This window comes from Amycolatopsis granulosa (assembly GCF_011758745.1).
In the GTDB taxonomy this organism is placed as follows: Bacteria; Actinomycetota; Actinomycetes; order Mycobacteriales; family Pseudonocardiaceae; genus Amycolatopsis_E; species Amycolatopsis_E granulosa.
In genome coordinates, this window is record NZ_JAANOV010000001.1 from 5,387,467 (window position 1) to 5,497,061 (window position 109,595).

Here is a 109,595-nt window from a genome sequence, read left to right on the forward strand (position 1 = left end):
GTGTCCGCGCCGCGGCCGGTTTTCTCCTGCAGGCGGTCGATGAGCTGCGACGCCTGCGCCTTGGTGAGGTCCGCCGGCAGCTCCTCACCGGCCTCGCGGGCCAGTGTCTGCAGGTACGACAGCTGCGGGCCGGTCATCGGCTCCTCGCCCGTCGTCCATTCCCGCGGGTCCTTCTCCGGGTTCTGCGGTCCGGTCACCCCTGCCTCCGTTCGCCGATGTGTTCGAAACGGGGTTACCCCGCCGGAGCGCGGCTCATGCCACCTCAGGCCCGGATCTCGTTGAGGTAGTTGTAGATGGTGTAGCGGGTGACCTCGAGCTCGCCGGCGAGGAAGTCCACCGCGTCCTTGATCAGGAAGAACCCGGCCTCCTCCAGCTCGCGGACGACGGCCGCCTTGTGCTTCTTCTTCATCAGCCCCACCGGGATGCCGGTCTGCGCGACCGCCCGGTCCACCAAGAACCGCTGCAGGCTGTCCACGTCGGGCGGGAAGCTCTCCGTCCGCACCTCGGTCGCCGGCCCCCGGGTCACCTCGCTGTTCACGCAAAGGCAGCCGATCGCCACGCCGTCGGCGTCCCGCAGGAAGATCGTCGACGACCGGATCGGCCTGCCGTCCGGGCCGTGTGTCTCGTAATTGGTCAGGTCGTGCGTGGTGCCGCGGCGCACCAGGCCGAGCAGCAGGTCGGTCATCGGGCCGCCCGGGGTGCGGCCGGTGATCTCCCCGGCGATCGCGATGATGGAATCGGGCAGCTTGGACAGGTCGTGCAGCACCACCTCGTTGCCCGGCCCGAGCATCGCGGCCAGCCCGTCGACCGCCGGGACCAGCGCGGACAGCACCGAGTCGGTGGCGTCCGCGGCGAACCGGGAGCCGCCGGGCAGCGGCCGGGACAGGTAGGCCAGCGCGGCACGCACGGCCTCCGCCGCCGACGCCGGCGTGGAGGCGTGCGGGGACAACCGCACGTGGTCGGTGCGCACGGTCGCGGCGATGCCGTCGGCGGCCAGCACCGCCCCGACCCGCTCCGCGGAGTGCCCGGGCAGCCGGAACGCGAGGATCCCGGCGCGCCGCTGGGTCGCGGACACGATCTCGGCGCCCAGTGACCGCAGCATCTCCTCCAGCTCACCGACCCGTTCGGCGATGCGTGACTCGATGGCCGCCACCCCGGCGTCCTCGACCAGCTCCAGCGCGGCCGCGAAGGCGCCCGAGGTGACCGGGCTGAGGTTGCTGATCGACCAGGACGCCGCGAACTCGGCGGGCGGGTGGATCTCGTCGTCGAACAGGCCCGCGTCGTGTGCGCCGGTCCAGCCGGACAGCACCGGCCGCAACCGTTCCAGCGCCCGGTCCGACAGCACGGCGAACCCGGTTCCCCAGCCCGCGCGCAACCACTTCTGCCCGCCCACGACCAGGACGTCGGCGGCCTGCCACGGCTCGTCGGCCACGCCGAAGCCCTGGATGCCGTCGACGACGAGCAGCCGGTCGCCGACGGTGTCCCGCAGCGCGGCGAGGTCGGCGCGGTAGCCGGTGCGGAAGTCCACGGCGCTGACCGACACGGTGGTGGTGTCGCCGCTGAGCTCCGCGGCGACGGCCTCCGGCGTGGCGTACCCGTGCGGCGGCCGCATGCGGCGCAGCGTGATCCGCCCGGCCTCCGCGGCGCGCGCCCACGGGTAGGTGTTGGCCGGGAATTCGGCCGCGGACACCAGGACTTCGCCGGGCGGGGCGTTGAAGGCGGCCTGGAACAGGCCCTGGCTGGTGTTGGGCAGCAGGACGACGTGATCGGTGTCGGTGCCGCACAGGCGCGCCACCGCCGCCTTCGCGCGGACCTCCTGCCGCATCAGGTCATCCACAGTGGACGGACCAGCCTTGGCCGAGGAGTGCAGCAGGCGCGCGGTGGTGTCCACGACGGCGTGCGAGGGCGGGCCGTAGCGGGCGAAGTCCAGGTAGCCCGCGGGCTCGTCGAACTGGAGCAGGTAGCTGGGCGAGATCCTGGCCATCAGAGGATGCGCGCCAGGAACTGCCGGGTGCGCTCGTGCCGGGGCGCGCCGAGGACCTGCGCGGGCGGCCCGGTCTCCACGACCGCGCCGTCGGCCATGAAGACGACCTCGTCGGCCACCTCCCGCGCGAACCCCATCTCGTGTGTCACGACGACCATTGTCATCCCTTCGGCCGCGAGCGAGGTCATCACCTCCAGGACCTCGCCGACCAGCTCCGGGTCCAGCGCCGAGGTCGGCTCGTCGAACAACATCAGTTTCGGTTTCATCGCCAGCGCCCGCGCGATCGCCACCCGCTGCTGCTGGCCGCCGGAGAGCTGGTCGGGGTAGGCGTCGGCGCGATGCGCGAGGCCCACCCGGTCCAGCAGCTCCAGCGCGGTACGCCGGGCCTGGGCCGGATCCAGGCGCCGCACCCGCACCGGGCCCTCGGTGACGTTCTGCAGCACGGTGCGGTGGGCGAACAGGTTGAACCGCTGGAACACCATGCCGATGTCCTGCCGCTGCCGGGCGACCTCGCGCTCACGCAGCTCGTGCAGTTTTCCCTTGTGCAGGCGGAACCCGATCGGCTCGCCGTCCACCCACACCTGTCCGCCGTCGATCGTCTCCAGGTGGTTGACGCACCGCAGGAAGGTGCTCTTGCCCGCACCGGACGGGCCGAGCAGGCACACCACCTGTCCCCTGTGGACATCCAGGTCGATGCCGCGCAGCACCTCGGTGCCGGCGAAGTGCTTGCGCACGCCGACCGCGTGCAACAGGGGTTCGGTCATGTCAGGCCCTCCGCAACGTCGTCAGGGCGCGGCCCACCCGGGACCAGGGCCGGGCCGCGGCGGGCTCGGCCGCGAACGCGCGTTCCAGGTAGTGCTGGCCGATGCCGGCGACGGTGACCACGACCATGTACCAGATCGCGGCCGCCAGCAGGGTCTCCATCACCAGCAGGTTGTTCGAGGAGATGTTGTTGGCCGCGTGGATCAGCTCGGTCACCCCGATGACCGACGCCATGGAGGTGCCCTTGAGCATGTTGATGAAGTCGTTGCCGGTCGGCGGGATGATGACCCGCATCGCCTGCGGCAGCACGATCCGCCGCAGCGTGGTGGCCGGGGTCATGCCGATCGACTTCGCCGCCTCGGTCTGGCCGCGGTCGACACTGTTGAGGCCCGCCCGCACGATCTCGGCCATGTAGGCGCTTTCGTTGAGCGCGAGCCCGAGCAGTGCCGCGACGAATGCGCTGACCACGACGTTGGTCGGCTCGTGCACCAGGTAGCCGCCGCCGAACGGCAGCGGGATCGAGACGAACTCGAACACCAGCGCCAGGTTGAACCAGATCAGGATCTGCAGCAGCACCGGCAGCCCGCGGAACAGCCAGATGTAGACCGCGGCCACGACGCGGGCCACCGGGTTCGCCGAGCGCCGCATCAGGGCGATCACCACACCGATGACGATGGCGACGCCCTGCGCGATCACCGCGAGCAGGACGGTGTTGAGCAGGCCCACGGCCATCACCCGGTACCACAGGAACCCGGGGACCGTGTCGTAGGAGATCTTCGCGCCGGCCAGCACCACGCCGAGCCCCACCAGCAGCGCCAGGATGATCACCGCGGAGACCCAGCGGCCCCAGTGCCGCAGCCGGACGATGGGCAGCTCGGCCTGCGGCACCCGGGTCGTGACGTCAGCTTCCGGCATTGACGGTGACCTTCGTGATCGCGCCCTGCTGCACGCCCCACGCGCCGAGGATGCGGCCGTAGGTGCCGTCGTCGGCGAGCTCGGTGAGCGCCTTCGCCACGGCGTCGCGCAGCTGCGGGTTGGCCTTGTTGACGCCGATGCCGTAGGGGCCGCCGTTGATCGGCTCGCCGGGCACGACCTCGAAGAACTCGCCGTTGCCCGCGTTCTTGCTGACGTAGGCGGCGGTCGGCAGGTCGTTGAGGATCGCGGCGACCCGGCCGGTGCGCAGCTGGTTCTGGTTCTGCGAGTCGCTGTCGGTGGCGGTCGTGGTGACCGGCGGCTTGCCGGCCTGGACGCACCTGGTGCTCTGCTCGGTGGCGAAGGTCTGGTGGCTGGTGCCCTGCACGACCGCGACGTTCTTGCCGCACAGCGAGTCCGGGCCGGTGATGCCGTCCGGGTTGCCCTTGCGGACCATGATGGTGATGCCGGAGGTGAAGTAGTCCACGAAGTCGATCTGCTGCTGGCGCGCCTTCGTGTCGTTCATCCCGGCCATCGTGAGGTCCAGCCGCCCTGATTGCAGGCTGGTGATCAGCGAGCCGAAGGCCATGTCGGTGTGCTGTGCGGTGAGGCCGAGCTTCGCCGCGACGGCCTTGGCGATGTCCACTTCGAACCCGACCGGCGTCTTGCCGTCGGCGGCGTAGAAGTTGTTCGGTGCGGACTGCATGTTCGCGCCGATGTTGAGTTTGCCGGTCTGCGCGATCGGCGCCGGGACGGACGACGCGAGCTGCGCGTCCTTCGTGACGCCCTGCAGGATGGCCGTGGTGTCCGGCACCCCCGAGCCGGTCGCGGTCCCGCCGGCGGTACCGCCGGCACCGTCTGATCCGCCGGCGCACGCGGTCGTGAGCAGCAGGCAGCCGACGACCACCGTGCCCCAGCGCGCCATCCGTGACCTCGCAGACGTCGCAGTCATCGCATCTCCCTCACCCGTTCGTATGATGAGCGAGACGCTACAACCCGCTGTTGAAGAGGTCAACCATGAGTTGAAATTCTGCGTTGTGCCTGGTCAGGTGGCGGGGAAGTCGAACTGGTACCCCTGCGCGGTCAGCCACGGCAGGAGTTCGGCGAGGGCGGCGACGGTCTGCGCACGCCGGCCACCACCGTCGTGGAAGAGGATCACCGCGCCCGGCCGGACCGCCTGGCGCACGCCGGCCACGATCGCCGGGACGCCCGGCAGGGTCCAGTCGCGGGAGTCGACCGACCAGCCCAGCGGTGTCATCCCGGCGCGGACGGCGAGTGCGGTGATGGTGTCCGACCAGTTGCCACCGGGAGCGCGGAAATAGGGAACGGGAACGTCGCTCCCGGCGGCCAGCCGCAGATCCGCCCGGGCATCGGTGATGTCCGCGGACATGCGCGCCTCGTCGCGCCGCGCGAGTTGCTCGTCGTGGTCGGCGGTGTGGTCGCACAGGCGCATTCCGTGCCCGAGCACCTGCCGGACCAGTTCCGGATGCCGGCGCACCTGGGTGCCGACCATGCAGAACGTGGCGACCGCGCCGTGCTGCGCCAGCAGGTCGAGGATCTGGGGCGTGTAGCCGGGGTCCGGGCCGTCGTCGAAGGTCAGTGCCACGAACCGCCCGGAACGGGTGGTGGTGCGCACCGGGGCGCGCGGTCCCGGCGGTCCCGGCGGTGCTGCGGTGTCGGCGGGTGCGGCTGTACCCGGCGGCTGTTCCGGTGCGGGTTGCGCCGCGCCGGGCGTGCCCTCGGCGCCCGACCAGGACAGCGAAATGATCAGGGAGACGGTCACGAGCACCACGGAGATCAGGACGGCCCACCGGTAGCAGTACGGGGGGCGGAGCACCTGATAACGCATGAGGTACCTCCCCGAATCGTGGTGTCGCCCGCGCACAATAGAGTGAAAATCGTCCCGATCGGGGGAACTTTCGGGCGTGTCAGCAGGGCGCCCCGGGTGCGGCCGCGGAACTCGGCACGACTCGCGGTCACCGCGTCGCGCGAGCTGTGGGTGTTCCGCGCCCAGTTGCGGCCTTCCGGCGACCACCCGGGGACGCCGGCGTCCCACCTAGTCCGGGAGCAGCGGTACCGCCGGGCCGTCGTCGCGGCCGAGGAGCATGGCCCTGGTGATCGCGGTGGTGCCGTAGCGTTCGCGCACCCGGTCCAGCGCCGCGTCGAGGGCGCCGGGCGGGTGCTGGTCGAACGGCAGCTCCAGTTGCCGCGGGGCCTCGTTGTCCAGATTGGACAGTGCCACGCCCAGCAGCGTGCATCCGCGCTCGTGGATGACCGGCATCGCCCCGGCCAGCAGCGCACGCGCGGCGGCCAGGATGTCGTCGGTGTGCGCCGTCGCCCGGGAGACCGTCTGCGAGCGCGTCGCGCGGCTGAAGTCGGCGAAGCGCAACCGCAGCACCACCGTGCGGCAGACCCGGTGTGCGGCGCGCAACCGCCGGGCCAGCCGGTCGACCAGCGCGGCCAGGACCTCGTCCAGTTCGGCCGGCGACCGCTGCCGCCTGCCCAGCGCCCGTTGCGCCCCCATGGAGCGCCGCCGCCGCCCCACGACCACCGGGCGCGGGTCCCGGTTGTGCGCCAGCGCGAACAGGTGCCGGCCGCTCGCCCGGCCGAGCAGCGCGACCAGTTCCCCCTCGCCCCGCGCGGCCACCTGACCCACCGTGCGGATGCCCCGTGCGTGCAGCTTCCCGGTCGTCACCGCACCCACCCCCCACAGCCGCTCGACCGGCAGCGGGTGCAGGAACTCCAGCTCGCGGTCGTGCGGCACGACGAGGAGACCGTCCGGTTTCGCCACCCCGCTGGCCACCTTGGCGAGGAACTTCGTGCGCGCCACCCCGACCGTGATCGGCAGCCCGGCCTGCTCGGCCACCGCGCGCCGCAGGCCGGCCGCGATCTCCCGCGGCGGGCCGGCGATCCGGGCCAGCCCGCCCACGTCGAGGAACGCCTCGTCGATCGAGAGCCCCTCCACCAGCGGCGTCGTCTGCTCGAACACGGCGAACACCGCCTTGCTCGCCTCGCTGTAGGCCCCCATCCGGGGCGGCACCACCACCGCCGACGGGCACAGCCGCAGCGCCTGCGTGCAGCCCATGGCCGTGCGGACGCCACGCGCCTTGGCCTCGTAGCTCGCCGCCAGCACCACGCCGCCGCCGACGATGACCGGACGCCCCCGCAGCGAGGGATCGTCACGCTGCTCGACCGACGCGTAGAACGCGTCGAGGTCGGCGTGCAGGATCGGGCCCTCGTTCGTCACGAACACATGTTCGCACCGGCCACCGACAGTTTCCCGTTTCCGCAGCTGGGCGCGGTCCGCGCGGCAATGTTTGCCTTGACGTGGACGGCAACCTTTACGCTCGATCCCATGCGGATCGGGGAGCTGGCGCAACGGGCCGGGACGACAACGCGGGCACTGCGGTTCTACGAGACGCAGGGCCTGCTGTCGGCGAAACGGGCGTCCAACGGCTACCGCGAGTACGGCGAGGAGGACTTCCGCCTCGTCAAGGAGATCCAGACACTGCAGGCGGTGGGGTTCAGTCTCGACGACACCCGGCCGTTCGTGGAGTGCCTGCGCGCCGGGCACGAGACCGGCGACTCGTGCGCCGACTCGATCGAGGTCTACGAGCGCAAGCTGGCCGAGGTCGAGGCGTTCCTGGACCGGCTGCACGCCGTGCGCGACGACCTGCGCGCCAAGCTCGCCGAGGCGCTGGACCGAGAACCCGGCCCCTGCCGGGTCACCACCACCTTCGAGGAGTCCCGATGACCTCCACCGGCCTTTCCGGCGCCGTGCGCGCCGTCACCGACGCCAGCTTCGAAGCGGAGGTGCTGCGTCACGACGGGCCCGTGCTGGTCGACTTCTGGGCGCAGTGGTGCCCGCCGTGCCACATGATCGCGCCCGTCCTCGACGAGATCGCCGCCGAGCGCGCCGGCACGCTGGCCATCCGCAAGATCAACGCCGACGAGAACCCCGGCGTCGCGCGGGACCACCAGGTGATGTCGCTGCCGACGCTGATCCTCTTCCGCGACGGCGAGCCCGTGGCGCAGTGGGTGGGCGCCCGGCCGAAGTCCCGGTTGCTCGCCGAGATCGACGCCGCACTGGAGGCATGAGCCGCCGCCTGCCCGTCCGCCCCGGGCGGGCGTGCCGGGATCAGTCCCGCAGCCGGGCGCGGGCGAGCAGCGTGGACACGCGGGTGACCACGGCCCGGCCCGCGCCGCGCGCGCCGGAGGCGAGCACGGTGGCCCAGTCGAAGTAGTCCCGCCACAGCACGATCCGGTCGTCCCGCACCTCGAACGTGCCGCACACCCAGAACCGCGCCTCCCACGCCCCGGCGCGCAGCACGTCCGTCCGCTCGGTCAGCACGACCGGCCCGTCGGCGGCGATGTGGTGCATCCGCGCCTCGAACCCGATGCGGTACCGGCTGAGCAGGTGCAACTGCTTCTCCACGGCCGCGACGCCGCGCGCCGGGGGCAACGGGACGTTCTGGTACACGACATCGGGGGCGGCGAAGGTCAGGGCGCCTTCGACGTCGTCCCGTTCGAGGGCGGTCAGGAACGAGGTCACCGTGCTCTTCGGGTCCGCCATGTCCCCAGGCTAGCGGCCTGCGGGGACGATCACGGTGGTGCGGGCGCGAACGCGCCCCGCCGGGTGTGAGCTGGCTCGGGGCGGTTGGCGCGGTCCACGCCGGTCACCGTTTCGCCCGGCGCGAGTTGCGCACCTCACAGGCCCGTGACCGTGCCTCTTCGCGCCGTGGCCACCGGTGCCGGGCGCGCCGGGACCTCCCGGCCCGGGCACGCCGGTGGTGGCGGAGCCCCGGCAGGTCGAGGGGCCTTTTCGGCGGACTCCGCGGCCGGTCCGGAACCGGTCCCGGTGATCGTCACGGGCGGCCGGCGGCAGCAGGACGAGACCACGACGTGGCTGTCTCGTGGGGAAAGTCCTGACCCCGGTCCCCGGCGAGGTCGTAGGGTTTGCAGCGTGAGCATGCCCATCCTCCTGACCGTCGACGACGACCCGGCCGTGTCCCGGTCCGTCGCCCGTGACCTGCGCCGCCGCTACGGCCAGGACTACCGCGTCGTGCGCGCCGCCTCGGGTGCGGACGCGCTCGACGCGCTGCGCGAGATCAAGCTGCGCGGCGACGCCGTCGCGGCGATCCTCGCCGACTACCGCATGCCCCAGATGGACGGCATCACGTTCCTGGAGCAGGCGATGGACCTGTTCCCGTCCGCGCGGCGCGCCCTGCTCACCGCCTACGCCGACACCGACGCGGCCATCCAGGCGATCAACGTCGTCGACGTCGACCACTACCTGCTCAAGCCGTGGGATCCGCCGGAGGAGAAGCTGTACCCGGTGGTCGACGCGCTGGTCGAAGCATGGCGCGCGGCCGGCGAACGGCCGGTGGCGGAGACGAAGGTGATCGGGCACCGGTGGTCCTCGCCGTCGTACAAGGTGCGGGACTTCCTCGCCCGCAACTCCGTGCCCTACCGGTGGTACTCGGTCGACGAGCCGGAGGCGAGCCGCCTGCTCGAGGCCGCCGACCGGGCCGCGGAGGACATCCCGGTGCTGATCACCCCGGACGGCACGGTGCTGTGCAAACCCGACGGTGAGCAGATCGCCGACGCGGTCGGGCTGTCCACCCGGCCTGCGGCGGAGTTCTACGACCTGGTCGTGATCGGTGGCGGTCCGGCCGGCCTCGGCGCGGCCGTCTACGGCGCCTCCGAGGGGCTGCGCACCGTCCTGGTCGAGCGCCGGGCCACCGGCGGGCAGGCCGGGCAGAGCTCCCGCATCGAGAACTACCTTGGCTTCCCGGACGGCGTGTCCGGAGCCCAGCTGACCGACCGGGCCCGCCGCCAGGCCCAGAAGTTCGGCGCCGAGGTGCTCACCGCGCGGGACGTGACCGGCCTGGAGGCCCGCGGTTCGGCGCGGGTGGTCAGGTTCGGCGACGGGAGTGAGATCGCGGCGCACGCCGTCGTCCTCGCCACCGGGGTGTCCTACCGCGCCCTGCAGGCCGAGGGCGTCGCCGAGCTCACCGGCCGCGGTGTGTTCTACGGTTCCGCGTCCACCGAGGCGCCGGAGTGCGCGGGCGAGCACGTCTACATCGTCGGTGGCGCCAACTCCGCCGGGCAGGCCGCGGTGTTCTTCTCCCGGTACGCCAAGGACGTCTCGATCCTGGTCCGCGGCCCGTCGCTGCACGCGTCCATGTCGCACTACCTCATCGAACAGATCGAGGCGATCGGCAACATCCACGTCCGACCCCGTACCACGGTGCTGCGGGCGCACGGGACCGATCACCTCGAAGCGCTGACGCTGTGCGACGAGGAGCAGGGCATCACCGAAACCGTGCCGACCGGGCACCTGTTCGTGTTCATCGGGGCGGCCCCGCGCACCGAGTGGCTCGGTGACGAGATGCTGCGCGACGAGCACGGCTTCGTCCGCACCGGCCCCGATCTCGTGGTCGAGGGCACGCGACCGCCGGGCTGGACCCTGGACCGGGACCCGCACCACCTGGAGTCGTCGATCCCCGGGGTGTTCGTGGCCGGCGACGTCCGGTCGCAGTCGGTCAAGCGGGTGGCCTCCGCCGTCGGCGAGGGCGCGATGGCCGTCTCGCTCGTGCACCGCTATCTGGAGGCACGATGACCGAGCCGCAGCTGACCCGCGAGTTCCTGCGGGAGTTGTTCCTGTTCACGAGTCTGACCGACGACCAGCTCGACTGGATCCTCGCTCACGTCACGCTCGAGCACTACCCGGCCGGGACCGCCATCATCACCGAGGGCGAACCGGCGACCTGCTTCTACGTCCTGCTGTCCGGAGCGCTGCGGATGACCCGGCTGGTCGGCGGCAGCGAGGTGGAGACGATCCGCTCCGACCAGCGCGGCTCCTACTGCGGCGCGACGCAGTTCTTCTACGGGCAGCACGAGCAGCGCTACGCCACGTCGGTGTACGCGATCACCGACCTGACGTTCCTGACGCTGCCCGCGCGGGAGTTCGCCGACCAGTTCCGCAGCTGGTTCCCGATGGCCACGCACCTGCTCGAGGGGACCTACCTCGGCTGGCGCAACAGCGACGCGCTGATCGGGCAGCGGCGCCGCCTGCTCGCGCTCGGCGAGATGTCGGCCGGGCTGACCCATGAGCTCAACAACCCGGCGGCCGCCGCGGTGCGGGCCACGGCCGCGCTGCGGGAACGGGTCGCCGGGATGCGTCACAAACTCGCGATACTGGCGAAACGGGACATCGAGCCCGATCTGCTGGAACAGCTGATCGACGTCCAGGAGCGGCTGGTCAAACAGGTGGCCGACGCGCCCCCGCTGACGGCGATGCAGCAGGCCGACCGCGAGGACGAGATCGGTGACTGGCTCGCCGACCGCGACATCGAGCAGGGCTGGGACCTCGCCCCGATCTTCGTCGCGGCCGGGTTGACGGCGGAAAGCCTGGACCACGTGCTGGAGTCCGTGGGCGATGCCCTGCTCGACGGTGCCCTGCGCTGGCTGGCGTACGCCCTGGAGACCGAGATGCTGATGGGGGAGATCGAGGACTCCACCACGCGCATCTCGGCGCTGGTGGGTGCGGCCAAGCAGTATTCGCAGATGGACCGGGCGCCGCACCAGTGGATCGACGTGCACGACGGCCTGGACTCCACGCTGGTGATGCTCGCGGGCAAGCTCGGCACCGGGATCGAGGTCGTGAAGGACTACGACCGGGACCTGCCGACCGTGCCGGCCTACGGCGCCGAGCTGAACCAGGTGTGGACGAACATCATCGACAACGCGGTGAGCGCGATGGAGGGCGAGGGCACCCTGACCCTGCGCACGGCTCGTGAGGGTGACCGCGTCCTGATCGAGATCGGCGACACCGGCCCGGGCATCGCGGCGGAGACCAAGCAGCGGATCTTCGAACCGTTCTTCACCACCAAGCCGGTGGGAGAGGGGACGGGCCTGGGGCTGGACATCTCGTGGCGCATCGTGGTGGACCGCCACCGCGGCGATCTGCAGGTCGAGTCGGAGCCGGGCAACACCCGGTTCCAGGTGTACCTGCCGACCACGGAGCAAGCTTCGGAGTGAGGCCCTCGCTCCCGCCCGGTCCTGGCGCCGCGTCGTGCCGCGGCGCGCCCGCCGACATCAGCGCGCTTCCACCGCGTCGCGATGGCTGCACCGCACGACGATGGGCTCAGCGGGCGGGACGGCCGGCCCTGGTCGTCAGTGGCCGGCGGCGGTGGCCAGGTCGAAGTGGGAGGTGCTCCTCGCCGGAACGGGCCAGCGCATCCGCACCGTGGTGCCGCCCGCGCCGGGGCTGATGTCCGCCCGCTCGGACAGTGCGCGGATCAGCGGGAGCCCCCGGCCGTGCAGCGGGCCCGGGTCCGGCGCGGGCGGCCGCCAGCGGCCCCGGTCGCTCACGGTCACGTCCACCGTGGCGCCACGCAGTTCCACCGACAGCTCCATCGGGCCGTCCGCCCCGGCGGGATAGGCGTGCGTGACGACGTTGATCATGGCCTCGTACGCCGCCAGCGTGATCGCGTCGGTGGTGTCCTCGGGCAGATCCACCGCGTTCGCCCAGCGGGTGAGGAGGTGCCTGAGCATCGTCGCGTTGCGCGACCGGGCCGGCACCTTCCGGTGCAGGCATTGATCTCCGGCGTGCATCGAAATCCCCTCGGTGTGTGTCTCGTCGCGCGGGGATTACCCACCGTGCACGGAATACACACCCGGATTCACGGCGTGGTCAGCTCCGCCCACACGACCCGGCCCTCCGGCGTCGTGCGCGTGCCCCACCGCGCTGCGGCCGAATCCACGATCCGCAGGCCGCGCTGCTCGATCCCCCCGGTCGCGAGCAGGTGCGGCAGCGTGCCGGTCCGGTCCGCGACATCCACCGTCAACCGCCGGCCGTCGTGGAACAACCGCAGCGTCAGCGGGGCCGACGCGTGCCGCACCGCGTTCGTCACCAGCTCCTCGGCCACCTTCAGCGTGGCCTCGGCGACCTCCGCCAGACCCCACTCCGCCATCCGGCCCGCGACGAACTCACGCACCGCCCTCAGCTCGACCTCCCTGGTCAGAGCCAGGGTCGCGACCCGCCGGTGCGCGCCCCGGTGGTCCACGTACAGCAGGGCGACGTCGTCGTCGTGCCGGCCGCCGGTCAGCTGCTCGATCAACGCGTCACACGCCGCGTCCAGGTCGTCGTCCTCGCCCGGCAGCGCCGCGAGCCCCGCCAGCAGCGCGTCGATCCCCGCGCCCAGCTCGCGGGTCCGGCTCTCCACCAGCCCGTCGGTGTAGAGCACGAGCCGCATCCCGGGCGGGAAGGGTGCCTGCTCCTGCGGGTACTGCTCGCCGACGCCCAGTGGCATCCCCAGCGCCTCCGCGACCTGCCGCATCGTGCCGTCCGCGTCGATCAGCACCGCCGGCAGATGACCGGCGTTGGCGTAGGTGAGGGTTTCGTCGATCGGGTCGTGCACCGCGTACAGGCAGGTGATGAACTCCGCGCCGGGTGTGGACCGGGCCAGCTGGGACACGTTGTGGAGCACGTCCGACGGGGGCAGGTCCAGCAGCGCGTACGAGCGGATCGCGGTGCGCATCTGTCCCATCACCGCGGCCGCCGGCACCCCGCGTCCGACGACGTCGCCGACCACGAACGCGGTCCGCCCGCCGGGCAGCTGGATCACGTCGAACCAGTCGCCGCCGACCTCGGACCCCACCGCCGCCGGCAGGTACCGCGACACGATCCGCAGCCCCGGGATGTCCGGCACCGCCGGCAGCATGCTGCGCGCCAGCTCCATCGCCATCGACCGGTGCCGCGCGAACATCCGCGCGTTGTCCAGCGCGATCGCGGTGTACCCGGCGATCCCGGCGGCCAGGTGCTGGTGCCGTTCGGTGAACCGCCCCGGTTCGGGATGACCGAAGAAGAACCCGCCGAGCACCTCCCGCGTGGTGGGCGTGATCACCGGCACGGCCAGGTAGCTGCGCACCGGCAGGTGCCCCTCCGGCATGCCGTGGTACGGCGCGTTGTGCCCGTAGCGCGGGTCCTGGGTGATGTCGTCGCTGCGCACGATCCCGCTGCCCTTGAACGTGGGCCCGAACACCTGCGTGTTGCGCGGCATCGGGAAACCGTCGAACGTCTCCTTCGGGATCCCGGACAGGGTGTAGAGGGTGTAGGACTCGCCGATCTCGTCGATCAGGTTGTAGAAGAACGCGCCGAACCCGGCGCCGGTGGCCCGGGTGGCCGCGTCGGTCGCGTCCTGCACGAGCGTGTCGATGTCGAGCTGCGCGGTCAGCCGCTGCCCGATCGTCTGCAGCGAGTCCACCAGTTCGGCCTCGGCGCCCACCCGGTCGACCGCGCTCTCCAGCTCCGCGCCCCGGGCGCAGGAGGTCGCCTCCAGCAGCTCGACGTAGGCCCGCAGCGCCTCCTCCCGTTCCCGGGCCGGTCCGTGTGCCAGCAGGCCGGCGCGGACGCCGACCGCGATCGCGCGCGCGGACTGCGCGGGCAGCCCGGTGGCGGCCGGCACCACGATCCAGAACGTGCGGCCCGCGGTCAGCGGCCCGCCGAAGGCCAGCGCCCCGCGCAACGGCAGCACCGGGCACTTCTCGGCGGCCGGCCGGGACGCGATCCCCGCGGCCAGCACGTCCCGGAACCGTGCCTCGCCGGTCGCCGCGACCAGGACCGGGGCCGCGTCATCGTCCACAATGAACAACTCCACGGACGCCGGACGGGCGGCGTCCGGGAACCCGTCCCGCAGCCGCTCCACGACGGCCCGCGCCGCGCTCGCCAGGTCCGGGGCGTGCCCGGCTCCGGCGCGCAGCTCCGCGGCCAGCCCGACGGTGCCCGACAGGCCGAACGGCGCGATACTGGCCGGCCCCGTGCTGGTGTCGTCCGCCTGCCGCCCGCTCATCAATCGCGCTCCCCTTCGTCGGCGGCTGTCAGCCTAACCCGGTGAGCGCGACGGTGACACGGTTGCGACCGGATGTGGGATCGATCCGGTGGTCCGGAGCGGGCGGGAGGTCCGCGACCTGCCGGAATTGCCGGGTATCCCGTTACGCCACAGGGATTTTCGCCCGGGTGGTGGCGACGGCCGGGCACCATCCGGAGCCGGTGGTGCTGCCCTGGCGGGTACCTGGCGGGGCGAGGTGCCCGTGCAGCTGCCAGCGCTGGCCGTCGAAGGCCCAGTGCAGGTGGTCCTCCTCCCAGGGGCGGTTCAGCAGGTCGTGCCGCTGGGCGAGCTCGGCCTGTGTCGTGAGGAATTCGCGCAGTCCGGTGCGGACTCGGTTCAGCCATCGCATATCCGGAAAGGATGCTGTGATCGACTGGCCGAGACGAGTGGCAGAACAGACCACGGCCGACAAAATTCTGCCACTGCCGTTCGGAGGGTGACTTCCGCCGCGCGGCGAGGCATAGTCGCGCAGTATCCGTAGTGGGAGGCCAGTTTTGAGCATCGTCGGCACCAGGGTGGTCCGGATCGAGGACCAGCAGCTGATCACGCAGGGCGGAACCTACGTCGAGGACCTCCGGGCGGAGGCGCTCACCGGGGCGGTGCACGCGATGTTCGTGCGCAGCCCGATCGCGCACGCGCGTATCGCCTCGATCGACACCTCCGCCGCGCTGGCGGCGCCCGGCGTCGTCGCGGTGTACACGGCCGCCGACCTCGACCTCGCACCGCGCCGGACGGGACCGGTCGTCGAACCGTGGCTCGCCGGCGAAGTCGTCCGGTACGTCGGCGAGCCCGTCGCGCTCGTGCTGACCGCGGAGCGCTACCAGCTCGCCGACGCCGCCGAACTCGTCGACGTCGACTACGAACCGCTCCAGGTGGTGGCGAGCATCGACGGCGCGCTCGCCGGCGAGACCTTGCTGTTCCCCGAGCCGGGCACCAACGTGTTGCAGACCACCGGCGGCGAGTTCGACGACCGGGCGTTCGACGACTGCGAGGTCGTCCTCACGCGCACGATCGTCAACCAGCGCGTCGCCCCGGCGCCGCTGGAGGTGCGCGGCGCGGCGTGCGCCTGGGGTGCGGACGGCCGCCTGACGCTGTGGCTGTCCACCCAGAACGCGCAGATCGCCCGCTCCACCGTGGCGAAGGGGCTCGGCGTCCGGTCGGCGGACGTGCGGGTGATCACCCCGGACGTCGGCGGCGGGTTCGGCGCGAAGATCGGCGCCGACCCGGAGCCGGTGGTGCTGGGCTGGGCGGCGAAACGGGCCGGGCGGCCGGTGCGGTGGACGGAGACCCGGAGCGAGAACCTGGTCGCGATGACCCACGGCCGGGCGCAGCAGAACACGGTCACCATCGGCGGCCGCCGCGACGGTACCGTGCTCGCCTTCCGCCTGGAGGTGGTGCAGGACGCCGGCGCCTACCCGCGCGCGCTGTTCCTGCCGACGCTGACCGAGCTGATGGCCACCGGCGTCTACCACTTCCCGAAGGTGGAGACGAGCAGCCGCGCCGTCGTCACCAACACCACGCCGGTCGCGGCCTACCGGGGGGCGGGCCGTCCCGAGGCGACCGCGGCGATCGAGCGCGCGATGGACCTGTTCGCGGCCGAGATCGGCATGGACCCGGCGCAGGTGCGGCGCGTCAACTTCATCCGGCCCGAGGAGTTCCCGTACACCTCCCCGACCGGTGCCAGCTACGACACCGGCGAGTACGTCCAGGCCCTGGACCGGGTCCTGGCGGCAGGCGGATACGCCGGGCTGCGCGCGGAGCAGGCCCGCCGCCGCGAAACGGGCGACCCGGTGGCGCTCGGGCTCGGGATCGCCGCCTACGTCGAGATCACCGGCGGCGACTCCGGCGGGGAGAGCGGGCGGGTGCTGATCAACCCCGACGGCTCGGTCACCGCGTGGACCGGCTCTTCACCGCACGGGCAGGGTCTGGACAGCACGCTCGCCATGCTGCTGTCCGACCAGCTCGGCGTGCCGATGGACAAGATCACCATCCGGCACGGCGACACCGACGAGGTGCCCAGGGCCGTCGGCACGTTCGGGTCGCGGTCGCTGCAGCTGGGCGGGTCCGCGCTGCGTCAGGCCGCCGACGAGGTCATCGAGCAGGCCCGCGCGCTGGCCGCGGACCTGCTGGAGGCGTCCGCCGACGACGTCGAGCTGGCCGACGGTGGCTTCCGGGTGCGTGGCGCGCCGGCCAGCGGGCCGGTGACCTGGGCGCAGGTGGCCGGGCAGGCGGAGCTGACCGCGGACGTGTGGTTCGGCGAGGGCACGCCGACGTTCCCGTTCGGTGCGCACCTCGCCGTGGTCGAGGTCGACACGCTCACCGGGAAGGTCGTGCTGAAGCGGATCATCGCCTGCGACGACGCCGGTCCGGTCGTCAACCCGCTCACCTTCCAGGGTCAGCGGCACGGCGGCCTCGGCCAGGGTGTCGCGCAGGCGCTGCTGGAGGTCATGAACTACGACGCCGACGGCAACCCGACCACGGCCACCCTGGCCGACTACTCGTTCATCACCGCCCCCGAGCTGCCCGACTTCGAGCTGGTCGAATCCGAGACGCCCACGACCCGGAACCTGCTGGGGGTCAAGGGAATCGGTGAGGCCGCCACGATCGGTTCCACGCCGGCGGTGCACAACGCGGTGGTCGACGCGCTGTCCCACCTGGGGGTGCGCCATCTCGACATGCCTGCCACCCCGCTACGGGTCTGGCAGGCGATCACCGACGCGAGGAAGGCGAACTGAGGTGAAGGTCTCGATCGAGATCAACGGCAGGACGGTCACCGGGGAGGTCGAGGACCGGACGCTGCTGGTGCACTTCGTGCGGGAACGGGCCGGGCTGACCGCGACGAACGTGGGGTGCGACACCACGTCCTGCGGCGCGTGCACCGTGCTCCTCGACGGCGAGTCGGTCAAGTCGTGCACCGTGCTGGCCGCCCAGGCCGACGGGCACGCGGTCACCACGCTGGAGGGACTGCGCGGCGACGACGGCGGGCTGCACCCGCTGCAGCGCGCGTTCCGCGAGGAACACGGCCTGCAGTGCGGGTTCTGCACCCCGGGCATGATCATGGCTTCGGTCTCGCTGCTGGCGCACAACCCGAGGCCGACGCGGCAGCAGGTCCGCGACGGCCTGGAGGGGAACCTGTGCCGCTGCACGGGTTACCACAACATCGTCAACGCGGTGATGAACGCCTCCGGACAGGAGGTGCAGCGGTGATCCCGGCCGCGTTCACCTACCGCCGGGTGTCCTCTGTGGACGAAGCGCTCGCGGTGGTCGCCGAGCACGGTGACGACGCCAAGCTGCTGGCCGGCGGGCAGTCACTGCTGCCGCTGATGAAGCTGCGGTTCGCCGTGCCGGAGGTGGTCGTCGACATCGCACCGCTGGACGAGCTGCGGTACGTGCGTGCCGAGGGCGGCGAGATCGCCATCGGTGCCCTGACCCGCCACCACGACCTGCACCACGACCCGGTCCTCGCCGAGCACGCGCCGGTGCTCGCGCGGGTCGCCGGGTCGGTGGGGGACCAGCAGATCCGGCACCGCGGGACGATCGGCGGCTCGCTCGTCCACGCCGACCCGGCGGCCGACCTGCCGGCCGCGATCCTCGCGCTGGACGGGGTGCTCGTGGCGCGCGGCCCGGACGGGGAGCGCCGCATCCGGGCGGCGGAGTTCTTCCAGGGCCCGTTCGAAACCCCGCTCGCGGCCGAGGAGCTGCTGACCGAGGTGCGGGTGCCGGTGCAGGACGGCGCCGGGTGGGGGTTCGAGAAGTTCACCCGGCGGGCGCTGGACTGGGCCATCGCCGGTGTGGTGGTCGCGGGCGGCGCGGTCGCGCTGATCAACATGGGCGGTACGCCGTTGCGTGCGCCGGCCACCGAGGCGGCGCTGGCCTCCGGTGCGTCGGCGGCGGAGGCGGCGGCACTGGCCGCGGAGGGCACCTCCCCGGCCGACGAGGCGCACGCGACCGCGGAGTACCGGCAGCACCTTGCCCGCGTGCTGACCGAGCGGGCGCTGGTGGCCGCCGGGCGGTGAGGGCCGCCTGCTCAGCCGGCCAGCAGGACGACGCCGTCGTCGTCGGCGTAGAGCAGGTCACCCGGGTGGAAGGTGATGCCGCCGAAGCCGACCGGCACGTCCAGCTGGCCGGTGCCCGCCTTGGCGCTCTTCCTCGGGGTCGTGCCCAGCGCCTTGATGCCGATCGGCAGTCCGGCGAGCACCGCGCTGTCCCGCACGGCGCCGTTGATCACGAGGCCGGCCCACCCGTTGTCGGCCGCGGACCGGGCGATGAGGTCGCCGCTGAGCGCGGTGTGCAGCGAGCCGCGCCCGTCGATCACCAGCACCGCGCCCTCACCCGGCGTGGCGAGCACCTGCTTGACCAGACCGTTGTCCTGGTGGCAGGCCACGGTCCGGACCCGGCCGGAGAACACCCGCTCGCCGCCGAACTGGCGGAACTGCGTGTCGCACACCCGGAGCTCGTCGCCGTGCTCGTCGACCAGGTCGGCAGTGGAGAAGGACACCGAGGAGGACCCGGCGGAGGATGCCGTCACGCTGTCTCGCCTTTCGTCGTGGTCGCCCGCGGGCCGAGCACGGCCTGCGCAGGCGAACGTACCTTGCCCGGGGTGGGCGGGGCCTCGCCGGTGACCAGGCCGACACGGGCCGGGTGGCAGGATCGGGGGGTGACGATCTCTCCTTCGGTGGCGCGGGCCCTGGCCGGGGCCGGGCTCGCCGGCTGGCTGGTGTGGTCGATCGTCGTGGAGTCGGCGATGCCGTCCTGGTTCGATCTGGACGACTCCTGCCCGGGCGCCCGGTCGGCCGAGCGCAGGTACTTCCCGCCGAGCGCGACGTGCATCTCCGAGGAGGGGCCGGTCGAGTACCTGCCGCGGTCCACCACGCTGCTGCTGACCGTCGCCGCGGTGGTCCTGGCGGTGCTGACCGTGACCGGGCTGGCGGTGCTCGGGTCCGGGCTGCGGCGGCCCGCGCCGCCGTCGGCGCCGGGCGCCCGGCGGCCCGTGCGGCACGTGCTGGGCGCGGCTGCGCTGGGGGCGGCCGGGTGCGCGATCGCGCGTGTCGTGCTGGTCCTCGCGGTGTTCACCGGTGGCCCGCCGGGGGTGATCACCGTCGCGGTGATCCTCGTGCTGGCCGCCATCGGCGCCGCGGCCGCGCTGCACCGGGGGTGCGGGCCGGGTGGCGATCCGCGCCGGCGGGCGACCGTCCTCGTGGTGACCGGGACCGCCGTGGTGGCCGGCGTGGTGGTCACCGCCTGGCAGGACTACGGTCCGGACCGGACCGTCCTGGGTCCGGCCTGGACGTTCGCGCTGGGCGGGGCGGTGTTCGCGGCGGTGGCGGGCCTGCAATGGTGGCCCGCGCGCGCCTAACCCTCCGGCAGCGGGATGCGCAGGCTGGACGTGCCGGTGAGATCCAGCCACGCCGCGTCGCGGCCGCGCACCAGCTTCAGCACGACCGCGTCGCAGCCGGGGCACCGGGCGACCAGACCGGGGGCGTGCCGGTAGACACGCAGGGCCGCGACCGCGTCGGCGCGGCCGCAGCTCACGCACCGGGTCGTGGCGCCGGTGATGTCCACGGCGAAGATCTCGCCGACCGGTCCGGCGAGGGCGTTGCCGTCTTCGAAGAGCTCGCTCATGTCAGCTCCCGCTGGGCCCGAAACGTTCGGTTTTGACGCGCCGCGGATCGTGTCCCAGCGCGACGAGGACGTCCGCGATCGTCTCGACGAACCCGGTCGGGCCGCACACGAAGCACTGCGGCGCGAACTCCGCGGGCCAGCCCGCCGTGTTGACGTCGGCGATGCCGATCCGGTGCGGCTCGCCCGGCCAGTCCGCCGGTGCCTTCCGGGTGTAGACGACGGTGACGTCCAGACCGGGCTCGGGGCGGCGCAGCTCGCCGGCGTAGTACACGTCGGCCGGGGTGCGTACCGAGTACAGCAGCTTGACGGGTGCGCGGCTGCCCGCCGCGCGGCGGGCGCGGATCATCGCCATCAGCGGCACGATGCCCGCCCCGCCCGCGATGAGCAGCACCGGATCGGGTGAGGTGGGCCGCCACACGAACCACCCGCCCACGGGGCCGCGCAGCTCGACCGGGTCGCCGACGGCGAACACCTCGGTCAGGTACGGCGACACCTCGCCGCCGGGGACGCGCTGCACGGTGATCGCGACGCGGTCGCCGGCGGCGGGCGCGGCCAGCGAGTAGGTGCGGGTGGTGCGGTAGCCGTCCTCGGCGGTGAGGCGCAGGTCGACGTGCTGCCCGGCGAGGTGACCCGGCCAGCCGGGCACGTCGAGCACGAGGGTGCGCGCGGTGGGCGTCTCGTCGCGGACCTCGGCGAGGCGCCCGACCCGCCACGCCAGCCGGCCCTGGACCACGTCAGTCCCCCTGGTAGCGCTGTTCGCGCCACGGGTCGCCGTAGGTGTGGTACCCGGCGGCCTCCCAGAAGCCGAGGTCCTCGTCGAGGGTGAGCCGCAGGCCCTCGATCCACTTGGCGGACTTCCAGAAGTACAGGTGCGGCACCAGCAGCCGCGCCGGGCCACCGTGCTCCGGAGCGAGCTCCTCGCCCTCGAACTCGTAGGCGATCCAGGCCTGGCCGTCGAGCAGGTCCTCCAGCGGCAGGTTCGTGGTGTAGCCGCCGTGACACTCGGCCAGCACGTAGTCGGCGGCGGTGTCCACATCGGCCAGCAGGGTGTCCAGCGACATGCCCCGCCAGCTGGTGCCGAGCTTCGACCACCGCGTCACGCAGTGGATGTCCACGGTCGGTGTCTCCGACGGCAGCGCCAGCAGGTCGGCCCACGACCACTCGTGCGTCCGTCCGGTTTCCGTGGTGACCGTGAAGCGCCAGTTCTCCGTCCGCACCCGCGGAGTCGGTCCGGCGGACAGGACGGGGAAGTCCTCGACCAGGTACTGCCCGGGCGGCAGTTTCTCGTCCGCGGTTCGCGCCCGGCCCCGGAACCCGGGAGTCACGATGCCCATCCACGTCCCCTTTCCGAGGTGTCGACCGCGAGTCTAGGCGGCCGTGCGCGACGGGGCGCCGGCCGAACCGGGTCGCCGGCGACGCGCGGGTCACGGTCTCCCGGCGTAGCTGGGGAGCGGCCGCGCCCGGCTGATCAGCGGCGGGCGCGGTAGGTGCGCATCTTGTGCCGCGCGCCGCAGATGTCCATGCTGCACCACACGCCGTTGCCGGCCGGGGAGCGGTCGTAGAACAGCCACCGGCACTCCGGCGCGCGGCACGGTTTGAGCCGCCGCGCCCGGCCGGTCACCTCGGCCCGGAACAGGACGTCCAGCAGCCGGGCGATCAGGCCGTCCACCCCGCCGCCCGCCGGGGCCAGCGCGGGGCCCGGCCAGCGCGGTCCGCTCACCGCCACGGCGGCGAACTCGTTCAGCTCGGCGGTCACGTCGGCGCCGCCCAGGTGTTCCCGCAGCGTCTCCCGGAACCGCACCAGCCGCGCCCGCCCGGGCTCGTCCAGGGTGAGGTCGGCCAGCGCGTGCCCGGCCAGCCACCGCGCGGCGGCGCCGGGCTCGCTCAGGTGGTCCTCGTCGTAGAGGAACCGCGCCGAGTTGCCGAACACCTCGAGCGGCCGCAGCTCGTCCGGTGCGGCGGGGCGCGCGTAGGCCATGTTCGCAGGTTACCCATGCGGCGTCCCGGCGTTACCGTGACGGGATGGTCAACGAGGACGAGGCACGGGACTGGAACGGCGAGACGGGGCGCTACTGGGCCACCCACGCCGGGCACTACGACGCGATGCTGGCCCGCCTGACGCCCCACCTGCTCGACGCCGCCGGCATCCGGCCGGGGGAGCGGGTCCTCGACATCGGCTGCGGGTGCGGCACCACCGCGTTGCTGGCGGCCGGGCGCGGTGCGCGGGTGCTCGGCGCGGACCTGTCCGGTCCGATGCTCGCCGTGGCCCGCGAGCGTGCCGCGGGCCGCGACGGTATCCGGTTCGACCAGGCCGACGTGCAGGTCCACGACTTCGGCGCGGGTGTGTTCGACCTGGCCCTGAGCCGGTTCGGGGTGATGTTCTTCGACGATCCGCTCGCCGCGTTCACCAACGTCACGCGGGCACTGCGGCCCGGTGGCCGGGTGGCGTTCCTGTGCTGGCGGGACCTGCGCGAGAACCAGCACCGGGCGCTCCCGCTGGACGTGATCGGGCGGTACGCCGACACCAGCGGCGTGACGTCGCCCGGGCCGGGGATGTTCTCCTTCGCGCGGCCGGAGTACCTGCGCGAGGTGCTGGCCGGGGCGGGGCTGACCGGTGCCGGGGTGGCGGAGCTCCGGGAGCCGGTCCGGCTCGGCGCGGATGCCGCGTCGGCGGCGGATTTCCTGCGCCACGGCGCCATGTTCCGGGCGATCCTCGCCCGGTGCCCGGCGGACACCGTGGCGCGGGCGACCGCCGCCCTGACCGAGGCGCTGGTGCCCTACCAGACGCCCGGCGGGGTCTGGCTGGAATCGGCCGCGTGGCTCGTCACCGCCCGCAAGCCGTGATGGTGCCGACGCGCCGGTCGCTGCACGGCATCGCGGAGCTGCTGCTGGCCGGTCCCCAGTTCCGGGCCGGTCACGGCATCCGCCTGCGGATCACGCCGGGCGGGTTCGCCACCACCGGCGAGCCGGACCTGCGCCTCGACGGCGATCTGCTCGTGGCCGGTGCGCAGCGGATCCCGGTCGCCGGGCGGCGTTACGCCGATCTCGGCGCCGAGGCCGGTGTGCAGGCGGGCGCACCGGCCGGGGCCTATGCCGGTGGTTCCGGCGTTCGGCCGGACGAGGAGGTCCGCCTCGATCCGGAGCCGGCGCGGCTGATCCTGCATGCGTTCGCCGAGGGCGAGGAGGCGTTGCGCGCGTTCGCACCCGCGGTGCCGCCGGTGCTGTGGCCGGAGCACTTCGACCTGGCGGTCGTGGTGGACGAGGCGACTTACGGGATCTGCGCGGGGGACGCCCACCTGCCGGAGCCCTACGCCTACGTCCGACCGCACCGGCCGCGGACGGGTCCGTTCTGGACCGCGCCCTTCGGGGCCGCCCGCCCCCTGCGGGAACTCGGTGGTACCGCGGAGATCCACCGCTTCTTCGCCGACGGCCGCGCGGCGTTGTAGCTCCACAGTGGAGGACCCCGGTACGTCCCGGGCGGTGAGCGTGGTGACGCCTATCCTCGGCGTGCCCGCGTTCGCCGCCGTCCCCCCGGGCGTCCACTGCGGACGATGCGGACGGTGCGGTGAGCGTCAGCGCAGGGCTTCGCGGCCGGCGTCGGTGAGCTTGGCGGGAATGCGCGCGCCGGTACCGGGCACGCGGCGGACGAGGCCGGCGTGGATCAGCATCCGTGCGCCGAACTGGTCGCAGCAGGACATTCCGTCCACGTAGACGTGCGGCTCGCTGCTCGCGGTCAGTTCCACGCGGCCTTCGGCAACCGCTTTCAGGAACTCGGCGTCACGGTGGGTCAGGGTGGACGCGGTCATCGCTGGAGCACCTTTCGCAGAGAGGTGTGGTGCACCACAGACTAGAGGATTGTTCAACAATGTGGCAACTGTGTTGACGGATCGTTCAACAATCAGTACGGTTGCGGAGTATGCGACCCAGCTCACACAATTCCCGGCAGAATCACGGTGGCGGCGACCCGGACGACATCTCCTGGATCCCCTGAACTGGTGAGGACCGGCCGGTAACACGCCCCGGTTTCGCCTCGATTCATGGGTTAAGGCCCGCGCGGAGGGTGGGCACGAAACCTCCGGCCCCGCCGTCTTGCCCGGCGCTCGAACTCCCCCTCGGAGCGGCGTGGCAGGCGAGTGGCCCCCGAGTGCGGACTCCCAACTGCCCCGTACTCGGGGGCCCTATTCGTAGACCACGTAGACCGGCTTGGGCTGCAGTGCCAGCACCTGCTCGGGCGTCATCAGCGGCTTCCCGCCGCGGGTGTCCTCCTCGTAGAAGAGCTTGAACCCCGCCTGCACGTGGTCGGGCCGGTGTTGCATCACCAGGTCCCAGGTCGTCTTCTTCGCGTCGGCGCTGCCGATGCCGTCCACCACGTTGACCACCGCGACCCCGTTGTGCCGCGTCAGGCCGGCCGGCTCCTGCACCACCGACACCGCCACCTGGTGGTACACCATGATCTTCTCCGGCAACCGGTGGCGCGCCACGATCGAGGACAGGTACGCCGCCACCCCGTCCAGTTCCGTGCCCGTGGTGCGGCCGAACTTCTGGCCCGGCACGACCCCGGGTTCGACGGCCCACTCGGGGTCGAGCGCGACGCCGACGTCCGGCTCGGCCAGCCAGCGCTCGAACGCCTGGACCTCCGGCAGGAAGTCCGCCCGACCGGGCTGGATGTTGAGCAGCAGCTGCCCGCCGAGCGCTCGCGCCGCCTCCAGGTAGCGTCCGATCGTGCCGTCGCCGGTGCGGCTGCGGTACATCCCGTCCGGCCCGGGTGACGGGTTCACCGTGGTCGCGATCAGCTCGACCACCGGCACGATCGGCCGGTCCCGCGGATAGGTGGCGATCAGCTCGCGCAACTGGGCGGAGGCCGTGCGCAGATCGCCGGTCATCCGGCCCAGCGCGGGGCTGCCCGGCGCTCCGCAGTAGCCGATCAGCAGATGACCGTCGAGGACGCTGTGGGCCGCGACCTGGACGTCCGGGATGCGGCGCAGCCCGGCGGCCGGGGATTCCAGGGGCGGCGGGCCGCCCGGGGACAGCCGCGACAACGCCGGCATCGACAAGAAACCATCACCGCTGCTGCAGGCCGTGGTCGCCGCACCCGCGAGTACCGCGGTGAGGAACGCCCGCCTGCCGACCCTGCTCCCCGCCATGCCTGCGGGATGCCCTGGTCTGCACCACTTACACACCGCAGCAGGAAAATCACTCCGCGGAGACGACCGGGGATCGTCAGCCGGGCAGCAGCTCGGTCACCAGACGGGTGAGCTGCCGCAGGTTGCGGCACTCGTGCATGGGCACCACCCGCGCGTACTCCAGCGCGGCGGAATCCCCGGTGCCCCAGGACGTTCGCGCCTCCGGGTTGAGCCAGTGCACGTGCTTGGCCCGCGCGGCGATCCGGCGCACCGCGTCCAGGTTGGGGTCGCCGCCATTGGTCCGGCCGTCCCCGAGGATGAGCACCGATGTGCGCGGGCCGACCGCGTCCGGCCACCCGTCCGCGAAGCTCGCGAGCGAGCCGCCGTAGTCGCTGCTCATGCCCCAGCGGGTGAGCTTCGCCTGGGTCAGGATCCGCCGTGCCAGTCCCTCCGGATCCGCCGACCCCGCAGCGATCAGGCCGGTGATCTCGTCGGTCAGCTCGACGAAGGCGAACGAGCGGATCTTGCTGAACTGGTCCGACAACGCCTGCACCAGCAGCAGCGTGAACTGCGCGAACCCGGCCACCGACCCGGACATGTCGCACAGCAGCACCAGTTCCGGCCGGCCGGGACGGCGGTCCCGCAGCGCCGGGCGCATCGGCACCCCGCCGGTCGCCAGCGACCGCCGCAACGTGCGGCGCAGGTCGATCTGCCCGCGCCGGGCCCGCCGCCGCCGCGAAGCCAGCCGGGTGGCCAGCTTGCGTGACAGCGGCTGGATCGTGCGGCGCAGCTCGGCCAGCTGGGCGCGGGAGGCGGTGGTGAAGCCGACCAGGTCGGTCTGCGGCGGCACCGCGTACCGGGCGATCCGCTCCCGCCCGCGCAGCTCCGCCGTGCGGCGGCGGGCCTCGGCCTGCACGGCCTCCCGGTACCGGGTGATCCGGGACTGCGCCTCGGTGCGCGCGATCGCCTCGCCGAAGGCGCTTTCGTCCGTGCGGATCGCGGCGAGCACCCGGTTCAGCAGCGCCTCCGGCCGTACCCGGTCCAGCGCCTGGTAGGCCGACCAGCCGCGCATCCCGTTCGCCCCGCCGCCGGAGCCGCCCTCGCCGAACGAGCCGTAGCGCCCGAACTGCTCGATCGCCCCCGAGGCCAGCGCGCGCAACTGGTCCTCGTCGCCCGCGGCGAGCGCCGCCACCAGGGCGTCCCGCAGCTCGGTGACGTCGCGCGGCTGGTCGGCAGCCGGCCCGGCGGCGCCCACCGCGACCGGGAAGTACAGGTCGAACAGCGCGTCGAAGGCGGCCCGCTGACCGGCGCGGCGCAACACGGTCGCCGCCAGCGCGGCCCGCAGCTGCTCGCGGTCGGCCAGCCCCAGCGCGGCCACCGCCGCGGCCGCGTCCACCGTCTCACCGGGACCGACGGGGATGCCGTGGTCGCGCAATGCGCCGACGAACTCAACCAGCCGCCGCGGCAGCGCGGACCCGGTCATGACAGCAGCGTGTCCAGCCGCAGCTCGGCCGCGGCCTTCGAGTGGTCGCTCCGGTATTTCAGGATCACCCCGAGACTGGTCTCGACCACCTGCTCGTCCAGGGTGTCGGCGCCGAGCGCGAGCAGGGTGCGGGCCCAGTCCACGGTTTCCGCGATCGAGGGCGCCTTGCGCAGCTCCATGGTGCGCAGCGCACCGACCACCCGGATCACCGAGTCGGCCAGGCGTGCGTCCAGTCCGGGCACCTTGAGGGTGACGATGTCGCGTTCCAGCTCCGGCGACGGGAAGTCCAGGTGCAGGAACAGGCAGCGCCGCTTGAGCGCTTCCGACAGCTCACGCGTCGCGTTCGACGTGAGCAGCACGAACGGGCGGCGCTTCGCGGTGATCGTGCCCAGCTCGGGGACGGTCACCTGGAAGTCGCCGAGCACCTCCAGCAGCAGGCCCTCCATCTCGACGTCGGCCTTGTCGGTCTCGTCGATCAGCAGGACCGTGGGATCGGGGTTGCGGATCGCTTTCAGCAGCGGGCGGGGGAGCAGGAACTCCTCGCTGAACACCTCGTCGCGGGCCTGCTTCCAGCCCTCCTCGCGGCCGGCGGTGATGCGCAGCAGCTGCTTGGCGTGGTTCCACTCGTACAGCGCGCGGGCCTCGTCGATGCCCTCGTAGCACTGCAGCCGGACCAGCTCGCTGCCGGTGGCTCCGGCGAGTGCGCGGGCCAGCTCCGTCTTGCCGACCCCGGCCGGACCCTCGACCAGCAGCGGCTTACCGAGCCGGTCGGCGAGGAAGACGGTGGTGGCGACGGCGGTGGACGCCAGGTAACCCGCGCCGGCCAGGCGCTCGACGACCTCGTCCACCGAGCCGAACAACGGCTCCTGCATCGGCCCCTCCTGCGGTTGGTGCGCAATCCCACCATTCTGGGCCTGCCCGCCGCGATGGCGTGCGGCGTCGTGCGCAAACTCACGGACCCGCCGGACGCCGGCGCCGCGGGCGCGAGGTCACACCCGGTCGTCGTGCAGTCGCAGGCGGACCTGGATCGTCGTCCCGTCCAGCCCGCGGTACATCCGGACCAGGTCGGCCATGTCGTTGACGAGCAGCAGGCCGCGCCCGGACAGCTGACCGTCCTGGGGGGGACGCCGGCCGGCCAGCGGGTCGCCCAGGTGACCGCCGTCCGCGGCGGAGCAGACCAGTTCGTCAGCGTCGCGCCACAGGTTCAGCTCGCACGGCGTCCCGGCGTGCATCAGGCTGTTGCTGGCCAGCTCGGTGACGATCAGCTTGAGATCGTCGGCGCGGTTCTCGCTCAGCCCGTACTCCCGCGCGGAAGCGGCCAGCGTGTGCCGCGCTCCGGCCAGCTGACCGGGTTCGCGCACGAGATAGCGCACCGCGCCGACGGCCGGTTCCAGCTTGTCGTTGTACCGGGCGACGAGGTCGTCCCACGCGTAGGTCTCGCTGCCGCGCAGCAGGCCGCTCTGCCGGATCAGCGGGTGCGTCACGTACGCGTCGGCGATCGCGACCGGGTCCAGCGCGCTCGTGTCGTAGGGGCAGACGATCGTCACGTCCCGGCCCTCGAACGCGGGGTTGATCAGCGCCTCGTGCTGCGCGCAGGCCGGGTACTCGGCCGCGCTGCGCCCGGCCCAGATCGGTTCGCCGATGATGCGCACCCGCGCCGCGTCCGGGTGCCGGTCGGCGAACCCGCGCAGCACCTGCGGAATGATCCGGCCCGGATTGCGGCCCTCCTCGCTCATGTCGAGCAGGTGCACGCGGTCCGCGTCGTCGCCGAGCGCCTCGCGCAGCAGCGCCAGGTTCGGGCCCGGCACCGCGGCGGCCACCGGGTCGCCCGCTGCCAGGCCGTCGGTCAGGAACGGGACCAGCCCGGACACGTACTCCTGCGGCGAGGAGTAGAAGAGGGCTTCGTGCACGAAGCCCTGCTGCGTGGTCATCGCGCCGCCTCCCCGCGGACGTCCGCGGGCTTGCCGACCTCCGCGGCCCCCGGTCCGGTGCCGCCGCCCCAGCGCAAGAGTCCGTGCGGGCGCGAGTCTCGCGCACGCACCACGACTCCGGACCGTCTCATCGTCCCGTAGGGTACCGGGCCGCGCGGGCGAGGGCAGATTTCACCGGTCCCGGCGCTGCGCGGGGGAGGACCGGGCGGGTCCGGTTCGCGAACCGGGGTCGCCGCGGTTCAGCCGCGCAGGGCCGCCTCGATCCCGGTGAGCAGGCACTCCAGGCCGAACTCGAAGCGGCTGGCCGGATCGGGATCATCGGCTTCCAGCACCCGGCGGGTGAAGTGCGGGTACCGGCCCGACTCGACGACCTGGCGGACGTAGCCGCCGACCCAGTCCCGCCACTCGTCCTCGGTCATCCCGGTGCGGCGCTGCACCTCCAGCTCGGCGAGCTCGGCGGACACCGCGCCGAGCACGTGGGTGTTGAGGGTGGTCACCACCATCGCGGCGACGGTCGGGTCGCCGGTCACGCGGGAGACGAGGCCGAGCTGGTGGTCGGCCCGCGCGATCACGTTCGGCCCGAGTGCCGGGTACCGGGCGGCCTGCTGGGCGAGCCAGGGGTGCCGCAGCAGCACGGCCCGCTGGCGGCGGGCGAGCTGGGCCAGCTCCGCGCGCCAGTCGTCCGACGGCGGGGGCAGCGGCTCCTCGCCGATGATCGTGTCGACCATCAGCTCGAACAGCTCGTCCTTGCTCGCGACGTGCCGGTAGAGGGAGGTGGTGCCGGAGCCCATTTCCGCCGCGAGGCGGCGCATCGACAACGCTTCCAGCCCCTCGGCGTCCGCGATCTCGATGGCCGCGCGGACGATCTTCTCCTCGGTGACCACCGGCCGCGTCCGGGTGGTCCGGTCCCGCATCCAGATCATCGTGGGCGGGTTCTTCGCGCTCGGCATGGGAACAGTGTACGAATCGGGTACAGTGTTCCCATAGAGGGAACACTGTTCCCAAAAGTCCCAATGAGAGGGGAAACCCCATGTCGGACGTGGTGATCGCCGGTGGTGGTTCGGTCGGTCTGGCCACCGCCGTGTTCCTCGCGCACCACGGGGTGCGCGCGCACGTGGTGGAGCGCCGCGGGGCGCTGTCGGAGCACCCGCGGGCGCTCGGTCTCAGCCCGCGCACCCTGGAGTTCTTCCGCGAGGCCGGGCTGTCCGCGGCGCTGGACGCCGTCGCCGTGCGGTCGGCCGAGCTGTGGAAGGCGGACGCGCGCACGGTGGCGGAGATCGATCGCGAGCACACGCCGAGCGGGCCGCCGTTCGCGCAGTCGGACCTCTCGCCGGAGACGCCGCGTGGTCACTACCCGCAGGACCGGCTGGACGCGGCCCTGCTGCCCGCCGCGCGCGAGCGGGGCGTGAGGGTGGACTTCGGGGTCGCGGTGACGGCGGTGGCCCAGGACACCGACGGGGTGTCGGTGACCCTGTCCGACGGCCGGGCGCTGCGGACGCGGTACCTCGTCGGTGCGGACGGGGTCGGCACCGTGGTGCGGCCGGCGGCCGGGATCGGCACCACCGGCCCCGGTGAGGTGGGCGAGCCGGTGCGCAACATCCTGTTCGAGGCCGACCTGGTCGGCTTCTTCGGCGCGATGCCGGTGATGACCGAGATCCGGCACCCGGGTGTGCGCGGCATGCTGCTCAGCGTCGGCGAGCGGCGGTGGGTGCTGCACACCGGGGCGCCGGCGGCGCCGGCGGAGCTGGTGCGCACGGCGCTGGGCGCGGACGTGCCGGTACGGGTGATCGCGGCGAAGTGGTGGCGGCCGACGCTGCGGATGGCCCGGCAGTTCCGGGCCGGGCGGGTGTTCCTGGCCGGTGACGCGGCCCGGGCCATTCCCCCGCTGGGCGCCTTCGGTCTCAACAGTGGCCTGGCCGACGGGCACAACCTGGCGTGGAAACTGGCGATGGTGCTGGCGGGGCAGGCGGGGGAGAGCCTGCTGGACACCTACCACGACGAGCGCCACGCGGTGTCCGAGCTGGTGACGCGGCAGGCCGTGCTGCGGTGGGAGAACCCGCGCCTGCACTGGGACCCGCGCGCGGTGGCCGAGCGGGCGGCGGCCGGCGCCTGGAACGCCCCGATGGTGACCATGGGCTACCGGTACGACTCGTCGGCCGTGATCGGCGCCGTGGCCGAGCCACCGTCCACGGAGGACGTCGCGGCGAGCCGGGACGGTGCGCCGGGCTCGCTCCTGCCGCACCACTGGGCCGCGCCGGGAGTGTCCACACTGGACCTCGTGCGGTCGGGGTTCACGGTGTTCGCCGCCGGCCCGGAGTGGGCGGAGGCCGCGGCGAAGGCCGGAGCGCGGCTCGGCCTGCCCGTGGGGGCGGCGACGGTCCCCAGCCGAGCGTGGCTGTCGACGGTGGGCATCGCGGCCGGCGGGGCGCTGCTGGTGCGCCCGGACGGTTTCGTCGCCTGGCGGTCGCCGGTGGCGGTGCCGGATCCGGATGCCGTGCTGGAGCGGGTGCTGACCCGGGTGACCGGCCGCTGACGGCGCGTCCGGCGGCGCGCCGGGGTGGTCGCTCGCCTCGGTGACCGCCCGCGCCGCCGGGTACGGGCTCGCCCGCCGGGATGCCGGACCGCGGGCAGGGGCGGCTGTATCGGATCGGGCTGCGGGTTGCCGCACCGGATCCGCGCGCTGCGCGATGCGTCCCAGCGCCGCCGCGGGACGTCTTCAACCACCGGGTCCGGCGGCTCACGGAGCTGGGCCCGCTCGACAGCCTCGAGGTGGGCTACCGGCTCTCCCCGCGGGGCCGCGCCTTCCCCGGCGGCGGGTGAGCACCGGCCGGTCCGTCCAGTTCGGTCAGCACGGCCGCCGCCAGTGCGGTCCGCTCCAGCATCCCGGCCACGCTGATGTGCTCGTGCCGTGCGTGGGCTCCGTCGCCGACGGCGCCCACGCCGTCGAGCACCGGAACGCCCAGCGCGGCCACGAAGTTGCCGTCGCTGGCGCCGCCGACCGCGCACTCCCGCAGCGGGACCCCCAGCTGCGCCGCCAGCCCGCGCGCCAGCGCGAACAGCCCGGCGATCCCCGCGGACCGCTCCATCGGCGGACGGTTCCACCCGCCCGCCACGGTCACGGTCGCGCGCGGGTCGGCGGCTGTCAGCGCGGCCAGCGCCGCCTCGATCCGCCCGGCCTCCGCGGCGGTGGACACCCGCACGTCGACCTCGGCGGAGGCCGACCCGGCGATCACGTTGCCCCGGGTGCCGCCGGAGATCACGCCCACGTTCACCGTCGTCCCGGCCGCCGGATCGGTCAGGCCGTGCAGCGCGAGCACCACGCGGGCGATCTCGTCCACCGCGCTCGCGCCCTTGGCCGGGTCGAGCCCGGCGTGCGCCGCCACGCCCGTCGTGGTGACCCGGTAGATCCCGACGCCCTTGCGTGCCGTCTTCACCCCGCCGCCCGCCGCCGCCTCGAACACCAGCGCCGCCCGCACCCCGGCCGCCGCCGACTCGATCACCGGCCGCGACACCGGGCTGCCGATCTCCTCGTCGCCGTTGAGCAGCAGCCGCACCGGCGGACGCGGCAGGCCCGCCGCATCCAGCGCCCGCAGTGCCCACACCGCCTGGACCAGCCCGGCCTTCATGTCGAACACGCCCGGCCCGGTCGCCCGGTCACCGTCCACTGTGAACGGCCAGTGCGCGAGGGTCCCTGGCGGCCACACGGTGTCGTAGTGGCACAGCAACAGCACCGGCGCCGCGTCCGAGCCCGCGTAGTCGTACACCCGGACGTCGCCGAACCGGCCGCCCCCGGTGACCTGCACCGACGACGGCTCGCCCAGCCGCGCGCGCACCCAGCCGTCCAGCCAGGACAGGCCGGCCTCCAGCAGCAGCCGGTCGGTGCTCGGCGTCTCCAGACCGGTGCAGGCGGCCAGGTCGCCGATCATCTGCGCGCGGTGTCCCCGCACCCACTCGTGCAACGCCCGCACATCGGTCACGGCACCGGCTCCAGTTCCCTCGGGTGATCCTCCCGGCACGAGCCTGCGGCCGGCCTGCGCGTCCCGCAAGAGGCCAGGCGGCGGCCGGGACGGCGCTTTCACGCCGCGGAGGCGAAGCACTACGCTATGTCGACCCGCCCGCTCGCGAGAAGGTGTACGTGATGGCTTCTTCGCCCAGCCAGGTGCCCGTCGGTGTCGACCCGACCCGGCCCAGCATCGCCCGCATCTATGACGGCTTCCTCGGTGGCAAGGACCACTACGAGGTCGACCGCGCGGTCATGCGGAAGATCAACGAGGCGGTCCCGGAAGCGGTCGACATCGCCCGCGGCAACCGCGGCTTCCTCAACCGGGCCTGCCGGTTCCTGGCCAACCAGACCACGCTGGGCCAGTACCTCGACTGCGGTTCCGGGCTGCCCACCGCGGAGAACACCCACCAGATCGTGCAGCGCGCGAACCCCGAGGCGACCGTGGTCTACGTGGACAACGATCCGGTCGTCCTCGCCCACGGCCGCGCGCTGCTCGAGGAGAACGAGTTCGTCCACATGACCGAGGCGGACATCTTCGATCCGTCGAAGGTCCTGGACAACGAGGTCGTGCGGCGCCACATCGATTTCGCCGAGCCGCTGGTGCTGCTGCACGTCGGCACCATGCACCACTTCGAGGGCGACGGTGCGGCCGCCGTCATGCGCCGCTACATCGATGCGCTGCCGTCGGGTTCCTACGTGGTGTTCTCGCACTTCTTCGACCCCGAGGTGCCGGAACTGACCGAGGTGGCCAAGCGGATCGAGAACATCCTGGTCCACGGGCCGATGGGTGCCGGGCGGTTCCGCACCCGCGCGGAGATCCTGGAGATGCTGTCCGGGCTCGAGCTGGTCAAGCCGAACGCGGTGTCCGAGCCGGGCCTGGCGGCGTGCGACGAGTGGTGGCCGGACGGCCCGCGCCTGGCGCCGCTCAGCCTTGCCGCGCAGTGCATCGTCGGGGCGGTCGGCCGCAAACCGTAAGCGCTGCCTTCTGCCGGAGGTGTGCCGCACGGGGCGGATCAGGAGTCCTCGCGCTCCTGATCCGCCGCGTCCGTGCGGTGTTCGTCGTCGGCGGTGGCCCCGCGCGGCCCGAACCCCGGCGCCGGTTCCGGCGCGCCGGGGCCGGCGTCCGCGGCCGCGATGCGCTCCTCGCTCAGGTAGGGGTCGGGTTCGAACGGTGAGGTCGTCATGCCCGCGGGGTACCCGTGCGGGTCCCGGTCATGCCCGTCCCGGCCAGCCCGGCGCGCCCAGTTCCCGGGAGATCGCCCGGGCGGCCTCGCGCACCGCGCCGTCGACGGCCGGTCCGGGCGGCCAGTCGGTCATCGGCACCACGACGCCGATCGCGCCGGCCACGTCCTGTCCGGCGTCGAAGATCGGCGCGGCCACGCCGCACTCGCCGATCACCGCCTCCTCCACCTCGGTCGCGAGCGCCTCGCCGCGGATCCGCTCCAGGTGCCCGGCCAGTTCGTCCGGGTCGGTGATGGTGTCCCGGGTCATGCTGCGCAACGGCTCCGGCGCGAGATCGGGGGACCAGGCCAGCATCGCCTTGCCGAGCGCGCTCGCGTGGGCCGGGATGACGATCCCGACCTCGGGCATCTGGCGGGAACCGTCCGGGCGCGGTTCGTGGTGCACGATCATCACCTCGCCCGGCAGCAGGACCCCGGTCCGCACCGCGCACCCGGTGGTGCGCGCCAGCTCCGCGGCCCAGGTCAGCGCGCGGGAGCGGAGTTCGAGGGTGTCGAGGTAGACGTTGCCCAGCTTGAGCACCGCGGGCCCGAGCCGGTAGCGGGCCGAGTCGCGGTCCTGTAGCACCAGGCCGTGCGCCTGGAGCGTCTTGATGATCCCGTGCACGGTGGACGGCGCGAGCCCGAGCCGGGCCGCGATCTCGGACAGGCTCAACCGCCGTTCCGCCTGCAGCACGGCGAGCACGCGGACCGCCCGGTCGACGGACTGGATCATCGGTGCACCCTTCTGACCGCACGCACTTTACAACAGTGAGCCACCGCTCTATCTTCGTACGCAATTCGACGATGTCGAATGTAGGTCGATGATGACGGAGGGGTGGCATGGCAGTACGCCAACTCGTGAATGATCCGGACGACTTCGTGCGGGAGGCGCTGGAGGGGCTCCAGCGGGTCCATCCAGACCTGATCCGGTACCACGAGGACCCGGCGTACGTGGTCCGGGCGCAGCAGTCGGACAAGGTCGCGCTGGTCTCCGGCGGTGGCTCCGGGCACGAGCCGCTGCACACCGGGTTCGTCGGCACGGGCATGCTCGACGCCGCGGTCCCCGGGGCGGTCTTCGCCAGCCCGACCGCGTACCAGATCCGGGCGGCGATCGGCGCGGCCGACCGCGGCCGCGGTGTGCTGCTGATCGTCAAGAACTACACCGGGGACGTGCTGAACTTCCGGATAGCAGCCGAACTCGCCGCGGAGGACGGCATCCAGGTGCGGACCGTCCTCGTGGACGACGACCTCGCCACCGACGGCCAGGAGGACGGCGCACCCGGGCGGCGTGGCACGGCCGCGGTGGTCGCGGTGGAGAAGATCTGCGGTGCGGCAGCCGAGAACGGCGCCTCGCTCGACGAGGTCGCGGCGCTCGGGGAGCGGATCGTGAGCTCGGCCCGCACGATGGCGCTGGCGCTGGCCGCGTGCACCCAGCCGGGCCAGGACAAGCCCTCGTTCGACCTGCCGGACGGCGAGATCGAGTTCGGCGTCGGCATCCACGGCGAGCACGGTATCGGCCGCCGTCCCTACGCGCCGGTGCGCGAACTGGTGGCGGACCTGACGAAACCGATCGTGGCCGCGCTCGGGCTGGACCGCGGCGACCGGGTGATCGCGATCGTCAACGGGCTCGGCTCCACGCACGGGCTGGAGCTGTCGGTGGTGCACCGCGAGCTGTCGGTGTTCCTGGACGGGCTCGGTGTCCGCATCGGACGCGCGCTGGTCGGGTCCTACGTGACCGCGCTGGACATGCGGGGCTGCTCGATCACGCTGCTGCGTGCCGACGACGAGCTGCTCGCCCTGTGGGACTCGCCGGTGGCCACCCCGGCCCTGACGTGGTGAAGGAGACGATTGTGGACACTCGGGCGTGGATCGAGCGGTTCGCCGCGGTGATCGACGAGCGCGGCACGCAACTGACCGAACTGGACCGTCTCGCCGGTGACGGCGACTACGGGACCAACCTGCGGCTCGCCCTGGCGAAGGTGCGCGCGAACCTGTACCTGGACGACCCGCGGACGCCCGGCGCGGTGTTCACCTCGGTGTCCAACGCGTTCCTCCACACCGGCGGCACCAGCGGGCCGTTGTTCGGCATGTGGTTCCGCGAGTTCGCCAAGGGCCTGGGCGACGAGGAGCTGTCGGCGCGCAGCCTGAGCGTCGCGGCGACCGAGGCGGAGGCCACCGTCCGCCGTCTCGGCGGTGCCGAGGTGGGTCACAAGACGATGGTCGACGCGATGGTGCCGGCGGCGCGGGCCCTGACCGCCGCGGCCGAGCGGAACGCCGACGTGGAGACCGCCCTGAAGGACGCCGCGCAAGCGGCGCAGGTCGGCGCCCTCTCCACGGAGGAGATGCTGGCCAAACGCGGCCGGGCCAGCTACGTCGGCGAGCACGCCCGCGGCGTCGTGGACCCGGGCGCGCTGACCGTGGCGTGGTTCTTCGAGGCCGCCACCGCCGCGTGACACCCGGGGCGGCGCGGCCCCCTGGGGGTGGGCCGCGCCGCCCCGTTTCTCCCCGCTCCGCCGATCGGCGGAGCGGGGAGAAGCCGCTCAGCGGGACCGGCGGCGCAGCAGGGCCGGATCGATGTCCGCCGCCGGCCCGGCGGCACCGAGGTCCGACGGCGAGTACCCGGTGGGGTAGCCGGGGTAGCTGCGCACCTTCGAGTGCAGCAGCTTGGACTTGCGGCGTCGCGGCAGCGGCCGCACCAGCGCAGCCCGGGCGCGCAGCCCGGCCCGCACCGCGCGGCCGGCCCAGGCCGGGGCCGGACCGAATCCGAACGCCGCGAGCATCCGCTCGTCCAGCAGGCTGCGCACCCCCAGCGCCACGGCGGGGCGGACCGGCTTCGGGAACCAGGAGCAGAACAGGTCCACCGTGTACCGGCCGATCCGGTGGTTGTCCGGCGAGTGGACGAAGTTCGCCTCCTCGTAGGCGTCCTTGAACTCGCGGAACGCGTCGAAGTCGCCGGGAATGTCCTTGATCCCCATGCGCCGGCCGACCTCGCGGAAGTAGAAGTACGCGGCCAGCCGTTCGTTCTCGTGCAGCCGCCGCCACCCGAACTGGTCGATCCAGTCGACCGGGTCGTAGACGAACGTCGACAGCACGTACCGCATGTCGTCGTTGCCGATGCGGTACCGGCCGTGCATCCGGTTGATCGTGCTCAGCGCTTCCCGGCCCCGTGGTGAGTCGTACCCGTGCTCGGCCAGTTCCGCCATCAGCACGGCGGTGTCGTCGTAGCGCTTCTGCGGCCGCTTCTCGAACTCGCCGGTCGCGGCGAGCAGGTGCGAGATGCTCGGCACGCAGTAGGTCCGGAACAGGGCGAACTCCAGCGCCCGCTGGTAGTCCCAGGGGAACTCGAAGCCGATGGAGATCCGGTAGATCTCCTGGTGGTCCCGCTCCGGGTCGCACCGCGCGATCCGGCGCAACCAGTACCCGCTCATCCCCAGCCTCCTCGTGATCGCTGTCCGACGGTGCTTCCCCGGCGCCCGCTACCCAGCCGTGTCCGCGATCCGCGACACGGCCAGGAAAACCTCGGTGCAGTGCGCCACGAGGTCCTCTTCGGACAGTGGGAGGGTGCCGGCCAGCCACGAGGTCAGCGCCTGCGACAGCCCGCCGACCAGCATCTCGGCGAACAGGTCCAGCCGCGCGGTGGAGGGCATTCCGTAGAACTCGCGTGCCTGCAGGCCCAGCAGCACGGCGAACCAGCGCGCGGCGGCGGCCCGCCGCTCGGCCAGGACGGTGTCGTGCAGCGCCGGGGAGAACAGCAGGAAGCCCGTGCGCGGGTCCTCGGCGATCGAGCGGACCAGCCGGCTCAGCCCGGCGTGGATCTTGGCCCGGGCGTCGCCGGGCGCGTTCCGGACGGCGTCGAGGGTCGTCGCGGCGATGCTCTCGACCACCCGGTCGTGGACCGCCACGGCGAGCGCGTCCCGGTCGGCGAAGTTCTCGTAGAAGTACCGCGCGGCCAGTCCGGCCCGCCGGCACACACCCCGCACGGTGAGGTTCCGGTCGCCCTCGCGCGTGCCGAGCAGCTCCAGGCCGGCTTCGAGGAGCTGCGCGCGGCGCTCGGCCCGCCGGTCCTCGCCCGCGACGCCGCCGTAGGTGCGCAGCGATGTCGGTTCCACGTCCTCATCTTGACAGGGCGGATCCAGGCGCGCTGCAATATCTGCGAACAGGCGTGAGCACATCGGAGGCCGACGATGCCCCGGGCCGCCACCACCCGCCTCGGCGACGCCGTGCTCGGCGCCGGCCTCCTGGCCGGTTCCGCGAACGTGATCATGCAGCTCGCGCACCCGTCGGTCGGCCAGGGTGTGGTGGAGAGCCGCGTGGCCGGCGGGAACCTGTACCGGCACCCGGTCAGGCGGAGCCGGACCACGGTGACCTACCTGGCCGTCGCCGCGCTCGGCACCGAGGAGGAGCGCCGGGCCTACCGCAGGGCGGTCAACGCCGCACATGCCCGTGTCCGCTCCACCGCGGCCAGCCCGGTGTCCTACCACGCCTTCGACCCGAAGCTGCAACTGTGGGTCGCCGCGTGCCTGTACCGGGGGCTCGAGGACGTCCACGAGGCGTTCCTCGGCCCGCTGGCGGACCCGGACGGCGAGCTCTACCGGAGTTCGGCCGTCCTGGGCACGACGCTGCAGGTCCGGCAGGACATGTGGCCGCCGGACCGGGCGGCGTTCGAGGAGTACTGGCGCACGGCGGTCGAGCGGATCTCGATCGGCCCCGAGGTGCGCGAGTACCTGATGGGGATCGCGGAGCTGAAGTTCCTGCCCGGGGTCGTCAGCCGGGCGCTCGGGCCGTTCCACCGGTTCGTCACCACCGGGTTCCTGCCCGCCCGCTTCCGGGACGAGATGCAGCTCGGCTGGACATCCCGTGACCAGCGCCGGTTCGACCGGCTGTGCCGGGCGGTCGCGGTCGCGGTGCGGTCCTCGCCCCGGCCGGTGCGGGCGTTCCCGTTCAACGCCTGCCTGTGGGACCTGCGGCGCCGTCTGCGCACCGGCCGCTCGCTGGTCTGACTGCCCCGCGGCGGGCCGCTACCGCTGACGTTGCGGCTCCTGGCGGAACGCCCGCACCAGCGGGGAGTCCCAGTGCTCGGCGAGGGTGAGGGCGAAGGCGACCTCGTCGGCCCACTCCGTGCCCGACTCGTTCGTCGCGGCCGCGGCCGCCCGGGGTGCCTCCCCGCGTGCCTTCGCCGCCTGGGCGAGCGGTAGCCAGCAGGCGGCGGCGAGGGCTTCCGCGCCGCGCCGGCCGCGCACGTGCGCACGGGCCGCCTCGATCGTGTCCGCGCCCGCGTAGTCGGCCAGGACCAGGATCGCGTCCCGGATCTCGATGATCCGCCGGTACAGCCGCAGGTCGCTCGCCCAGTGACCGCTCTCCGGCAGGTGGACGTGCGGCACCGAGGTGACCAGCCGCCGCCACACCGGTTCCAGCCGCCGCGCCGTCCGGCGGTCGCCGGCGGCGCGGTGCATCCGCAGCAGCTGCGGCAACGCCACACCGAGCGCCATGATCCACGCGGTGAGGCCGGCGTTGAGGGAGAACGCCGCGCCCAGCCACGGGGACAGGGTCACCAGGTAGGCGGGCACGACCACGCCCCAGAACACCGTGGACGAGGCGAACCCCGCGGTGAGCATGGACAACCCGGCGCGCAGCGGCCGCGTCGTGGCGCGCCGCGCGTACCGGGCGCACAGCACGGCGGCCGGGCCGGTGCCCAGGACGTGCGCCAGGCACAGCAGCCACCAGAACAGGCCGAACCAGGGCGCATCGGCCGGGGTGACGCAGCCCGTCGTGGCGGCGCCGGTGGTGAGCAGCACCAAGGTGGTGCCGGCTACGGCCGCGCCGCCGTAGACGAGCAGCGGGCGGCGGCGGGAGGTGGCGGCCAGGACGAAGTCGAGGATGAGGGCGGAGCTGATGACGCCCCAGACGTTCGTCACGATCCCGCAGCTGGTGCCGGGCCGGAAGGCGCGCTCGAGCAGCCCGGCCACCGGATCGAGGGCGATGGTGATCGACGTGGCGAGGCTCGCGAGCGCGATCAGCATGCGCCGCCGCGGCGGCGAGCGCAGGGCGGCCGGGGCGCGCACGACCAGCGCCGCCCACAGCACGAGGGTGCCGGCAACGAGCACGTCCGTGCCGGCGGTCGCCAGGTCCGCCGGGCTCACCGCGCACCCCGGCAGCGGCCGCTCGCCGCCACCTACGTTCCCCGCAGACCGAGCGCCGTTTCGAACTCGGCGAGCGCTCCGGTTGTCGTCCAGCTCGCGCGGGCCCGTGCGGCGGTCCGGATCAGGCTCGCCACCAGCTCGGCCTCCTGCTCGTCCGCCGTGGTGTACCCGGTGCGGGCCAGCAGCCGCTGGATCAGCTCGGGGGACAGGTCCGGCAGCACCCGGGCCAGCGGGTGCGCACCGTCGCCGGGGTGGTCGCACAGCAGGTGCCCGATCTCGTGCAGCACGATGTGGTCCCGGTGTACCCGGCTGGTCCTGTCCTCGACGTAGATGACGTCCGCGGAGGCCAGCCGGATCCACGCCCCGCACGCGCCGGTGCCCGCGCCCGGTGGCAGGGCGCGCACGTGGATCGGCCGCCCGCGCCGCCGGGCCAGGGCGTCCACCAGTGCCGGCACGGAGAACGGTGCGGGCAGCGGCAGCTCCGCCACCAGGGCCTGGCACCGCCGCAGCCCGCGTCGGGTGATCATGTCGCCGCCGTCACCTCCGCCCGGACCCGCAGGCACCTGCACGGCCTACGCGCCCGGCTCGTCGTCCGGCTGCCCGGCCGGCGGTCCGAGCCGCTCGATCTTGCGGGCCTCGGTGACCATGGCCAGCAGCGCGTCCAGCGTATCGTCGGACAGCCCCTCCGCGCGCAGCGCGATCGACCGCACCTTGTGGTTGCGCAGCGCCCGCGCCAGCTCGAGCTGGGCGTCGACGCGCGAGGTCACCGCGTCGTCCAGGAAGTACTCCGGCGGCACCCCGAAGAAGGCGGCGAGCGTGCCCAGCGTCTCCTGCGTCAGGTTGCGCTTGCGGCCGCTGGCCAGCTCCCACAGGTAGGTGCTCGACAGCGTCGATCCGGTGCGTTCCCGGATCTGCGCCGCGAGCTTCGCGTACCCGGGCCTGCCCCCCGGGTAGAGGGTGCCGATCAGGTGCGTGATCTTGGCGGCGAGGGAGCCGCCCTCGTGCCCGCCGTCGTCCATGGGGTTCCTCGCGCTCGAAGGGTGCCGTCCGCCGCAGCGGACGCCCGGTGGTCGGCTGCCATTCTCAGCCAGCCGCAAGCCGTTGACAAACACGCCCGCCGTGCACCTATTCTGACCGACGTCATCCGCTGCAGCGGATGCGCGGCCGGCGGGACCTGGGGGCTCGCCGGCCTGTTTCGTGCCCGAAGCCGTTCAGCGTGCGCGTGCGCCGGAGAAACGGCTATGATGGTGGAGGCGTCGTTCTCCCAGTGACCCCCAGGCTGGTCGAGGACGACGCCCCTTTTTTTCGCCTTGACTTTTGTTCAATTTGTGCATTAGATGATTTCAGTAGTGCAGAAGATCTGCCAACAGGGGGAGAAGTGGTGAGCGAGCCGTTGCGCGCCGGGATCATCGGTGCGGGCTTCATCGGAGCCGTGCACGCCCGTGCGGTGCGCACCCTGGGCCAGGACCTGGTCGCGGTCGCCGCCTCCACCCCCGCGCGGTCCCGGCAGGCCGCGGCGGAACTGGGCGCCCGCACGGCCGTCGACAGCGCCGCGGAGCTCGCGGCCGCGCCGGAGGTCGACGTGGTGCACATCTGCACCCCGAACGCGCTGCACGCCCCGCTCACCCGCATCGCGCTCGCCGCAGGCAAGCACGTGGTGCTGGAGAAGCCGGTGGGCATGAGCACCGCCGAGGTGGCCGACCTCCGGCAGCGCTGGCGCGACACCGACCGGGTGGTGGCCGTCCCGTTCGCCTACCGCTTCTACCCGGTCGTGCGTGAGATGCGGCAGCGGCTGGGCGGGGCGCGGATCCGCCTCGTCCACGGCGGCTACCTGCAGGACTGGCTCTCCCGCGACACCGATACGAACTGGCGCGTGCGGTCGGAGCTGGGCGGCCCGTCCCGCGCGTTCGGCGACATCGGCGTGCACTGGTGCGATCTGGCGGAGTTCGTCACCGGGCAGCGGATCGCGCGGGTGCACGCCGTCCTGCCGCGTGCCGTGCCGGTGCGCGCCGGGTCCGAAGTGGACACCGAGGACGCGGCGCTGGTGCAGTTCGAGACCGGCCAGGGCGTATTCGGCTCCGCCGTGATCAGCCAGATCTCCCCGGGCCGCCGCAACGAGCTCCAGCTGCGCGTCGACACGCCGGACGCCGAGTACGCCTTCGACCAGCAGGATCCGGAAATCCTGTGGATGGGCCGCCGGGACGGCACGCGCATCCTGCACCGCGGCGACCCCGCGCTCGGCCCGGACGCCACGGCCCGCAACCTCGTCCCCGCCGGTCACCCGCAGGGTTACCTCGACTCCTTCACCGGTTTCGTCGCCGACGCCTACGCCGCGATGCGCGGCGAGAAGCCCGACGGGCTGCCGACGCTGGCGGACGGGGCGCGCGCCGCGGCGATCACCGAGGCGGTCCTGGCGTCCGCGGCCCGTCGCGACTGGGTGGACGTCACGCCCGGCTGACCCCGGGTTTGGTACGAATCTCCGGTAGTGCGAGCGAAGGGACCGCCGTGACCGCAACCATCCCGTCCGACCAGCTCGACGATCTGGTCCAGGTGCTCGACCTGGTGCGCTCCGGCGCCGCCCGGACCCGTCCCGAACTGGGCCGCCGGTCCGGGCTGGGACGCACGGTCATCAGCCAGCGGGTCGGCCACCTGATGCGCGCCGGGCTGCTCGAGGACGGCGAGCTCGGCCCCTCCAGCGGTGGCCGTGCGCCGCGCGAACTGCGGTTCCGCTCCGGTGCCGGGGTGATCCTCACCGCCGAACTGGGCGCGACCAGCATCAACGCCGGGCTCACCGACCTGGCCGGGAGCCTGCTCGCCCAGCGCACCGAGCCCGCCGACGTCGCGCGCGGACCCGAACCGGTACTGGCCCAGGTCGGCGCGTTGTTCGACGAGCTGCTGGCCGCCCGCCCGGACGCGGTCGTGTGGGGCGTCGGCATCGGGCTGCCCGGGCCGGTGGAGTTCGCCACCGGCCGTCCGAGCGCACCGCCGATCATGCCGGGCTGGGACGGCTACCCGGTCCGGGACCACTTCGCGCGGCGGCACCACGCGCCGGTGTGGGTGGACAACGAGGTCAACACGATGACGCTGGGCGAGTTCCGGGCGGGCGTGGCGGCCGGGGCCCGCGACTACCTCTACGTGAAGATCGGCACCGGGATCGGCGCCGGGCTGATCTCCGGCGGCCGCCTGCACCGCGGCAGCCAGGGCTGCGCCGGGGACATCGGGCACACCGCCGCCCGCGCCGACACCACGGTCGTGTGCCGGTGCGGCAACATCGGCTGCCTGGAAGCACTCGCGGGTGGCGCGGCCCTGGCCCGCGACGGTGAGGCGGCGGCGAAGGAGGGCCGCAGCCCGGTCCTGGCCGAGCGGCTCGCTGCCGGTGGCGTGGTGACCGCGGAGGACGTGGCGTGGGCCGCGCAGAACGGCGACCGGGCGGCGCTGGAGCTGGTCCAGCGCGCCGGGCGGCTGATCGGCGACCAGCTGGCGATGCTGATCAGCTTCTTCAACCCGTCGCTGCTGCTGATCGGCGGCGGGGTGGCCGGCGCGGGCGACCACCTGCTCGCCACGATCCGCGAGGTGATCTACGGCCGGTCGCTGCCCCTGGCGACGCGGGACCTGCGGATCGTGCGCTCGTCGCTGGGCGAGAAGGCCGGCGTGGTGGGCGCGGCGTTCATGGTGCTGGACGAGCTGTTCACCCGCGACCGGCTGGCGCGCTGGATCGACGCGGGCAGTCCGGCGGGGCTGCCCGAGCTGGCCGGGGCCGACGGGGCCTGACCGGGCCGGGAATGCCGACGGGCCGGCCCCCCGCGAGGGGAACCGGCCCGTCGAAAACTGTGAGCGGGAGGTCAGACGATGCTGACCCGGCTCGCCTGGGGGCCCTTGGCGCCCTGGGTGATCTCGAAGGTCACCTGCTGGTTCTCTTCAAGGCTGCGGAAGCCGTTGCCGTCGATCTCCGAGTAGTGGACGAAGACGTCGGGGCCGCTCTCCTGCGCGATGAAGCCGAAGCCCTTTTCGGCGTTGAACCATTTGACGGTGCCCTGTGCCATGTGTTTCTCCTTGATTTTCTTTCTTCTTGTGATCAGAGCGCGGAAACCGCGCCCTTCGTGCTCAGCCCGAGCATGTCCAGCAGCTCGCGGCAGTCGTGTGCGTCCAGCGCGTGGTCGGCGACCGTACGCGCGGCGCGGTGGTGGGCGATCGCCTCGTCCTGTGCCATCCGGGCGCGCGCCTGCGCGATCGGACCGGTCTCGGGTTGCGGCTGGGAAGCATGGCGAGCCCAGGTCATGACGATCCCTTCGACGGTGCGGTTGACGCGGTTGACTTCACGGCCAGCCGGGCCAGCCGCTGCTCGGTGGGCCAGCGCACCTGCCAGGCCCAGCCGAGACGTTCGAACGCCCAGATCACCCGGGCGGACACGTCGATCTGCCCACGGCGCACGCCGTGCCGGGCGCAGGTCGGATCGGCGTGGTGGGAGTTGTGCCACGACTCGCCCATGGACAGGATCGCCAGCGGCCAGAAGTTGGCCGAGCGGTCCCGGCTGGCGAACGGGCGGTCGCCGATCATGTGGCAGATCGAGTTGACCGACCAGGTCACGTGGTGCTGGAAGGACACCCGCGCGAGCCCCGCCCACAGGAAGCCGGTCAGGGCACCCCACCAGGACAGGGTGGCCAGCCCGCCGATCAGCGCCGGCAGCAGCACGGACAACGACACCCACAGCGGGAACAACCGGTCCACCGCACGGATGTCGGCGTCCGCGGCCAGGTCCGGGGCGAACCGGTCCACATTGGTCCGGTCGCGGCCGAACAGCCAGCCCATGTGCGCGTGCCAGAAACCCTTGGCCAGCGCGACCGGGGAGGTGCCGAACAGCCACGGCGAGTGCGGATCACCCGCGCGGTCGGAGAAGGCGTGGTGCCGCCGGTGGTCGGCGACCCAGCCGAGCACCGGTCCCTGCGCGGCCATGCTCCCCGCGATCGCCAGCGCGATCCGGAGTGGACGGTTGGCGCGGAACGCACCGTGCGTGAAATACCGGTGGTAGCCGATGGTGATGCCCAAAGTGGACACGGTGAAGAAGGCGGCGGCGACCGCGAGGTCGAGCCAGCTCACCCCCCAGCCCCAGAACACGGGAACGGCCACGATCAGCGCGACGAACGGGATGATCAGGAACGCACGGATGACCACCATCTCGGTCATCGAGGCCTGGTCCGACAGCAGCGGCTTGGGACTCTTCCGGTCCGGAACGACGGAAGTCGAAGAGGTCAAAAAGGAACTTCTCTCGTGGAGGATCAACCACGACGGGCCAACCGAAGGGAACGAAACCGGCCCGGTGCCAGCCTGCGAGAAACTCCCGACGACATCAACAGTACCGCACGCGGCCCGGTCCGTCACGACTCCGGTCCGGCTCGCGGGGTGGCAGGCTGGTCGGGTGATCATCCTGGCGGTCGTCGCGCTGCTGGCCTGGCTGTGGCTGGCCGCGACCGGCTTCTGGCGCACCGACCAGCGTCTCCCGCCCCGTCACCGGCCCGCGAACTGGCCCTCGGTGGTGGTCGTCGTGCCCGCCCGGGACGAGGCCGCCGTCCTGCCGGAAACCCTGCCCACGCTGCTCGCCCAGCGCTACCCCGGGCCCCTGCGCGTGGTGCTGGTGGACGACGGCAGCGGCGACGACACGGCCGCCGTCGCCCGCAGGATCGGGGGCGACCGGCTCACGATCACCGCATCGGGTGATCGGCCGCCCGGGTGGGCCGGCAAGCCGTGGGCGCTCGCCCGCGGCACGGGGGAGGCGGGGGACGCCGAGTTCCTGCTGTTCACCGACGCCGACATCGCGCACGGACCGGACTCGGTGACCGCCCTGGTCGAGGCCGCCGGGGAGCGCGACCTCGTGTCGCAGATGGCCCGCCTGCGCACCCGCACCGCCTGGGAACGGCTCGTCGTTCCCGCGTTCGTGTACTTCTTCGCGATGCTCTACCCGTTCCGCCGCGTCAACGGCCCCGGCCGCACCGCCGCGGCCGCCGGCGGTTGCTGCCTGGTGCGGCGCACGGCGCTGGAGCGGGCCGGGGGAGTGGCGGCGATCCGGGACGCGGTGATCGACGACGTCGCCCTCGGCCGGGCGATCAAGCGCGCCGGTGGCCGTATCTGGCTCGGTCTCGCCGGGGACGTGCGCAGCGTCCGCCCGTACCCGACCCTGCGCTCGCTGTGGCGGATGGTCGCCCGCAGCGCCTACACCCAGCTGCGGGACTCGGTCGTGCTGCTCGCGGGCACCGTGCTCGGCCTGGCCGTGGTGTTCCTCGCCCCGCCGGTGCTGACCTTCGCGAGCACCGGTGTCCCGCGCTTCCTCGCTCTCGCGGCGTGGCTGCTGATGACGCTGACCTTCGTCCCGATGCTGCGTTACCACGGCCGGCCCTGGCCGGCCGCGGTGCTGCTGCCGGTGACCGCGGCCCTGTACCTGGTGATGACCGTCGACTCGGCGATCCAGCACTGGCGCGGCCGCGGCGCTGCGTGGAAGGGCCGCAGCTACCCGCGTGCGCGGTCGTGATCGCGGGTACGGTCGGACCCGGACCCCGGAACGAGGAGAAGACCATGGCCGACCAGGAGATCATCGCCGACATCGACAGGCTGATCGCCGAGGAGCACGAGCTGCGGTCCCGGTCGATTGGCGGCGGCCTGAGCGACGACGACCGCGCCCGGATGCGCCGGGTCGAGGAGCAGCTGGACCAGTGCTGGGACCTGCTCCGCCGGCGCCGGGCGGCACGCGAGTTCGGGGAGAACCCGGACCAGGCGCAGGCCCGCCCGGCCGGCGAGGTCGAGTCCTACCAGCAGTGAGCCGCGGGCGGCCGGAATACCGGCGCCGCCGCGCCGGTTGACCCTGCATAGTTGAACGCACAACTAGTTGAGCAGGGTGAGGTTCATGTCCCGCACACTCGCGGTCGTCTCGGCCGGCCTGAGCAGCCCCTCGTCGACGCGGCTGCTGGGCGACCGGCTCGCGCAGGCCACCGCCAGGGAGATCGGCGCCGCCGTGACGGTGGTCGAGCTGCGCGACCTCGCCGGTGACATCGCCAACAACCTCGTCACCGGATTCCCCAGCCCCAAGCTGGGCGACGCGATCGACGCCGTCACCCGCGCGGACGGGCTCATCGTCGTCACGCCGATCTTCAACGCCTCCTACAGTGGCCTGTTCAAGTCGTTCTTCGACGTGATCGAGGCTGGTTCGCTGCAGGGCAAGCCCGTCCTCATCGCCGCGACCGCGGGCACCGCCCGGCACTCGCTCGCGCTGGAGTTCGCCCTGCGGCCCCTGTTCGCCTACCTGCGTGCCGACGTGGTGCCCACCGCGGTGTTCGCCGCCTCGGCGGACTGGGGCGCGTCCGACGGCCCGGACGGTGACCTCACCGCCCGCATCGACCGCGCCGCCGGTGAGCTGGCCGCGGTGATGGCCGGCCGGCCGGCCGCCGCGCCGGAAACCGATGCGGACGAGTTCGTCCCGTTCGAGGCGCAGCTGGCCCGCCTGGGCATCACGTCATAGCGTCCACGCCGGTCAGGTCCCGGCCGATGATCAGCTTCTGCACCTGGCTGGTGCCCTCGTAGAGGGTGAGCACGCGCGCGTCCCGGACGTACTTGCCGACGGGGTACTCGTCGATGAACCCGTACCCGCCGAACACCTGCAGGCAGTTGTTCGTCACGCGCACGGCGGTCTCGCTCGCGTGGTACTTCGCCGCCGAGGCGTCCGTGGCGTACTCCTTCGGCGTCATCCCCGCGTCGGCCATGCGGGCGACCTGGTGGGTGAGCAGCCGCGACGCCTGCACGTCCACCGCGGCGTCCGCGAGCAGCTCCTGCACCAGCTGGAACGAGGCGATCGGCCGGCCGAACTGCTCGCGCCCGGTGGCATAGCCGGTGGCCGCGTCGAGAGCGGCCTGGGCCACGCCGACGGCTCCCGCCGCCACCGAGATCCGGCCGCGGGACAGCGTGCCGAGCGCGATGCCCAGGCCCCGGCCGACCTCGCCCAGCCGGGCGGAGTCCGGTACGCGCACGGCGTCGTAGGTCAGCTCCGCCGTCGCCTGGCCGCGCAGGCCGAGCTTGCCCTTGATCTCCCGCGCGGTGAAGCCGGGCGCATCGGTGGGCACCAGGAACGCGGTGATGCCGGTGTCGCCGGTGCGGGCGAACGTCAGCGCGACCTGGGCCCAGGTGCCGTTGGTGATGAACATCTTGCTGCCGTCGATCACCCAGTCGGAGCCGTCCCGCCTCGCGCGGGTGCGCAGCGAGCCGGCGTCGGAGCCGGTGCCCGGCTCGGTGAGGCCGAAGCAGCCCAGCGCCGCGCCGCTGCTCAGCCGCGGCAGCCACTCCTGTTTCTGCTCCTCGGTGCCGTGCGCGGCGATTGTCTTCGCGACCAGGCCGAGCGACACCGACACGATGCCCCGCACCGCCGAGTCACCGCGGCCCAGCTCCTCGGTGACCAGCACGTAGGACAGCACGTCGGCGTCCACGCCGCCGTAGCGCTCGCCCAGCGTCAGGCCGAGGAACCCGAGCTCGCCCAGCCGCCGCACCACGGCCCGGTCGACCTGCTCGGCGCGGTCCCACTCGCGGGCGTGCGGGACGATCTCGGCGTCCACGAACTCCGCCGCCATCCGGCGGAAGTCGCGCTGGGTCTCGGTGAGCCCGAAGTCCCGTGCCAGCATCGCGCCGTTCCTCCTCAGACGTCCGCGGGTGCGGTTCCGGTGGCGGTGAGCGGCAGGCCGAGCTGCGCGCGTTCGGTCAGCCACCGGGTCGGCCGGTACCGAGGGTCGCCGGTCGCCTCGTGCAGGGCGCGCTGCAGCATGAGCAGCCGGGCGGTCCCGATCTCGTCGCCCCAGGCCAGCGGGCCCTTCGGGTAGCCGAGGCCGAGCCGCACGCCCAGGTCGATGTCCGCCGGTGCGGCGATGCCCTGCTCGGCGATCGAGGTGGCCACCGAGACGATCGACGACACCAGCCGCTGCGCGACGCCGCCCTCGATGTCGCGCACCACCGACACCGCGCTGCCGCCACGGGCCAGCACCGCCCGCGCGTCGCGGGCGTCGGCCGGGTCGGCGGCCGGGGTGATCGCCAGGACCCGCCGTGCCGTGCGGACCGACAGCGGGTCGACGCCGAAGGTGCGCTCCGGCGGCAGGGCCTGGGCGGCGATCACGGTCGCGACCGTGGTGCCCCAGGTCGTGACCAGCGCGACCGCTTCCGCGGTCAGGGTGTCGGCCACCTTCGCGCCGGCCTCGGTCAGCGCGGCGCGCAGGTCCGCGTCGTCCGTCCACACCGGACGATCGGCGTCCCCGGTGACCGGTTTCTCCGCGGGCTGTTCCGCGCCGGGGGCATAGTCGAACCAGCCCTGGCCGGTCTTGCGCCCGTGCAGCCCGGCCGCGACCCGGTTGGGCGTGAGGAACGACGCGCGCAGCCGGTCGGAGTAGCGGAACCCGGTCCAGATCGACTCGATCACGGTCGCGGTGACGTCGAGGCCGGTGAGGTCCATCAGCTCGAACGGGCCCATCCGCAGGCCCAGCACGTCCCGCGCGACGCGGTCCAGCTCGGCCGGCTCGGCGACCTGGCGCTCCAGCAGTGCGAGCGCCTCGGTGACCAGGCCGCGCCCGGCGTGGTTGATCAGGAAGCCCGGTGTGTCGGACACGACCACCGGGTGGTGACCGGACTCGCGGACCAGGGCCGACACGGTGTCCACCACGCCGGCGCGGGTGCGCGCGCCCGGGATCACCTCGACGATCTTCATCAGCGGAGCCGGGTTGAAGAAGTGCAGGCCGACCAGGCGCGACGGGTCCGCCAGCCGCGCGGCGATCTGCGTGACCGGCAGCGACGAGGTGTTGGTCGCGAACACCGCCGTCGCGGGCAGGTTGTCCGCCAGCTCGGTGAACAGCGCGGCCTTGGTGTCCAGGTCCTCCCGGATCGCCTCGATCACCAGGTCCACCTCGCCCGGCTCGGCCGGGGCGGCCAGCGGCACCAGCCGCCCGGCGATCGCCGCGGCCTCCGCGGCGGTGCTGCGGCCCTTCTGCACGGCGCGGTCGAGCATGCCGCGGATGAAGTCCACGGCCTCGCCGACCGACTCCGGCCGGGCGTCGGCCAGCTCCACGGTGTGGCCCGCGGTGGCGGCCCACTGGGCGATCCCGCGGCCCATCACCCCGGTCCCGACGATCCTGATCCGCACGGTCCTCTCCTTCATCGCAGGTACACCCGTTCCGGGTCGACATCCTCGCGCAGCAACCGTAGTTCCGCCTCGCCCGGCGGTTCGATCACCGGCACGTCCCCGGCCACCTCGAGCGGCCATCCGGTCGCCGCGCGAACCTGCTCGACGGTGACCCCGGGGTGCCGCGCGACCAGCCGCAGCTCCTCGCCGGGGCCGCCGCGCGCGAGGATGCCCAGCCCGGTGATCACCCTCGTGACGCCGAGCCCGGACGGTTTCCCACCGTCGGCGAGCGCGCGGTCCGGGCCGGGCGAGGTGCAGAAGTCCAGTTCGTCCACAAAGGACCGCGGTTCGTGGCGGCGCATCACCACGAACACCTCGCGCGAGTTCGCCATGACCTCCGTCGCGCCGCCGGGGCCGGGCAGCCGCACCTTCGGGGAGTGCCAGTCGCCGATGACCGACGAGTTCAGGTTGCCCCACCGGTCGATCTGCGCCGCGCCGAGGAACCCGACGTCGATGTGCCCGCCCTGCAGCACGTACCCGAACAGCGCGGGCATCGGCAGCACCGCCTCGGCGCCGGTGACCAGCACCGCGTCGGCGATGGTCTCCGGCAGGTGCGACGGGTGCGCCCCGCACACGCCCGACTCGTAGACGATCTCCAGGTCCGGCGCCACGGTCAGGTGCGCCAGCGATGCGGCCAGTGTGGGCAGGCCGATCCCGGCGAACACGGTCCGCTTCCCGGCCAGCTCACGCGAGGCGACGACGGACAGGATCTCCGACGCGGTGGGCACGGCGGTCATGTCCTTCACAACCGCCGCCCGTAGTTCACCGGTTCACTGAGCGCTTCGCCGACCGCGAGCCCCGCCCAATGCTCGTCGCCGAGCCTGGCGACGTACTCGGCGTGGCCGGCCGTGCCGTACACCCATTCCGCCATCCACGCGGTCAGGCGCGCGCGATCCTTGCTGATGCCCGACCACGCCCGGTAGAAGGCGTTGTCGCGGTCGTAGTAGCCCTGCGCGAACGAGGGGTGCGCGCCGCGCGGGCATTCGACGACGGCGTCCACGGCGTGCGCGGGCACCACCGTGCGGTTGGGGTCGGAGCGGACCACCTCGGCGGGCACGATCTCCTCGACCACCACGATCGCCTTCTCCGCGGCGAAGACCGCCTCGGCCTGGACGCCGGTCAGGCCCCAGATCTGGGTGTTGCCGGAGCGGTCGGCGCGCTGGGCGTGGATGATCGTCACGTCCGGGTTCAGCGGCGGGACCACGGCGACCTGCTCGCCGTCGTAGGGCGAGGTGACCGTGCGGATCGCCGGGTTGACCCGCGGCAGGTCCGAGCCGGCGTAGGAGCGCAGCGGGTAGAACGGCAGCCGCTGCGCCCCGGCCAGGTAGCGGCAGATCATGCCGTAGTGGCTGTATTCCTGGAACTCCAGCGGCTCGGGGTCGGCGTGCTCGATCCGGCGGCGCAGCTCGCCCAGCGATCCGGCCGAGGAGTTCCCCACGAACGACGACACCAGCGTGCGCACGCAGCCGCCGGCGAGCAGCTGATCGACCACGATGTCCGCGGTCATCCGGACCACCGTGAGGTCGCGGCGGCCCTGCCGGATGATCTCGTGCCCGGCCGCGGTGGGGATGAGGTGCGTGAACCCCTCCAGCGCGACCGTGTCGCCGTCGCGCACGAAGGCCGCGACGGCCTCGCGCAGGCTCATCGTCTTGTCCGGGCTCGGCAGGGGCATCGGCGCTCCTGTGCGGGTCGTGGATGGGCGGGTTTCACGGTGCCAGGCCCATTGAGTAGTGTCCAATATCAAATCGAAGTTAGATCAAGACGGAGCTGGTCATAGTGGAGCTGCGCTACCTGACCTCCTTCCTGGCCGTGGCGGAGGAGCTGCACTTCGGCCGCGCCGCCAAGCGGTTGCGGATGGCGCAGCCGCCGCTGTCCCAGCAGATCCGGCAGCTGGAGAAGGAGCTCGGCGTCCAGCTGTTCGAGCGCAACACCCGCTCGGTCCGGCTCACCAGCGCCGGTGAGTCGTTCCTCGGGCCGGTGCGGAAGGTGATGGACGACCTCGACATCGCCACCAGAGCGGCACGCGCCGCCGGGCGCGGCGAATACGGCCGGGTGACGGTGGGCTTCGCGGGCGCGTCGAGCCACGAGAGCCTGCCGCTGCTCACCCGCGCGGTGCGCGCCGCGCACCCGGGGCTGGAGCTGGTCATGCGCGGCCAGACGTACGCGAACGTGGCACTGGCCCGGGTGGCGGACGGCTCGCTGGACCTGGGTTTCGTGCGGCTGCCGGTCACCGCGCCCGGGGTCGAGGCCCGGGTGATCGACGAGGAGGAGATGATCTGCGCCCTGCCCTCGGACCACCCGCTGGCCCGGCTGGACGAGGTGCCGGTCTCCGCACTCGCCGACGAGCCGTTCGTGAGCTTCCCGGACAACGCGGGATCGACGGTGCGGGACGCGACCGTGCGGGTCTGCGTGTCCGCCGGGTTCAACCCGCGCGTGGTCCAGGAGGCACCCGACTCCTACACGATCCTCGCCCTGGTGGCGGCCGGCGTCGGGGTCACGCTGACCCTGTCGTCGTGCCGGCACATCCAGCAGACCGGGCTGGCCTACCGGCGGCTGGCCGGCGAACCGATCCGGCTGCAGGCCGCGCTCGCCTGGCGGAGGGACAACCCGTCGGCCGCGTTGCGGACCGTGCTGGCCATCGCCGAGCAGGCGCTTCCCACTCCTGCCGCGCCCTGACCGCTCCCGCGGACCGATCTCCGGTGCGGGCGGGCGGCAGGATGGTCCCATGCCCGAGATCGAGATCCGTCCCGCCGGTCCCGAGGACCACGAAGCGGTCGCCGGGCTGCGGTGGCGCTGGGTGGCCGAGCGGGACGGGCCGCCCGGCACCGGCCGGGACACCTTCGTCCGCGAGTTCGCCACCTGGGCGCGCGAGCACGCCGGGACGCACCGCTGCCTGGTGCTCGTCCGGGCGGGCCGGATCGCCGGGATGGGTTTCCTCGCCGTCACCGCGCGCGTGCCGTCCCCCGGTTCCCTCACCCGCGCGTCCGGTGACATCCAGTGCGTCTACGTCGTGCCGGAGGCCCGGGGTGCCGGTCTCGGTGGCCGCCTGATCGGCGAGCTCCTCGCCCTGGCGCGCCAACTCGGGCTGGAGCGTGTGACGGTGCACTCCTCGGCCCGCGCCGTGCCCGTCTACGCGCGCACCGGGTTCACGGTCTCGCCGCGGCTGCGCCAGATCAGCATCGCGGCCGGTCCGCGCGAGTCCACTGTGGAGGGCGGTCCGGCCGGGAGGACGCCGGGACGGCCGGCCCGGTGACCGCGGCCGGGTTGTCGGAGGCACCCGGCTTGGCTGCCTCCGACAACCCGGGCCGGTCCGGCCCGAGTGATCAGGCTCTCACGAGCCGCGGGCCGGCGGGGGCGCCCGGCCCGCCCGGATACTCCCGGGTCGTGGGCACCCTTTGGAGGGTTCCGACAAAAATCGGCCGTCGGCACGGTGAACGGGCGACGATCACACTACCGGTGGGTACGCGCGATGCTGGACCGGCGGCCAGGGGAGGCCGTGCCGTCCAACCACCACAACTTGTGAGGCTCGATTCGGTGTTCAGTCGTGTCGCGATCGTCAACCGGGGAGAGGCCGCGATGCGCCTCATCCACGCCGTCGGTGAGCTCAACGCGGAGGGCGGGCCGCGCATCGAGACCGTGGCTCTCTACACCGATGCGGACCGCACCGCCACCTTCGTGCGGGAAGCCGACCTCGCCTACGACCTGGGTCCGGCGTCCGCCCGCCCCTACCTCGACCTCGCCGTCCTGGAACGCGCGCTGACCGAGACCGGGGCGGACGCGGCCTGGGTCGGCTGGGGCTTCGTCGCCGAGGACCCCGCCTTCGCCGAGCTGTGCGAGAAAATCGGCGTCACCTTCGTCGGCCCGGACCCGGAGGCGATGCGCAAGCTGGGGGACAAGATCGGCGCCAAGCTGATCGCCGAAGAGGTCGGCGTGCCGGTCGCGCCGTGGAGCCGCGGCCCGGTCGAGGACCTCGACGCCGCCCTGCGCGCGGCCGAGCGGATCGGCTACCCGCTGATGCTCAAGGCGACCGCCGGTGGCGGCGGGCGCGGCATCCGCGTCGTCAACAACGCGGACGAGCTGCGCGACGCCTACGAGCGCACCAGCCAGGAAGCGGCACGCGCCTTCGGCAGCGGCGTGGTCTTCCTGGAGCGCCTGGTCACCGGGGCCCGGCACGTCGAGGTCCAGGTCATCGCCGACGGGCAGGGCACCGCGTGGGCGCTCGGCGTGCGCGACTGCTCGGTGCAGCGCCGCAACCAGAAGATCATCGAGGAGTCCGCCTCGCCCGTGCTGGCGCCGGAGCAGGTGGCCGAGCTCAAGTCCGCCGCGGAACGGCTCGCCGTGGCCGTGGGCTACCGCGGCGCCGCGACCGTCGAGTTCCTGTACCACCCGGTGGAGAAGATGTTCGCCTTCCTCGAGGTGAACACCCGCCTGCAGGTCGAGCACCCGATCACCGAGTCGACCACCGGCATGGACCTGGTGAAGGCCCAGCTGCACGTCGCCGCGGGCGGCCGGCTCGAGGGCACCCCGCCGGCCGAGCTGGGCCACGCCATCGAGGCCCGGCTCAACGCCGAGGACCCCGACCGCGACTTCGCGCCCGCACCCGGCCGCATCGCGTTGCTGAACCTCCCGGCCGGCCCGGGCATCCGCGTCGACACCGGGGTCAGCGAGGGCGACTCGATCCCGGCCGACTTCGACTCGATGATCGCCAAGATCATCGCCTACGGCCGCGACCGCGACGAGGCGCTGTCCCGCCTGCGGCGCGCGATGCGCGAGACCACCGTCCTCATCGAGGGCGGCACCACCAACAAGAGCTTCGTCCTCGACCTGCTCGACCAGCCCGAGGTGATCGACGGCACCGCCGACACCGGCTGGATCGACCGGGTCCGCGGGCAGGGCCGCCTGGTCTCGCACGCCCACTCCGGTGTCGCGCTGGCCACCGCCGCGATCGCGGCCTACCAGGACGAGAAGCAGGTCGAGCTGCAACGGCTGCTGTCCACCGCGCACGGCGGCCGCCCGCAGGTGCAGCACGAGGTCGGCCGCCCGATCGACCTCAAGCTGCGCGGCGCGGGCTACCGGCTCACCGTCGCCGAGACCGGGCCGGGCCGCTACCGCATCGGGTTCCTCACCGGTGACGACGTGGAGACGGTCGACGCCGAGCTGGAACGGTTCGACGACCACACCGGCCAGATCCACCTCAACGGCCGCCGCTTCCGCCTCGTCACCGGCACCCACGGGCCGATCCACCTGGTCGAGGTCGACGGGGTGACCCACCGGATCAGCCGCGACGAGGGCGGCGTGGTCCGCTCGCCGGCCCCGGCACTGGTGGTCGCGACCCCGCTCGCCGTGGGCGACGAGGTCGAGGCCGGCGCCCCGGTGCTGGTGCTGGAGAGCATGAAGATGGAGACCGTCCTGCGCGCGCCGTTCCGGGCGCTGCTCAAGGAGTCGATGGTCTCCGTGGGCAGCCAGGTGGAGACCGGGGCGGCGCTGCTGCGCCTGGAACCGCTCGCCGACGACGCCGCCGAGGCCGCGCCCGAGGCGGCCGGGGCCGACCTGGACCTGCCGTCCGAACCGGACGGTGTCTCGGCCGCGCAGCGCGCCGAACGCGGGCTGGCGGACCTGCGCAGCATGCTGCTCGGGTTCGACGTCGACCCGCGCGACGGCGGCCGCACCCTCGCCCGCTACCTGGCCGCGCGGGCCGAGCTGCCGCTGCGTCCGCTGGCGGCCGAAACCGGCCTGCTGGAGCTCTTCGCCGACCTGTCCGAGCTGTCCCGCAACAAGCCGGAGGGCGAGGAGACCAAGGCCGAGACGCGGGTGCACAGCCCGCGCGAGCACTTCCACACCTACCTGCAGAGCCTCGACGCCGAGCGCGCCGGGCTGTCGGAAACCTTCCAGGGCCGGCTGACCCGCGTGCTCGGTCACTACGGGGTGGAGGGCCTGGACCGCACGCCGGAGCTGGAGGAGGCGGTCTTCCGGATCTTCCTCGCCCAGCAGCGCGCGGCCTCCGACGTCGCCGTGATCACCGCCCTGTTGCAGCAGTGGCTCACCGAGGCGCCGCCGCACAACGGCCTGCGCCAGACCGTGGGCCAGGCGCTGGAGCACCTGATCCGCGCCACCCAGCTGCGCTTCCCGGTGGTCGGCGACCTCGCCCGCAGCCTGGTGTTCCGCTGGTTCGCCCAGCCGCTGCTGCGCCGCACCCGCGCCGAGGTCTACACCCGGGTCCGCCGCCACCTGAGCTACCTGGACGCCAACCCGGACGCGCCGGACCGCGACGAGCGCATCGCCGCGATGGTCGCCAGCCCCGAGCCACTGGTGCGGCTGCTCGGCCAGCGCATCGGCCGCCCGGGCGCCGATCCCGGCCCGCTGCTGGAGGTGCTGAGCCGTCGCTACTACCGCGAGCACGGCGTGGCGCGCGTGGAGACCGGCACCGCCGGCGGCCGCGCGTTCGTCACCGCCGGGTACGACCTGGACGGGCAGCGGCAGCGGCTGATCGCCACCGTCGCCGACTTCACCGAGCTGGCCGACGCGGTGCGCACGATCGGCGAGATCGCCGGCAGGACCGAGCCGGGCGCCCTGGTCGCCGACATCTACCTGACCTGGACCGGTCAGCCCGCCGAGGCCGACCTGATGGCGGCCGAGCTGCGCGAGGTGCTGTCGGCGGTGGCGCTGCCGGGCAACCTGCGCCGCGTCACCACGACGGTCGCCGGGCGCAGCGGATCGGCGATGCACCACCACTTCACGTTCCGCCCGTCGTCGGCGGGCCTGACCGAGGACCGGCTGATCCGCGGTCTGCACCCGCTCATCGGGCAGCGGCTCCAGCTGCGCCGCCTGAGCAACTTCGACCTCACCCGGCTGCCGTCGGCCGATGAGGACGTCTACCTGCTGCGCTGCATCGCGCCGAAGAACCCGTCCGACGAGCGGCTGGTCGCGATGGCCCAGGTGCGCGACCTGACCCCGCTGCGTGACGACGAGGGCCGGATCCTCGCGCTGCCCGCGGTCGAGGGCGCGCTCGGCGCGTGCCTGGACGCGATCCGCAAGGTGCAGGCCCAGCGGCCGGCGAAGAAGCGGCTCGACACCAACCGGATCTTCCTCTACGTGTGGCCTCCGAGCGACCTCTCGCCGGAGGACCTGAACACGGTCGCGCAGCGGGTGGTGCCGACCACCGCGGGCGCGGGTGTCGAGGAGGTGCTGTTCCTCGGCCGCCAGCGCGACCAGGACACCGGCGAGCTGCAGCCCGTCGCGGTGCGCGTGTCCTACGACGCCACCGGAGTGCGGCTGGCCGTCACCGACCCGCCCACGGAGCTGATCCAGCCGCTGGACGACTACGGCCAGAAGGTGCTGCGCGCGCGGCGCCGCGGCACGGTCTACCCGTACGAGCTGACCGCGATGCTCGCGGGTGAGGGTGGCTCGTTCACCGAGTACGACCTCGACGACGCGGGCGCGCTGGTCCCGGTGGAGCGCGAGAAGGGGCTCAACAAGGCCGGGATCGTGGCGGGCGTGGCCACCACGCCGACCGAGCGGTACCCGGAGGGCGTCACCCGCGTGGTGCTGCTCGGCGATCCGACGAAGGCGCTCGGCGCACTGTCCGAACCGGAATGTTCGCGGATCATCGCCGCGCTGGACCTGGCCGACCGGCTGAAGGTGCCCGTCGAGTGGTACGCGTTGTCCGCGGGCGCCCGGATCGCGATGGACTCCGGCACCGAGAACATGGACTGGATCGCCGCGGCCCTGCGCCGCATCGTCGGGTTCACCCAGGACGGTGGCGAGATCAACATCGTGGTCGCCGGCATCAACGTCGGTGCCCAGCCGTACTGGAACGCCGAGGCCACGATGCTCATGCACACCAAGGGTGTTCTCGTGATGACGCCGGACTCGGCGATGGTGCTCACCGGCAAGCAGTCGCTGGACTTCTCCGGCGGCGTGTCGGCCGAGGACAACTTCGGCATCGGCGGCTACGACCGGGTGATGGGGCCGAACGGGCAGGCGCAGTACTGGGCGCCCGACCTCGGCGCCGCACACGGGGTGCTGATGAGCCACTACGACCACACCTACGTGCTGCCGGGCGAGACCGCGCCGCGGCGGGCCGTCACCACCGACCCGGTCGACCGGGACATCTCGGACTACCCGCACGCGATCGTCGGGTCCGACTTCACCACGGTGGGGCAGATCTTCTCGCGGGAGACCAACCCGGACCGCAAGAAGCCGTTCGACATCCGGACCGTGATGCGCGCGCTGGCCGATCAGGACCACGCGATCCTGGAGCGCTGGGCGGGCATGGCGGACGCGGAGACCGCGGTGGTGCAGGACGTGCACCTGGGCGGCTACCCGGTGTGCCTGCTGGGTATCGAGTCACGGTCGGTGCCGCGGCGCGGCTTCCCGCCCACCGACGGCCCGGACACCTACACCGCGGGCACGCTCTTCCCGCGCTCGTCGAAGAAGGCGGCCCGCGCGATCAACGCGGCCAGCGGCAACCGGCCGCTGGTGGTGCTGGCGAACCTGTCCGGGTTCGACGGGTCCCCGGAGTCGATGCGCAAGCTCCAGCTGGAGTACGGCGCCGAGATCGGCCGGGCGATCGTGAACTTCCGCGGGCCGATCGTGTTCTGCGTCATTTCGCGCTACCACGGCGGGGCGTTCGTGGTGTTCTCCAAGACGTTGAACCCGAACATGACGGTGCTGGCCGTGGACGGCTCGTTCGCGTCGGTGCTCGGCGGTGCGCCCGCGGCGGCGGTGGTGTTCGCCCAGGACGTCAACTCCCGCACCGCGAACGACCCGCGGGTGACGGAGCTGGAGGCGCGGATCTCCGCCGCCGACAGCGCTTCCCGGGCCGAGCTGGTCACCCAGCTGGCCGACGTCCGTGCTTCGGTGCGGGCGGAGAAGCTGGGTGAGGTCGCGGCCGAGTTCGACAGCGTGCACTCCATCCAGCGGGCGCAGCGGGTCGGCTCGGTCGACGCGATCATCCGCCCGGAGGAGCTGCGGCCGCAGATCATCGCCGCCATCGAGCGCGGCCTGGCGCGGGCCTAGGTGTGGTGGCGTCCGGGCGGGTCCGCCCGGCCGGACGCCGTCACACTCCGGCGTGGCGGGTGCGGGCGACCGCCCGCAGCACCCGCCGCGCGGCCCGGTCGACCGGGCCGTCCCCGGCAACCACCACGCCGAGCCCGGGGAACAGCGTCCGCAGGCGGGCGGCCTCGGCCGGGTCGTGCAACACCAGGTGCCCGCCCTCGCCCCGCTCGGCCATCCGCGCGGCGAACTCCCGCGCCCGGCCCTGGTCGTCCACCACGACGTCGGGAACCTCGTGCCCGTCGGCGCGCACCTCGGCACCGGCCGCCTCGAACGCGGACGTGACCGCCCGCGCGAAGCGGCTCGCGCCGGTGACGACCACCAGGTGGCCGTCGAAATCCGCGGCCCGGGCACGCCGCAGGTTCCGGCTCTCCGGCGCGCCCTCGACGTGCTCGACCAGCTCGGCCGCGCACCGCGCGATCACGTCCGGCCGCTCCCGGGGAATCCAGTGCCCGCCGGGCAGCCGCCGCACCCACAGCCGTGGCGCCCACCGGGCCACCTGGGTCTGCAGGGCGGGCGTCACGTAGGGATCGCCGAGCGGGGCGAGCACCTGCACCGGGATCTCCGCCGGCCGCGGCCGCGGCCGGGACAGCCGGGCCCCGATGTTGGCCCGGTACAGCTCCAGCCCGTGCACCGCGTCCGCCACCGCCGGGCGGCCCGCGGCGCTGCCGGACAGCTTCTCCAGCAGCCGCCCGCCCAGGCCGGACCGCCAGCCCAGCTCGGGCACGAGCGGGATCTGGAAGAACAGGATGTAGGTCGAGTGGAGCAGCTGCCGCAGCGCGGGCGCCCAGCGCGCGGGATTGCGCAGCCGGCTGCGCAACCAGTCGGCTGCGTGGTCCAGGGACGGGCCGGAGATCGAGGTGAACGACGCGATCCGGCCGCGCAACGCGTCCGAGGTGACGGCGTGCCAGCTCTGGATCGAGCCCCAGTCGTGGGCGAGCAGGTGCGCCGGCCGGTCCGGGCTGACCGCCGCGAGCACCGCGGTGAGGTCCTCGGTGAGCCGGTCGAGCCGGTAGTCCGCGCGGCGGGCCGGACGGTCGGACTCGCCGGCGCCGCGCACGTCGTAGGTGACGACGTGGAACCGGGGCGCCAGCTCGGCCACCACGCCGTCCCACACCGAGCGGTCGTCGGGGTAGCCGTGCACGCACACCACGACCGGGGCGGCCGGGTCCCCGGTTTCGGCCACCGCGATCCGTGTGCCGTCGGGAGACACCACTCGCCGGACCACGCCGCCTCCTCGCTGAAGCTATTACCCGAAGTAACACCTATCGCGGTCGAGCATCGACGGCGGCCGGGGTGTTGTCAAGGGCGGCAACGGTGATCATTCCACCCGCGTGAGTGACGCACCAAGGGCGGATGTCCTGTGCGGCAACGGAAATCTCCGCGCCGCGGGGCTGATCGTTTTCCCGGCGCCGAGCAGCGGGGAGCGGCTCCGGCCGTGCCCCGGATCGTGATCACAAGGTGGTCTGTGTCACATTCCTGCCCCGGGTTTGCCGCGGGGCGCGCGGGCATCCGGTCCGCGGGCCGATCACGGTGCGGCCCGGAATCCGTTGACACGAAGGGAACCCAGGAACATGAACGTTCGTCGCTTCGCGATCGCCGGCCTGCTGGCCGTTCCGTTGTCGTTCGGCGCCGCGGGCATCGCCTCCGCGGACAGCTACGGCTCGTCCACCGCTTCCGCCGGCCCCTACGGCGCCGTGATCACCAGCACCGGCGCGGTCGCGGGCCACGACAACGACGGCCGGGATCACCATTACGCCGCCTACTACGACTCGGTCCTGTCGGCCGGCCCGTACGGCGCTGGTGGCGGGTACATCGTGTCCGGCACCGACGGTCACAGCGGCTTCTACGCGGGCAAGTGGGCGTGGGCCGGCCCGGGCGGCGCGCACTCCGGTGAGGTGCACGCGACGGCCGGCCACCACCACACCCACGACTGGGACGACAACTGACGCGGTCCGGCAACGCATCTCGTCCAGTGGTGGCCCCCGCTCCGGCAGGGGCCACCACTTCCGTGCCGCTGGTGGCCCGTCCGGTGTGGACGGAACGAACAGTCCTCCGTGGACAGTTCAGCCGCCGGCCATGGCACCCATCACGAGGAACGGTTCGGTGCCCGCGGCCACCGGTGCGGGCAGCGGGGCGTCCGGCTCCTGGTGCGAGAGGTCCTGCTCGCAGGCGAAGAACCGCACGAACGCCCGTCGCTTGCCGGTGCCGTGCTCGCGGATCGTGCCGCACAGCGCCGGGTACCGGGCTTCCAGCGCGTCCAGTACGGCGCGCTGCGTCACCGGGCCGTCGAGATCGAGCTCGACCTCACCGTCGATGTGCGCGATGGTGCGCAGGTGCGCTGGCAGGTGAACGCGGATCATGGCAGCGTCTGGACCTCCACGGACAGGACCGCAGGCAGATCCCGCACGATCGGCGCCCAGGTGTCCCCGGAGTCGGCCGAGGCGTAGACCTGACCGCCGGTGGTGCCGAAGTAGACCCCGCACGACTCCAGCGAGTCCACCGCCATCGCGTCCCGCAGCACGTTGACGTAGCAGTTCTCCTGCGGCAGCCCGGCGGTGAGCGGTTCCCACTCGGAACCGCCGGTGCGGCTGCGGTACACGCGCAGCCGGCCCTCCGGCGGGAAGTGGTGCTCGTCGCTCTTGATCGGCACCACGTACACCGTGTCCGGCTCGTGCGCGTGCACGTCGATGACGAACCCGAAGTCGGTGGGCAGGTCGCCGCTGATCTCGTACCAGTTGCCGCCACCGTCGTCGCTGCGCATGACGTCCCAGTGCTTCTGCATGAACAGCACGTCCGGGCGCTGCGGGTGCCGGGCGATGTGGTGCACGCAGTGGCCCACCTCGGCGTCCGGATCCGGGATCTGGCCCGACCGCAGGCCGTGGTTGATCGCCTGCCACGTCTTGCCGCCGTCGTCGGTGCGGAACGCGCCGGCCGCGGAGATGGCGATGACCAGCCGGTTCGGGTCACGCGGGTCCTGGATGACGGTGTGCAGGCACATGCCGCCCGCGCCCGGCTGCCAGTGCGGGCCCGAACCGTGCCCGCGCAGGCCCGGCAGCTCCTGCCAGCTCGCGCCCGCGTCGTTCGAGCGGAACAGCGCCGCGTCCTCGACCCCGGCGTAGACCAGGTCGGGATCGGTCAGCGACGGCTCCAGGTGCCACACCCGGGCGAACTCCCACGGGTGCGGTGTGCCGTCGTACCACTGGTGCGTGCCCGGCACGCCGTCGTAGGCGAACTCGTTGCCCACCGGCTGCCAGGTCTTCCCGCCGTCGTCGGACCGCTGGATCAGCTGGCCGAACCAGCTGGTCGACTGGGAGGCGAAGATCCGGTCCGGATCGGCGGGCGAGCCCTTGACGTGGAAGATCTCCCAGCCCGGGAAGTGCGGCCCGCTCACCGCCCAGTCGGTGCGCCGCTCGTCGGAGGTCAGGACGAACGCACCCTTACGGGTGCCGACCAGCACGCGAACCCCGCCCATCGCCGCTCCTTCCCGCATCCGGTCACCAGACCCTAAGGAGCGCGGCCGGGGCGCGTCTTCTCCAATCTTGCGGTGTGCCGCCGTCACCACCGGTTCCCCGGGCGGCCGGGCGGGTGACCGCGCCCGGGTGCCCGGGTGCGTCAGACCTTGCGCCAGTCGTCGTGGCCGAGGGCCGACGCGCCCTGCGGGCCCATGAGCAGCATGCCGCCGTCCACCACGTACGACGAGCCGGTCACGTAGCTCGCCGCGGGCGTGGTCAGGAACGCCACCACCGCGGCGACCTCCTGCGCGTGCCCGGTCCGTCCGAGCGGCACCCCCGGGCGCACCTGGTCGTGCGGGTTCACGTCCGTCTGGCCGGTCATCGGCGTGGAGATCTCGCCCGGCGCGACCGAATTGACCGTGATGCCGTACTCGGCCAGCTCCAGTGCGAGCACCTTCGTCAGCATGCCCAGCCCGGCCTTCGCCGCGCAGTAGGGCGCCGCGCCGACCTTCGGGGCGTGCTCGTGCACGCTCGTGATGTTCACGATCCGCCCGCCCCGGCCGGCTTCGATCATGTGCCGCGCCGCCCGCTGCGCGCACAGGAACGCGCCGTCGAGGTCCACGCTCAGCACGTGCCGCCAGGTGTCGAAGTCCATGTCCATCGCCCGCTGACCGGTGCCCGTGCCGGCGCAGTTCACCAGCACGTCCACGCCGCCGAGCGCCCCGGCCAGCTCGTCGATCGCCGCCGCGGCCGTGGGCAGGTCACCCAGGTCCAGGCGGCGCACCTCGGCGCGGGCGCCGGCCTCGCGGACCTGCTCCGCGGTCGACTCCGCGCCCGCGGAGTCGCGGTGCCAGGTGATGCCGACGTCCACCCCGCCGCCACCGAGCGCGACCGCGATCGCGCGTCCGATGCCGGAATCGGATCCGGTGACGATCGCGGTGCGCGGCCGTCCGCCCTGTTCTGCGGGGAGGGGAGCTGTCTGCGTCATGCCCCGGCACCTACCCGCCGCCCCGGCGGCCTAACCCACCGGACCCTCGACCAGGGTGGTGCTCGCGCTGTGCTGCTGACCCGCCTGGTCCAGCCAGGTGATGGTGACGTGGTCGCCCGGGTGCAGCGTGTCCATCACCGCGGTCAGATCCGTCGCCGACCCGACCGCACGGCCGTTCAGCTGGGTGACGACGTCGCCGGCGACGAGCCCGGCGTCGTCGGCCGGGCCGCCGGAGACGACCTGCTGCACCAGCGCGCCCGGGCCGCCGGCGTCGCTCACCGACACCCCGAGGAACGCCGACGCTCCGATGTGGACGGTGTCGGACGGGTGGGCCGTCTCGATCTGCCGTGCCAGGGTCAGCGCGTCGTCGATCGGGATGGCGAACCCGCTCACCCCCTCGGGCGCGCGTCCGGCGCGGCCGAACTGGTATCCGGTCGAGGCGGCGGTGTTCATCCCGATCACCCGGCCCTGCGCATCGGCCAGCGCGCCACCCGAATCGCCCGACTGGATGTTCGCGTCCACCTGGATCAGCCCGGTCAGCTGTTCCGAGCTGCCCGACGACTCGTCCGTCGCGGTGATCGACTGGTTCAGCGCCGTCACCTTGCCGGGGGAGACGCTCGGTGCGCCGCCGTCGCCGCCGGCGTTGCCCAGCCCCACCACCGGGTCGCCGACCGCCACCGGCGAGGAATCACCGGTGGTGACCGTGCCCAGCCCGGAGGCGTCCTGCAGCTGCAGCACCGCCACGTCCCGCGTCCGGCTGTAGCCGAGCACCTCGGCCCGGTAGCTGCGGCCGGTGTCCACGTCGGTCGCCTTGATGCTCGTGGCCCCCGCCACCACGTGGTTGTTGGTCAGCACCTTGCCGTCGGCGCTGAGCACCATCCCCGTTCCCGCGGCCTGCTGCCCGGAGTAGCCGAGCGTGGAGTAGACGTCGACCAGCCCGGGCGCGACCTTGTCGGTGACCGCCTGCACGTCGAGTGTGCTGCTGCTGGTCTGGCGGTTGTGCAGGGTGCGGTCCAGCGGAGCGGAGGTGCCCCCGGTCGGCAGCGCGTCGCGCCCCAGGTCCCACGCCACGAAACCCAGCGCGACCAGCACCACCAGGCCGAGCACGCTCAGCAGCGCCCGCGGTCCGCGCCGGCGCCGCCGGGGCGGCTGCGGCGGTGGTGGCGGCGGAGCCCAGGGATCGTGGTGCGGTGGGTAGTAGGTCATGGGTGCCTCTCCTCCGCCGTCCAGTGAACCCCTCCTCCCTGAGATTCGCCTGCGGCGCGACCGTGAAACACCTGAGAGGCCCGCGCGTTTGTGAAGTTGACCAAGGGGTACACCCGATCTGATGCGAAAGGGGACGGCCTGTGCGGGCCTCGCGCTCGCGGTCACGCTCACCGCCTGTTCTGCCGGCTCGGCGTCGAGCTACACGGACAGCGCGGTCGTCTCCGCGCAGGAGGGACTGGCCGCGGTCGGTACCCTGCACCGGATCGTCCAGGCCCACCAGCAGGGCCGCCTGTTCCCGACCTTCACCACCGCCGCGGTGGACGACGTGATGGCAACGGCCACCAAAGCACTGGACGATGTGGACAATCAGCAACCGTCCGCGCCCGGCACCCGGCAGGTCTACGACGAGTTGCACCCCCGCCTGCAGGACGCGGTGGCGCGGGCCACCGAAGCGCAGGAGGCCCTCCAGGCGGGTGATGCCGGCCGGATCGCCGCGGCCGACACCCAGCTGGTGCGGGTGACCGGCGAGCTGACCGCCTTCGTGAAGAGCCACCGATGAAGAAGGTGCTCGCCGTCACCCTGGGCATCCTCACCGCGATCGGCGGGTTCGTCGACATCGGCGACCTCGTCGCCAACGCCCAGTCCGGCGCCCGGTTCGGCATGCGGCAGGCCTGGGTCGTCGTCATCGGCGTGGTGGGTATCTGCGTGTTCGCCGAGATGTCCGGCCGGGTCGCCGCGGTCAGCCAGCGCCCGGTGTTCGACCTGGTGCGCGAGCGGCTCGGCCCGCGCACCGCGATGGCCAACCTCATCGGGTCCTACCTGGTCACCCTGCTGACCCTGACCGCCGAGGTCGGCGGTGTCGCGCTCACCATCCAGCTCGTCACCGGGCTGCCGCACCTGCTGTGGGTGCCGCTGGCCGCCATCGCCGTGTGGCTGGTGCTGTGGCGGGTGAAGTTCCAGCTGATGGAGCAGGTGTTCGGCGCGCTCGGGCTGGCGCTCGTGGTGTTCGTCGTCGCGCTGGTCGCGCTCGACCCGCCGTGGGGCGGCTTCGCGCACCAGGTCACGCACATCGGCCCGCCGCAGGGCGAGAACTGGGCCACGTGGGGCTACCTGGCGGTGTCGCTGTTCGCCTCGGCCCTGACGCCGTACGAGGTGTTCTTCTTCTCCTCCGGCGGCGTCGAGGAGAAGTGGACGGCGCGGGACCTGATGACCGAGCGCAGCAACACCTTGGTCGGGTTCCCGCTGGGCGGGGTGCTCGGCCTGGCGATCATGGGTTGTGCCGCCACCGTGTTCGAACCGGCCGGGATCCAGGTCAACCAGCTCAGCCAGACGGCGCTGCCGGTGGCGGTCGCGCTGGGCAAGTTCGGCCTGGCCGTGGTCATGCTCGGGTTCTTCGCCGCCACCTTCGGCGCCGCGCTGGAGACCGGTCTGTCCACCGGGTACACGATCGCGCAGTACTTCGGGTGGCAGTGGGGCAAGATGGTCCGCCCGCGCGAGGCGGCCCGCTTCCACACGGTGATCCTGGTCAGCATCCTGCTCGGCACCGCCGTGCTGCTGACCACCGTCGATCCGGTGCAGATCACCGAGCTGTCGCTGTTGTTCAGCGCGGTGGTGCTGCCGCTGACCTACCTGCCGATCCTGGTCGTCGCCAACGACCGGGACTACCTCGGCGAGAACGCCAACGGGCGGGTGCAGAACTTCCTCGGCGTCGCCTTCCTGGTGATCATCCTGGTCGCCGCGATCGCCGCGGTCCCGCTCATGATCGTCACGGGGATGGGGCAATCATGATCCTCGGCCGGCCGGACCCGCTGCGGGTCGAGTTCCACCTCCTGGACCGCCAGATCGTCGACGTCGACGGGCATCCGGTGGGCAAGGTCGACGACGTCGAGCTGACCCGCGACGACGACGGCACCTACCGGGTGACCGCGCTGCTGACCGGCCAGTACGTGCTGGGCCGGCGGGTCGGCGGACTGCTCGGCAGGGTGCTGTGCTGGCTGGGCGCCCGGCTCGGCGGCGGGCGGGTCGAGCCGGTGCGGATCGGCTTCGAGCACGTGCAGCGGGTGAGCAGCGACGTGACCCTGTCGCTGCGCGCGGAGGTGCTGGCCGAGCAGCCGTTGGAACGCTGGTTGCGCGACAAGTTCATCGCGCGGATCCCGGGGTCCGGTCATGCCGGCGGATGAGGTCGTGCGGGCCGGCCAGCTGCTCGGCCGCCGGGTCTACGACGCGCGGGGGCGGAAGCTGGGGAAGGTGACGGACCTGATCACCCGCCCCGACGCGGACGGGCAGGAACGGACCGTCGCGGTGCTGGTCAGCCACGGCCGGCGCGGGCGGCTGCTCGGGTACGAGCGGAGCAGCCAGCGCGGGCCGTGGCTGCTGGCGTGGCTGGCGAAGGTCGTGCACCGGGGGACGCGGGAAATACCGTGGTCCGAGGTGCACTGGTCGCCGTGACCGCGCGCGGGTCAGCCGAGCCGGACGTCGGAGCGGGTGCTGCCGCGCCCGACCCGGACCGCCTGCCGAACCGGTGCGTGGCTGGTGGCGACCACCGTGTAGGTGCCCGGTTCGAGGTCGTGGAAGGCGTAGCGGCCGTCGTCCTCCGCATGCGCCCTGCGGACCACGGTGCCCGCGTCGTCCAGCAGGCTCACCGTGATCCGCGGCCACGGCCGCGGCAGATCGCGCACGGTGACCGCACCCCGGACGGTCGCCGCGTCGGACAGCTCGACGTCCTGCCGCACCGTCGCATCGCTCACGGTGACCGCCACCGCGGCCGGCCGGTAGGCGGGTGCGTTGACGGCGAGCGTGTAACCCCCGGCCGGCAGCGCGCCGAAGGAGTATTCACCGCCCTGCCCGGACCGGGACGAGCCGACGACCTCGCCGCGGAAGTCGGCCAGCGTCACCGTCGCCCCCATGACCGGGACCCCGGTCGAGGCCGACCGGACCACGCCACCGAGCCCGGTCGCGTCCTCCAGCACCAGGTCGACGCCGGCGGGGGAGCCGCCGACCGTCACCGTCGCGGCCGCCGGCCGGTACGCCGGGGCCGAGGCGATCACCACGTACCGGCCGCGGCCCGGTGCGGGCAGCCGGTAGCCGCCGTCGCCACCGGTGGTGCCCCGCGCGATCTGCTGCCCACCGGAGTCCACCAGGGTGACGGCTGCGCCGGTCACCGGATCCTGCGTGGCCGAGCGCACCCAGCCGGTCACCTCGGCGCCGCGGCCCCGCGGCGGGATCGGCGTGCCGGTCATGACCGCGCCTGCTCGGGCCGTCCGGCGTGCAGGGCGTGCAGGGCGTGCAGGGCGTGCAGGTCGATGTCGACGGTCGCCGACTCGCCACCGGTGAGGTCCACCTGCCGCACCGCCGGTTCGAACAGGCTGGTCACCACGCTGTAGTCGCCGGGCGGGAGGCCGGTCACCTCGTAGCCGCCCAGCTCATCGCTCACCGCGGTCGCGGCGAGCTCGCCCGCGGCCGTGCTGACCTCGACCCGCGCGCCGGGAACCGGACGGCCGTCCGGGCCGGTGACCGTGCCGTGCAGCGTGCCGGCGGCCTGGACGAGCAGATCGGCCACGGCGGGCTCGGTGCCGGACACCACGACGGTGGCGGCCGCCGGCTGGTGCCCGTCCAGGTGCGCGGTCACCGTGACCTCCCCGGTCGGCAGGCCGGTGAGCTGGAACGTGCCGTCGGCGAGGGTGAGCGTCCGGCCGAGCACCTCCCCGTCACCGCCGGTGGCCACCACGGCGGTGTCCCCGGCGCCGGCGCCGCCGGGGGAGAGCCGCACGATGCCGGTGACCGTGCCGCCACCGGCGACCACGAAGTCACGCACCGCGCCCGACCCGGTCACGGTCACGGCGGCCGCCTCCGGCCGGAACCCGGGTGCGGTCACGATCAGGGTGTAGGTGCCCGGCCGCAGCCCGGACACCGCGTAGCCGCCGTCGGCGCCGGCCCGGGTGCGTCCCGCCTGCCTGCCGTCCGGGCCCGTCACCGTCACCACCCCGCCGCCCGGCGCGCTGCCGCCGGCGGTGCGCAGGCGGCCGGTGATCCGGCCCGGCCCGGCCGCCCCGGTTTCGTGGCCGGTCACGTCGACGACCTCCCCCGCGGCGGCGGCCAGCTCGGACCCGGCGGTCTCGTGCGGCTGCCCCGGCGCGGCCTTCCGTGACCGCCCGGTGAACCAGGACGCGAGCGCGGCCACCACCGACGCGATGATCGCGAACCAGAACGCCGCGGTCAGGCCGTCGGAGAACGGGCCGGAGATCAGCTGCGGGAAGAAGCTGCGCCCGGTGAGGTATGCGGCCTGGTCGGGCGGCAGGGTGGGCAGCACACCGCCGAGGAGCTGTTCGATCGGGTTGTAGCCGAGGAAGGCGGCGAACAGCACGCCGACCGGCGGCAGCACCGCGATCTGGTTCGCGGCCGCGGTGGGCACGCCGTGCGCGGTCAGGCCCTGCGCCATCGCCGAGGGCAGGTGGTCGGCGAGCCCGGCGATCATCAGGCTGAAGAAGAAGCCGATCGACAGCACCATCGCCGAGTTCTGGAACGTGGCGGTCATGCCGGCGCCGGCGCCGCGCGCGTTGTTCGGCAGGCTGTTCATCACCTCGGCCCGGTTGGGTGAGGTGAACAGGCCCATGCCGAGCCCGTTGAGCAGCAGGATCGCGGCGAAACCCCAGTAGTTGAAGTTCACCGGCAGGACCTCGAGCAGGATGAAGCTGACCGCCGTGAGGAGCATGCCGCCGGTGGACAGCAGCCGCCCGCCGATGCGGTCGGAGACGATGCCGGACACCGGCGCGGCGATCAGGAAGCCGATCGTCAGCGGCAGCATGTAGATGCCCGCCCACAACGGGGTCTGCTCGAAGCTGTACCCGTGCTGCGGCAGCCAGATGCCCTGCAGCCAGATGATCAGCACGAACTGCAGGCCACCGCGGCCGAGCGAGGCGAGCAGGTTCGCCAGGTTGCCGAAGGTGAACGCGCGGATCTTGAACAGCCCCAGGTTGAACAGCGGGTTCGCGACCCGCGTCTCGATGAGGCAGAAGATCACCAGCACCACGACGCCGCCGATGAGGCAGGACAGCACGAACGGGCTCGTCCAGCCCATGGTGTGCCCGCCGTAGGGCTGGATGCCGTAGGTGATGCCGACGAGCACGGCGATGAGGCCGACCGCGAAGGTCAGGTTCCCCCACCAGTCCATCCGGGCGCGGTGCCGCTCGCTGGTGTCCTTCAGCTTCAGGTAGGCCCAGATGGTGCCGAACACGCCGAACGGCACGGACACGAGGAAGACCAGCCGCCACTCGACCGGGCCGAGCAGCCCGCCGATCACCAGGCCGAGGAACGAGCCCGCGATGGCGGCGACGCCGTTGATGCCCAGCGCCATGCCGCGCTGGTGCTTGGGGAAGGCGTCGGTGAGGATCGCGCTGGAGTTCGCCATCAGGAACGCGCCCCCGATGCCCTGCACGATCCGCCAGGCGATCATCCAGATCGCCGCGGCGCCCCCGCTCATCCAGGTGACCGCCAGGAAGATCGACGACACCGCGAACACGGCGAAGCCCAGGTTGTACATCCGGACCCGGCCGTACATGTCGCCCAGGCGCCCGAACCCGACCACCAGCACCGCGGTGACGACGAGGAAGCCCATCATCATCCACAGCAGGTAGCTGGTGTTCGACGGTTCGAGCGGGTTGATGTCGATGCCGCGGAAGATGTCGGGCAGGGCGATCAGCACGATCGAGGAGTTGATCGTGGCCATCAGCATGCCCAGCGTGGTGTTGGACAGCGCGATCCACTTGTAGTGCGGACCGAGCGCCGGGGGCCGGTGCCGGGGGGTACCCGCTTGCGTCTGCGGGGCAGACTGCACTTCCATCACTCCAACCAGGGGAAGTCCGTCGCCAGTGACCGATCCGGAAAGTTAGTTGACCTATGCTAACTGATTTTCCGCGGATCGAGTGAGAGCGCGCGCGGAGTTCGGTCCCGTGATCCCGGTCGCATCGCGCGGATGGCACTGGCGCAATCCGGAAAAATCTGGCGCAACCGGCGAACACGCCGCCAGAACCGGCCAACACGCCGCCGCAGCCGTTCGCGCGCGGGGGTGGCGTGTTTGCCTGTCCGGCGGGGGCGCCGGGTGGGTGGGGCTCAGGAGCGGGTGCGGGCGAGCAGGATGTCCCGGGTCAGTTCGAGCTGCCCGTGGTGCTGGGCGAGTTCCTCGAGGACGTGCGCCAGGGCGGCGCCCTGCCGCTGCCCGATCGGGGTGCCGGCGTACCGGGCCGGGACGTCGCCGCGCGGCGGGGCGGCGAAGTCGGCGGCCGCGAGGTCCCGCCGCAGCTGGTCCTTGGCCTGCGCGACCCGGTCGAGCAGGGGCGCGACCGGTCCCGAGGAGGTGAACTCGGCCTCGCGATCCCGGTCCACGGTGCGTCCCGCGGCGACGTGACCGGCCCAGGCGGCCATCACCCCGAGGCAGTGGGTGACGATCGCGTACGGCGAGTTGGCGCCGGGCAGGTCCGGCCGGGTGTTGGCGAGCTCGTCGCCGAGCGCGGCGAGGATCGCCGTCATGCCGTCGAGCGCGCGGTCGGTGAAGTACAGGAAGGTCTCCTCGTCCAGCATGATCGTCATTGTCCGGGAAGCGCCGCGCGCACGGCGACCGGAGGCGGACCGTGTCGGCCGCCGCCGACGGGTTCCGGCGCTACCGTCCGGACATGAGCTTCGCCGCCCTGCACCGCACCGGAAACCCCCTGCTGCTGCCCAATGCCTGGGACCACGCCTCCGCCGCCGTCCTGGTCACCGACGGGTACCCGGCCATCGGCACCACCAGTCTGGGGGTTGCGGCCGCGGCCGGTCTTCCCGACGGAACCGGGGCGACCCGCGCCGGGACGATCACGCTGGCCCGGCGCCTGACGCGACTGCCGTGCCTCGTCAGCGTCGACATCGAGGGCGGGTTCTCGGCGGACCCCGCCGAGGTCGCGGCGCTCGGCGCCGAACTGGCGGCGCTCGGCGCCGCCGGGGTGAACATCGAGGACGGCCGGGACAACGGCCGCCTCGCCGATCCCATCCACCAGCAGGAGCTGATCGCCGCGCTCAAGGCCGCGGCGCCCGGCCTGTTCGTCAACGCCCGCACCGACACGCACTGGCTCGGCACCGGGGAGGACCCCATCCCGCGCGTGCGGGCCTACCAGGAGGCCGGCGCGGACGGGGTGTTCGTGCCGGGCCTGACCACGGAGGCCGAGATCGCCGCCGTGGTCGGCGCGGTGGAGGTCCCGGTGAACATCCTCTTCACCGCGGGCGGTCCGGGCATCGAGCGGCTCCGGCGCCTCGGCGTGCGCCGGGTCAGCCTCGGTTCCCTGCTGTTCCGGGCGGCCTTGGCGGCGGTGCGCCGGACCGCCCGCGCGGTGGCGGACGGCACCGGGATCCCGCCCGTGCCGTCCTACGCCGAGGTGCAGGCCCTCAGCTCGCCCGGAACAGCCGCCGCACCACCACGGCCAGGATCAGCAGCAGGGCCGCGGTGAACCCGAGCAGCGCCACCCGCAGGTCGAGGATCTGCGTGGCCACGCCGAGCGCGAGGACCGGCACCGCGAGCCCGGCGTAGGCGGCGAGGAACAGCCCCGCCAGGGCCTCACCGCGGCTCTCCCGCGAGGCCACGCCGAGCACCACTCCGACACTGCCCTTGAAGCCCGCGCCCGCCCCGGCCCCGGCGAGCACCGCGCCGACCAGGAACAGCGCGAGGCTCGGCAGCCAGACCGCCACCGTCACCAGCACCAGCCCCACCGTCAGCAGGGTGAGCCCGATGGCGAGCAGCCGGCGCAGCGCCGTGCGCGCCAGCACGATCTGCGCCACCGCGGCGGCGCCGAACACGGCGAACACGCTCACCCCGGCCAGGGCGTGCGAGTGCTGGTGCAGGGTGTTCGCCAGGAACCCGGGTGCGAGCGAGGTGAACAACCCGAAGACCGCGAACTCCGCGAGCGCGGCCGCCCCCGCCGCCAGGTAGCGCGCCCGCGCGTGCGGCGGCACGGACACGCGCTGCGGGCGGTAGCGCACCCGGGTGGCGGTGACCGTTTCCGGGGACAGCGCCACCGCGAGCGCGCCGAGCAGCATCAGCACCTGGAACACCAGGTAGGGCACGTGCAGCGGGTCCGGGACGTATTCGGCCAGCAGCCCGGCCACGAGTGGCCCGAGTCCGATGCCGCCGAGGTTGGCGGCCGTCGCGACCACGTCGGCCCGGGTGCGGGAGGCGCTCGGCCGCGCGGCGAGGTGCAGCTCGGTCAGGTGCGCGGTGGCGGTGGCGGTGAGCATGCCGATGCTGATGCCGGACAGCACCCGCGCCGCGAGCAGCGCGGGCACCGACGTCCAGATCAGGAACACCACCCCGGCCGCCACGTTGATCAGCACCGCGGGCACCAGCACCCGGCGGCGGCCCACCCAGTCGGACACGTGCCCGGCCAGGAACAGGCTCGCGATCACGCCGAACGCGTAGGCGGCGAACACGAGGGTGACCGTGAACGGGCCGAAGTGATCTTTCTCCTGGTAGAGCACGTACAGCGGGGCCGGGGCGGCGGAAAACCCCATGGTCACGGCGAAGGTGTAGGCGACGAACCAGAATCCGGCGCCGTGCCGGCGGGTCGCAGCGGAGCGAGCGGACTGAGTGGTCACGATCCGAGGATGCGCCGCCCAGGCGATCGCGTCCAACGAATGTTTTCGCTCGTAGCCATCTCGGTGTTAGATAGCTGGGTGGAACTGCGACAGCTGGCGTACTTCGTCGCGGTCGCCGAGGAGCTGAGCTTCACGCGCGCGGCGCGGCGGCTGCGGGTGGTGCAGTCGGCGGTGTCGACCGCCGTCCGCGCCCTGGAGCGCGAAATCGGTGCCGCGTTGTTCGACCGGGACAGCCGGCGCGTCGCCCTGACGGCCGCGGGGGCGGCGATGCTGCCGGAGGCGCGCGCCGCCCTCGCCGCGGCGCGCGCGGCGGCGCAGGCCGCCGCCGGAGCCGGCGGTGAGGTCCGGGGCGTGGTCACGATGGGCACGATCCTGTCGACCGGCCGGGTGGACGTGCCCCGCCTGCTCGGCCGGTTCTCGCGCCGCCACCCGCGGGCCGCGGTGCGGTTGCAGTACTCGCCGTCCGGCTCCGCCGGGCACGTCCGTGCGGTGCTGGACGGCAGCATGGACCTGGCGCTGGCGTCCCTGCCGGGCCGGGTGCCCGCCGGTCTGGCGCAGGAGGTCGTCGCGGAGGAGAGCCTCGTGCTGCTGGCTGCGCCGGACCACCCGGTGGCGGGGCGGGCGGCGGTGCCGCTCGCCGATCTCGCCGATGAGTCCTTTGTGGACTTCCCGGTGGGCTGGGGGAACCGGACGGTCGTGGACCGCGCGTTCACGGAAGCCGGGCTGACCCGGCAGGTGGCGCTGGAGGTGTCCGACTACGACACGGCCCGGGCCCTCATCGCCCAGGGTCTGGGAGTGGGTTTCGTGCCGGAAGGTGCGGCGGGGCGGATGGCGGAGGTGGTGGCGGTGGCGCCGGCCGAACCCCTGCGGTGGTCGGTGTCGGTGGTGCACTCGGCGGTCCGGCCGCTGTCGCCCGCGGCGGCGGCCCTGCTGCGGGAGGTCCACGCCGAGCTGGAGCCCTGAGCCATGTTCCGCGACGGCGTGGCCGGGGCGCCGTGTTCCGGTCTAGTGCGCGGCTTCCAGGTTGCCGGCCATCGCGGCCAGCGTGCGGACGGTGTCGGCGTACTGCTGGTCCGTCAGCCCCTCGAGCGTGCGGGCACGGAAGCGCTGCACGTGCTCGGCGATCTCGGTGTGCGCGGCGCGGCCGGCTGCGGTCAGCGCGCCGTCCGGCGTGGTCCAGCCCCGGGCAACCAGGTCGGCGCGGGCTTGCCCGGCGCCTTCGAACACCTCCAGCACGTCGGCGCCGTAGCGCGGGGCGTTCAGCGCCTGCCAGTGCCGCCGGGTCAGGCCGTGGCCGGCGAGCAGCTCGTCGAGGCCGGTCTCCAGCAGGGTGTGCAGGCGCCGGAGCCAGAATCCGATCGGACGGTCGAGAGGGTCCACCACAACTCCCATGTAAAGTTACATGTACTTGTCGTTGACCATAGATGAGGGCGGACATGGACCGCAACAGCGAATCGATCGCCCGGGCACTCGCTGCCCTGCGCCGCGCGCAGTCGCGCCGCGCACTGAGCCGGCTGGCGCGCGAACGGGGCCGCCGCGGCCCGGTACCGGACGCGGTGTACGAGTTGCTGGACGTGGTCGCGGCGGCCGGGCGGCCGCCGACCGTCACCGAGGTGGCGGCGGCGCTGGGCACCGACCAGCCCCGCGCGAGCCGCCTGACCGCGCAGGCCCTGGACGCGGGACTGGTGCACCGGCGCGCCGATCAGATGGACGGGCGCCGCTCACTGCTGGAACCCACCGCCGAGGGCAGGCGGGCTCTGGCGGAGATCCAGGGGTTCCGGGCCCGGGTGGTGGCCGAGGTGACGGCCGGGTGGGACCCCGCGGACCGCGCGGCACTGGCGGAGCTGCTCGCCCGGTTCACCGAGGACTTCACCGCACTGGTGCGCTGACCGCGCCGGTCAGGCGGCGCGCGCGTGCCGCGCCCGGAGCGCGCGGAGCCCGGCCTCGGTGGCCACGACGGGCACGTCCCCGGCGCCGGAGCCGTGGGTGGCGTCGATCAGGCCGCGCCAGGTGAGCCGGTCGAGCGCCTCGCACTCCCACGGTGGCACCCGGCCCGCGGCGGCGCCGTCCGCGTCCGCCCACATGTAGCAGGTGGGGGCACCCCACAGTCCGTTGTGGAACAGGATGAGCCCGGCGGCCACGTCCGCCAGTGCCTGTCGGTCTTGCGCGGTCATACCACCCAGGGTGCCCGGGGGCGGGGCGGGCACACCTCCGCCGAAACACCGAGACGGGTACGTAAGTCCGCCCCGCCGCGTGACCCGGCACACGCCGGGCGCGGCCTACCGCCGGCTGGCCCGCACGAACTGCTCCCGCGGGTGCTGCTGCTCACCGGTCGCCACGACCTGGCGCCGGAACGGCAGCGAGATCAGCCAGTCCGCCGCGATCCGCGTCTTGCGGTGTGCCGTCGGCATGGTCATCAGGTGGTAGGCGCGGTGCAGCGCCCACGCCGGCCAGCCACGCAGCTTCACGCCGTAGATCTGCGCGACTCCCTGGTACAGCCCCAGGCTCGCGACCGACCCGGCGTAGGAGTGCCGGTAGCCCTCCAGCGGCCCGCCGCGCAGCGTCGCCACGATGTTGCGCGCCAGCACCACCGCCTGGCGCGACGCGTGCTGCGCCGACGGCGCGCACACCGCGCCCGGTTCCTTGCTGGTCACGTCCGGCACCGCGGCGGCGTCCCCGGCCGAGAACACGCCCGGGGCGCCGTCCAACTCCAGCGTGGTCGCGCAGCAGACCCGGCCCTTCGGGTTCAGCGGCAGGTCGGTGTCCGCCAGCATCGGGCTCGGCTTGACACCCGCGGTCCACACGATCGTGTCCGCGTCGAACTCCGTGTCGTCGCCCAGCACCACATGGCAGTCCACACAGGACTTGAGCGTGGTGCCGAGGTGGATCTCGAACCCGCGCCCGCTCAGCACGTCCAGGGTGTAGCCCGCCAGCGACGAGCTCACCTCGGGCATGATCCGGTCGGCGGCCTCGACCAGCACCCACCGCAGCTCCGAGCGGTCGATGGCGTAGTACTTGAGCGCGTGGCGGGCCATGTCCTCCAGTTCCGCCATCGCCTCGATACCCGCGTAACCACCGCCGACGAACACGAACGTGAGCAGCTTGCGCCGCAGCTCCCGATCCACCGTGCTCGCGGCGACGTCGAGCCGGGACAGCACGTGGTTGCGCAGGTAGACCGCTTCCTCCAGGGTCTTGAACCCGATGCCGTGCTCGGCCAGCCCGGGAATGGGCAGTGTCTTGGACACCGAACCGGGCGCGACCACCAGGATGTCGTAGCCGATCCGCTCGACGTGCCCGTCGGCGACGCGCAGGGTGACCGACCTCGCCGTCGTGTCCACGCCGGTCGCCTCCGCCGCCATCACCGTGCAGCCGGGCAGCACCTCCCGCAGCGGTACGACGACGTGCCGCGGCTCAACGGATCCGGCCGCGGCTTCGGCCAGGAACGGCTGGTACGTCATGTACGAGCGCGGGTCGATCACGGTCAGGTCGGCTTCGGCCGGGGCGAGCCGCTTGCGCAGCTGCCGGGCCGTCGTGGCGCCGACGTAACCGCCCCCGATGATCACGATCCGGGCCGGGTCACCCACGCAGCGCCTCCTCGTCGGTTTCGTAGTCCACTTCCAGGCGCTGCTCGGCCACGTCGCCCGGGTCGGCCTCGGACGGCAGCTCCGCCGCCGGCCGCGTGCGCTTCCGCGGGTCCGCGGTCTGCCGCTGCTCCAGCGCGTCGGCGACGGGCGCTTCGGGGTCGGGCGGCAGCGGAGCGTCGTGCTCCAGCGCCTCGCGCACGGACTCCTCGTCGGGCTCGGTCACCGTCGATCACCCTCCTCGTGGTTCGCGGGCAGTTCGGCGAGGGCCTGGGCGACGCCGGCGACCACGTCCGGGTGGCCCAGCGGCAGCGGCGCCGGGACCCGGTCGTCGGCGCCCCCGGTGCTGTGCGCGACCACGCGCACCGGCACCCCGGACTCGGCCAGGTCGTTGATCCGCTCCCGGTTGTCCGCCTCCCAGCCCCGGTCCGCGGCCTCGCCGTCACCGGGCGGCACGAACTGGTCGGCGGCCGGGTCGACGAGCAGCAGCGAGCGGACCCGGTCCCGGTGCTGCTCGGCCAGCCGCAGCGCGCCGTCGGCGAACGGGCCGCTGGCCACGACGTGCACCGTTTCGCCGGGTGGGTCGGACAGGATGTCGTCCGCCTGGGTCAGTCCGCCCTCGGCCGGCAGCCGGCACCACACCACCTGCCACTCGTCCGTCTTGTCCCGCCAGGTCGCCGGCAGCCCCTCGTGCTTGGCCAGACCGGTCGGGTCGAGTACCAGCACGGTCGGGCCGTCCGGGGTACCTTCGGTTACGGCGGCCGGGCCCTCGGCACGCACCGGGTCCGGGGAGTAGTTCATGACCGCTCCTTTCTCCGGTCCCCGGCTACCCCGGGTACCGCCGCCCTACACGGATCACGTGCGGACAGGGGATGGACATGCGGGAGCACTTGCAGGAGGTCGCCGGCTTCAACGTCCCGGTCACGTCGGCCGAGGACACCGAACTGGTCGCCGCGCAGCGGCGGCGCGCGGTGCGCGCGGTCGCGTCCGCGGCGGAGAACGCCGAGGACTGCGCGCTGCTGCTGGACGCGCTGGGCCTCAAGCCCGCCGAGGGGATGGCGCCGGTCCCGGCGCAGCGGCACGGCTGATCGGGTGTGACGCTGGTCACGGTCGGCGCCGCGTGGGGAACGGTGCGGCCGTGCTCGCGTTGGCCGTGGCAGGACCCGATCACCGCGGAGGACTTCCATGGCCCTGGCTGACATCGAGCTGCGCACGCTCGGCGGCGAACCGGCGACCCTGGGCGGGCTGGGCCGCACGGCCCTGCTCGTCGTGAACGTCGCCTCCCGATGCGGTCTGACGCCGCAGTACGCCGCGCTGGAGCGGCTGCAGGAACGCTACGGCGACCGCGGGTTCTCCGTCGTGGGCTTCCCCTGCAACCAGTTCGCCGGTCAGGAGCCGGGCACCGCCGAGGAGATCGCCACGTTCTGCTCGGCGACCTACGGGGTGACGTTCCCGCTGTTCGACAAGATCGAGGTGAACGGACCCGGCCGGCACCCGCTCTACGCCGAGCTCGTGCGGGCCCGGGACGCCGCGGGGGAGAGCGGCGACGTGCAGTGGAACTTCGAGAAGTTCCTGGTCGGCCCGGACGGCGCGGTGGTGGCGCGGTTCCGGCCGCGCACCGATCCGGAGGCGCCGGAGGTCATCGAGGCGATCGAGTCGGTCCTGGCCGCCTGAGTCGATCAAACCTTTGATGGGCCGGGCGCCTGAGCTGCGCCACGGGGAGCGCTAGAACCGGCGCTTCGCGTCCAGCGCGGCCGAGCTCGTGGTGAGCTTTTCCAGCAGTCCGATGAGGATGGTCTGCTCCGGCTTGGTGAGCGCGTTCGCCCACGCCTGCTCGCGCTGGTTGTGGGCCTCGTAAGCGCTGGTGATCGCCTCGTGCCCGGCCTCGGTGAGGTCCAGCAGCACCGCGCGCCGGTCGTGCTCGGCCTGCCGGCGGGACACCAGTCCGTCTCGTTCCAGGGTGTTGACCAGGGCGGACACCGCCGCGCGGCTCATGCCGGACAGCTGCGCGACGCGCTTGGCCTCCATCGGCCCGGCCAGCCAGAGCACGAACAGCACCCGGAACCCGCCCCAGCTCCAGCCGCGCGGCCGGTGCACCGTGGACTCCCAGTCGTAGACGAGCGCGCTGGTCAGGCGGTGCAGGGTGAGGCCGAGCCGCATCGCCGTGGCATCGACCGCGGGCAGCTCGGCGGTCGTCTTCGCGATCGCGTAGTCCACGAACGTCAGGTAGTCCAGCTCGTCGGGGGCAGCCGGTTCCGCGGTCATGCGCCCCAGGCTAGGCGCTCGCGCCCGCACCCTCGACCGGCGGCCGCGGTTCGGACGTACCCTTCCCTTGCGGGGTGACCCGCGTTACGCTGTCGTCCACCAATTAGTCAAAGCTTTGATCAAAGGAGGTGCGGGGTGGCCCAGAAGGCGTTCGCCTCGTCCGGCGACGTGGCGGAGAAGCAGCAGACCCTGGAGGTCCTCGACGACGGCGTCTACGCGCTCACCGCCGAGGGCGACCCGAACGTCGGCGCCATCGAGGGTGAGGACTTCCTGGTCTGCTTCGAGGCACTCGCCACCCCGGTCGCCGCCCGGGAGTGGCTTGCGAAGCTGCGTGAGCACACCGACAAGCCGGTCCGGTACCTCGTGCTGTCGCACTACCACGCCGTGCGCGTGCTGGGCGCGTCCGCGTTCGACGCCGAGGTGATCGTCGCGCACGAGAACACCCGCGCCCTGGTCGCCGAGCGCGGCAAGGAGGACTGGGAGAGCGAATTCGGCCGCATGCCACGGCTGGCCAAGGGCGCGGAGTCGGTGCCCGGCCTGACCTGGCCCACGCTGACCTTCTCCGACCGGCTCACGATCGACCTCGGCGGCGACCGCGGTGACCTGGTCCTGCAGTACTGCGGCCGCGGCCACACCGAGGGCGACATCGTGGCGTGGCTGCCGCGGCAGCGCATCCTGTTCGCCGGTGACCTGGTCGAGGCCGAGGCCGCGCTCTACACCGGGGACGCCTTCCACCGCGACTGGGCCTCGTCCACTTTGGACCGGGTCAAGGCGTTCGGGGCCGAGGCGCTGATCGGTGGCCGCGGCGCGGTCAGCCGGGGCCGGGACGCCGTCGACGCCGCGGTCGAGCAGACCCGCAACTTCCTCGACGTGATGATCCGCGAGGTCGGGGCGGTGCAGCGGGCCGGCGGCACGCTCAAGGAGGCGTTCGAGCGCACCCACGCCGCGCTGGCGCCCCAGTACGGGCACTGGCCGATCTTCGAGCACTGCCTGCCCTTCGACGTCTCCCGCCTGTGGGACGAGCTGTCCGGCATCGAGCGCCCGGTCATCTGGACGGCGCAGCGGGACCGCGAGGTCTGGGACCAGCTGCAGGGCTGAGCGATGACCACGACGACGGACCCCTCGACCGGGCATCACAGGGTGGCGGTCATCGGCAACGGCCCGGTCGGCCAGACCACCGCGCTGCTGCTCGCCCGGTGGGGCGTGCCGGTGGTGCTGCTCGACGGGCGTGCCGCGCGCGACCTGGTCGGCTCGAAGGCGATCTGCCAGCAGCGCGACGTGCTCGACGTGTGGGAGGCGGTCGGCGCCGGGCGCCGGATCGCCGACGAGGGCGTCACCTGGACCACCGCGCGGACCTTCCACCGCGACCACGAACTGTTCGCCTACAGCATGGCCGACCCGGGCCGCTCGGCGTTCCCGCCGTTCGTCAACATCTCCCAGGCCCGCACCGAGGAGATCCTGGACGAGCGGATCGCCGCCGAGCCCCTGGTGGACGTGCGCTGGGGCCACCGGGTGACCGGCATCGACCAGGACGAGCACGGCGTGACCCTGTCCGTCGCGGGGCGGCCGGCCGTGCGCGCCGACTACGTCGTGGCCTGCGCCGGGGCGCGGGGCGAGGAGATCCGCCGGATGCTCGGCGTCGGTTTCGGCGGGCACTCCTTCGACGACCGGTTCCTCATCTGCGACATCCGGGCCGATCTGCCCGGCTGGGCGCGGGAACGGCGGTTCTACTTCGACCCGGAGTGGAACCCGGGCCGCCAGGTGCTGATCCACCCGTGCCCCGGCTCGACGTTCCGCATCGACTGGCAGGTGCCCGGCGACTACGACCTCGCCGCGGAGGAGGCCGGCGGCGCGCTGGACGCGCGCATCCGCGCGATCATCGGCGATCAGCCGTACGAGATCGTGTGGAAGTCGGTGTACCGGTTCCACTCCCGGGTGGCCGACCGGATGCGGGTGGGGCGCGTGCTGCTCGCCGGGGACTGCGCGCACCTGGTGTCGCCGTTCGGTGCGCGCGGCCTCAACTCCGGGGTCGGCGACGCCGAGAACGCGGCGTGGAAACTCGCGTTCGTGCTGCACGGCTGGGCCGGCGCGGAGCTGCTGGAGTCCTACCACGACGAACGGCACGCGGCGGCGCTGGAGAACCTCGCGGTCACCACGGCCACGATGGACTTCCTGGTGCCGCAGACCGAGGAGCAGCACCGGCGGCGGCGCGAGGTGCTCCACGCCGCGGCCACCGATCCGGCGGTGCGGGCGCAGGTGGACTCCGGTCGGCTCGCCGAGCCGTTCTGGTACGTCGATTCCCCGCTGACCACCCCCGACGAGTCGCGGCCGTTCGGCGGGCGCCCGCCCCGCGGCGAGGTGCCGCCGGCCGGTCCGGGGATCCTGGTGCCGGACGTCCCGGTGTCGGTGACCGGTTCGTCCTGCGGTCGCTTCCGGGAGCTGGCCCGCGACGGCGTGCTGCTGCTGGCCACCGACGGCGCGGACGCCGAGCCGCCGCCGGAGATCGCCGCGCCGGTGCGTGTGCTGCGCCTGGGCGAGATCGACGTGACCGGTGTGCTCGCCGAAGCGCTCGGCGCGCGGCCCGGGGAGGTGTGGGTGATCCGGCCGGACGCCCACGTCGCGGCGGTCGTCACCGACGCGGCCGCCGTGGCGGCGGCGGTGCACCGCGCCCTCGGGCAGCCTGCCGTCGACCGTGTCCTGCCGGGCGCCGGTACGTGAGGGGGAAGCCATGAGCGGGATCGCCGTCACCGGGGCCACCGGGCAGCTCGGCTCCCGGGTCGCCACGCTGCTGGCCGAACGGGGCGTCCCGCACCGGCTGTGCGTGCGCGACCCGGCCCGGGCGCCACGGGCCCGGGAAGCCGAAGTGGTGGCGGCGGACTACGCCGACCCCGCCGGGTTCCGCGCCGCGCTCACCGGCATCTCGACGCTGCTGCTGGTGTCCGGGCACGAAGGCCCCGAACGGATGGACCTGCACCGCAACGCCGTCCGGGCCGCCGCCGAGGCCGGGGTCGACCGCGTCGTCTACACCTCGTTCCTCGGCGCGGCCCCGCGCGCGACGTTCACCTTCGCCCGGGAGCACGCCGAGACCGAGCGGCTGATCCGGGAGCACGGGCTCCGGCTCACGGCGCTGCGGAACACGCTCTACGCCGATGTCGCGCCGCACTTCGCCGGCCCCGACGGGGTGCTGCGCGGCCCGGCCGCCGACGGGCGGCTGGCGTGGGTCGCCCGCCAGGACGTCGCGCGCCTGGCCGTGGCGTGCCTGCTCGACGACGGGCACGCGAACCAGGTCTACGACGTGACCGGCCCGGAGGCGATCGACCTGCACGAGACCGCGGCGCTGCTGAGCGAGGTCACCGGCCGGGACATCACCTACCACGCCGAGACCGAGGAGGAGGCGCGCGCGTCGCGGGCGGGTGCGCAGCCCTGGCAGATCGACGGCTGGGTCGGCTCCTACCTGGCGGTCGCGACCGGTGAGGTGGCCGTCACCAGCCACACCGTCGAGCACGTGACAGGCCGCCGCCCGTGGACGTTCGCGGAGTTCCTGGCCGCGGAACCGCAGGCGTGGGCACACCTGGTGTGACCCCGGCGGCTGCACCGCGCCGAGCGGGGCAACTATCATCGAAACCCGGAAAGAGCACCCCGAGAGGCACCGCCCATGGCGTCGGACAGACCGGCATCACCCTCGGTCGACCGCACGCTGACCGTGCTGGAGACCCTGGTCACGGCAGGTGAGGGCGTCACCCTCACCGCGCTGGCACGCGCGAGCGGGATCCCGCTGGCCACCTGCGCCTCCATCGTCTACACCCTGGAGAGCCGGGGCTACGCCCGCCGCCGCGTCGTCGGGCGCAGCCACTTCTGGCGCGCCACCACCCGCTTGTGCGAGCTCGCCGAACCATTGGCCGGCGAGGCGCGGCCGGCGCGGTCCCGATGATCGTCGCGGTCGAGCTGGCGGCGCTGGTCGCCGTGGTCCTGATCGTCACCGGCATCGCGCAGCGGCGGGGCTGGTCGCCGCCGCTGTGCCTGGTCGCGACGGGCGTCGCCGCCTCGTTCGTCCCGGGCGTGCCCGACTACCACCTCGATCCGGAGGTCGTGCTGGTCGGGCTGCTGCCGCCGCTGCTGTACGCGACCGCGATCCGCACCCCGCTCTACGACTTCCGCGCCAACCGGGCGCCGATCGCGGCGCTGTCGGTCGGTCTGGTCGTGTTCACCACGCTCGTCGTCGGGTGGGTCGTGTGGCTCATCGTGCCCGGCATCCCGCCGGCCGCCGGGTTCGCGCTCGGCGCGGTGGTCGCGCCGCCGGACGCCGTGGCCGCGACCGCGGTCGCCCGCCGCGTCGGCATGCCGCGGCGGGTCGTGCGCATCCTGGAGGGCGAAAGCCTGCTCAACGACGCGGCGGCGCTGGTCGCGCTGCGCACCGCCATCGCCGCGATCGCCGGTGCGGTGAGCATCGCCGAGGTCGGCGGCGACTTCCTGCTCGCCGCGGGCGGGGGAGTCGCGGTCGGCGCGGTGATCGGCTGGGGCGCGAGCGTGCTGCGCCGCCGCCTGACCGACCCGGTGCTGGACACCGCCTGGTCGTTCGTCATCCCGTTCCTGGCCTACCTGCCGGCCGAGGCAGTGCACGGTTCCGGCGTGCTGGCGGTCGTGGTGGCCGGGCTCATCGTCGGGCACCAGATGCCGAAGCTGCTGTCCGGCCCGTCCCGGCTGGCCAGCAGGCTGAACTGGCGCACCATCCAGTTCCTGCTGGAGAACGTGGTCTTCCTGCTGATCGGGCTGCAGGTGCGGCGCATCGTGGAGGAGGTCGGCGCCGCGCGGCTGTCGGCGTGGACGCTCACACTGATCTGCGCCGGCGTGCTCGCCGCGACGATCCTCGCCCGGATCGTGTGGGTCCTCGGGTACGGGCTGGTCACCCGGATGCGGCCGGGCGGCCGCACGCCGTGGTCCTACTTCGCGGTGATCTCCTGGGCGGGCATGCGCGGCGTGGTCACGCTCGCGGCCGCGTTCGTCCTCCCGGACGGCACGCCGCAGCGGGCGGTGCTGGTACTGGCGGCGTTCGTCGTGGTGGCCGGCACGCTGCTGCTGCACGGCACCACCCTGCCCGGCCTGGTGCGCCGGCTGCGCCTGCCGCCGCCCAACCCGGCCGAGGACGCGTTGCAGGAGGCGGCGCTGCTGCACGACATGACGTCGGCGGGCCTGACGCGGCTGGAGGAGATCCGCCGCCCGCAGGACCCGGTCGAGGTCATCGACCGGTTGCGGGACAAACAGGCCTACCGGTCGGACTCGGCGTGGGAGAACCTCGGCCGCCTCAGCGACGTGGAGGAGACGCCCAGCGACGCGTACCGTCGGTTGCGCGCCGAGATGCTGGACGCGGAGCGGCAGGTATTGCTCACCGCACGCGCCCGCGGCACCGCCGACGACGAGGTGCTGCGGCGGGTGATGGACGGGCTGGACATCGAGGAGTCGCTGCTGGAGCGACCCGAGGAGGAGCCGGGCATGGAACGTGAGCTGGACACCCCCGCGGCCACGGCGGGCAGTTGTGACCACCTGGAGCGGGCCGGCTCGCCGGACGCCGACGGCGCGGGGTGCATCGACTGCCTGCGCGAGGGCACGACGTGGGTGCACCTGCGGTTGTGCCTGGAGTGCGGGCACGTGGGCTGCTGCGACTCCTCGCCGCGCAAGCACGCCACCCAGCACTTCCACGACACCCGCCACCCGGTGATCCGCAGTTTCGAGCCCGGCGAGAACTGGCGCTGGTGCTTCGTCGACGGGATCATCGGCTGAGCCCGCTCCGTCCGGTGGCCGCTGTGGGTCAGAACATCCCGTTCGGGATCTGACCGGTCTCGGGCACGGGCTGGACGACGTCCCAGTGCTCGGCGATCTGCCCGTCCTCGATGCGCCAGATGTCCACGACGGCGACACCGCGCTCGTCGCCCTCCGGTGTCATGCTGTAGTGCATCACCACGAGGTCGTCCTCGGCGACGACCCGTTTGAGATCGAGGTGCGCGCCGGCGACCGGGGCGGTGGCGACGAACTCGATGAACGCGTCCCGCCCGCTGGGGTTGCCGGGGCTGTGCTCGATGAAGTTCTCGTGGAGAAGTGTGCGCAGCACCTCGGTGTTTCCCGAGGCGAATTCGCGGAAGCCGTCGACAACCAGTTGCTTGTTGGTCTTGTCCATCTGCTGACTGTGGCGCGCGGCGGCCGGACCGTCCATTACCCGCCGGGTAATGGAGGCCGCGCCGGATGCGCCGTCAGAACGGGTAAGCCGCGACGTCGCCGCGCAGGGTGACCCAGCGGGTCTCGGTGAACGCCTCGATGTTGGCCGCCGGACCGCCGAAGCGGGAACCGGTGCCGGAAGCGGCCACACCGCCGAACGGGGCCAGTGCCTCGTCGTTGACCGTCTGGTCGTTGATGTGCGCGATCCCGGTCGGAATCCGGTCGGCCAGTGCCAGGCCCTTGGCCACGTCCGCGGTGATGATGCCCAGCGACAGGCCGTATTCGCTCGCCGACGCCAGCTTCGCCGCCTCGTCCGGTGTGGCGAACTTCGCCACCGGGGCGACCGGGCCGAACACCTCCTGGTCGTAGGCGGGCACCGACGGGCCGGCCCCGGCCAGCACGGTGGCGCGGTAGAACAGGTCGGTGTAGCTGCCGCCGGCCGCGACCGTCGCTCCGGCGTCCACACTGGACCGCACCAGGCCGTGGATCTTGTCGCGCTGCCGCTCGTCGATGACCGGGCCGAGCGCGACCTGTTCGGTAAACGGGTTGCCGACCGGCAGGTGGTTCGCCTTGTCCGCCAGGCGCTCGACGTACTCGTCGTAGAGCGAGGCGTGCACCAGGTGCCTGCCGGTGGTCATGCAGATCTGGCCCTGGTGGAAGAACGAGCCCCACGCCGCGGCGCTCATCGCCTGCTCCAGGTCGGCGTCGTCGAGCACGATCAGCGCCGAGTTGCCGCCCAGCTCCAGGTGGGCGCGCTTGAGGTGACGCCCGGCCGATTCGCCGACGGCCCGGCCCGCGGCCGTGGACCCGGTGAACGAGATGACCCGGACGTGGGGGTCCTCCACCAGCGCGGCGCCCACGTCCGGGCCGCCCGGCAGCACGTGCAGCACCCCGGCCGGCAGCCCCGCCTCCTCGAACACGCGTGCCAGCGCCACGCCACCGCAGACCGCGGTGCGCGGATCCGGCTTGAGCACGACGGCGTTGCCCAGCGCCAGCGCGGGCGCCACCGACCGGATCGACAGGATCAGCGGCGCGTTGAACGGGGAGATCACGCCCACCACGCCGGCCGGCACGCGGCGCGCCATGCTCAGCCGCGGCGCCTCGCTCGGCAGCACCTGGCCGGTCGGGTGGGAGGGCAATGCGGCCGCCTCGTAGCACTCCTGCGCGGCGACGTGCAGTTCGAAGTCGGCCTTGCCGGGGATGCTGCCGGACTCGCGGATCAGCCAGTCCTTCAACTCGGCGGCGTGCTGCTGCCACAGGTCACCGGCGCGGCGCAGGACCGCGGCGCGGTCCTGGAAGGAGGTCGCCGCCCACGCGCGCTGCGCCTCGGCCGCCTTCGCCGCGGAGGCCGCGAGATCCTGGGGCGAGGCGATGCCGACGCGTCCCAGCTCGTCCCCGGTCGCGGGCTCGACGACCGCCGCGTCACCGCCGGCCGTGCGCTCCCAGCTGCCGGTGAAGACGCGTCCGGTCCACTTCTCGTCGTCGAGAAAGCTCACTGTCACTCCTGATGCGCGAGGTTTTCCGCCATCCTCCGGAACGGTGGCGCGAGTGCCAGTGGGTCTTTCGCTGAGTGGAAGGCGGGACGTTCCGGCGACCGCGGGCATGACCCTGCTCGTGATCGGCGTGCGTCCGCACCGACAGCCACCCGCAGCCTCGGATCACCGGGGTTGCTGACCGCGGCGGGCTTCGCGGGTCAAGCGCTCGGGCGCGGGAAGCATCGCAGGAACCGCTCAGCCACGGCCCGGTCGCCGGAGACGGACAGGCTGCCTGCCCGCTCGGCCTCCGCCGGAGGCACACCGAGGAACACCAGCGAGCGGAGGGTGCGTGCGTCGGTGGCCAGCACCGCATCCGGCTGCCCGGACGCGTCCCGCCAGATCGAGAACTCGCCGGAATCGATCCTGGCGGTGAACGTGTCGTCGCCGAGCCGCAGCTCCACACGGCAGTCCGGGCCGTCCCGGAAGGTGGTGCGCAGCGCCAGGACCAGCGCGTCCACGCTCAGCTCCCCGGCCGGCGGCACCGGCCGCCGGCTGCCCCACCGCGCCAGCGCCAGCACCACCGCCTCCAGCTCGGCCCCGTGCTCGGTCAGCTCGTACACGCTGGTGCTCGCCGGCGGCCCGAGCCGCCGCCGCCGCACCACGCCCGAGCCCTCCAGCTCCCGCAGCCGCTGCGACAGCACGTTCTGGCTCATGCCCGGCAGCGACCGGCTCAGGTCCCGGAACCGCTTCGGCCCCAGCAGCAGCTCGCGCACCACGAGCAGCGCCCACCGCTCACCCACCGCGTCCAGGGCCCGGGCCACTCCACACGGGTCGTCGTAACTCCGCACGAGAAAAAGAGTAGCTTCCCCTTGCACTATGATACCAGTCACTCCTAAATTAGGAGCATGTCTACCACGCTCCCACAGGGAGACCTCAGACTTCTCGGCACCGACCTGGCCCAGCGGATGCTCGCCTCGACCGAGCTGGCCCGCCTCGCCTACGTTGCTCCCGACGGCACGCCGCGGGTGCTGCCGATGTTGTTCCACTGGACCGGCGAGGAAGTGGTCATGTCGACGTTCGCCGGCACCGCCAAGGTCGCTGCGCTGCGCGCGAACCCGGCCGTCGCGATCACCATCGACCGCGCCGGCCCGCCCCCGGAAGTGCTGCTGGTGCGCGGCACCGCGGTGGTGACCGAGGTCGACGGCGTGGTGCCCGAGTACGCCGCGGCGCAGCACCGCTACTACGGCGAGCAGGGTGACGCCGGGGTCGCCGAACTGGACCGCCCTGGCCTGAAGATGGCACGCATCGCGGTGCGGCCGGCCTGGGCCGGCACCTTCGACTTCCAGGAACGCTTCCCCGGCGGCGCCACGCGCGAGGAGTTCGCGCGGCGGGGGCGCTGACATGGCCACGTTCGTGCTCATCCCCGGTGCGGGCGGGCAGGCGTCGTACTGGAACCGGCTGGTGCCCGAGCTGACCGCGCGCGGTCACGAGGCGATCGCCGTCGACCTGCCCGCCGGCGACGAGTCGGCGGGGTTGTCCGAGTACGCCGACGTGGTGGTGGACGCGATCGGCGGCCGCGACGACGGCGACGACGACGGCGACGACATCGTCCTCGTCGCCCAGTCGATGGGCGGCTTCACTGCTCCGCTGGTGTGCGAGCGCGTCCCCGTGCGGCTCCTGGTGCTGCTCAACGCGATGATCCCGCGTCCCGGTGAGCCCGGCGGGCAGTGGTGGGAGGAGACCCGCTACCGGCAGGCGCATCCGGCGGAGATGGACGTCGAGCGCGACTTCTTCCACGACGTCCCGCCGGAGGTGCGGGCCGAGGTCATGGGGCAGGGTGAACCGCAGCAGTCGGGCACCCCGTTCGAGCAGCCCTGGCCGCTGGCGAAGTGGCCGGACGTGCCGACGCGGTTCGTCCAAGGCCGCGACGACCGGTTCTTCCCGCTGGAGTTCCAGCGGCGGGTCGTGCGGGAGCGGCTCGGGCTGGAGGTGGACGAGATTCCCGGCGGTCACCTGGCCGCGCTGAGCCGGCCCCGCGAACTGGCCGACTACCTCGTTTCGCTCGTCTAGGTGGCCTACGGTCGAAGGTGGCTCGACGGGGCGTGAGCGGTGGTTCGGGCCCGGCTACCAATGGTCGGCAGGCATCTCGTAGATGATCTCGAGCCCGTCCTCGTCGTCCCACTGTTCGCCGACCTCGACGAAGCCGTACTGCGATGCCAATCTGCGGGAGCCCGTGTTGCCGGGGCTGATGGTGACCCGGACGGTGTGTACCTCCGGCTCCCGGGCGGCACGCGCCAACAATGACCCCAGCGCCGCGCGCGCGTAACCGCGTCGCCGGTGTGCGGGGTCGACGGCGTAGCCGATTCCACCATCCCCGACGTGTCGGGAGGCCCGTGGTAGCCGGCCGTTCCGACGGCCAGTAGTTGTTGCTGGTCCCAGATGATGCCGGTGACCCAGGCGGCGCTGTCGGCGTCCGCCGCGACCTGCCTGCTGCGCCTCTGCCAGAGCCGGCGCCGGTCCGGGCCGGCCAGGTAGGAGTCAGGGGCACGGGGCTGGTCGCGTTCGCTCCTGCCAGGTCGCCGCGGGCGAGCGCGTCGAACGTGCGGCCGGTCAGATGCACGATACGAACATCCGGCTTCGGCGTGGTTGGTGTTGCCGCGTGGTGATGGTTCGGCACGGAGAGGCAACCTGCCACAGATCTGGATCACGACGCATCCGCAATATCCCGCCCGCTCGTCGGCCCGTCCCAATCCGGCGTCCAGGCCAGGACCGCGCTTGACAATGGTTCGAACGCATGTTCGACTCACTGGGTGAGGTGGGAGAACCAGCGCGCCGGGCGCGATGCCCAGCCAGCCCTGCTGGGGCTGGACGGCCTGGTCCGGTCGGTCGCGTCACCGGAGTTCCACGGCGTCACGTTCCACGAGGTCCGCGCGCGTTCGGTGCTGAACAAGGTCCCGGGCGGGTCGATGGTGCCGTTCGGCTGGACGGTCAACCCCTACCGGGGCTGCAGCCACGCCTGCACCTACTGCTTCGCCCGCAACACCCACACCTACCTCGACTTCGACGCCGGCCGCGACTTCGACTCCCAAGTCGTGGTGAAGGTGAACGCGCCCGAGGTTCTGGCCGCCCAGCTGCGGCGGCCGAGCTGGAAGCGCGAGCACGTCGCCATGGGTACCAACACCGACCCCTACCAGCGGGCCGAGGGCCGCTACCGGCTGATGCCCGGCATCATCCGCGCGCTCGCCGACTCCGGCACGCCGTTCTCGATCCTCACCAAGGGCACCGTCCTCACCCGGGACCTGCCGCTGCTCACCTCGGTGTCCGGGCAGGTGGACGTCGGCATGGCGGTGTCGATCGCGCTGCTCGACCGCGACCTGCAGCGGACCCTCGAACCCGGCACGCCCAGCCCGCGCGCCCGGCTGGACCTGGTCCGCCGCATCACCGACGCCGGCCTGCCCTGCCACGTGATGGTCGCCCCGGTGCTGCCCGGCCTCACCGACACCAAGGAGGCGCTGGAGCCGCTGTTCGCCGAGATCGCCGCCGCTGGGGCCGCCCGTGCCACCGTGCTGGCGCTGCACCTGCGGCCCGGCGCGCGCGAGTGGTTCGCCCGCTGGCTCGGCGCGCACCGGCCGGACCTGGTCGAGCGCTACCGGGAGATCTACGGCCGCGGCAGCTACGCCATGCCCGCCTACCGGCGCGCGCTGTCCGCCCGGGTCGCGCCCCTGCTGAGGCGCCACGGCCTCAACCGCCGCGAGGATTCCCACCGGATGCCGTCCCCGCGCGCCCCGGAGCCCCCGCCACAGGGGGAGCAGCTGAGCCTGCTCTAGCCGGCCGCGCGGTCTGGGGCCGCGCTTCGCCGGCGGGATGAGCCTGCGGCGTCGCCGCATCGCCGACCCAGCGCAGCCGCCCCCGCTCTACCGCGGCCCCGTCCCACTGCCGGTCACGAGCCCGCCGCACCCCCTCGCGCGAACCCCCGGCCACAACCTGGTGGACTCGCCCACCGGGGCGTTCGTTAGCCTCATACGGGCAGGAAAATCCCTGCTGACGCCACGAGCTGCCACGCCTCGCAAGGAGAACAACCGCAGTGCTTCGCACCCACGACGCCGGCACCCTGCGTGCCGAGCACGCCGGCCAGATCGTCACGCTCACCGGGTGGGTCGCCCGGCGGCGCGATCACGGCGGGGTGATCTTCATCGATCTGCGGGACGCGAGCGGGGTCGCGCAGGTGGTGTTCCGCGAGGGCGAGATGGCCGAGCGCGCCCACCAGCTGCGCTCCGAGTTCTGCGTCAAGGTCACCGGCGAGGTCGCGCAGCGCCCCGCGGGCAACGAGAACCCGGACATCCCCACCGGCGCGATCGAGGTGCTGGCCACGGAGCTGGAGGTGCTGTCCGAGGCCGCCGTGCTGCCGTTCCCGATCGACGACCGGGTGGACGTCGGCGAGGAGGTGCGGCTCAAGTACCGCTACCTCGACCTGCGCCGCAGCGGCCCGGCCCGCGCCATCCGGCTGCGCAGCGAGGTCAGCCGGGCCGCCCGCGAGGTGCTGCACGCCCAGGGCTTCGTCGAGGTCGAGACCCCGACCATGACCCGCTCCACCCCGGAGGGTGCCCGCGACTTCGTGGTCCCGGCGCGCCTGCGCCCGGGTTCGTGGTACGCGCTGCCGCAGTCGCCGCAGCTGTTCAAGCAGCTGCTCATGGTCGGCGGCCTGGAGCGGTATTACCAGCTCGCGCGCTGCTACCGGGACGAGGACTTCCGCGCGGACCGGCAGCCGGAGTTCACCCAGCTCGACATCGAGATGAGCTTCGTCGACCAGGACGACGTCATCGCGGTCGGCGAGGCGGTCGTGTCCGCGCTGTGGAAGCTGATCGGTCACGACATCCCGCGCCCGATCACCCGCATGACCTACGCCGACGCGATGGCGAAGTACGGCACCGACAAGCCGGACCTGCGCTTCAGGCTGGAGCTGACCGACCTCACCGAGTACTTCGCCGACACCCCGTTCCGCGTGTTCCAGGCGCCCTACGTGGGCGCGGTCGTCATGCCCGGCGGGGGCGGCCAGCCGCGCCGCCAGCTCGACGCCTGGCAGGAGTGGGCCAAGCAGCGCGGCGCGAAGGGCCTGGCCTACGTGCTGATCGGGGAGGACGGCACGCTGTCCGGCCCGGTGGCCAAGAACATCTCGGAGTCCGAGCGCGCGGGTCTCGCGGAGGCCGTCGGCGCCCAGCCCGGCGACTGCGTGTTCTTCGCCGCGAACAAGCCGAAGGAAGCCCGCGCGCTGCTCGGCGCGGCGCGCGTGGAGATCGGCCACCGGCTGGGCCTGATCGACGAGGACGAGTGGTCGTTCGTCTGGGTGGTCGACGCGCCGCTGTTCGAAGCCGCCGACGAGACCGACGACGTCGCCGTCGGCTCCGGCAAGTGGACGGCGGTGCACCACGCCTTCACCTCGCCCACCCCGGAGTGGATCGACAAGTTCGAGACCGACCCGGGCAACGCCCTGGCCTACGCCTACGACCTGGTCTGCAACGGCAATGAGATCGGCGGCGGCTCGATCCGTATCCACCGCGCCGACGTGCAGAAGCGCGTCTTCGAGGTGATGGGGCTGTCCGAGGCCGAGGCGCAGGAGAAGTTCGGCTTCCTGCTCGACGCGTTCTCCTTCGGCGCACCGCCGCACGGCGGCATCGCGTTCGGCTGGGACCGCATCGTGATGCTGCTGGCCAAGGCCGAGTCGCTGCGGGACGTCATCGCGTTCCCCAAGACCGGCGGCGGCTACGACCCGCTGACCGGTGCCCCGGCGCCGATCACCGCCCAGCAGCGCCGCGAGGCCGGGGTCGACGCGAAGCCGCCGGCGCCCAAGGGCTGACCGCGGTGCTGCACCTGCGGGTCGTCAGCCCGCCGGAGGACACCGAGCGCGCGCTGGCGGCGCTGCGGGACCAGCCGGGCACGGCGCACCTGATCGTGCACCGCGGTGCCGCCGTGTCCCCGGCCGGTGACCTCATCGAGGCCGACGTGGCCCGCGAGGCGGCCGACGAGGTGATCGAGGCGTTGTGCGGCCTGGGCCTGGACCACAGCGGCGCGATCACGCTCGAGGCGCTGGACACCGCGTTGTCCGACGCGGCGGACCGGGCCGAGGAGAGCGCGCCGGGCGAGGCGGCGGACGCGGTGGTCTGGCAGGAACTGCTGAACCGCACCGGCGAGGAGTCCCGGCTCAACGTCACCTTCCTGACGTTCCTGACCATCGCGTGCCTGCTGGCCTCGGTCGGCATCGTGACCGACTCGCCGGTCACGATCGTCGGCGCGATGGTGGTGGGTCCGGAGTTCGGGCCGCTCGCCGCGATCGCCGTCGGGCTGGTGCTGCGCCGCGGGGACCTGATCCGCCGCGCGGTCCTGGCGCTGGCACTCGGGTTCCCGATCGCGATGCTGGTGACCGCCGGGGTCACGGTGCTCACCTGGATCGTGGGCCTGCTCGACGTGGGCGGCTTCCGCGAGGCGCACGAGGTGGATTTCGTCTACCAGGTCGGCTGGTACTCGCTGATCGTCGCGCTGCTCGCCGGCGCGGCCGGGATGCTGTCGATGACATCGGCGAAATCGGCCGCGCTGGTGGGCGTGTTCATCTCCGTCACCACCGTGCCGGCCGCCGGATACGCGGTGGTCGCGGCGGTGCTGGGGGAGTGGTCGAAGGCGGCGCAGTCGTTCGGTCAGCTCGCGGTGAACCTCGCCGGGATCGTTGCGGCGGCGGTCGTCGTGCTGCTGCTGCGGCGGCGCCGGCACGCTCCGGTCACCGTGCGGCCGCTGCCGGAAGTGGAAAAATCGTTGTGGTGAGCGAGGTTCGCGCGCTAGTAGGGTCGAAGGCGATGACGGTGGACACTTCCCCAGGCACGGAGGACGACCAGGATCCGCCCGCCACAGCCGTTCCGCTCAGCGGGACGGCCGCGGTGGACGCGGCCGTCCAGGCGGCCGAGACCGTGCTCACCCGGCGCTTCGGCAGCCCGATCGGGCTGGTGGAGCCGGAAGCGCTGCCCGGCAGCGGACCGGCGACGGTCGTCCGCGCCCGCATCGCCGCGTCCCCGTTCGGGCTGCCCCGCACGCTCGTCATCAAGCACTACCCGGACGCGCCGCCACGGGGCGTGGCCGACCCGTTCGCGCAGGAGGCGGTCAGCTACCAGCTGTTCACGGCGCTGCCCGCGGAGGACCGGATGTGCCCGGAGCTGCTGGCCCACGACGGGCCGCTGCGTGTCCTCGTGATCGACGACCTCGGCCGCGCGCCCACGTTGTGGGACAAGCTCCGCGGCCCGGACGCGCGGCCGGCCGAGCGGGCGCTGCTGTCCTGGGCGCGGTCGCTGGGCCGCCTGCACGCGACCACCGCCGGCCGCGAGGCCGATTTCGAGGCCCTGCTGCGCCGGCTGGGCGGGTTCGCGCCCGACGAGGACACCACGCCGGCCGTGGCGTGCGCGCGCCTGCCGACCCTGATCGAGGAGGCGCTGGGCGTCGGTACCCCCGACGACGTGCGCGCCTACGCCGAACAGGTGCGGGAATCCTCGGCGTCCTCGCCGTTCCGCGCGTTCAGTCCGGTCGACCTGAGCCCGGACAACAACCTGGTGACCAGCGGCGGACTGCATTTCCTCGACTTCGAGCGCGGGGTGGTGCGCAACGCCCTGGTGGACGCCGCCCACCTGCGGGTCCCGTTCGCCACCTGCGACGACGCGAGGGCGCTGCCGACCGGCATGAGCGAGGCGATGATCGCGGCGTGGAAGGCCGAGGTGTCCGGGGTGTGGCCGGCGCTGGCCGACAACGAGGTGCTGTCGGCCCACCTGCTGGACCACCAGATGCTGCTGGTGTGGGTCGCCACCTGGGCCGCCCTGGGCGGGGTGTCCGCGGGGATCTCCCACCACCGCGCGGCCGCCCTGGTGGCCTGGTGGCAGGATCTGGGCACCTACGCCGAGCGTGGCGGCAAGGACGCGGTCGCGGCGCACGCGCGAGCGGTGTCCGCCGGCCTCGACGACCGCTTCGGGCCGGGGCTGGAGCTGCCGTTGTACCCGGCGTTCCGCTGACCGCGCCGGCCACCGGCACCCGGAACGTTCGCTGAGCCGTCCGTGCGGCGTTACCCGGTGATCACGTCGCGGGCGGGTGCGTGCCCGATGGTCTGCAGACGTGACCGCGGTGCAGGCAGAACCCACCCAGGCCCCTGATTCCCGCCCCCGCCGGGCCGCCCGGCTGGCCGTGCTCGGCGACTCGACCGCCGTCGGGCTCGGCGATCCCGTTCCCGGCGGCTCCTGGCGCGGCGTCGGACCCTTCGTGGCCGGGGCGCTGGGCATCGCGCCGGAGGGGTACCTCAACACCTCCGTCACCGGCGCCCGGATGCGGGGCGTGCGCACCGGCCAGCTGCCGGCGGCGCTGCGCCACCGGCCCGACGTCGCGGTCGTGATCGCCGGCATGAACGACACGCTCCGCTCGGACTTCGACCCGGTGGCCATGGCCCGCGACCTCGGCCATGTGGTGACCGAACTGCGGGCCGCCGGCGCGGTCGTGGTCCCGATGCGCTTCCACGACCACAGCCGTGTCTTCCGGCTGCCCGGGCCGTTGCGGCGCGCCCTCACCGCGCGGATCGCCGAGGTCAACGACATCGTGGATGCCGTTGCCCGGCGGCACGGCATCGCCTGCCTCGACCTCGGCGCGCTGCCCGGTGCGTACGACCTCGCCGCGTGGAGCGTGGACCGGTTGCACCCGTCCGAGCTGGGGCATCGCCTGCTGGCGCGCGGCGTGACGGAACTGGTCGCCGAGGCCGGGATCGCCGTGCCGTCGCCGGTGAGCCTCGTCTGCTCCGGCGGCGTCACGCCAGGCACCCTCGACCATGTGGGCTGGCTGGTGGTCAAGGGCATCCCGTGGTTGTGGCGCCGCGGCCGCGACCTGCTGCCCTACGCGGCGGCGATCATGGTCCGCTCGGCGGCGGAGTCGTGGCGCGCCCGTCGCGCCACCCCTCGCGAACTGGCGGCCGGACCCGCGCCGGGCGCGGAGGCTCCCCGGTCCGCGTGAGCCGCCGGCGCGCGGTTTCGTCGGGGGGCGGCATTACGGTGGAGGCGTGCAGGACGAACTCTTCACGGTGAACCCGGACCTGGAGCCGCCGCCGGAGCGCGTGACGCAGCCCCAGACGGCCCCGGTCCCGCCCGGTTCGCCCCTCGCCGTCCGGATGCGGCCGCGCTCGCTCGACGAGGTCGTGGGCCAGCAGCACCTCCTCGGCGAGGGTGCCCCGCTGCGCCGCCTGGTGGAGGGCGCCGCCCCGGCCTCGGTGCTGCTCTACGGCCCGCCCGGCACCGGCAAGACCACCCTGGCCAACCTCGTCTCCACCGCCACCGGCCGCCGGTTCGTGGCGTTGTCGGCCCTGTCCGCCGGCGTCAAGGAGGTGCGCGGCGTCATCGAGGAAGCCCGGCGCCGCCGCCAGTACAACACCGAGAACACGGTGCTGTTCATCGACGAGGTCCACCGGTTCTCCAAGACCCAGCAGGACGCGCTGCTCGGCGCGGTGGAGGACCGCACCGTCCTGCTCGTCGCCGCCACCACCGAGAACCCGTCGTTCTCGGTCGTGTCGCCGCTGCTGTCCCGCTCGCTGGTGCTGCAGCTCAAACCCCTCACCGACGACGACGTGCGCCTGCTGATCCGCCGTGCGATGACCGACGAGCGCGGCCTGGGCGGTGCGCTCGAGCTCACCGCCGACGCCGAGGACCACCTGGTCCGCCTGGCCGCCGGGGACGCGCGCCGCGCCCTCACCGCGCTGGAGGCCGCCGCCGACGCCGCCGCGGCCACCGAGCACAAGACGATCGACCTGCCCACCGTGGAGTCCACAGTGGACAAGGCGGCGGTGCGCTACGACCGCGACGGCGACCAGCACTACGACGTCATCAGCGCGTTCATCAAGTCGATCCGCGGGTCCGACGTGGACGCCGCGCTGCACTACCTGGCCCGCATGATCGAGGCGGGCGAGGACCCGCGGTTCCTCGCCCGCCGTCTCGTCGTGCACGCCAGCGAGGACGTCGGCATGGCCGACCCGACGGCGCTGCAGGCCGCGGTCGCGGCCGCGCACGCGGTGCAGTTCATCGGCATGCCCGAAGGCCGGCTCGCGCTGGCCCAGGCCACGATCCACCTCGCCACCGCGCCCAAGTCCAACGCCGTCGTGGTGGGCATCGACGCCGCGCTGGCCGACGTCCGCGCCGGGAAGCTGGGCACCGTGCCGCCCCACCTGCGCGACGGCCACTACGCCGGCGCGGCCAAGCTCGGCAACGCCCAGGGCTACCGCTACCCGCACGACGTGCCCGAAGGAGTGGTCGCGCAGCAATACCCGCCGGACGAGGTCGTGGGCGTGGACTACTACCACCCGACGCAGCGCGGCGCCGAGCGCGCGCTGGCCGAGCGGGTCCCCCGATTGCGCCGGTCGGTGCGCGGCGGCCCGTCCTCCGCGGTGTGATGATCGGAGGCATGCCCGAGAACCCGCAACCCACCGTCGCCGTGCTCGGCACCGGCATCATGGGCCTGCCGATGGCCGCCAACCTCGCCGCGGCCGGCCTGCCGGTGCGGGCCTGGAACCGCACCCGCGACAAGGCCGAGCCGCTCGCCGAGCGGGGCTGCACCGTCGTGGACACCCCGGCCGAGGCGGTCGCCGGCGCGGACTTCGTCGTCACGATGCTCAGCGACGGCGCCGCGGTGCACGACGTCGTCGAGCAGGCCGGGCCGTTCGAGGCGGTCTGGCTGCAGATGAGCACCGTCGGCCTGGACTGGACCGGCCGGCTGGCCGCGCTCGCGCGCCGGTCCGGCGTCGCGTTCGTCGACGCGCCCGTGCTGGGCACCCGCAAACCGGCCGAGGACGGCGCGCTCGTCGTCCTCGCCGCCGGCCCGGAGGACCTGCGCGAGCGGTGTGCCCCCGTGTTCGACGCGGTCGGCGGCCGCACTTTGTGGGCCGGTCCGGCCGGTGCGGCCAGCAGGCTCAAGCTCGCCGCCAACGCCTGGGTGCTCGCCCTGACCAACGGCACCGCCGAGAGCATCCGGCTGGCGCAGGTGCTCGGCGTCGACCCGCGGTTGTTCCTGGAGGCCATCACCGGTGGTGCCCTCGACGTGCCCTACGCCCACCTCAAGGGCGGCGCCATGATCGACGGCGAGTTCCCGCTCGCGTTCGCCGCCCGGCACGCGGCCAAGGACGCCCGCCTCGCGCTCGAGGCGGCCGGGGACGCGGTGGATCTCGCCGGAACCCGCGCCGCGCTGGCGCATCTGGACGCGGCGATCGCCGCCGGCCACGGCGACGAGGACATGGCGACCCTCTTCTACGGCCTGGAGGGCCGTCCGGCCGGTGACGGCGACGCACGGTAACCTGACCGGCATTCACGCCGCTAGAACCGAGGAGGGCCCGTGTCGGCAGGGCAGATCGCCGCGTTGATCGCCGCAGGAGCGTTCGTCCTGCTGGTGCTGCTGCTCGCGATCCCGTTGCTCAAGCTCGGTCGCACGCTGGACGAGGCGACGATCGCCATCCGCAAGGCGCACGAGAACTCGGACCCGATCCTGCTCGGTGCCAACGAGACGATCACGCACGTCAACAACCAGCTGGAACGGGTCGACGGGATCACCGCGAACGCGCAGGCCGTGACCGGCAACGTCTCCGCCCTCTCGTCGGTGTTCACCGCCACCCTGGGCGGGCCCCTGGTCAAGACCGCGGCGTTGTCCTACGGCCTGAGCAGGGCCATCCGGTCCCGCCGCAAGGCCAGGGAACTGGGTGAGGGCAAGCACTCCCGGTCGCGGAAGCGGGGCCGCAAGTGAAGCGCCTGCTGTGGCTCGGCATCGGTGTCGCCACCGGCGTCACGCTGTCCCGCAAGGCCACCCGGACCGCTCGTCAAGCGTCGCCGGCGGGGTTAGCCTCGAACCTGGGTGACGCCGTGTCGGAGCTGGCCGGCGCCATCGGATCGTTCGGCGCGGACGTGCGCGCCGGGATGAGCGAGCGGGAGCAGGAGCTGCGCGAGATGGTGGTGGACCGGTCCGGGGTGGCGACGCCGCGCGCCGCCGAGGGCCGGCACGCCGCCCGGCGCCCGGCGCGAGCTCGCCGGGCGGAGAGCTGACCGCGCGGCACCGCCGCCGCGCGCCTGTTCTCCGCCGACGCCGCTGCCCCTGACCCCGCGGCGCCCGCCGCCTGCCTTCGCACGAGGACTGACCAGTGGAAACACACGAGATCAACAAGCGGTTCCTGGAGCACTTCCAGGCCAAGGACCACACCCCGGTGCCCAGCGCGTCGCTGATCCTGGACGATCCGACGCTGCTGTTCGTCAACGCCGGCATGGTCCAGTTCAAGCCGTACTTCCTGGGCGAGGTGCCGCCGCCGTACCCGCGGGCGACCAGCATCCAGAAGTGCGTGCGCACCGGCGACATCGACGAGGTCGGCAAGACCACCCGCCACAACACGTTCTTCCAGATGGCCGGGAACTTCTCCTTCGGCGACTACTTCAAGGAAGGCGCGATCGCGAACGCCTGGGAGCTGATCACCAAGTCCCAGGACGACGGTGGTTTCGGCCTCGACCCGGACCGCATCTGGGTCACCGTCTACGAGAACGACTCGGAGGCGGCCGGCCTGTGGCAGAAGATCGCCGGCATCCCCAGCGAGCGCATCCAGGCCCGCGACGGGCGTGACAACTACTGGGACATGGGTGTGCCCGGCCCCGGTGGCCCGTGCTCGGAGATCTACTACGACCGCGGCCCCGAGTTCGGCCGCGACGGCGGCCCGGTGGTCGACGAGGACCGGTACCTGGAGATCTGGAACCTGGTCTTCATGCAGGACGTGCGGGGCGAGCAGAGCCCGAAGTACGGCCACCCGCCGGTCGGTGAGCTGCCGAAGAAGAACATCGACACCGGCTTGGGCGTCGAGCGCGTCGCCTACCTGCTGCAGGGCGTGGAGAACGTCTACGAGACCGACCTGGTACGCCCGGTCATCGCGCGTGCCGAGGAGTTCTCCGGCCGCCGCTACGGCGCGAACCACGCCGACGACGTCCGCTTCCGCGTCATCGCCGACCACGCCCGTTCCGGCGTGATGCTGATCGGCGACGGCGTGACCCCGGGCAACGAGGCGCGCGGCTACGTGCTGCGCCGCCTGCTGCGCCGCATCGTGCGGTCGGTGCGCCTGCTGGGCGTGCAGGAGCCGGTGCTGCCCGAGTTCGCCGCGGTGGTGCGCGACGCGATGGCGCCGTCGTACCCGGAGATCGCGCGCGACTTCGACCGCATCAGCGCGGTCATGCGGGGCGAGGAGGAGGCGTTCCTGCAGACCCTGACCAGCGGGTCGCGGATCTTCGACCTCGCCGCGGAGGAGACGAAGAAGGCCGGGGGCAACGTGCTGGCCGGCGACCGGGCCTTCCAGCTGCACGACACCTACGGCTTCCCGATCGACCTGACCCTGGAGATGGCCGCCGAGCAGGGCCTGTCGGTCGACGAGGACGGGTTCCGCACGCTGATGGACGAGCAGCGCCGGCGCGCGAAGGCCGACGCGGCGGCCCGCAAGAAGGGCCACGGTGACCTGTCGGTCTACCGCGAGATGCTGGAGCGGCACGGGGAGACCGACTTCCTCGGCTATACCGACCTGCAGGCCACCGCGAAGGTCGTCGGCCTGCTCAAGGACGGCCAGGGCGTGCCGGTCGTGCGCGAGGGCGACAAGGCCGAACTGATCCTCGACCGCACCCCGTTCTACGCGGAAAGCGGTGGCCAGGTAGCCGACACCGGCGTGCTGATCGGGTCCGGTGGCGAGGCCAGGGTCGTCGACGTGCAGAAGATCGTGCCGGGCCTGTGGGTGCACCGCGTCGAGGTGGTCGCGGGCGAGATCGGCCTGGACACCGAGGTGACCGGTTCGGTCGACCAGACCCGCCGCGGCTCGATCGCGCGCTCGCACTCGGCCACTCACCTGGTGCACGCCGCGGTCCGCGGTGCCTACGGCCGCCGCGCCGCGCAGGCCGGTTCGCTGAACTCGCCCGGCCGCATGCGGTTCGACTTCACCACCCCCGGGCCGGTCTCCGCCGACGTGCTGACCGAGGTCGAGGAGGAGGTCAACGACTACCTGCAGAACGACGTCGAGGTGCAGGCCTACACCACGACCAAGGACCAGGCGCTCGAGCTCGGCGCGGTGGCGCTGTTCGGCGAGAAGTACGGCGACCGGGTCCGGGTCGTGGACATGGGCGAGTACTCGCGCGAGCTGTGCGGTGGTACCCACGTCGGCCGGATCGGTGAGCTGGGCCTGGTCAAGCTCGTGTCGGACTCCTCGATCGGCTCCGGGGTGCACCGCGTCGAGGCGCTGGTCGGTACCGACGCGCTCAAGCACGTGCGCAAGGAGCAGCTGCTGGTGTCGCAGCTGGCGAACACGTTCAAGGTGCCCAGCGACCAGCTGCCCTCCCGCATCGAGGACGTGCTGAGCCGCCTGCGCAACGCGGAGAAGGAGATCGCCCAGCTGCGCACCCGGCAGGTGCTCGGCTCGGCCGGGACGCTCGCGGACAAGGCGGCCGACGTGCACGGCGTCGCGGTCGTGGCCGAGAAGCTCGACGGCGACATCGACGCGGGCGCGCTGCGCTCGCTGGCGCAGGAGGTCCGCAACCGGCTCGGCGAGCGACCGGGCGTGGTCGCGCTGTTCGTGCCGCAGGGCGACAAGCTCAGCTTCGTGGTCGCCACCACCGCCGCCGCCCGCGACAAGGGCTTCGCCGCGGGCAAGCTGGTGCCCTCCTTCGCCGGGGCGGTCGGCGGCCGCGGTGGCGGCAAGCCAGACCTCGCGCAGGGCGGCGGCAGCAACCCGGCGGGCATCGAGCAGGCCATCACGGCGCTGCGTGGCGCGGTCGCGGCAGGGTGACGGCCCGCACACCAGACCGTCCCGGGGAGCACGATCCCGGGGCCGGTCGGCGGCTGGGCGTGGATGTCGGATCCGTCCGGGTCGGCGTCGCGCTCAGCGATCCGTCACCAGTCCTCGCCAGCCCGCTGGTTACCCTGTCGCGTGATGCGAACAGCGACAGCGATCTCGAGCAGCTGGCCGCACTGGTGGCCGAACACGAGGTGGTGGAGGTGATCGTGGGACTGCCGCGCACCCTGGCCGACCGCCACGGTCCGGCCGCGGAGATCGCCGCCGCCTACGCCGACGCCCTCGCCGGGCGGATCGCGCCGGTCCCGGTGCGGCTCGCCGACGAGCGCCTGACCACGGTCACCGCGTCACGCATGCTGTCGCAGCGTGGTGTCAAGGGCCGCAAGCAGCGCGCGGTGGTCGACCAGGCCGCCGCGGTGGAGATCCTGCAGAGCTGGCTCGACGCGCGGGCCGCCTACCGCGCACGGGCGGGTGAGGCGTGAACCCCGAGCAGCCGCCGCGCCCGCCACGGCGCCGTCCGCCCGTCCCGCCGCCCCCACCGGTCCCGCCGCGCGGTGTGCCCGCGCGGCCGGCCGGTGGGCCGCGCCACGCGCGCCCGGAGCCACCGCAGGCACCGCAGGCCCCGCCTCCGCCGCCGGCGGTGCCCCGCCGGCCGCCGCCGCGCCGTCCCGCGCCGCCCGACCACGGGCTCGATCTGTTCGACGAGCCGCCGCCGCCCCCACCGCGCCGGCCCAGTCGTCCCACCCGGCCGGTTCGTCCCCCTCGTCCGCCGGAGCCGGCGCCGGACGAGTCGCCGACGGAGATCATCCGGCTGGACGACGACTACGACTACGACGATTACGACGACTACCCGGAGAACGCGGACGAGATCCGAGCCGAACCGGAGTACATCGAGCCGGACGACCCGGACGATCCGGACGACCCGGACGACGACGAACCGGTCGAGACCGGGCGCAGGCGCAGACCGCTGCGCTGGCTGGTCGCGCTGGTGGTGCTGGCGCTCATCGGCGGCGGCGCGTGGTACGGCATCGACGCCGTCTTCGGCTACGACGACTACGAGGGCAGCGGCGAGTCCGACGTCCTGATCCAGATCGAGGCCGGCGACTCCACCGGTGCCATCGGCCAGGAGCTGGCCACGTCCGGCGTGGTCGCCAGCGCGAAGGCGTTCGTCAAGGCCAGCGAGGACAACTCGAAGGTGCTGAGCCTGCAACCCGGCTACTACGTCCTGAAGACGAAGATGTCCGGGGCCGCGGCGGTCGGGAAGCTCACGCAGGACAGCTCGCGTGTCGGCGTGCTGCAGGTGCGGGCCGGCACCCAGCTGGACGACATCACCCAGCCCGACGGCACGGTGACGCCCGGTGTGTTCTCGCTGCTGGCGAAGGCGTCGTGCGCCGATCTCAACGGCAGGAGCACCTGCATCACCGTGCAGCAGCTGCGGGACACCGCGGCGCGAGCCGACCTGGTCGCGCTCGGCGTGCCGGGCTGGGCCGCGTCCGTCGTGTCGGCGTCCACCGATGCCCGGCGCATCGAGGGGCTGGTCGCGCCGGGCGTCTACGACGTCAAGCCGGGCTGGACCGCGACCGAGCTGTTGTCGAACGTGCTCCGGACGTCGGCGAGCCGGATCCAGGGCGCCGGGCTGACGGGCACGGCGAAGTTCCAGGGCCGCACCCCGTACGAGACGCTCGTCGTCGCCTCGCTGATCGAGCGCGAGGCCATCAAGCAGGACTTCGCCAACGTCGCTCAGGTCATTTACAACCGGCTCGGCAAGTCCATGCGGCTGCAGCTGGATTCGACGGTGAACTACCTGCTGGACAAGCCGGTCGTGACCACGACCGACGAGGACCGCAACCGGGCCGGCCCGTACAACACGTACCGGTTCGCCGGGCTGCCGCCGACGCCGATCTCCTCGCCGAGCGTGGAAGCCATCCACGCCGCCGAACAACCCAGCCAGGGCGGCTTCATCTACTTCGTCAAGTGCGAGAAGAACGGCCAGTCCTGCTTCGCCACCACGGACGCGGAGCACCAGCAGAACATCTCCCTCGCGAGGCAGCGCGGTGCCTACTGAACGCAGGGCCGCCGTGCTGGGCAAGCCGGTGGCGCATTCGCTGTCACCGGTGCTGCACCGCGCGGCGTACGCGGCGCTGGGCCTGGACGGCTGGACCTACGAGCGGATCGAGGTCGACGCCGAGGGACTGCCCGGGTTCGTGCGCGGGCTCGGCCCGGAGTGGGCGGGGCTGTCGGTGACCATGCCGGGCAAGCGGGCCGCACTGGATTTCGCCGCCAGGGCGACCGGCCGGGCCGTGGCCGCCGGTGCCGCGAACACCCTGGTCCGTACCGCGGACGGGTGGCTGGCCGACTGCACCGACGTGGACGGGGTCGCCGGAGCGTTGCGGTGCGCGGGCGGGTTCACCGGCGGCGACACCGGCCTGGTCCTGGGCGCGGGCGGCACGGCGGCGGCGACGGTGGTGGCGTTCGCCGAGCTCGGGGTCCGGCGTGCGGTGCTGGTGGTCCGTGACCCCGCCCGCGCGGGGGAGACCGTGGTGGCGGCGGCCCGGGCCGGGATCGAGGCGGACGTGCGCGGGTGGGCCGGGGCGGACTTCGGCAAGCTCGCCGCGGACTCGGCGCTGCTGGTGAGCACGGTGCCGCCGGCGGCGGTCGCGGAGCACGCGGCGGCGCTGGCGGCGGCGCCGTGCGTGCTCGACGTGATCTACCACCCGTGGCCGACCCCGCTGGCCGAGGCCGCCGCCGCCCGCGGTGCTCAGGTCGCCACCGGACTGGACATGCTGCTGCACCAGGCGTTCGGGCAGGTCGAGCACTTCACCGGCCGCCCGGCCCCCCGCGAAGCGATGCGCACCGCCCTGCGCGAGGCCACCGGCAGCGTCTTGCCGCTGCCCATCCGGTGAGCTGGGCCGGTCCGCCCGCGACGACCGGCGGCGAGGCGATCTCAGCCGCCCGGCTGAGGCGCTCCGTGCCGGACGCCGACGCGAAAGGCGGTCGCCGCCATTCCCGGGCGTGCGTGAACTAGCGTGGTGGCCATGAAGATCGTGGTGCTGGACGACTACCAGGATGTCGCGCGGAGCCTCGCGGACTGGGACTCGCTGGAGGCCGAGGTCGAGGTGATCACTTCCTACGTCGGCGACCACGACGAGCTGGTGCGGCGGCTGGCCGGTGCCGAGGTCGTGGTGGCGATGCGGGAGCGCACCCGGTTCACCGCGCAGCTGCTGGACCGGCTGCCGGACCTGAAGCTGCTGGTCAGCACCGGCCGCCGCAACGCCGCCATCGACCTGAAGGCCACCGAGCGGCTGGGCATCACCGTCTGCGGCACCGGCTACCTGCCGTACCCGACGGCCGAGCACACCTGGGCGCTCGTCCTCGCCGCGCAGCGCCACCTGGAGACCGAGCTGGCCGCGATGCGCGACGGCGCGTGGCAGTCCACTGTGGGCACCGGCCTGCACGGCAAGACCCTCGGCCTGCTCGGTCTGGGCAACCTGGGCCAGCGGGTGGCGCAGGTCGGTCGGGCGTTCGGCATGGAGACCGTCGCGTGGAGCCAGAACCTCACCGCGGAACGGGCCGCCGAGCACGGTGTCACGGCTGTGTCCAAAGAGGACTTGTTCGCCCGGTCAGACGTGTTGTCCATCCACCTGGTGCTGTCCAAGCGCACCCGCGGTCTGGTCAGTGCCGCGGAACTCGCCGCGATGAAGCCGGGGGCCCTGCTCGTGAACACCTCCCGCGGGCCGATCGTCGACGAGCAGGCGCTGCTGGACGCGCTGCGGGACCGCCGGATCCGCGCCGCACTGGACGTCTACGACATCGAGCCCCTGCCGGCGGACCACCCGCTGCGCGCGATGCGCAACGCGACGCTGACCCCGCACCTGGGGTACGTCACGCGCGAGGTGTACGAGATCTTCTACCGCGACGCGGTGGCGGACATCGCCGCCTGGCGGGAGGGCGACCCGGTACGCGTCATGACGCTGTGACCGGCGAACACCCCGCGCGGTGTCGGCCGTAGCGGGGCGGCGCTGTCAGCCGCGCAGTTCGGCGAGCACCGCGTCGGTGAACGGGGGCCACGCCTCGATGGCCCACGGACCGAAGTCCAGGTCGGTCAGCACCACGCACGCGGCCGCGGCGTCCGGGTCCACCCAGAGGAACGTGCCGGACTGGCCGAAGTGCCCGAACGTGCGCGGCGAGCTGGTCGCACCGGTCCAGTGTGGCCTTTTCGAGTCGCGGATCTCGAAGCCCAGCCCCCAGTCGTTGGGCTTCTGGTGCCCCAGCCCGGGCAGCACCCCGGTCAGGCCGGGGAACGCGACGGAGGTCGCCTCCCGCAAGGTCGCCTCGGCGATCAGCTTGGGCGCCTGCAGTTCGGCCGCGAACCGCACCAGATCGTCCACACACGACACCCCGCCCGCGCCGGGCGAGCCGTCCAGACGGGTCGACGTCATGCCGAGCGGGGCGAGCACCGCCTCGGACAGGTAGCCGGCGAACGGGATGCCCGAGTGTTCCGCCAGCGCGTCGCCGAGCACGGCGAAACCGGCGTTGGAGTACATGCGGCGGGTACCGGGCGCGGCCATCACGCGGTCGGAGTCGAAACCGAGCCCCGCGGTGTGCGCGAGCAGGTGCCGGATGGTCGCGCCCTCCGGGCCGGCGGGCGTGTCCAGCTCGACCACGCCCTCCTCCACCGCGATCAGCGTCGCGTAGGCGGTGAGCAGCTTGGTCACCGAGGCCAGCCGGAACGCCCGCGCCGTGTCGCCGTGGCTGCCGGCCACCGTTCCGTCCGCCCGCACGACGGCCGCCGCCGCGTGCGGGGCCGGCCACTGATCGATCCGCTCCAGGCTGCGCATGCCGCAAGCCTAAACGGCGGCCGTCCCGCGCCGGAGACGGCCGCCACCGGGTCAGGCGTCGAGATCCCTGGCGACCAGGTCGGCGACCGCGTCGACGGCGGCCTGCGCACCGTCGCCCTCGGCGGCGACGACCACCTCGTCCCCGTGCGCCGCCGCGAGCGTCATTAGGCTGAGCAGGCTGCCGGCCGGCACCGGTTCACCGCCGTCCTTGGCGATCGTCACCGGCACCGCCTGCGCGGCCGCGGTCTTCGCCACCAGTGCGGCGGGCCGGGCGTGCAGGCCCACCTTGCTGGCCACCGTCACACGTCTCTGCGGCATGGTCTTCCTCCGCTCACCGGGCCTGGCCGGACGAGCCCGGCTGCTCGTCGGCCGGGGTGGCCTGCTCGGTGTCGTCCTCCCGGCCCGGCGTGCGCAGGTTCCACTTGATGATCACCCACCGGAACAGGAAGTAGTAGATCACCGCGTAGACCAGGCCGATCGGGATGATCAGCCACGCGCGGTGGGCCGCCGGCGCGGTCGAGTTCAGTGCGAAGTCGATGACCCCGGCCGAGAAGGAGAACCCGAGGTGGATGTCCAGCGCGTTGCAGATGGCGTGCGACAAGCCGGTGAGCACCGCGTGGATGAGGTACAGCGGCCAGGCCACGAACATGAACGCGAACTCGATCGGCTCGGTCACGCCGGTCAGGAACGAGGTGAACGCGCCGGCGATCATGATGCCGCCGGTCACCTTGCGCTGCCCGGGCCGCGCGGTCCGCCAGATCGCCAGCGCCGCAGCAGGCAGCGCGAACATGAAGACCGGGAAGAAGCCGGTGGTGAACGCCCCCGCGTGCGGGTCGCCGTTGAAGAAGTTGGTGATGTCGCCGCCGTTGAAGATGAACCACACCGGCACGTTGATCAGCTGGTGCAGGCCCACCGGCAGCAGCAGGCGGTTGAGCAGGCCGTACACGCCACCACCGGCGACCGCGTTGCCGGTGACCGTGTCGCCGAGCCAGTGCATGGCGTGGTCCACGGCGGGGAAGACCAGGCCGAACACGACCCCGATCAGCAGCAGCACCAGCGAGTTGATGATCGGCACGAACCGCCGGCCGCCGAAGAACGCCAGGTACGGCGGCAGCTTCACGCGGTGGAACCGTTGCCACAGCACCGCCGTGACCAGGCCGACGACGATGCCGCCCAGCACGCTGTAGGGCCACTTGATCGGCTGGAGGTACCAGCCCTCCTTGAACCCCGCCAGGTCGCTGACCGGCGCGAACACCTGCACGACCTTGTTGAACACCACGAATCCGACCACGGCGGCGACACCGGTCGAGCCGTCGCCCTTGCGCGTGAACCCGACGGCGATGCCGACGGCGAACAGCAGGGGCAGCCAGTCGAACAGGCCCCCGCCCGCCGCGGCGAGCACGGCGGCGACCTTGTCCCAGCCCAGGCCGTCCTTGCCGAGCAGGTCGTCCTGCCCGAGCCGGCTGAGCAGGCCGGCGGCCGGCAGCGTGGCGATGGGCAGCATGAGGCTGCGGCCGAAGCGCTGCAGCCCCGCCATCCCCCTGCCTCTTCCCTTTGTTCCTTCTGCGACGGTGGCGTTCACGGGTTACCTCCGTGTTCGGCGGGGACTGTGCGGTCGAGTTGCATGGTCACCTCGTAGCGGTCGCCCCGGTACCACGAGGTCATGTCCTCCACCGGGACTCCGGACGCACTGGAGACCCGGCGGAAGACCAGGAGCGGGTCGCCGGTGCGGATGCCGAGCAGCCGCGCGGTCTCCCGGTCCGCCGCTTCCGACCACACCGTCTGCCGGGCGTGGTCCAGGCGGAGGTCGTAGTGCTGTGCGAGCTGGGCGTACAGCGAGGACGTCAGGTCCAGATCCGGCAACCCGGGGACCCGGCGCGGGTGGTACCAGCCGCGCTCCACCGCCAGCGGGACGCCGTCGGCGCGGCGGCGGCGCACCAGCCGGTACGCCGGCTGGCGCGGTGCCAGCCCGAGCGCGCCGGCGGTCTCCGGTGGCGGGGCGTCGCTGCCGCAGTGCAGCAGTTCGGTGGCCGGGGTCAGCCCGCGGCGGCGCATGTCGTCGGTGAAGGACATGAGGTAGAGCTGCAGCTCCATCCGCCGGGTCGCGGTGAAGGTGCCCTTGCCCCGGGCGCGGGTGAGCAGGCCCTCCTCGACGAGCTTGCCGATCGCCGAGCGCACGGTCAGCCGGGACACCTGGTACCGCTCGGCGAGATCCCGCTCCGACGGGATCGGCGAGCCGGGCGGCAGCTCGCGCTCGATCGCGCGGCGCAGGATTTCGCGCAGCTGCGCGTGTTTCGGTGTCGGCCCCTCCACCACGCGGTCGGTGGTGGCCGCGGGGGTCGCCGGGGTCGTCGGGGTCACGGTCTGCGACACGCCACCTCCAGGTTCCGGGTTGGTCTCGGGGCTCGCACCGCGTCCCGGGAATTGGTACGTTCCGGTCTAGACCATTTCCTGATGGGGCAGAATGCTCCGCTACCCGGGAAGGTGTCAACCACCGTTACGGGTTCGTGTTCGGCAAGCAGAGAAGGAGGCGGCCGTGGCGGACGACAGGCCGGAAAGGATCCTCGCGGCACTCGGCGGCGCGGACAACGTCGTCGAGATCGAAGGCTGCATCACGCGGCTGCGCTGCGAGCTCGAGGACGGCTCGCTGGTGGACGAGGCCGCGCTCAAGGCGGCCGGCGCGCACGGCGTGATGAAGATGGGTTCGGTGGTGCAGGTCGTCGTCGGTCCCGAGGCCGACACGATCGCTGGCGACATCCAGGACCTGATGTGAGCGTGGTGGTGCT

115 protein-coding genes and 1 pseudogene (2 of these 116 only partly in view) are annotated in these 109,595 nt (G+C 73.1%); 56 read left to right on the top strand and 60 right to left on the bottom strand.

What is annotated here, in order from left to right:
- The 7 genes from FHX45_RS26520 to dinB all read right to left on the bottom strand — a co-directional run.
- A protein-coding gene (locus FHX45_RS26520; RefSeq protein WP_167107524.1) for a DUF3072 domain-containing protein crosses the window boundary here: on the bottom strand, positions 1–197 show its 5' portion. It extends 4 nt beyond the left edge of the window; the window shows 197 of its 201 coding nt (coding positions 1–197); the start codon lies at positions 195–197; its stop codon lies off the left edge, out of view.
- 65 nt (positions 198–262) lie between these two features.
- Positions 263–1,984 (bottom strand): aminotransferase class V-fold PLP-dependent enzyme, encoded by a 1,722-nt coding sequence (locus tag FHX45_RS26525; RefSeq protein WP_167107527.1) that lies wholly within the window; start codon positions 1,982–1,984, stop codon positions 263–265.
- Entirely contained in the window at positions 1,984–2,748 is a 765-nt protein-coding gene (locus FHX45_RS26530; protein WP_167107530.1) for an amino acid ABC transporter ATP-binding protein, read from the bottom strand. The genes FHX45_RS26525 and FHX45_RS26530 overlap by 1 nt, the downstream gene beginning before the upstream one ends.
- Position 2,749: 1 nt before the next feature.
- Positions 2,750–3,661, bottom strand: coding sequence for an amino acid ABC transporter permease (locus FHX45_RS26535; RefSeq protein WP_167107533.1), 912 nt, complete (start codon positions 3,659–3,661; stop codon positions 2,750–2,752).
- The gene (locus tag FHX45_RS26540; protein ID WP_167109494.1) at positions 3,648–4,583 is read right to left on the bottom strand and encodes an ABC transporter substrate-binding protein; all 936 of its coding nucleotides are present in this window, start codon (positions 4,581–4,583) and stop codon (positions 3,648–3,650) included. The genes FHX45_RS26535 and FHX45_RS26540 overlap by 14 nt, the downstream gene beginning before the upstream one ends.
- 120 nt (positions 4,584–4,703) lie before the next feature.
- Positions 4,704–5,507: a polysaccharide deacetylase family protein gene (locus FHX45_RS26545; RefSeq protein ID WP_167107536.1), complete on the bottom strand. Its 804-nt coding sequence runs from the start codon at positions 5,505–5,507 to the stop codon at positions 4,704–4,706.
- A 207-nt stretch (positions 5,508–5,714) separates the two neighbouring features.
- Positions 5,715–6,911, bottom strand: a complete 1,197-nt coding sequence (gene dinB, locus FHX45_RS26550) for a DNA polymerase IV (protein WP_167107539.1) — start codon at positions 6,909–6,911, stop codon at positions 5,715–5,717.
- Positions 6,912–7,013: 102 nt separating this feature from the next.
- Here dinB and FHX45_RS26555 point away from each other — a divergent pair, with 102 nt between their 5' ends.
- Together FHX45_RS26555 and trxA are read left to right on the top strand one after the other, a co-directional pair.
- The gene (locus tag FHX45_RS26555; protein WP_167107542.1) at positions 7,014–7,412 is read left to right on the top strand and encodes a MerR family transcriptional regulator; all 399 of its coding nucleotides are present in this window, start codon (positions 7,014–7,016) and stop codon (positions 7,410–7,412) included.
- A complete protein-coding gene (trxA, locus tag FHX45_RS26560; RefSeq protein WP_167107545.1) occupies positions 7,409–7,756 on the top strand; it encodes a thioredoxin in 348 nt (115 codons plus the stop codon). Before FHX45_RS26555 ends, trxA begins: the two co-directional genes overlap by 4 nt.
- A 40-nt stretch (positions 7,757–7,796) precedes the next feature.
- Here the strand turns inward: trxA and FHX45_RS26565 are convergent, their stop codons facing one another.
- Positions 7,797–8,231, bottom strand: a complete 435-nt coding sequence (locus FHX45_RS26565; protein WP_167107548.1) for a limonene-1,2-epoxide hydrolase family protein — start codon at positions 8,229–8,231, stop codon at positions 7,797–7,799.
- A gap of 390 nt (positions 8,232–8,621) precedes the next feature.
- Between FHX45_RS26565 and FHX45_RS26570 the strand changes: the two genes are divergently transcribed.
- Together FHX45_RS26570 and FHX45_RS26575 are read left to right on the top strand one after the other, a co-directional pair.
- Positions 8,622–10,280 carry an FAD-dependent oxidoreductase gene (locus FHX45_RS26570; protein WP_167107551.1) on the top strand — a complete coding sequence of 553 codons (1,659 nt, stop codon included), beginning with the start codon at positions 8,622–8,624 and terminating at the stop codon, positions 10,278–10,280.
- Positions 10,277–11,701, top strand: coding sequence for an ATP-binding protein (locus FHX45_RS26575; protein ID WP_167107554.1), 1,425 nt, complete (start codon positions 10,277–10,279; stop codon positions 11,699–11,701). Before FHX45_RS26570 ends, FHX45_RS26575 begins: the two co-directional genes overlap by 4 nt.
- Positions 11,702–11,836: 135 nt before the next feature.
- Here FHX45_RS26575 and FHX45_RS26580 read toward each other — a convergent pair whose 3' ends face one another.
- The 3 genes from FHX45_RS26580 to FHX45_RS26590 all read right to left on the bottom strand — a co-directional run bounded on the left by FHX45_RS26580 (position 11,837) and on the right by FHX45_RS26590 (position 14,902).
- A complete protein-coding gene (locus FHX45_RS26580; protein ID WP_167107557.1) occupies positions 11,837–12,277 on the bottom strand; it encodes an ATP-binding protein in 441 nt (146 codons plus the stop codon).
- Between the two features lie 68 nt (positions 12,278–12,345).
- Positions 12,346–14,514: an ATP-binding SpoIIE family protein phosphatase gene (locus tag FHX45_RS26585; RefSeq protein WP_167107560.1), complete on the bottom strand. Its 2,169-nt coding sequence runs from the start codon at positions 14,512–14,514 to the stop codon at positions 12,346–12,348.
- 142 nt (positions 14,515–14,656) lie between these two features.
- Positions 14,657–14,902 (bottom strand): hypothetical protein, encoded by a 246-nt coding sequence (locus tag FHX45_RS26590; protein ID WP_167107563.1) that lies wholly within the window; start codon positions 14,900–14,902, stop codon positions 14,657–14,659.
- Positions 14,903–15,047: 145 nt separating this feature from the next.
- On the opposite strand from FHX45_RS26590, the gene FHX45_RS26595 reads away from it, so the two are divergent.
- Genes FHX45_RS26595 through FHX45_RS26605 form a run of 3 tightly spaced genes read left to right on the top strand, consistent with a single transcriptional unit; the run spans position 15,048 to position 18,569 of the window.
- The gene (locus FHX45_RS26595; RefSeq protein WP_167107566.1) at positions 15,048–17,288 is read left to right on the top strand and encodes a xanthine dehydrogenase family protein molybdopterin-binding subunit; all 2,241 of its coding nucleotides are present in this window, start codon (positions 15,048–15,050) and stop codon (positions 17,286–17,288) included.
- Between the two features lies 1 nt (position 17,289).
- On the top strand, positions 17,290–17,760 hold the full coding sequence (locus tag FHX45_RS26600) for a 2Fe-2S iron-sulfur cluster-binding protein (RefSeq protein WP_167107569.1): 471 nt from the start codon (positions 17,290–17,292) through the stop codon (positions 17,758–17,760).
- A complete protein-coding gene (locus tag FHX45_RS26605; RefSeq protein WP_167107572.1) occupies positions 17,757–18,569 on the top strand; it encodes an FAD binding domain-containing protein in 813 nt (270 codons plus the stop codon). Before FHX45_RS26600 ends, FHX45_RS26605 begins: the two co-directional genes overlap by 4 nt.
- A gap of 11 nt (positions 18,570–18,580) precedes the next feature.
- Here FHX45_RS26605 and rraA read toward each other — a convergent pair whose 3' ends face one another.
- Entirely contained in the window at positions 18,581–19,051 is a 471-nt protein-coding gene (gene rraA / locus FHX45_RS26610) for a ribonuclease E activity regulator RraA (protein ID WP_167109496.1), read from the bottom strand.
- A 159-nt stretch (positions 19,052–19,210) separates the two neighbouring features.
- Between rraA and FHX45_RS26615 the strand changes: the two genes are divergently transcribed.
- A complete protein-coding gene (locus tag FHX45_RS26615; RefSeq protein ID WP_167107575.1) occupies positions 19,211–19,909 on the top strand; it encodes a hypothetical protein in 699 nt (232 codons plus the stop codon).
- Here the strand turns inward: FHX45_RS26615 and FHX45_RS26620 are convergent.
- The 4 genes from FHX45_RS26620 to FHX45_RS26635 form a co-directional block, all read right to left on the bottom strand.
- Positions 19,906–20,175, bottom strand: a complete 270-nt coding sequence (locus tag FHX45_RS26620; protein WP_167107578.1) for a DUF6510 family protein — start codon at positions 20,173–20,175, stop codon at positions 19,906–19,908. The two genes, FHX45_RS26615 and FHX45_RS26620, sit on opposite strands and share 4 nt — an antisense overlap.
- Position 20,176: 1 nt before the next feature.
- Positions 20,177–20,908, bottom strand: coding sequence for an FAD-binding oxidoreductase (locus FHX45_RS26625; RefSeq protein WP_167107581.1), 732 nt, complete (start codon positions 20,906–20,908; stop codon positions 20,177–20,179).
- 1 nt (position 20,909) lies between these two features.
- The gene (locus FHX45_RS26630) at positions 20,910–21,509 is read right to left on the bottom strand and encodes a sulfite oxidase-like oxidoreductase (RefSeq protein WP_167107584.1); all 600 of its coding nucleotides are present in this window, start codon (positions 21,507–21,509) and stop codon (positions 20,910–20,912) included.
- 134 nt (positions 21,510–21,643) lie between these two features.
- Positions 21,644–22,153 carry a CGNR zinc finger domain-containing protein gene (locus FHX45_RS26635; protein WP_167107587.1) on the bottom strand — a complete coding sequence of 170 codons (510 nt, stop codon included), beginning with the start codon at positions 22,151–22,153 and terminating at the stop codon, positions 21,644–21,646.
- Between the two features lie 44 nt (positions 22,154–22,197).
- On the opposite strand from FHX45_RS26635, the gene FHX45_RS26640 reads away from it, so the two are divergent.
- Together FHX45_RS26640 and FHX45_RS26645 are read left to right on the top strand one after the other, a co-directional pair.
- Positions 22,198–23,019: a class I SAM-dependent methyltransferase gene (locus tag FHX45_RS26640; RefSeq protein ID WP_167107590.1), complete on the top strand. Its 822-nt coding sequence runs from the start codon at positions 22,198–22,200 to the stop codon at positions 23,017–23,019.
- Positions 22,992–23,621, top strand: a complete 630-nt coding sequence (locus FHX45_RS26645; protein WP_341771621.1) for a hypothetical protein — start codon at positions 22,992–22,994, stop codon at positions 23,619–23,621. Before FHX45_RS26640 ends, FHX45_RS26645 begins: the two co-directional genes overlap by 28 nt.
- 126 nt (positions 23,622–23,747) lie before the next feature.
- On the opposite strand, the gene FHX45_RS26650 is transcribed toward FHX45_RS26645, so the two are convergent.
- The 6 genes from FHX45_RS26650 to FHX45_RS26675 all read right to left on the bottom strand — a co-directional run bounded on the left by FHX45_RS26650 (position 23,748) and on the right by FHX45_RS26675 (position 29,662).
- Positions 23,748–23,981 (bottom strand): hypothetical protein, encoded by a 234-nt coding sequence (locus tag FHX45_RS26650; protein ID WP_167107593.1) that lies wholly within the window; start codon positions 23,979–23,981, stop codon positions 23,748–23,750.
- A gap of 372 nt (positions 23,982–24,353) precedes the next feature.
- Positions 24,354–25,319, bottom strand: coding sequence for a hypothetical protein (locus FHX45_RS26655; RefSeq protein ID WP_167107596.1), 966 nt, complete (start codon positions 25,317–25,319; stop codon positions 24,354–24,356).
- 76 nt (positions 25,320–25,395) lie between these two features.
- Positions 25,396–26,781 carry a vWA domain-containing protein gene (locus FHX45_RS26660; protein ID WP_167107599.1) on the bottom strand — a complete coding sequence of 462 codons (1,386 nt, stop codon included), beginning with the start codon at positions 26,779–26,781 and terminating at the stop codon, positions 25,396–25,398.
- Entirely contained in the window at positions 26,778–27,653 is an 876-nt protein-coding gene (locus FHX45_RS26665; RefSeq protein ID WP_167107602.1) for an AAA family ATPase, read from the bottom strand. Before FHX45_RS26665 ends, FHX45_RS26660 begins: the two co-directional genes overlap by 4 nt.
- Positions 27,654–27,770: 117 nt before the next feature.
- Positions 27,771–28,712 carry a sensor histidine kinase gene (locus tag FHX45_RS26670; RefSeq protein WP_167107605.1) on the bottom strand — a complete coding sequence of 314 codons (942 nt, stop codon included), beginning with the start codon at positions 28,710–28,712 and terminating at the stop codon, positions 27,771–27,773.
- 239 nt (positions 28,713–28,951) lie between these two features.
- A complete protein-coding gene (locus tag FHX45_RS26675) occupies positions 28,952–29,662 on the bottom strand; it encodes a TetR/AcrR family transcriptional regulator (RefSeq protein WP_167107608.1) in 711 nt (236 codons plus the stop codon).
- An 80-nt stretch (positions 29,663–29,742) separates the two neighbouring features.
- Here FHX45_RS26675 and FHX45_RS26680 point away from each other — a divergent pair, with 80 nt between their 5' ends.
- Positions 29,743–31,245, top strand: a complete 1,503-nt coding sequence (locus FHX45_RS26680) for an FAD-dependent monooxygenase (protein WP_167107611.1) — start codon at positions 29,743–29,745, stop codon at positions 31,243–31,245.
- A 241-nt stretch (positions 31,246–31,486) separates the two neighbouring features.
- On the opposite strand, the gene FHX45_RS26685 is transcribed toward FHX45_RS26680, so the two are convergent.
- The gene (locus tag FHX45_RS26685) at positions 31,487–32,689 is read right to left on the bottom strand and encodes a M20 family metallopeptidase (protein WP_341771622.1); all 1,203 of its coding nucleotides are present in this window, start codon (positions 32,687–32,689) and stop codon (positions 31,487–31,489) included.
- 161 nt (positions 32,690–32,850) lie between these two features.
- Between FHX45_RS26685 and FHX45_RS26690 the strand changes: the two genes are divergently transcribed.
- Positions 32,851–33,690 carry an SAM-dependent methyltransferase gene (locus FHX45_RS26690; protein WP_167107614.1) on the top strand — a complete coding sequence of 280 codons (840 nt, stop codon included), beginning with the start codon at positions 32,851–32,853 and terminating at the stop codon, positions 33,688–33,690.
- Between the two features lie 38 nt (positions 33,691–33,728).
- Here FHX45_RS26690 and FHX45_RS26695 read toward each other — a convergent pair whose 3' ends face one another.
- The gene (locus tag FHX45_RS26695; protein ID WP_167107617.1) at positions 33,729–33,899 is read right to left on the bottom strand and encodes a hypothetical protein; all 171 of its coding nucleotides are present in this window, start codon (positions 33,897–33,899) and stop codon (positions 33,729–33,731) included.
- 28 nt (positions 33,900–33,927) lie between these two features.
- Complete coding sequence (locus FHX45_RS26700; protein WP_167107620.1) at positions 33,928–34,668, bottom strand: IclR family transcriptional regulator; 741 nt, start codon at positions 34,666–34,668, stop codon at positions 33,928–33,930.
- Between the two features lie 107 nt (positions 34,669–34,775).
- Here FHX45_RS26700 and FHX45_RS26705 point away from each other — a divergent pair, with 107 nt between their 5' ends.
- Positions 34,776–35,774, top strand: coding sequence for a dihydroxyacetone kinase subunit DhaK (locus FHX45_RS26705; RefSeq protein WP_167107622.1), 999 nt, complete (start codon positions 34,776–34,778; stop codon positions 35,772–35,774).
- Positions 35,775–35,785: 11 nt separating this feature from the next.
- Entirely contained in the window at positions 35,786–36,388 is a 603-nt protein-coding gene (gene dhaL / locus FHX45_RS26710) for a dihydroxyacetone kinase subunit DhaL (RefSeq protein ID WP_167107625.1), read from the top strand.
- 87 nt (positions 36,389–36,475) lie between these two features.
- Here the strand turns inward: dhaL and FHX45_RS26715 are convergent, their stop codons facing one another.
- Together FHX45_RS26715 and FHX45_RS26720 are read right to left on the bottom strand one after the other, a co-directional pair.
- Positions 36,476–37,363, bottom strand: a complete 888-nt coding sequence (locus FHX45_RS26715; protein WP_167107627.1) for an oxygenase MpaB family protein — start codon at positions 37,361–37,363, stop codon at positions 36,476–36,478.
- 48 nt (positions 37,364–37,411) lie between these two features.
- Complete coding sequence (locus FHX45_RS26720; protein ID WP_167107630.1) at positions 37,412–38,044, bottom strand: TetR/AcrR family transcriptional regulator; 633 nt, start codon at positions 38,042–38,044, stop codon at positions 37,412–37,414.
- A gap of 75 nt (positions 38,045–38,119) precedes the next feature.
- Between FHX45_RS26720 and FHX45_RS26725 the strand changes: the two genes are divergently transcribed.
- Positions 38,120–38,935 carry an oxygenase MpaB family protein gene (locus FHX45_RS26725; RefSeq protein ID WP_167107633.1) on the top strand — a complete coding sequence of 272 codons (816 nt, stop codon included), beginning with the start codon at positions 38,120–38,122 and terminating at the stop codon, positions 38,933–38,935.
- A gap of 18 nt (positions 38,936–38,953) precedes the next feature.
- Here FHX45_RS26725 and FHX45_RS26730 read toward each other — a convergent pair whose 3' ends face one another.
- Genes FHX45_RS26730 through FHX45_RS26740 form a run of 3 tightly spaced genes read right to left on the bottom strand, consistent with a single transcriptional unit; the run spans position 38,954 to position 41,094 of the window.
- Positions 38,954–40,075, bottom strand: coding sequence for an MAB_1171c family putative transporter (locus tag FHX45_RS26730; RefSeq protein WP_167107636.1), 1,122 nt, complete (start codon positions 40,073–40,075; stop codon positions 38,954–38,956).
- Positions 40,076–40,107: 32 nt separating this feature from the next.
- Positions 40,108–40,602 (bottom strand): hypothetical protein, encoded by a 495-nt coding sequence (locus FHX45_RS26735; protein WP_167107639.1) that lies wholly within the window; start codon positions 40,600–40,602, stop codon positions 40,108–40,110.
- Between the two features lie 45 nt (positions 40,603–40,647).
- On the bottom strand, positions 40,648–41,094 hold the full coding sequence (locus FHX45_RS26740) for a hypothetical protein (RefSeq protein WP_167107642.1): 447 nt from the start codon (positions 41,092–41,094) through the stop codon (positions 40,648–40,650).
- A gap of 362 nt (positions 41,095–41,456) precedes the next feature.
- Here FHX45_RS26740 and FHX45_RS26745 point away from each other — a divergent pair, with 362 nt between their 5' ends.
- Positions 41,457–42,533, top strand: a complete 1,077-nt coding sequence (locus FHX45_RS26745) for a Gfo/Idh/MocA family oxidoreductase (RefSeq protein WP_167107645.1) — start codon at positions 41,457–41,459, stop codon at positions 42,531–42,533.
- A 47-nt stretch (positions 42,534–42,580) separates the two neighbouring features.
- Positions 42,581–43,846 (top strand): ROK family protein, encoded by a 1,266-nt coding sequence (locus tag FHX45_RS26750; protein ID WP_167107648.1) that lies wholly within the window; start codon positions 42,581–42,583, stop codon positions 43,844–43,846.
- A gap of 71 nt (positions 43,847–43,917) precedes the next feature.
- On the opposite strand, the gene FHX45_RS26755 is transcribed toward FHX45_RS26750, so the two are convergent.
- The 3 genes from FHX45_RS26755 to FHX45_RS26765 are packed head-to-tail and all read right to left on the bottom strand — an operon-like array spanning position 43,918 to position 45,259.
- Positions 43,918–44,118, bottom strand: coding sequence for a cold-shock protein (locus FHX45_RS26755; RefSeq protein WP_020421349.1), 201 nt, complete (start codon positions 44,116–44,118; stop codon positions 43,918–43,920).
- A 32-nt stretch (positions 44,119–44,150) separates the two neighbouring features.
- Positions 44,151–44,354, bottom strand: coding sequence for a hypothetical protein (locus FHX45_RS26760; protein ID WP_167107651.1), 204 nt, complete (start codon positions 44,352–44,354; stop codon positions 44,151–44,153).
- Positions 44,351–45,259, bottom strand: a complete 909-nt coding sequence (locus tag FHX45_RS26765; protein WP_243869236.1) for an acyl-CoA desaturase — start codon at positions 45,257–45,259, stop codon at positions 44,351–44,353. The genes FHX45_RS26760 and FHX45_RS26765 overlap by 4 nt, the downstream gene beginning before the upstream one ends.
- A gap of 232 nt (positions 45,260–45,491) precedes the next feature.
- Here FHX45_RS26765 and FHX45_RS26770 point away from each other — a divergent pair, with 232 nt between their 5' ends.
- The 3 genes from FHX45_RS26770 (at position 45,492) to FHX45_RS26780 (ending at position 47,582) form a co-directional block, all read left to right on the top strand.
- Positions 45,492–46,598: a glycosyltransferase gene (locus FHX45_RS26770; RefSeq protein ID WP_167107657.1), complete on the top strand. Its 1,107-nt coding sequence runs from the start codon at positions 45,492–45,494 to the stop codon at positions 46,596–46,598.
- A gap of 44 nt (positions 46,599–46,642) precedes the next feature.
- Positions 46,643–46,885 (top strand): DUF2630 family protein, encoded by a 243-nt coding sequence (locus tag FHX45_RS26775; protein ID WP_167107660.1) that lies wholly within the window; start codon positions 46,643–46,645, stop codon positions 46,883–46,885.
- Positions 46,886–46,970: 85 nt separating this feature from the next.
- Entirely contained in the window at positions 46,971–47,582 is a 612-nt protein-coding gene (locus FHX45_RS26780) for an FMN reductase (protein ID WP_167107663.1), read from the top strand.
- Here FHX45_RS26780 and FHX45_RS26785 read toward each other — a convergent pair.
- From FHX45_RS26785 to FHX45_RS26800, 4 genes are read right to left on the bottom strand one after another with little or no spacing between them, the layout of a single operon-like run.
- The gene (locus FHX45_RS26785) at positions 47,572–48,732 is read right to left on the bottom strand and encodes an acyl-CoA dehydrogenase family protein (RefSeq protein WP_167107666.1); all 1,161 of its coding nucleotides are present in this window, start codon (positions 48,730–48,732) and stop codon (positions 47,572–47,574) included. The two genes, FHX45_RS26780 and FHX45_RS26785, sit on opposite strands and share 11 nt — an antisense overlap.
- Before the next feature lie 14 nt (positions 48,733–48,746).
- On the bottom strand, positions 48,747–50,249 hold the full coding sequence (locus FHX45_RS26790) for a 3-hydroxyacyl-CoA dehydrogenase (protein WP_167107669.1): 1,503 nt from the start codon (positions 50,247–50,249) through the stop codon (positions 48,747–48,749).
- Positions 50,246–51,010 (bottom strand): CoA-transferase subunit beta, encoded by a 765-nt coding sequence (locus FHX45_RS26795; RefSeq protein ID WP_167107672.1) that lies wholly within the window; start codon positions 51,008–51,010, stop codon positions 50,246–50,248. Before FHX45_RS26795 ends, FHX45_RS26790 begins: the two co-directional genes overlap by 4 nt.
- Positions 51,011–51,015: 5 nt before the next feature.
- Complete coding sequence (locus FHX45_RS26800; protein ID WP_167107675.1) at positions 51,016–51,945, bottom strand: CoA transferase subunit A; 930 nt, start codon at positions 51,943–51,945, stop codon at positions 51,016–51,018.
- A gap of 104 nt (positions 51,946–52,049) precedes the next feature.
- On the opposite strand from FHX45_RS26800, the gene FHX45_RS26805 reads away from it, so the two are divergent.
- The 3 genes from FHX45_RS26805 to FHX45_RS26815 all read left to right on the top strand — a co-directional run bounded on the left by FHX45_RS26805 (position 52,050) and on the right by FHX45_RS26815 (position 59,291).
- On the top strand, positions 52,050–52,949 hold the full coding sequence (locus tag FHX45_RS26805; RefSeq protein ID WP_167107678.1) for a LysR substrate-binding domain-containing protein: 900 nt from the start codon (positions 52,050–52,052) through the stop codon (positions 52,947–52,949).
- A gap of 49 nt (positions 52,950–52,998) precedes the next feature.
- Positions 52,999–53,526 (top strand): GNAT family N-acetyltransferase, encoded by a 528-nt coding sequence (locus tag FHX45_RS26810; protein ID WP_167107680.1) that lies wholly within the window; start codon positions 52,999–53,001, stop codon positions 53,524–53,526.
- A 281-nt stretch (positions 53,527–53,807) separates the two neighbouring features.
- Positions 53,808–59,291 carry an ATP-binding protein gene (locus tag FHX45_RS26815; protein ID WP_167107683.1) on the top strand — a complete coding sequence of 1,828 codons (5,484 nt, stop codon included), beginning with the start codon at positions 53,808–53,810 and terminating at the stop codon, positions 59,289–59,291.
- A 40-nt stretch (positions 59,292–59,331) separates the two neighbouring features.
- Here FHX45_RS26815 and FHX45_RS26820 read toward each other — a convergent pair whose 3' ends face one another.
- Positions 59,332–60,555 (bottom strand): alpha/beta fold hydrolase, encoded by a 1,224-nt coding sequence (locus tag FHX45_RS26820; RefSeq protein WP_341771623.1) that lies wholly within the window; start codon positions 60,553–60,555, stop codon positions 59,332–59,334.
- A gap of 346 nt (positions 60,556–60,901) precedes the next feature.
- Here FHX45_RS26820 and FHX45_RS26825 point away from each other — a divergent pair, with 346 nt between their 5' ends.
- Positions 60,902–61,276 (top strand): hypothetical protein, encoded by a 375-nt coding sequence (locus FHX45_RS26825; RefSeq protein ID WP_167107686.1) that lies wholly within the window; start codon positions 60,902–60,904, stop codon positions 61,274–61,276.
- 117 nt (positions 61,277–61,393) lie between these two features.
- Here the strand turns inward: FHX45_RS26825 and FHX45_RS26830 are convergent, their stop codons facing one another.
- From FHX45_RS26830 to FHX45_RS26845, 4 genes are all read right to left on the bottom strand, one after another.
- Positions 61,394–61,690 (bottom strand): MoaD/ThiS family protein, encoded by a 297-nt coding sequence (locus FHX45_RS26830; protein ID WP_167107689.1) that lies wholly within the window; start codon positions 61,688–61,690, stop codon positions 61,394–61,396.
- Positions 61,687–62,802 (bottom strand): WD40/YVTN/BNR-like repeat-containing protein, encoded by a 1,116-nt coding sequence (locus FHX45_RS26835; protein WP_167107692.1) that lies wholly within the window; start codon positions 62,800–62,802, stop codon positions 61,687–61,689. Before FHX45_RS26835 ends, FHX45_RS26830 begins: the two co-directional genes overlap by 4 nt.
- A gap of 140 nt (positions 62,803–62,942) precedes the next feature.
- Positions 62,943–63,770 (bottom strand): SDR family oxidoreductase, encoded by an 828-nt coding sequence (locus FHX45_RS26840; protein ID WP_167107695.1) that lies wholly within the window; start codon positions 63,768–63,770, stop codon positions 62,943–62,945.
- Positions 63,771–63,800: 30 nt separating this feature from the next.
- A complete protein-coding gene (locus FHX45_RS26845) occupies positions 63,801–64,976 on the bottom strand; it encodes a S1C family serine protease (RefSeq protein WP_167107698.1) in 1,176 nt (391 codons plus the stop codon).
- Positions 64,977–65,097: 121 nt separating this feature from the next.
- Here FHX45_RS26845 and FHX45_RS26850 point away from each other — a divergent pair, with 121 nt between their 5' ends.
- From FHX45_RS26850 to FHX45_RS26865, 4 genes are read left to right on the top strand one after another with little or no spacing between them, the layout of a single operon-like run.
- Entirely contained in the window at positions 65,098–65,535 is a 438-nt protein-coding gene (locus tag FHX45_RS26850) for a hypothetical protein (protein WP_167107701.1), read from the top strand.
- Positions 65,532–66,764, top strand: coding sequence for an NRAMP family divalent metal transporter (locus FHX45_RS26855; protein WP_167107704.1), 1,233 nt, complete (start codon positions 65,532–65,534; stop codon positions 66,762–66,764). Before FHX45_RS26850 ends, FHX45_RS26855 begins: the two co-directional genes overlap by 4 nt.
- Entirely contained in the window at positions 66,761–67,156 is a 396-nt protein-coding gene (locus FHX45_RS26860) for a hypothetical protein (RefSeq protein WP_167107707.1), read from the top strand. Before FHX45_RS26855 ends, FHX45_RS26860 begins: the two co-directional genes overlap by 4 nt.
- Positions 67,143–67,424, top strand: coding sequence for a PRC-barrel domain-containing protein (locus FHX45_RS26865; protein ID WP_167107710.1), 282 nt, complete (start codon positions 67,143–67,145; stop codon positions 67,422–67,424). Before FHX45_RS26860 ends, FHX45_RS26865 begins: the two co-directional genes overlap by 14 nt.
- Positions 67,425–67,435: 11 nt before the next feature.
- Here the strand turns inward: FHX45_RS26865 and FHX45_RS26870 are convergent, their stop codons facing one another.
- The 3 genes from FHX45_RS26870 to FHX45_RS26880 form a co-directional block, all read right to left on the bottom strand.
- Entirely contained in the window at positions 67,436–68,215 is a 780-nt protein-coding gene (locus tag FHX45_RS26870; protein ID WP_167107713.1) for an MSCRAMM family protein, read from the bottom strand.
- Complete coding sequence (locus FHX45_RS26875; protein ID WP_167107716.1) at positions 68,212–70,815, bottom strand: MFS transporter; 2,604 nt, start codon at positions 70,813–70,815, stop codon at positions 68,212–68,214. Before FHX45_RS26875 ends, FHX45_RS26870 begins: the two co-directional genes overlap by 4 nt.
- A gap of 269 nt (positions 70,816–71,084) precedes the next feature.
- Positions 71,085–71,552, bottom strand: a complete 468-nt coding sequence (locus FHX45_RS26880) for a mycothiol transferase (protein WP_167107719.1) — start codon at positions 71,550–71,552, stop codon at positions 71,085–71,087.
- 92 nt (positions 71,553–71,644) lie between these two features.
- Here FHX45_RS26880 and FHX45_RS26885 point away from each other — a divergent pair, with 92 nt between their 5' ends.
- A complete protein-coding gene (locus FHX45_RS26885) occupies positions 71,645–72,451 on the top strand; it encodes an isocitrate lyase/PEP mutase family protein (protein ID WP_167107722.1) in 807 nt (268 codons plus the stop codon).
- On the opposite strand, the gene FHX45_RS26890 is transcribed toward FHX45_RS26885, so the two are convergent.
- Positions 72,390–73,592: an MFS transporter gene (locus tag FHX45_RS26890; protein ID WP_341771624.1), complete on the bottom strand. Its 1,203-nt coding sequence runs from the start codon at positions 73,590–73,592 to the stop codon at positions 72,390–72,392. The genes FHX45_RS26885 and FHX45_RS26890 overlap by 62 nt on opposite strands.
- Positions 73,593–73,670: 78 nt before the next feature.
- On the opposite strand from FHX45_RS26890, the gene FHX45_RS26895 reads away from it, so the two are divergent.
- Complete coding sequence (locus FHX45_RS26895) at positions 73,671–74,555, top strand: LysR family transcriptional regulator (protein WP_341771625.1); 885 nt, start codon at positions 73,671–73,673, stop codon at positions 74,553–74,555.
- A gap of 42 nt (positions 74,556–74,597) precedes the next feature.
- Here FHX45_RS26895 and FHX45_RS26900 read toward each other — a convergent pair whose 3' ends face one another.
- On the bottom strand, positions 74,598–74,972 hold the full coding sequence (locus FHX45_RS26900; protein ID WP_167107728.1) for a hypothetical protein: 375 nt from the start codon (positions 74,970–74,972) through the stop codon (positions 74,598–74,600).
- 56 nt (positions 74,973–75,028) lie between these two features.
- On the opposite strand from FHX45_RS26900, the gene FHX45_RS26905 reads away from it, so the two are divergent.
- A complete protein-coding gene (locus FHX45_RS26905) occupies positions 75,029–75,481 on the top strand; it encodes a MarR family winged helix-turn-helix transcriptional regulator (protein ID WP_167107730.1) in 453 nt (150 codons plus the stop codon).
- Between the two features lie 9 nt (positions 75,482–75,490).
- Here the strand turns inward: FHX45_RS26905 and FHX45_RS26910 are convergent, their stop codons facing one another.
- From FHX45_RS26910 to FHX45_RS26925, 4 genes are all read right to left on the bottom strand, one after another.
- On the bottom strand, positions 75,491–75,766 hold the full coding sequence (locus FHX45_RS26910) for a hypothetical protein (protein ID WP_167107733.1): 276 nt from the start codon (positions 75,764–75,766) through the stop codon (positions 75,491–75,493).
- Between the two features lie 105 nt (positions 75,767–75,871).
- Positions 75,872–77,176 carry an FAD-dependent oxidoreductase gene (locus FHX45_RS26915; RefSeq protein WP_167107736.1) on the bottom strand — a complete coding sequence of 435 codons (1,305 nt, stop codon included), beginning with the start codon at positions 77,174–77,176 and terminating at the stop codon, positions 75,872–75,874.
- On the bottom strand, positions 77,169–77,399 hold the full coding sequence (locus tag FHX45_RS26920) for a hypothetical protein (protein WP_167107739.1): 231 nt from the start codon (positions 77,397–77,399) through the stop codon (positions 77,169–77,171). Before FHX45_RS26920 ends, FHX45_RS26915 begins: the two co-directional genes overlap by 8 nt.
- Positions 77,396–77,974 carry an alpha/beta fold hydrolase gene (locus FHX45_RS26925; protein WP_167107742.1) on the bottom strand — a complete coding sequence of 193 codons (579 nt, stop codon included), beginning with the start codon at positions 77,972–77,974 and terminating at the stop codon, positions 77,396–77,398. Before FHX45_RS26925 ends, FHX45_RS26920 begins: the two co-directional genes overlap by 4 nt.
- 71 nt (positions 77,975–78,045) lie before the next feature.
- On the opposite strand from FHX45_RS26925, the gene FHX45_RS26930 reads away from it, so the two are divergent.
- Complete coding sequence (locus FHX45_RS26930) at positions 78,046–78,261, top strand: hypothetical protein (protein ID WP_167107745.1); 216 nt, start codon at positions 78,046–78,048, stop codon at positions 78,259–78,261.
- A 97-nt stretch (positions 78,262–78,358) separates the two neighbouring features.
- Complete coding sequence (locus tag FHX45_RS26935) at positions 78,359–78,847, top strand: glutathione peroxidase (RefSeq protein ID WP_167107748.1); 489 nt, start codon at positions 78,359–78,361, stop codon at positions 78,845–78,847.
- A 51-nt stretch (positions 78,848–78,898) separates the two neighbouring features.
- Here FHX45_RS26935 and FHX45_RS26940 read toward each other — a convergent pair whose 3' ends face one another.
- The gene (locus FHX45_RS26940) at positions 78,899–79,438 is read right to left on the bottom strand and encodes a MarR family winged helix-turn-helix transcriptional regulator (RefSeq protein WP_167107751.1); all 540 of its coding nucleotides are present in this window, start codon (positions 79,436–79,438) and stop codon (positions 78,899–78,901) included.
- Positions 79,439–79,573: 135 nt separating this feature from the next.
- On the opposite strand from FHX45_RS26940, the gene FHX45_RS26945 reads away from it, so the two are divergent.
- The 5 genes from FHX45_RS26945 to FHX45_RS26965 all read left to right on the top strand — a co-directional run bounded on the left by FHX45_RS26945 (position 79,574) and on the right by FHX45_RS26965 (position 85,216).
- Positions 79,574–80,536 carry an MBL fold metallo-hydrolase gene (locus tag FHX45_RS26945; protein ID WP_167107754.1) on the top strand — a complete coding sequence of 321 codons (963 nt, stop codon included), beginning with the start codon at positions 79,574–79,576 and terminating at the stop codon, positions 80,534–80,536.
- Between the two features lie 3 nt (positions 80,537–80,539).
- On the top strand, positions 80,540–82,156 hold the full coding sequence (locus FHX45_RS26950; protein ID WP_167107757.1) for an FAD-dependent monooxygenase: 1,617 nt from the start codon (positions 80,540–80,542) through the stop codon (positions 82,154–82,156).
- A 10-nt stretch (positions 82,157–82,166) separates the two neighbouring features.
- Positions 82,167–83,018, top strand: coding sequence for an SDR family oxidoreductase (locus tag FHX45_RS26955; protein ID WP_167107760.1), 852 nt, complete (start codon positions 82,167–82,169; stop codon positions 83,016–83,018).
- Positions 83,019–83,093: 75 nt separating this feature from the next.
- A complete protein-coding gene (locus tag FHX45_RS26960; protein ID WP_167107763.1) occupies positions 83,094–83,369 on the top strand; it encodes a helix-turn-helix domain-containing protein in 276 nt (91 codons plus the stop codon).
- Positions 83,366–85,216 (top strand): Na+/H+ antiporter, encoded by a 1,851-nt coding sequence (locus tag FHX45_RS26965; RefSeq protein WP_167107766.1) that lies wholly within the window; start codon positions 83,366–83,368, stop codon positions 85,214–85,216. Before FHX45_RS26960 ends, FHX45_RS26965 begins: the two co-directional genes overlap by 4 nt.
- Before the next feature lie 28 nt (positions 85,217–85,244).
- On the opposite strand, the gene FHX45_RS26970 is transcribed toward FHX45_RS26965, so the two are convergent.
- The 3 genes from FHX45_RS26970 to FHX45_RS26980 form a co-directional block, all read right to left on the bottom strand.
- On the bottom strand, positions 85,245–85,610 hold the full coding sequence (locus FHX45_RS26970) for a nuclear transport factor 2 family protein (protein ID WP_167107769.1): 366 nt from the start codon (positions 85,608–85,610) through the stop codon (positions 85,245–85,247).
- Positions 85,611–85,683: 73 nt separating this feature from the next.
- Positions 85,684–87,144 (bottom strand): aldehyde dehydrogenase family protein, encoded by a 1,461-nt coding sequence (locus tag FHX45_RS26975; protein WP_167107772.1) that lies wholly within the window; start codon positions 87,142–87,144, stop codon positions 85,684–85,686.
- Positions 87,145–87,341: 197 nt separating this feature from the next.
- On the bottom strand, positions 87,342–87,971 hold the full coding sequence (locus FHX45_RS26980; RefSeq protein ID WP_341771626.1) for a winged helix-turn-helix transcriptional regulator: 630 nt from the start codon (positions 87,969–87,971) through the stop codon (positions 87,342–87,344).
- Positions 87,972–88,028: 57 nt separating this feature from the next.
- On the opposite strand from FHX45_RS26980, the gene FHX45_RS26985 reads away from it, so the two are divergent.
- Positions 88,029–88,523, top strand: a complete 495-nt coding sequence (locus FHX45_RS26985; RefSeq protein ID WP_167107775.1) for a pyridoxamine 5'-phosphate oxidase family protein — start codon at positions 88,029–88,031, stop codon at positions 88,521–88,523.
- Between the two features lies 1 nt (position 88,524).
- Complete coding sequence (locus tag FHX45_RS26990; RefSeq protein WP_167107778.1) at positions 88,525–89,193, top strand: alpha/beta fold hydrolase; 669 nt, start codon at positions 88,525–88,527, stop codon at positions 89,191–89,193.
- 186 nt (positions 89,194–89,379) lie between these two features.
- Here FHX45_RS26990 and FHX45_RS28260 read toward each other — a convergent pair.
- A pseudogene (locus FHX45_RS28260) lies at positions 89,380–89,628 on the bottom strand (GNAT family N-acetyltransferase); the annotation flags it as partial.
- Between the two features lie 305 nt (positions 89,629–89,933).
- Here FHX45_RS28260 and FHX45_RS27000 point away from each other — a divergent pair.
- From FHX45_RS27000 to FHX45_RS27065, 14 genes are all read left to right on the top strand, one after another.
- Positions 89,934–90,950 (top strand): Rv2578c family radical SAM protein, encoded by a 1,017-nt coding sequence (locus tag FHX45_RS27000; protein ID WP_167107780.1) that lies wholly within the window; start codon positions 89,934–89,936, stop codon positions 90,948–90,950.
- A 257-nt stretch (positions 90,951–91,207) separates the two neighbouring features.
- Positions 91,208–92,977: an aspartate--tRNA ligase gene (gene aspS / locus FHX45_RS27005; protein ID WP_167107783.1), complete on the top strand. Its 1,770-nt coding sequence runs from the start codon at positions 91,208–91,210 to the stop codon at positions 92,975–92,977.
- Positions 92,978–92,982: 5 nt separating this feature from the next.
- Positions 92,983–93,936 carry a DUF389 domain-containing protein gene (locus FHX45_RS27010; RefSeq protein WP_167107786.1) on the top strand — a complete coding sequence of 318 codons (954 nt, stop codon included), beginning with the start codon at positions 92,983–92,985 and terminating at the stop codon, positions 93,934–93,936.
- Between the two features lie 32 nt (positions 93,937–93,968).
- Complete coding sequence (locus tag FHX45_RS27015) at positions 93,969–95,165, top strand: phosphotransferase (RefSeq protein ID WP_167107789.1); 1,197 nt, start codon at positions 93,969–93,971, stop codon at positions 95,163–95,165.
- A 109-nt stretch (positions 95,166–95,274) separates the two neighbouring features.
- Positions 95,275–96,147, top strand: a complete 873-nt coding sequence (locus FHX45_RS27020; protein WP_341771627.1) for an SGNH/GDSL hydrolase family protein — start codon at positions 95,275–95,277, stop codon at positions 96,145–96,147.
- Between the two features lie 46 nt (positions 96,148–96,193).
- The gene (locus FHX45_RS27025) at positions 96,194–97,573 is read left to right on the top strand and encodes an AAA family ATPase (RefSeq protein WP_167107791.1); all 1,380 of its coding nucleotides are present in this window, start codon (positions 96,194–96,196) and stop codon (positions 97,571–97,573) included.
- An 11-nt stretch (positions 97,574–97,584) separates the two neighbouring features.
- A complete protein-coding gene (locus FHX45_RS27030; protein ID WP_243869238.1) occupies positions 97,585–98,469 on the top strand; it encodes an NAD(P)-dependent oxidoreductase in 885 nt (294 codons plus the stop codon).
- 39 nt (positions 98,470–98,508) lie between these two features.
- Positions 98,509–98,913: a DUF948 domain-containing protein gene (locus FHX45_RS27035; protein WP_167107797.1), complete on the top strand. Its 405-nt coding sequence runs from the start codon at positions 98,509–98,511 to the stop codon at positions 98,911–98,913.
- Positions 98,910–99,209 carry a hypothetical protein gene (locus tag FHX45_RS27040; RefSeq protein WP_167107800.1) on the top strand — a complete coding sequence of 100 codons (300 nt, stop codon included), beginning with the start codon at positions 98,910–98,912 and terminating at the stop codon, positions 99,207–99,209. The genes FHX45_RS27035 and FHX45_RS27040 overlap by 4 nt, the downstream gene beginning before the upstream one ends.
- A 95-nt stretch (positions 99,210–99,304) precedes the next feature.
- Complete coding sequence (gene alaS / locus FHX45_RS27045; RefSeq protein ID WP_167107802.1) at positions 99,305–101,965, top strand: alanine--tRNA ligase; 2,661 nt, start codon at positions 99,305–99,307, stop codon at positions 101,963–101,965.
- A complete protein-coding gene (gene ruvX, locus FHX45_RS27050) occupies positions 101,962–102,453 on the top strand; it encodes a Holliday junction resolvase RuvX (protein ID WP_167107805.1) in 492 nt (163 codons plus the stop codon). Before alaS ends, ruvX begins: the two co-directional genes overlap by 4 nt.
- Positions 102,454–102,611: 158 nt before the next feature.
- The gene (gene mltG / locus FHX45_RS27055) at positions 102,612–104,036 is read left to right on the top strand and encodes an endolytic transglycosylase MltG (RefSeq protein WP_167107808.1); all 1,425 of its coding nucleotides are present in this window, start codon (positions 102,612–102,614) and stop codon (positions 104,034–104,036) included.
- A 13-nt stretch (positions 104,037–104,049) separates the two neighbouring features.
- Positions 104,050–104,874 (top strand): shikimate dehydrogenase, encoded by an 825-nt coding sequence (locus FHX45_RS27060; protein WP_341771663.1) that lies wholly within the window; start codon positions 104,050–104,052, stop codon positions 104,872–104,874.
- A 132-nt stretch (positions 104,875–105,006) separates the two neighbouring features.
- Entirely contained in the window at positions 105,007–105,948 is a 942-nt protein-coding gene (locus FHX45_RS27065; protein WP_167107814.1) for a D-2-hydroxyacid dehydrogenase family protein, read from the top strand.
- A 45-nt stretch (positions 105,949–105,993) separates the two neighbouring features.
- Here the strand turns inward: FHX45_RS27065 and FHX45_RS27070 are convergent, their stop codons facing one another.
- The 4 genes from FHX45_RS27070 to FHX45_RS27085 are packed head-to-tail and all read right to left on the bottom strand — an operon-like array spanning position 105,994 to position 109,182.
- Positions 105,994–106,809: a serine hydrolase domain-containing protein gene (locus FHX45_RS27070; protein ID WP_167107817.1), complete on the bottom strand. Its 816-nt coding sequence runs from the start codon at positions 106,807–106,809 to the stop codon at positions 105,994–105,996.
- A gap of 51 nt (positions 106,810–106,860) precedes the next feature.
- The gene (locus FHX45_RS27075) at positions 106,861–107,127 is read right to left on the bottom strand and encodes an HPr family phosphocarrier protein (RefSeq protein WP_167107820.1); all 267 of its coding nucleotides are present in this window, start codon (positions 107,125–107,127) and stop codon (positions 106,861–106,863) included.
- 13 nt (positions 107,128–107,140) lie between these two features.
- Positions 107,141–108,346, bottom strand: a complete 1,206-nt coding sequence (locus tag FHX45_RS27080; protein WP_167107823.1) for a PTS transporter subunit EIIC — start codon at positions 108,344–108,346, stop codon at positions 107,141–107,143.
- Positions 108,347–108,387: 41 nt separating this feature from the next.
- On the bottom strand, positions 108,388–109,182 hold the full coding sequence (locus FHX45_RS27085) for a GntR family transcriptional regulator (RefSeq protein ID WP_341771628.1): 795 nt from the start codon (positions 109,180–109,182) through the stop codon (positions 108,388–108,390).
- A gap of 91 nt (positions 109,183–109,273) precedes the next feature.
- On the opposite strand from FHX45_RS27085, the gene FHX45_RS27090 reads away from it, so the two are divergent.
- Both FHX45_RS27090 and FHX45_RS27095 read left to right on the top strand, forming a co-directional pair.
- Positions 109,274–109,582 (top strand): PTS sugar transporter subunit IIB, encoded by a 309-nt coding sequence (locus FHX45_RS27090; protein WP_167107826.1) that lies wholly within the window; start codon positions 109,274–109,276, stop codon positions 109,580–109,582.
- Positions 109,579–109,595 carry the 5' portion of a glucose PTS transporter subunit IIA gene (locus tag FHX45_RS27095; protein ID WP_167107829.1) on the top strand. Its footprint extends 436 nt past the window's final position, so only the first 17 of its 453 coding nucleotides appear in the window; its start codon is at positions 109,579–109,581; the stop codon falls past the right edge of the window. The genes FHX45_RS27090 and FHX45_RS27095 overlap by 4 nt, the downstream gene beginning before the upstream one ends.

Bases quoted from the DNA above. Each gene is read 5' to 3' on its own strand.
- FHX45_RS26760 (WP_167107651.1), bottom strand. From the start codon at position 44,354: ATGACCTGGGCTCGCCATGCTTCCCAGCCGCAACCCGAGACCGGTCCG.
- FHX45_RS26765 (WP_243869236.1), bottom strand. From the start codon at position 45,259: ATGACCGAGATGGTGGTCATCCGTGCGTTCCTGATCATCCCGTTCGTC.
- FHX45_RS26810 (WP_167107680.1), top strand. From the start codon at position 52,999: ATGCCCGAGATCGAGATCCGTCCCGCCGGTCCCGAGGACCACGAAGCG.
- FHX45_RS26935 (WP_167107748.1), top strand. From the start codon at position 78,359: ATGGCCCTGGCTGACATCGAGCTGCGCACGCTCGGCGGCGAACCGGCG.
- FHX45_RS26880 (WP_167107719.1), bottom strand. From the start codon at position 71,552: ATGCTGGACGAGGAGACCTTCCTGTACTTCACCGACCGCGCGCTCGAC.
- FHX45_RS26555 (WP_167107542.1), top strand. From the start codon at position 7,014: ATGCGGATCGGGGAGCTGGCGCAACGGGCCGGGACGACAACGCGGGCA.
- FHX45_RS26620 (WP_167107578.1), bottom strand. From the start codon at position 20,175: ATGAGCGAGCTCTTCGAAGACGGCAACGCCCTCGCCGGACCGGTCGGC.
- FHX45_RS26655 (WP_167107596.1), bottom strand. From the start codon at position 25,319: ATGGCGGGGAGCAGGGTCGGCAGGCGGGCGTTCCTCACCGCGGTACTC.
- FHX45_RS27030 (WP_243869238.1), top strand. From the start codon at position 97,585: ATGCCCGAGAACCCGCAACCCACCGTCGCCGTGCTCGGCACCGGCATC.
- FHX45_RS26780 (WP_167107663.1), top strand. From the start codon at position 46,971: ATGTCCCGCACACTCGCGGTCGTCTCGGCCGGCCTGAGCAGCCCCTCG.
- FHX45_RS26860 (WP_167107707.1), top strand. From the start codon at position 66,761: ATGATCCTCGGCCGGCCGGACCCGCTGCGGGTCGAGTTCCACCTCCTG.
- FHX45_RS26870 (WP_167107713.1), bottom strand. From the start codon at position 68,215: ATGACCGGCACGCCGATCCCGCCGCGGGGCCGCGGCGCCGAGGTGACC.
- FHX45_RS26665 (WP_167107602.1), bottom strand. From the start codon at position 27,653: ATGCAGGAGCCGTTGTTCGGCTCGGTGGACGAGGTCGTCGAGCGCCTG.
- FHX45_RS27080 (WP_167107823.1), bottom strand. From the start codon at position 108,346: ATGGCGGGGCTGCAGCGCTTCGGCCGCAGCCTCATGCTGCCCATCGCC.
- FHX45_RS26690 (WP_167107614.1), top strand. From the start codon at position 32,851: ATGGCTTCTTCGCCCAGCCAGGTGCCCGTCGGTGTCGACCCGACCCGG.
- FHX45_RS26590 (WP_167107563.1), bottom strand. From the start codon at position 14,902: ATGCGATGGCTGAACCGAGTCCGCACCGGACTGCGCGAATTCCTCACG.
- FHX45_RS26650 (WP_167107593.1), bottom strand. From the start codon at position 23,981: ATGACCGCGTCCACCCTGACCCACCGTGACGCCGAGTTCCTGAAAGCG.
- FHX45_RS26965 (WP_167107766.1), top strand. From the start codon at position 83,366: ATGATCGTCGCGGTCGAGCTGGCGGCGCTGGTCGCCGTGGTCCTGATC.
- FHX45_RS26540 (WP_167109494.1), bottom strand. From the start codon at position 4,583: ATGGCGCGCTGGGGCACGGTGGTCGTCGGCTGCCTGCTGCTCACGACC.
- FHX45_RS26830 (WP_167107689.1), bottom strand. From the start codon at position 61,690: ATGATCCGCGTTCACCTGCCAGCGCACCTGCGCACCATCGCGCACATC.
- FHX45_RS26970 (WP_167107769.1), bottom strand. From the start codon at position 85,610: ATGGACAAGACCAACAAGCAACTGGTTGTCGACGGCTTCCGCGAATTC.
- FHX45_RS26850 (WP_167107701.1), top strand. From the start codon at position 65,098: ATGCGAAAGGGGACGGCCTGTGCGGGCCTCGCGCTCGCGGTCACGCTC.
- FHX45_RS26925 (WP_167107742.1), bottom strand. From the start codon at position 77,974: ATGAACTACTCCCCGGACCCGGTGCGTGCCGAGGGCCCGGCCGCCGTA.
- FHX45_RS26675 (WP_167107608.1), bottom strand. From the start codon at position 29,662: ATGCCGAGCGCGAAGAACCCGCCCACGATGATCTGGATGCGGGACCGG.
- FHX45_RS26985 (WP_167107775.1), top strand. From the start codon at position 88,029: ATGTCTACCACGCTCCCACAGGGAGACCTCAGACTTCTCGGCACCGAC.
- FHX45_RS26875 (WP_167107716.1), bottom strand. From the start codon at position 70,815: ATGGAAGTGCAGTCTGCCCCGCAGACGCAAGCGGGTACCCCCCGGCAC.
- FHX45_RS26575 (WP_167107554.1), top strand. From the start codon at position 10,277: ATGACCGAGCCGCAGCTGACCCGCGAGTTCCTGCGGGAGTTGTTCCTG.
- FHX45_RS26755 (WP_020421349.1), bottom strand. From the start codon at position 44,118: ATGGCACAGGGCACCGTCAAATGGTTCAACGCCGAAAAGGGCTTCGGC.
- FHX45_RS26545 (WP_167107536.1), bottom strand. From the start codon at position 5,507: ATGCGTTATCAGGTGCTCCGCCCCCCGTACTGCTACCGGTGGGCCGTC.
- FHX45_RS26825 (WP_167107686.1), top strand. From the start codon at position 60,902: ATGAACGTTCGTCGCTTCGCGATCGCCGGCCTGCTGGCCGTTCCGTTG.
- FHX45_RS26735 (WP_167107639.1), bottom strand. From the start codon at position 40,602: ATGATCACCCGACGCGGGCTGCGGCGGTGCCAGGCCCTGGTGGCGGAG.
- FHX45_RS26950 (WP_167107757.1), top strand. From the start codon at position 80,540: ATGACCACGACGACGGACCCCTCGACCGGGCATCACAGGGTGGCGGTC.
- FHX45_RS26530 (WP_167107530.1), bottom strand. From the start codon at position 2,748: ATGACCGAACCCCTGTTGCACGCGGTCGGCGTGCGCAAGCACTTCGCC.
- FHX45_RS26855 (WP_167107704.1), top strand. From the start codon at position 65,532: ATGAAGAAGGTGCTCGCCGTCACCCTGGGCATCCTCACCGCGATCGGC.
- FHX45_RS26885 (WP_167107722.1), top strand. From the start codon at position 71,645: ATGAGCTTCGCCGCCCTGCACCGCACCGGAAACCCCCTGCTGCTGCCC.
- FHX45_RS26680 (WP_167107611.1), top strand. From the start codon at position 29,743: ATGTCGGACGTGGTGATCGCCGGTGGTGGTTCGGTCGGTCTGGCCACC.
- FHX45_RS26700 (WP_167107620.1), bottom strand. From the start codon at position 34,668: ATGATCCAGTCCGTCGACCGGGCGGTCCGCGTGCTCGCCGTGCTGCAG.
- FHX45_RS26705 (WP_167107622.1), top strand. From the start codon at position 34,776: ATGGCAGTACGCCAACTCGTGAATGATCCGGACGACTTCGTGCGGGAG.
- FHX45_RS26565 (WP_167107548.1), bottom strand. From the start codon at position 8,231: ATGGCGGACCCGAAGAGCACGGTGACCTCGTTCCTGACCGCCCTCGAA.
- FHX45_RS26525 (WP_167107527.1), bottom strand. From the start codon at position 1,984: ATGGCCAGGATCTCGCCCAGCTACCTGCTCCAGTTCGACGAGCCCGCG.
- FHX45_RS26725 (WP_167107633.1), top strand. From the start codon at position 38,120: ATGCCCCGGGCCGCCACCACCCGCCTCGGCGACGCCGTGCTCGGCGCC.
- FHX45_RS27070 (WP_167107817.1), bottom strand. From the start codon at position 106,809: ATGCGCAGCCTGGAGCGGATCGATCAGTGGCCGGCCCCGCACGCGGCG.
- FHX45_RS26800 (WP_167107675.1), bottom strand. From the start codon at position 51,945: ATGCCCCTGCCGAGCCCGGACAAGACGATGAGCCTGCGCGAGGCCGTC.
- FHX45_RS26535 (WP_167107533.1), bottom strand. From the start codon at position 3,661: ATGCCGGAAGCTGACGTCACGACCCGGGTGCCGCAGGCCGAGCTGCCC.
- FHX45_RS27065 (WP_167107814.1), top strand. From the start codon at position 105,007: ATGAAGATCGTGGTGCTGGACGACTACCAGGATGTCGCGCGGAGCCTC.
- FHX45_RS26670 (WP_167107605.1), bottom strand. From the start codon at position 28,712: ATGACCACGCAGCAGGGCTTCGTGCACGAAGCCCTCTTCTACTCCTCG.
- FHX45_RS26580 (WP_167107557.1), bottom strand. From the start codon at position 12,277: ATGCACGCCGGAGATCAATGCCTGCACCGGAAGGTGCCGGCCCGGTCG.
- FHX45_RS26695 (WP_167107617.1), bottom strand. From the start codon at position 33,899: ATGACGACCTCACCGTTCGAACCCGACCCCTACCTGAGCGAGGAGCGC.
- FHX45_RS26635 (WP_167107587.1), bottom strand. From the start codon at position 22,153: ATGGCCTACGCGCGCCCCGCCGCACCGGACGAGCTGCGGCCGCTCGAG.
- FHX45_RS26630 (WP_167107584.1), bottom strand. From the start codon at position 21,509: ATGGGCATCGTGACTCCCGGGTTCCGGGGCCGGGCGCGAACCGCGGAC.
- FHX45_RS26790 (WP_167107669.1), bottom strand. From the start codon at position 50,249: ATGAAGGAGAGGACCGTGCGGATCAGGATCGTCGGGACCGGGGTGATG.
- FHX45_RS26795 (WP_167107672.1), bottom strand. From the start codon at position 51,010: ATGACCGCCGTGCCCACCGCGTCGGAGATCCTGTCCGTCGTCGCCTCG.
- FHX45_RS26775 (WP_167107660.1), top strand. From the start codon at position 46,643: ATGGCCGACCAGGAGATCATCGCCGACATCGACAGGCTGATCGCCGAG.
- FHX45_RS27015 (WP_167107789.1), top strand. From the start codon at position 93,969: ATGACGGTGGACACTTCCCCAGGCACGGAGGACGACCAGGATCCGCCC.
- FHX45_RS26865 (WP_167107710.1), top strand. From the start codon at position 67,143: ATGCCGGCGGATGAGGTCGTGCGGGCCGGCCAGCTGCTCGGCCGCCGG.
- FHX45_RS26960 (WP_167107763.1), top strand. From the start codon at position 83,094: ATGGCGTCGGACAGACCGGCATCACCCTCGGTCGACCGCACGCTGACC.
- FHX45_RS26715 (WP_167107627.1), bottom strand. From the start codon at position 37,363: ATGAGCGGGTACTGGTTGCGCCGGATCGCGCGGTGCGACCCGGAGCGG.
- FHX45_RS27090 (WP_167107826.1), top strand. From the start codon at position 109,274: ATGCTCCGCTACCCGGGAAGGTGTCAACCACCGTTACGGGTTCGTGTT.
- FHX45_RS26740 (WP_167107642.1), bottom strand. From the start codon at position 41,094: ATGGACGACGGCGGGCACGAGGGCGGCTCCCTCGCCGCCAAGATCACG.
- FHX45_RS26840 (WP_167107695.1), bottom strand. From the start codon at position 63,770: ATGACGCAGACAGCTCCCCTCCCCGCAGAACAGGGCGGACGGCCGCGC.
- FHX45_RS26845 (WP_167107698.1), bottom strand. From the start codon at position 64,976: ATGACCTACTACCCACCGCACCACGATCCCTGGGCTCCGCCGCCACCA.
- FHX45_RS27075 (WP_167107820.1), bottom strand. From the start codon at position 107,127: ATGCCGCAGAGACGTGTGACGGTGGCCAGCAAGGTGGGCCTGCACGCC.
- FHX45_RS26660 (WP_167107599.1), bottom strand. From the start codon at position 26,781: ATGACCGGGTCCGCGCTGCCGCGGCGGCTGGTTGAGTTCGTCGGCGCA.
- FHX45_RS26585 (WP_167107560.1), bottom strand. From the start codon at position 14,514: ATGAGCGGGCGGCAGGCGGACGACACCAGCACGGGGCCGGCCAGTATC.
- FHX45_RS26990 (WP_167107778.1), top strand. From the start codon at position 88,525: ATGGCCACGTTCGTGCTCATCCCCGGTGCGGGCGGGCAGGCGTCGTAC.
- FHX45_RS26940 (WP_167107751.1), bottom strand. From the start codon at position 79,438: ATGACCGCGGAACCGGCTGCCCCCGACGAGCTGGACTACCTGACGTTC.
- FHX45_RS26905 (WP_167107730.1), top strand. From the start codon at position 75,029: ATGGACCGCAACAGCGAATCGATCGCCCGGGCACTCGCTGCCCTGCGC.
- FHX45_RS26640 (WP_167107590.1), top strand. From the start codon at position 22,198: ATGGTCAACGAGGACGAGGCACGGGACTGGAACGGCGAGACGGGGCGC.
- FHX45_RS26785 (WP_167107666.1), bottom strand. From the start codon at position 48,732: ATGCTGGCACGGGACTTCGGGCTCACCGAGACCCAGCGCGACTTCCGC.
- trxA (WP_167107545.1), top strand. From the start codon at position 7,409: ATGACCTCCACCGGCCTTTCCGGCGCCGTGCGCGCCGTCACCGACGCC.
- FHX45_RS26910 (WP_167107733.1), bottom strand. From the start codon at position 75,766: ATGACCGCGCAAGACCGACAGGCACTGGCGGACGTGGCCGCCGGGCTC.
- FHX45_RS26835 (WP_167107692.1), bottom strand. From the start codon at position 62,802: ATGGGCGGGGTTCGCGTGCTGGTCGGCACCCGTAAGGGTGCGTTCGTC.
- FHX45_RS26930 (WP_167107745.1), top strand. From the start codon at position 78,046: ATGGACATGCGGGAGCACTTGCAGGAGGTCGCCGGCTTCAACGTCCCG.
- FHX45_RS26955 (WP_167107760.1), top strand. From the start codon at position 82,167: ATGAGCGGGATCGCCGTCACCGGGGCCACCGGGCAGCTCGGCTCCCGG.